108 protein-coding genes (1 of these 108 running past the window's edge) are annotated in these 115,343 nt (G+C 44.6%); 59 read left to right on the top strand and 49 right to left on the bottom strand.

Annotated features, from left to right (window positions below):
- Window positions 1–432 precede the first annotated feature (432 nt).
- Both OH461_RS11355 and OH461_RS11350 read left to right on the top strand, forming a co-directional pair.
- Entirely contained in the window at window positions 433–1,074 is a 642-nt protein-coding gene (locus tag OH461_RS11355; RefSeq protein ID WP_270020730.1) for a glutathione S-transferase family protein, read from the top strand.
- A gap of 7 nt (window positions 1,075–1,081) precedes the next feature.
- Entirely contained in the window at window positions 1,082–1,510 is a 429-nt protein-coding gene (locus OH461_RS11350; RefSeq protein WP_270020831.1) for a VOC family protein, read from the top strand.
- An 89-nt stretch (window positions 1,511–1,599) separates the two neighbouring features.
- Here OH461_RS11350 and OH461_RS11345 read toward each other — a convergent pair whose 3' ends face one another.
- Window positions 1,600–1,878 (bottom strand): hypothetical protein, encoded by a 279-nt coding sequence (locus tag OH461_RS11345; protein WP_270020729.1) that lies wholly within the window; start codon window positions 1,876–1,878, stop codon window positions 1,600–1,602.
- Between the two features lie 199 nt (window positions 1,879–2,077).
- On the opposite strand from OH461_RS11345, the gene OH461_RS11340 reads away from it, so the two are divergent.
- A complete protein-coding gene (locus OH461_RS11340; RefSeq protein ID WP_270020728.1) occupies window positions 2,078–2,395 on the top strand; it encodes a helix-turn-helix domain-containing protein in 318 nt (105 codons plus the stop codon).
- A 128-nt stretch (window positions 2,396–2,523) separates the two neighbouring features.
- On the top strand, window positions 2,524–2,937 hold the full coding sequence (locus OH461_RS11335) for a GFA family protein (RefSeq protein ID WP_270020727.1): 414 nt from the start codon (window positions 2,524–2,526) through the stop codon (window positions 2,935–2,937).
- 66 nt (window positions 2,938–3,003) lie between these two features.
- On the opposite strand, the gene OH461_RS11330 is transcribed toward OH461_RS11335, so the two are convergent.
- Complete coding sequence (locus OH461_RS11330) at window positions 3,004–3,711, bottom strand: DUF3592 domain-containing protein (protein WP_270020726.1); 708 nt, start codon at window positions 3,709–3,711, stop codon at window positions 3,004–3,006.
- A gap of 1 nt (window position 3,712) precedes the next feature.
- On the opposite strand from OH461_RS11330, the gene OH461_RS11325 reads away from it, so the two are divergent.
- On the top strand, window positions 3,713–3,889 hold the full coding sequence (locus OH461_RS11325; RefSeq protein WP_270020725.1) for a hypothetical protein: 177 nt from the start codon (window positions 3,713–3,715) through the stop codon (window positions 3,887–3,889).
- 34 nt (window positions 3,890–3,923) lie between these two features.
- Here the strand turns inward: OH461_RS11325 and OH461_RS11320 are convergent, their stop codons facing one another.
- Window positions 3,924–6,017, bottom strand: coding sequence for a methyl-accepting chemotaxis protein (locus OH461_RS11320; RefSeq protein WP_270020724.1), 2,094 nt, complete (start codon window positions 6,015–6,017; stop codon window positions 3,924–3,926).
- A gap of 486 nt (window positions 6,018–6,503) precedes the next feature.
- Here OH461_RS11320 and OH461_RS11315 point away from each other — a divergent pair, with 486 nt between their 5' ends.
- The 3 genes from OH461_RS11315 to nqrM all read left to right on the top strand — a co-directional run bounded on the left by OH461_RS11315 (window position 6,504) and on the right by nqrM (window position 7,916).
- Window positions 6,504–7,133 carry a 3'-5' exonuclease gene (locus OH461_RS11315; protein WP_270020830.1) on the top strand — a complete coding sequence of 210 codons (630 nt, stop codon included), beginning with the start codon at window positions 6,504–6,506 and terminating at the stop codon, window positions 7,131–7,133.
- Between the two features lie 106 nt (window positions 7,134–7,239).
- Window positions 7,240–7,686 carry a NifB/NifX family molybdenum-iron cluster-binding protein gene (locus OH461_RS11310; RefSeq protein WP_270020723.1) on the top strand — a complete coding sequence of 149 codons (447 nt, stop codon included), beginning with the start codon at window positions 7,240–7,242 and terminating at the stop codon, window positions 7,684–7,686.
- Window positions 7,683–7,916, top strand: a complete 234-nt coding sequence (nqrM, locus tag OH461_RS11305) for a (Na+)-NQR maturation NqrM (protein WP_270020722.1) — start codon at window positions 7,683–7,685, stop codon at window positions 7,914–7,916. Before OH461_RS11310 ends, nqrM begins: the two co-directional genes overlap by 4 nt.
- Here nqrM and OH461_RS11300 read toward each other — a convergent pair.
- The gene (locus OH461_RS11300; RefSeq protein WP_270020721.1) at window positions 7,870–8,148 is read right to left on the bottom strand and encodes a DUF134 domain-containing protein; all 279 of its coding nucleotides are present in this window, start codon (window positions 8,146–8,148) and stop codon (window positions 7,870–7,872) included. The genes nqrM and OH461_RS11300 overlap by 47 nt on opposite strands.
- 25 nt (window positions 8,149–8,173) lie before the next feature.
- Here OH461_RS11300 and OH461_RS11295 point away from each other — a divergent pair, with 25 nt between their 5' ends.
- The 3 genes from OH461_RS11295 (at window position 8,174) to OH461_RS11285 (ending at window position 9,904) form a co-directional block, all read left to right on the top strand.
- Window positions 8,174–8,572, top strand: a complete 399-nt coding sequence (locus OH461_RS11295; RefSeq protein WP_270020720.1) for a PaaI family thioesterase — start codon at window positions 8,174–8,176, stop codon at window positions 8,570–8,572.
- Between the two features lie 71 nt (window positions 8,573–8,643).
- Window positions 8,644–9,327 carry an MOSC domain-containing protein gene (locus OH461_RS11290; RefSeq protein WP_270020719.1) on the top strand — a complete coding sequence of 228 codons (684 nt, stop codon included), beginning with the start codon at window positions 8,644–8,646 and terminating at the stop codon, window positions 9,325–9,327.
- Between the two features lie 67 nt (window positions 9,328–9,394).
- The gene (locus OH461_RS11285; RefSeq protein ID WP_270020718.1) at window positions 9,395–9,904 is read left to right on the top strand and encodes a MerR family transcriptional regulator; all 510 of its coding nucleotides are present in this window, start codon (window positions 9,395–9,397) and stop codon (window positions 9,902–9,904) included.
- A 67-nt stretch (window positions 9,905–9,971) separates the two neighbouring features.
- Here the strand turns inward: OH461_RS11285 and OH461_RS11280 are convergent, their stop codons facing one another.
- The 4 genes from OH461_RS11280 to OH461_RS11265 all read right to left on the bottom strand — a co-directional run bounded on the left by OH461_RS11280 (window position 9,972) and on the right by OH461_RS11265 (window position 20,560).
- Window positions 9,972–11,204, bottom strand: a complete 1,233-nt coding sequence (locus tag OH461_RS11280) for an ABC transporter substrate-binding protein (protein WP_270020717.1) — start codon at window positions 11,202–11,204, stop codon at window positions 9,972–9,974.
- A 2-nt stretch (window positions 11,205–11,206) separates the two neighbouring features.
- Window positions 11,207–12,637 (bottom strand): ATP-binding protein, encoded by a 1,431-nt coding sequence (locus OH461_RS11275; RefSeq protein WP_270020716.1) that lies wholly within the window; start codon window positions 12,635–12,637, stop codon window positions 11,207–11,209.
- Window positions 12,627–13,334, bottom strand: a complete 708-nt coding sequence (locus OH461_RS11270) for a response regulator transcription factor (protein ID WP_270020715.1) — start codon at window positions 13,332–13,334, stop codon at window positions 12,627–12,629. The genes OH461_RS11275 and OH461_RS11270 overlap by 11 nt, the downstream gene beginning before the upstream one ends.
- 338 nt (window positions 13,335–13,672) lie before the next feature.
- The gene (locus tag OH461_RS11265; RefSeq protein WP_270020714.1) at window positions 13,673–20,560 is read right to left on the bottom strand and encodes an Ig-like domain-containing protein; all 6,888 of its coding nucleotides are present in this window, start codon (window positions 20,558–20,560) and stop codon (window positions 13,673–13,675) included.
- Between the two features lie 427 nt (window positions 20,561–20,987).
- Between OH461_RS11265 and soxR the strand changes: the two genes are divergently transcribed.
- Entirely contained in the window at window positions 20,988–21,440 is a 453-nt protein-coding gene (gene soxR / locus OH461_RS11260) for a redox-sensitive transcriptional activator SoxR (RefSeq protein ID WP_270020713.1), read from the top strand.
- On the opposite strand, the gene OH461_RS11255 is transcribed toward soxR, so the two are convergent.
- Window positions 21,429–22,304, bottom strand: coding sequence for an AEC family transporter (locus OH461_RS11255; protein ID WP_270020712.1), 876 nt, complete (start codon window positions 22,302–22,304; stop codon window positions 21,429–21,431). The genes soxR and OH461_RS11255 overlap by 12 nt on opposite strands.
- Window positions 22,305–22,693: 389 nt before the next feature.
- Here OH461_RS11255 and OH461_RS11250 point away from each other — a divergent pair, with 389 nt between their 5' ends.
- Window positions 22,694–23,353, top strand: a complete 660-nt coding sequence (locus OH461_RS11250) for a Bax inhibitor-1 family protein (RefSeq protein WP_270020711.1) — start codon at window positions 22,694–22,696, stop codon at window positions 23,351–23,353.
- Between the two features lie 59 nt (window positions 23,354–23,412).
- On the opposite strand, the gene OH461_RS11245 is transcribed toward OH461_RS11250, so the two are convergent.
- Together OH461_RS11245 and OH461_RS11240 are read right to left on the bottom strand one after the other, a co-directional pair.
- Window positions 23,413–24,327: a DUF368 domain-containing protein gene (locus tag OH461_RS11245; protein ID WP_270020710.1), complete on the bottom strand. Its 915-nt coding sequence runs from the start codon at window positions 24,325–24,327 to the stop codon at window positions 23,413–23,415.
- A 125-nt stretch (window positions 24,328–24,452) separates the two neighbouring features.
- A complete protein-coding gene (locus OH461_RS11240; RefSeq protein WP_270020709.1) occupies window positions 24,453–25,184 on the bottom strand; it encodes a flagellar brake protein in 732 nt (243 codons plus the stop codon).
- A gap of 166 nt (window positions 25,185–25,350) precedes the next feature.
- On the opposite strand from OH461_RS11240, the gene OH461_RS11235 reads away from it, so the two are divergent.
- Window positions 25,351–25,626, top strand: a complete 276-nt coding sequence (locus tag OH461_RS11235) for a GNAT family N-acetyltransferase (protein WP_270020708.1) — start codon at window positions 25,351–25,353, stop codon at window positions 25,624–25,626.
- A 31-nt stretch (window positions 25,627–25,657) separates the two neighbouring features.
- Here the strand turns inward: OH461_RS11235 and OH461_RS11230 are convergent, their stop codons facing one another.
- Window positions 25,658–26,149, bottom strand: coding sequence for a GNAT family N-acetyltransferase (locus tag OH461_RS11230; protein ID WP_270020707.1), 492 nt, complete (start codon window positions 26,147–26,149; stop codon window positions 25,658–25,660).
- Window positions 26,150–26,303: 154 nt separating this feature from the next.
- Between OH461_RS11230 and OH461_RS11225 the strand changes: the two genes are divergently transcribed.
- On the top strand, window positions 26,304–27,482 hold the full coding sequence (locus OH461_RS11225; protein ID WP_270020829.1) for an MFS transporter: 1,179 nt from the start codon (window positions 26,304–26,306) through the stop codon (window positions 27,480–27,482).
- Window positions 27,483–27,484: 2 nt separating this feature from the next.
- On the opposite strand, the gene OH461_RS11220 is transcribed toward OH461_RS11225, so the two are convergent.
- The 7 genes from OH461_RS11220 to deoD form a co-directional block, all read right to left on the bottom strand.
- Window positions 27,485–29,293 carry a tetratricopeptide repeat-containing diguanylate cyclase gene (locus OH461_RS11220; protein ID WP_270020706.1) on the bottom strand — a complete coding sequence of 603 codons (1,809 nt, stop codon included), beginning with the start codon at window positions 29,291–29,293 and terminating at the stop codon, window positions 27,485–27,487.
- Window positions 29,294–29,419: 126 nt separating this feature from the next.
- On the bottom strand, window positions 29,420–30,550 hold the full coding sequence (locus OH461_RS11215; RefSeq protein WP_270020705.1) for an HlyD family secretion protein: 1,131 nt from the start codon (window positions 30,548–30,550) through the stop codon (window positions 29,420–29,422).
- A gap of 2 nt (window positions 30,551–30,552) precedes the next feature.
- Window positions 30,553–30,972, bottom strand: a complete 420-nt coding sequence (locus tag OH461_RS11210; RefSeq protein WP_270020704.1) for a DUF3302 domain-containing protein — start codon at window positions 30,970–30,972, stop codon at window positions 30,553–30,555.
- Between the two features lie 170 nt (window positions 30,973–31,142).
- Window positions 31,143–32,723 carry a diguanylate cyclase gene (locus OH461_RS11205; RefSeq protein ID WP_270020828.1) on the bottom strand — a complete coding sequence of 527 codons (1,581 nt, stop codon included), beginning with the start codon at window positions 32,721–32,723 and terminating at the stop codon, window positions 31,143–31,145.
- Between the two features lie 4 nt (window positions 32,724–32,727).
- Window positions 32,728–34,191 (bottom strand): hypothetical protein, encoded by a 1,464-nt coding sequence (locus OH461_RS11200; RefSeq protein WP_270020703.1) that lies wholly within the window; start codon window positions 34,189–34,191, stop codon window positions 32,728–32,730.
- 124 nt (window positions 34,192–34,315) lie between these two features.
- Window positions 34,316–35,785, bottom strand: a complete 1,470-nt coding sequence (locus OH461_RS11195; protein ID WP_270020702.1) for a lactate dehydrogenase — start codon at window positions 35,783–35,785, stop codon at window positions 34,316–34,318.
- Between the two features lie 62 nt (window positions 35,786–35,847).
- Entirely contained in the window at window positions 35,848–36,558 is a 711-nt protein-coding gene (gene deoD / locus OH461_RS11190; RefSeq protein ID WP_053439710.1) for a purine-nucleoside phosphorylase, read from the bottom strand.
- A gap of 378 nt (window positions 36,559–36,936) precedes the next feature.
- Here deoD and OH461_RS11185 point away from each other — a divergent pair, with 378 nt between their 5' ends.
- Genes OH461_RS11185 through OH461_RS11170 form a run of 4 tightly spaced genes read left to right on the top strand, consistent with a single transcriptional unit; the run spans window position 36,937 to window position 41,034 of the window.
- Window positions 36,937–37,887, top strand: coding sequence for a YbgA family protein (locus OH461_RS11185; RefSeq protein WP_270020701.1), 951 nt, complete (start codon window positions 36,937–36,939; stop codon window positions 37,885–37,887).
- Window positions 37,877–38,680 carry a MerR family transcriptional regulator gene (locus tag OH461_RS11180; protein WP_270020700.1) on the top strand — a complete coding sequence of 268 codons (804 nt, stop codon included), beginning with the start codon at window positions 37,877–37,879 and terminating at the stop codon, window positions 38,678–38,680. The genes OH461_RS11185 and OH461_RS11180 overlap by 11 nt, the downstream gene beginning before the upstream one ends.
- 34 nt (window positions 38,681–38,714) lie before the next feature.
- Complete coding sequence (gene phrB / locus OH461_RS11175) at window positions 38,715–40,127, top strand: deoxyribodipyrimidine photo-lyase (RefSeq protein WP_270020699.1); 1,413 nt, start codon at window positions 38,715–38,717, stop codon at window positions 40,125–40,127.
- Window position 40,128: 1 nt separating this feature from the next.
- Window positions 40,129–41,034 (top strand): L,D-transpeptidase family protein, encoded by a 906-nt coding sequence (locus tag OH461_RS11170; protein WP_270020698.1) that lies wholly within the window; start codon window positions 40,129–40,131, stop codon window positions 41,032–41,034.
- A gap of 77 nt (window positions 41,035–41,111) precedes the next feature.
- On the opposite strand, the gene OH461_RS11165 is transcribed toward OH461_RS11170, so the two are convergent.
- The 3 genes from OH461_RS11165 to OH461_RS11155 form a co-directional block, all read right to left on the bottom strand.
- Window positions 41,112–42,497 carry a class II fumarate hydratase gene (locus tag OH461_RS11165; RefSeq protein WP_270020697.1) on the bottom strand — a complete coding sequence of 462 codons (1,386 nt, stop codon included), beginning with the start codon at window positions 42,495–42,497 and terminating at the stop codon, window positions 41,112–41,114.
- Window positions 42,498–42,521: 24 nt separating this feature from the next.
- Complete coding sequence (locus OH461_RS11160; RefSeq protein ID WP_270020696.1) at window positions 42,522–42,902, bottom strand: hypothetical protein; 381 nt, start codon at window positions 42,900–42,902, stop codon at window positions 42,522–42,524.
- A 127-nt stretch (window positions 42,903–43,029) separates the two neighbouring features.
- Entirely contained in the window at window positions 43,030–43,671 is a 642-nt protein-coding gene (locus OH461_RS11155; protein WP_270020695.1) for an HAD family hydrolase, read from the bottom strand.
- Between the two features lie 171 nt (window positions 43,672–43,842).
- Between OH461_RS11155 and OH461_RS11150 the strand changes: the two genes are divergently transcribed.
- Entirely contained in the window at window positions 43,843–44,715 is an 873-nt protein-coding gene (locus OH461_RS11150) for an NAD(P)-dependent oxidoreductase (RefSeq protein WP_270020694.1), read from the top strand.
- 91 nt (window positions 44,716–44,806) lie between these two features.
- Here OH461_RS11150 and OH461_RS11145 read toward each other — a convergent pair whose 3' ends face one another.
- Window positions 44,807–45,772 (bottom strand): porin, encoded by a 966-nt coding sequence (locus OH461_RS11145; RefSeq protein ID WP_270020693.1) that lies wholly within the window; start codon window positions 45,770–45,772, stop codon window positions 44,807–44,809.
- Between the two features lie 188 nt (window positions 45,773–45,960).
- On the opposite strand from OH461_RS11145, the gene OH461_RS11140 reads away from it, so the two are divergent.
- Window positions 45,961–47,361: an O-antigen ligase family protein gene (locus OH461_RS11140; protein ID WP_270020692.1), complete on the top strand. Its 1,401-nt coding sequence runs from the start codon at window positions 45,961–45,963 to the stop codon at window positions 47,359–47,361.
- On the top strand, window positions 47,321–47,791 hold the full coding sequence (locus tag OH461_RS11135) for a low molecular weight protein-tyrosine-phosphatase (RefSeq protein ID WP_333482223.1): 471 nt from the start codon (window positions 47,321–47,323) through the stop codon (window positions 47,789–47,791). The genes OH461_RS11140 and OH461_RS11135 overlap by 41 nt, the downstream gene beginning before the upstream one ends.
- Here OH461_RS11135 and OH461_RS11130 read toward each other — a convergent pair.
- The 5 genes from OH461_RS11130 to OH461_RS11110 form a co-directional block, all read right to left on the bottom strand.
- Entirely contained in the window at window positions 47,788–48,900 is a 1,113-nt protein-coding gene (locus OH461_RS11130) for a GGDEF domain-containing protein (protein WP_270020690.1), read from the bottom strand. The genes OH461_RS11135 and OH461_RS11130 overlap by 4 nt on opposite strands.
- Window positions 48,884–49,366: a molybdopterin-dependent oxidoreductase gene (locus OH461_RS11125; RefSeq protein ID WP_270020689.1), complete on the bottom strand. Its 483-nt coding sequence runs from the start codon at window positions 49,364–49,366 to the stop codon at window positions 48,884–48,886. The genes OH461_RS11130 and OH461_RS11125 overlap by 17 nt, the downstream gene beginning before the upstream one ends.
- 190 nt (window positions 49,367–49,556) lie before the next feature.
- Window positions 49,557–50,927 carry a YjiH family protein gene (locus OH461_RS11120; RefSeq protein ID WP_270020688.1) on the bottom strand — a complete coding sequence of 457 codons (1,371 nt, stop codon included), beginning with the start codon at window positions 50,925–50,927 and terminating at the stop codon, window positions 49,557–49,559.
- A 265-nt stretch (window positions 50,928–51,192) separates the two neighbouring features.
- Complete coding sequence (locus OH461_RS11115; protein WP_270020687.1) at window positions 51,193–51,858, bottom strand: YoaK family protein; 666 nt, start codon at window positions 51,856–51,858, stop codon at window positions 51,193–51,195.
- Window positions 51,859–51,939: 81 nt separating this feature from the next.
- Window positions 51,940–52,347 carry a GFA family protein gene (locus OH461_RS11110; protein ID WP_270020686.1) on the bottom strand — a complete coding sequence of 136 codons (408 nt, stop codon included), beginning with the start codon at window positions 52,345–52,347 and terminating at the stop codon, window positions 51,940–51,942.
- Between the two features lie 75 nt (window positions 52,348–52,422).
- Here OH461_RS11110 and OH461_RS11105 point away from each other — a divergent pair, with 75 nt between their 5' ends.
- From OH461_RS11105 to OH461_RS11095, 3 genes are all read left to right on the top strand, one after another.
- Window positions 52,423–53,040, top strand: a complete 618-nt coding sequence (locus tag OH461_RS11105; RefSeq protein WP_270020685.1) for a hypothetical protein — start codon at window positions 52,423–52,425, stop codon at window positions 53,038–53,040.
- 141 nt (window positions 53,041–53,181) lie between these two features.
- Window positions 53,182–53,481, top strand: a complete 300-nt coding sequence (locus tag OH461_RS11100) for an isoamylase early set domain-containing protein (RefSeq protein ID WP_270020684.1) — start codon at window positions 53,182–53,184, stop codon at window positions 53,479–53,481.
- 229 nt (window positions 53,482–53,710) lie between these two features.
- On the top strand, window positions 53,711–54,967 hold the full coding sequence (locus OH461_RS11095) for a peptidoglycan DD-metalloendopeptidase family protein (RefSeq protein ID WP_270020683.1): 1,257 nt from the start codon (window positions 53,711–53,713) through the stop codon (window positions 54,965–54,967).
- A gap of 70 nt (window positions 54,968–55,037) precedes the next feature.
- On the opposite strand, the gene lldD is transcribed toward OH461_RS11095, so the two are convergent.
- From lldD to OH461_RS11055, 8 genes are all read right to left on the bottom strand, one after another.
- Window positions 55,038–56,177 carry an FMN-dependent L-lactate dehydrogenase LldD gene (gene lldD, locus OH461_RS11090; protein WP_270020682.1) on the bottom strand — a complete coding sequence of 380 codons (1,140 nt, stop codon included), beginning with the start codon at window positions 56,175–56,177 and terminating at the stop codon, window positions 55,038–55,040.
- 459 nt (window positions 56,178–56,636) lie between these two features.
- Complete coding sequence (locus tag OH461_RS11085) at window positions 56,637–57,338, bottom strand: hypothetical protein (RefSeq protein WP_270020681.1); 702 nt, start codon at window positions 57,336–57,338, stop codon at window positions 56,637–56,639.
- A 220-nt stretch (window positions 57,339–57,558) separates the two neighbouring features.
- Entirely contained in the window at window positions 57,559–58,467 is a 909-nt protein-coding gene (locus tag OH461_RS11080; protein WP_270020680.1) for an ABC transporter permease, read from the bottom strand.
- Entirely contained in the window at window positions 58,467–59,432 is a 966-nt protein-coding gene (locus tag OH461_RS11075; protein ID WP_270020679.1) for an ABC transporter permease, read from the bottom strand. The genes OH461_RS11080 and OH461_RS11075 overlap by 1 nt, the downstream gene beginning before the upstream one ends.
- 44 nt (window positions 59,433–59,476) lie before the next feature.
- Window positions 59,477–60,304: an ATP-binding cassette domain-containing protein gene (locus tag OH461_RS11070; protein ID WP_270020678.1), complete on the bottom strand. Its 828-nt coding sequence runs from the start codon at window positions 60,302–60,304 to the stop codon at window positions 59,477–59,479.
- Entirely contained in the window at window positions 60,304–61,233 is a 930-nt protein-coding gene (locus OH461_RS11065) for an ABC transporter ATP-binding protein (protein ID WP_260260386.1), read from the bottom strand. Before OH461_RS11065 ends, OH461_RS11070 begins: the two co-directional genes overlap by 1 nt.
- A 15-nt stretch (window positions 61,234–61,248) precedes the next feature.
- Complete coding sequence (locus OH461_RS11060) at window positions 61,249–62,919, bottom strand: peptide ABC transporter substrate-binding protein (RefSeq protein WP_270020677.1); 1,671 nt, start codon at window positions 62,917–62,919, stop codon at window positions 61,249–61,251.
- A gap of 713 nt (window positions 62,920–63,632) precedes the next feature.
- Window positions 63,633–64,202, bottom strand: coding sequence for a sugar O-acetyltransferase (locus tag OH461_RS11055; RefSeq protein ID WP_270020676.1), 570 nt, complete (start codon window positions 64,200–64,202; stop codon window positions 63,633–63,635).
- A 251-nt stretch (window positions 64,203–64,453) separates the two neighbouring features.
- Here OH461_RS11055 and OH461_RS11050 point away from each other — a divergent pair, with 251 nt between their 5' ends.
- Complete coding sequence (locus OH461_RS11050) at window positions 64,454–64,912, top strand: exoribonuclease R (protein WP_270020675.1); 459 nt, start codon at window positions 64,454–64,456, stop codon at window positions 64,910–64,912.
- Window positions 64,913–65,260: 348 nt separating this feature from the next.
- Here the strand turns inward: OH461_RS11050 and OH461_RS11045 are convergent, their stop codons facing one another.
- From OH461_RS11045 to OH461_RS11030, 4 genes are all read right to left on the bottom strand, one after another.
- Window positions 65,261–67,126 (bottom strand): hypothetical protein, encoded by a 1,866-nt coding sequence (locus OH461_RS11045; protein ID WP_270020674.1) that lies wholly within the window; start codon window positions 67,124–67,126, stop codon window positions 65,261–65,263.
- A gap of 608 nt (window positions 67,127–67,734) precedes the next feature.
- Window positions 67,735–70,599, bottom strand: coding sequence for an aminomethyl-transferring glycine dehydrogenase (gcvP, locus tag OH461_RS11040; protein ID WP_270020673.1), 2,865 nt, complete (start codon window positions 70,597–70,599; stop codon window positions 67,735–67,737).
- 85 nt (window positions 70,600–70,684) lie between these two features.
- Window positions 70,685–71,065 (bottom strand): glycine cleavage system protein GcvH, encoded by a 381-nt coding sequence (gcvH, locus tag OH461_RS11035; protein ID WP_260260377.1) that lies wholly within the window; start codon window positions 71,063–71,065, stop codon window positions 70,685–70,687.
- 23 nt (window positions 71,066–71,088) lie between these two features.
- Window positions 71,089–72,384, bottom strand: coding sequence for a serine hydroxymethyltransferase (locus OH461_RS11030; protein WP_270020672.1), 1,296 nt, complete (start codon window positions 72,382–72,384; stop codon window positions 71,089–71,091).
- Between the two features lie 366 nt (window positions 72,385–72,750).
- Between OH461_RS11030 and OH461_RS11025 the strand changes: the two genes are divergently transcribed.
- The 5 genes from OH461_RS11025 to OH461_RS11005 all read left to right on the top strand — a co-directional run bounded on the left by OH461_RS11025 (window position 72,751) and on the right by OH461_RS11005 (window position 76,753).
- The gene (locus OH461_RS11025; RefSeq protein ID WP_270020671.1) at window positions 72,751–73,374 is read left to right on the top strand and encodes a helix-turn-helix domain-containing protein; all 624 of its coding nucleotides are present in this window, start codon (window positions 72,751–72,753) and stop codon (window positions 73,372–73,374) included.
- Between the two features lie 229 nt (window positions 73,375–73,603).
- Window positions 73,604–74,722, top strand: a complete 1,119-nt coding sequence (gene gcvT, locus OH461_RS11020; RefSeq protein ID WP_270020670.1) for a glycine cleavage system aminomethyltransferase GcvT — start codon at window positions 73,604–73,606, stop codon at window positions 74,720–74,722.
- Between the two features lie 178 nt (window positions 74,723–74,900).
- Complete coding sequence (locus OH461_RS11015) at window positions 74,901–75,659, top strand: S1 family peptidase (RefSeq protein ID WP_270020669.1); 759 nt, start codon at window positions 74,901–74,903, stop codon at window positions 75,657–75,659.
- The gene (locus OH461_RS11010; RefSeq protein WP_270020668.1) at window positions 75,647–75,922 is read left to right on the top strand and encodes a hypothetical protein; all 276 of its coding nucleotides are present in this window, start codon (window positions 75,647–75,649) and stop codon (window positions 75,920–75,922) included. The genes OH461_RS11015 and OH461_RS11010 overlap by 13 nt, the downstream gene beginning before the upstream one ends.
- 162 nt (window positions 75,923–76,084) lie before the next feature.
- Window positions 76,085–76,753: a LuxR C-terminal-related transcriptional regulator gene (locus OH461_RS11005; protein ID WP_270020667.1), complete on the top strand. Its 669-nt coding sequence runs from the start codon at window positions 76,085–76,087 to the stop codon at window positions 76,751–76,753.
- 86 nt (window positions 76,754–76,839) lie between these two features.
- Here OH461_RS11005 and OH461_RS11000 read toward each other — a convergent pair whose 3' ends face one another.
- The gene (locus OH461_RS11000; RefSeq protein ID WP_270020666.1) at window positions 76,840–78,483 is read right to left on the bottom strand and encodes a methyl-accepting chemotaxis protein; all 1,644 of its coding nucleotides are present in this window, start codon (window positions 78,481–78,483) and stop codon (window positions 76,840–76,842) included.
- A 378-nt stretch (window positions 78,484–78,861) separates the two neighbouring features.
- Between OH461_RS11000 and OH461_RS10995 the strand changes: the two genes are divergently transcribed.
- The 15 genes from OH461_RS10995 (at window position 78,862) to OH461_RS10925 (ending at window position 94,961) form a co-directional block, all read left to right on the top strand.
- Entirely contained in the window at window positions 78,862–79,683 is an 822-nt protein-coding gene (locus tag OH461_RS10995) for a phosphate ABC transporter substrate-binding protein (protein WP_270020665.1), read from the top strand.
- Window positions 79,684–79,785: 102 nt separating this feature from the next.
- Window positions 79,786–80,718, top strand: coding sequence for a phosphate ABC transporter permease subunit PstC (gene pstC / locus OH461_RS10990; RefSeq protein ID WP_270020664.1), 933 nt, complete (start codon window positions 79,786–79,788; stop codon window positions 80,716–80,718).
- A 20-nt stretch (window positions 80,719–80,738) separates the two neighbouring features.
- On the top strand, window positions 80,739–81,602 hold the full coding sequence (gene pstA, locus OH461_RS10985) for a phosphate ABC transporter permease PstA (RefSeq protein WP_270020663.1): 864 nt from the start codon (window positions 80,739–80,741) through the stop codon (window positions 81,600–81,602).
- A gap of 59 nt (window positions 81,603–81,661) precedes the next feature.
- On the top strand, window positions 81,662–82,411 hold the full coding sequence (pstB, locus tag OH461_RS10980; RefSeq protein WP_270020662.1) for a phosphate ABC transporter ATP-binding protein PstB: 750 nt from the start codon (window positions 81,662–81,664) through the stop codon (window positions 82,409–82,411).
- Window positions 82,412–82,969: 558 nt separating this feature from the next.
- Window positions 82,970–84,370 carry an undecaprenyl-phosphate glucose phosphotransferase gene (locus OH461_RS10975; RefSeq protein ID WP_270020661.1) on the top strand — a complete coding sequence of 467 codons (1,401 nt, stop codon included), beginning with the start codon at window positions 82,970–82,972 and terminating at the stop codon, window positions 84,368–84,370.
- 24 nt (window positions 84,371–84,394) lie between these two features.
- Window positions 84,395–84,979, top strand: coding sequence for a polysaccharide biosynthesis/export family protein (locus tag OH461_RS10970; RefSeq protein WP_270020660.1), 585 nt, complete (start codon window positions 84,395–84,397; stop codon window positions 84,977–84,979).
- Window positions 84,980–85,020: 41 nt separating this feature from the next.
- Window positions 85,021–87,237 (top strand): GumC family protein, encoded by a 2,217-nt coding sequence (locus OH461_RS10965; protein WP_270020659.1) that lies wholly within the window; start codon window positions 85,021–85,023, stop codon window positions 87,235–87,237.
- Window positions 87,238–87,250: 13 nt separating this feature from the next.
- On the top strand, window positions 87,251–88,183 hold the full coding sequence (locus OH461_RS10960) for a glycosyltransferase family 2 protein (protein WP_270020658.1): 933 nt from the start codon (window positions 87,251–87,253) through the stop codon (window positions 88,181–88,183).
- Between the two features lie 45 nt (window positions 88,184–88,228).
- Window positions 88,229–89,395 (top strand): nucleotide sugar dehydrogenase, encoded by a 1,167-nt coding sequence (locus OH461_RS10955; RefSeq protein ID WP_270020657.1) that lies wholly within the window; start codon window positions 88,229–88,231, stop codon window positions 89,393–89,395.
- Window positions 89,396–89,413: 18 nt separating this feature from the next.
- Window positions 89,414–90,451 (top strand): glycosyltransferase, encoded by a 1,038-nt coding sequence (locus OH461_RS10950; protein WP_270020656.1) that lies wholly within the window; start codon window positions 89,414–89,416, stop codon window positions 90,449–90,451.
- Window positions 90,448–91,401 carry a glycosyltransferase family 2 protein gene (locus OH461_RS10945; RefSeq protein WP_270020655.1) on the top strand — a complete coding sequence of 318 codons (954 nt, stop codon included), beginning with the start codon at window positions 90,448–90,450 and terminating at the stop codon, window positions 91,399–91,401. The genes OH461_RS10950 and OH461_RS10945 overlap by 4 nt, the downstream gene beginning before the upstream one ends.
- A gap of 2 nt (window positions 91,402–91,403) precedes the next feature.
- Window positions 91,404–92,486, top strand: a complete 1,083-nt coding sequence (locus OH461_RS10940) for a glycosyltransferase family 4 protein (protein ID WP_270020654.1) — start codon at window positions 91,404–91,406, stop codon at window positions 92,484–92,486.
- Between the two features lie 5 nt (window positions 92,487–92,491).
- Window positions 92,492–93,766 (top strand): hypothetical protein, encoded by a 1,275-nt coding sequence (locus OH461_RS10935; RefSeq protein WP_270020653.1) that lies wholly within the window; start codon window positions 92,492–92,494, stop codon window positions 93,764–93,766.
- Window positions 93,750–94,409: a hypothetical protein gene (locus OH461_RS10930; protein WP_270020652.1), complete on the top strand. Its 660-nt coding sequence runs from the start codon at window positions 93,750–93,752 to the stop codon at window positions 94,407–94,409. The genes OH461_RS10935 and OH461_RS10930 overlap by 17 nt, the downstream gene beginning before the upstream one ends.
- A 114-nt stretch (window positions 94,410–94,523) precedes the next feature.
- A complete protein-coding gene (locus OH461_RS10925; protein WP_270020651.1) occupies window positions 94,524–94,961 on the top strand; it encodes a hypothetical protein in 438 nt (145 codons plus the stop codon).
- A gap of 34 nt (window positions 94,962–94,995) precedes the next feature.
- Here the strand turns inward: OH461_RS10925 and yqfB are convergent, their stop codons facing one another.
- A complete protein-coding gene (gene yqfB, locus OH461_RS10920; RefSeq protein WP_270020650.1) occupies window positions 94,996–95,313 on the bottom strand; it encodes a N(4)-acetylcytidine aminohydrolase in 318 nt (105 codons plus the stop codon).
- Between the two features lie 162 nt (window positions 95,314–95,475).
- Between yqfB and OH461_RS10915 the strand changes: the two genes are divergently transcribed.
- On the top strand, window positions 95,476–96,045 hold the full coding sequence (locus OH461_RS10915) for a sugar O-acetyltransferase (RefSeq protein ID WP_270020649.1): 570 nt from the start codon (window positions 95,476–95,478) through the stop codon (window positions 96,043–96,045).
- Here the strand turns inward: OH461_RS10915 and OH461_RS10910 are convergent.
- The 5 genes from OH461_RS10910 to OH461_RS10890 form a co-directional block, all read right to left on the bottom strand.
- Window positions 96,042–98,174 carry a sensor domain-containing diguanylate cyclase gene (locus tag OH461_RS10910; RefSeq protein WP_270020648.1) on the bottom strand — a complete coding sequence of 711 codons (2,133 nt, stop codon included), beginning with the start codon at window positions 98,172–98,174 and terminating at the stop codon, window positions 96,042–96,044. The two genes, OH461_RS10915 and OH461_RS10910, sit on opposite strands and share 4 nt — an antisense overlap.
- Before the next feature lie 146 nt (window positions 98,175–98,320).
- Window positions 98,321–99,994 carry an RluA family pseudouridine synthase gene (locus tag OH461_RS10905; protein ID WP_270020827.1) on the bottom strand — a complete coding sequence of 558 codons (1,674 nt, stop codon included), beginning with the start codon at window positions 99,992–99,994 and terminating at the stop codon, window positions 98,321–98,323.
- Window positions 99,995–100,096: 102 nt separating this feature from the next.
- The gene (locus OH461_RS10900) at window positions 100,097–100,498 is read right to left on the bottom strand and encodes a hypothetical protein (RefSeq protein WP_270020647.1); all 402 of its coding nucleotides are present in this window, start codon (window positions 100,496–100,498) and stop codon (window positions 100,097–100,099) included.
- Window positions 100,499–100,572: 74 nt separating this feature from the next.
- Window positions 100,573–101,412: an S-formylglutathione hydrolase gene (gene fghA, locus OH461_RS10895; protein WP_270020646.1), complete on the bottom strand. Its 840-nt coding sequence runs from the start codon at window positions 101,410–101,412 to the stop codon at window positions 100,573–100,575.
- A 93-nt stretch (window positions 101,413–101,505) separates the two neighbouring features.
- On the bottom strand, window positions 101,506–102,654 hold the full coding sequence (locus OH461_RS10890) for an S-(hydroxymethyl)glutathione dehydrogenase/class III alcohol dehydrogenase (protein ID WP_270020645.1): 1,149 nt from the start codon (window positions 102,652–102,654) through the stop codon (window positions 101,506–101,508).
- A gap of 208 nt (window positions 102,655–102,862) precedes the next feature.
- Between OH461_RS10890 and OH461_RS10885 the strand changes: the two genes are divergently transcribed.
- Entirely contained in the window at window positions 102,863–103,738 is an 876-nt protein-coding gene (locus tag OH461_RS10885) for a LysR family transcriptional regulator (protein ID WP_270020644.1), read from the top strand.
- 34 nt (window positions 103,739–103,772) lie between these two features.
- Here the strand turns inward: OH461_RS10885 and OH461_RS10880 are convergent, their stop codons facing one another.
- A complete protein-coding gene (locus tag OH461_RS10880; protein WP_270020643.1) occupies window positions 103,773–104,537 on the bottom strand; it encodes a siderophore-interacting protein in 765 nt (254 codons plus the stop codon).
- Between the two features lie 98 nt (window positions 104,538–104,635).
- On the bottom strand, window positions 104,636–105,223 hold the full coding sequence (locus OH461_RS10875; RefSeq protein WP_270020642.1) for a LysE family translocator: 588 nt from the start codon (window positions 105,221–105,223) through the stop codon (window positions 104,636–104,638).
- Window positions 105,224–105,353: 130 nt separating this feature from the next.
- Here OH461_RS10875 and OH461_RS10870 point away from each other — a divergent pair, with 130 nt between their 5' ends.
- The 11 genes from OH461_RS10870 to icmH form a co-directional block, all read left to right on the top strand.
- Window positions 105,354–105,794 (top strand): Lrp/AsnC family transcriptional regulator, encoded by a 441-nt coding sequence (locus OH461_RS10870; protein ID WP_270020641.1) that lies wholly within the window; start codon window positions 105,354–105,356, stop codon window positions 105,792–105,794.
- A gap of 186 nt (window positions 105,795–105,980) precedes the next feature.
- Complete coding sequence (locus tag OH461_RS10865) at window positions 105,981–106,265, top strand: type VI secretion system PAAR protein (RefSeq protein WP_270020640.1); 285 nt, start codon at window positions 105,981–105,983, stop codon at window positions 106,263–106,265.
- A gap of 318 nt (window positions 106,266–106,583) precedes the next feature.
- Complete coding sequence (gene tssB / locus OH461_RS10860; RefSeq protein WP_270020639.1) at window positions 106,584–107,078, top strand: type VI secretion system contractile sheath small subunit; 495 nt, start codon at window positions 106,584–106,586, stop codon at window positions 107,076–107,078.
- A gap of 52 nt (window positions 107,079–107,130) precedes the next feature.
- Complete coding sequence (gene tssC / locus OH461_RS10855) at window positions 107,131–108,606, top strand: type VI secretion system contractile sheath large subunit (protein WP_260261940.1); 1,476 nt, start codon at window positions 107,131–107,133, stop codon at window positions 108,604–108,606.
- Complete coding sequence (gene tssE, locus OH461_RS10850; RefSeq protein WP_270020638.1) at window positions 108,606–109,046, top strand: type VI secretion system baseplate subunit TssE; 441 nt, start codon at window positions 108,606–108,608, stop codon at window positions 109,044–109,046. Before tssC ends, tssE begins: the two co-directional genes overlap by 1 nt.
- The gene (tssF, locus tag OH461_RS10845; protein ID WP_270020637.1) at window positions 109,047–110,816 is read left to right on the top strand and encodes a type VI secretion system baseplate subunit TssF; all 1,770 of its coding nucleotides are present in this window, start codon (window positions 109,047–109,049) and stop codon (window positions 110,814–110,816) included.
- A complete protein-coding gene (tssG, locus tag OH461_RS10840) occupies window positions 110,780–111,787 on the top strand; it encodes a type VI secretion system baseplate subunit TssG (protein WP_270020636.1) in 1,008 nt (335 codons plus the stop codon). Before tssF ends, tssG begins: the two co-directional genes overlap by 37 nt.
- Before the next feature lie 41 nt (window positions 111,788–111,828).
- Window positions 111,829–113,091, top strand: a complete 1,263-nt coding sequence (gene tagH / locus OH461_RS10835) for a type VI secretion system-associated FHA domain protein TagH (RefSeq protein ID WP_270020635.1) — start codon at window positions 111,829–111,831, stop codon at window positions 113,089–113,091.
- The gene (gene tssJ / locus OH461_RS10830) at window positions 113,088–113,564 is read left to right on the top strand and encodes a type VI secretion system lipoprotein TssJ (protein WP_270020634.1); all 477 of its coding nucleotides are present in this window, start codon (window positions 113,088–113,090) and stop codon (window positions 113,562–113,564) included. Before tagH ends, tssJ begins: the two co-directional genes overlap by 4 nt.
- Window positions 113,565–113,567: 3 nt before the next feature.
- Window positions 113,568–114,902 (top strand): type VI secretion system baseplate subunit TssK, encoded by a 1,335-nt coding sequence (tssK, locus tag OH461_RS10825; protein ID WP_270020633.1) that lies wholly within the window; start codon window positions 113,568–113,570, stop codon window positions 114,900–114,902.
- A gap of 2 nt (window positions 114,903–114,904) precedes the next feature.
- On the top strand, window positions 114,905–115,343 hold the 5' portion of the coding sequence (gene icmH, locus OH461_RS10820) for a type IVB secretion system protein IcmH/DotU (protein WP_270020632.1). It continues 335 nt past the right edge of the window; only the first 439 of its 774 coding nucleotides appear in the window; it begins with the start codon at window positions 114,905–114,907; the stop codon falls past the right edge of the window.

Here is a 115,343-nt window from a genome sequence, read left to right as displayed (position 1 = left end):
GCGTTGGTGCCAAGTGTCGCGTCCGTTACAACTGAATATGTCCATATTAATTCAGAATTGATTCTGAATCTTGGCGTGAATTGACTCCAATAGTCATCATCACTGATGAGTGATGGTTTATGGAACTGAGCATTAAAAGTGGCGAAAACAATGAATCATGCAGATAAAAGCAAGTAAGTTTCGCGAATTATATTGAGTATTTGCTCAAGGAAAGGGCGCTATCCTAGAGATTTTGGTTTGAGAATGCAAACCGATAAACAAAACAGGTCGCCAACTTGCCTATCAACTGCTGTTAATCAAACCTCACTCGTACTGTTATGCCTCTCCTCCCAACGTGATCATAAAGCGCGGTATAGTAATTTAGAGTTTTAGTTTCCCCTTATAAGAGCGTGTGGATGGGTTCGTTATCGCGCATTGGTATGGAGTGTCAGTATGTATCAGCTTTTCTATTACCCAAATAATGCGAGTTTAGCGCCGCATTTGATTTTACGCTTTGTTCAAGCTGAATATGAATTGGTGTTGATTGATAAGAAGTTGAATAGACACAAAACACCTGAGTATTTGAAGTTAAATCCAGCGGGGCGTATTCCCACGTTGATTGACAACGACCAAGCGATATTTGAAAGCCCGGCGATATGCATTCATCTGTGCGAACAGTTTCCAAATAGTAGCTTGATTCCCCCTATAGGCAGTAAGCAACGTCCGCTGTTCTTTCAGTGGCTCACGTATTTAAACAACACGCTACAAACCCAATTGATGGTACGCTATTACCCAGAGCGAAATATTACCGATCAACTAGCCATTCCCGCTCTTATTCAAGCGCAAGATGTGCGCATCGCCGAATCATTAGCAGTGATTGATGAGCAGCTCGTTGGTAACACTTATTTATTGGGCGAGCAGTTGACGGCGTGTGACTTCTTTTTGTTCATGTTAGCTGGGTGGTGCTTGCCTGTAGAAAAATCACCATTACACTTTAAGCACTTATCTCGTTACTTAGCCAATTTGGCTTCGCACCCGACGATCGTTGAGGTGGCAGAGATAGAAGCTATTGATTTAACGCCATTCAAACAGTGAGGCCATGATGGAACCAAGAATCAGCATAATTACTTTGGGCGTTAAAGACCTCAAAGCGTCTTATGAGTTTTATACCAAGTTGGGTTTTCCCACGTCGTACTCGCCAGAAGAAGGTATTGTCTTCTTTAAAACAGGAGGCGTGTGTTTAGCCTTGTACCCAATGAACGCATTAGCCCGTGATGTCTCGCCAAAATATGTCGGTCATCGAGAAGGTTTTAGCGGTATTACCCTCGCCCACAATACGCGTAGTAAACAAGAGGTTGACCAAGTATTGGCTGCGGCGGTAGAAGCGGGCGGTCTACTAGAGAAACCGGCTCAAGATGTCTTTTGGGGAGGCTATAGTGGTTATTTTTCTGACCTCGATGGGCACTTGTGGGAGATTGCCTACGGAGATTGTTGGGATTTTAGAGAAGATGGCAGCTTAGTGATCGAGTAGTCAGCCAATTCCGATTGAAACCAATCAAATAAAAGCCAAGTGTTTAGGGGGGAACCGCTGTGACACTTGGCTTTGTTCATTATTGTGCGCTAGTTGTTTGGTCTTAACTCAGTGACTTTGGCTTCTAGCGCATCAATGGTGAATGAAATAGCCTCTAAGCCTAATTTTGCCAACTGCTTTTCTGCTTTAGAAAGGTGGGTATAGGCGATCAATACCTCCGATTCATCGAGAAGTTCCCGGTGAATAAGCAGCTCTTTATAGGTGAGAAATCGGTGCTGAGATACCTTTAATCGAGCAATTAATTGCTCGAGGTTACCGTTCGAAGCCTGTTCAAATTGTGCAATCAATTGATTAAACAAATTTTGCATTTCGCAAAGTGAGCTTTCGCAAATTGCATCAGTATTTTTATTGTCTCTTTCCATGATTTATAAAGTTCTTGATAAATAATAAATTTATACGGGAGGTCATTCTCATACTGGTTGCATTTGCGGTAAATACAGGCTGGTTAACATGGTCTAGTTATTGCTGAATTAAGGACAATATTGTCCATCTACGGGGGAGGGGAGTATGGTTGATCCGATAGTTCAGGCCATTATTAATCGGAGAAAAAGTGCAGGGTTAAGCCGAGTTGATATCGCCAATATTGCGGGAATGAGCTTAAAAACCTACCAAAGAATAGAGCGCGGAGAGTCGGATATGAAAATCTCCCAATATCGCTCTATTATTCGGGCAATGAAAATGACAGATTTAGATATCGCGCTCGATATTCGCGACACGCAGCAAGTGACCGCTGAAGATGTGACTGCTGCAAGTCGATTACTAAACCAAGAGGCACAGGCGATGCTGGTTAAGTTTTTGTTTTTGGTCGCTAACAAAGATAAATAACCGTTTTCTAAATAGGTTGTGCTCTAAAGTCGTTGCGTTTTAAAAGTGAATGGCGAATAGTAGGCTGAATAAAAAACAACCACCTCAAGGTGGTGATAGTAGACAGCCTAATGTTCAGGAGGAACGCAATGCAATACCCGATTAATGTCTCATGCCAATGTGGTCAAGTAAGCTACACATTGAAAGCGCCACCGAAAATGGTCGCCGCTTGTCACTGTAAAGAATGCCAAAAACTCGCGACAGCACCTTTTAGTGTGACAGCAATGGTTGCCGAGCAAGATATTGAATTTACAGGGGAGCTTGCAGAGTGGGGTCGCATGTCAGACAGCGGAAATCGCAATCACGCTAAGTTTTGTACAGGTTGTGGTAATCGTATTTACCACTTTAATCCAGATGACCCCAGCATGCTCAAACTAAAGCTTAAGCCTGTAGACGCCGACCCTGAAGGAATCTTTGAACCAACAGTGCACGTTTGGGTGAAAGAAAAAGTCTCTTGGTATCAGATACCTGAGAATGTAAAAGTATTTGAAGCTCAGCCTTAGATAGTTGCAAATAAAAATGGCGGAATCGAATGATTCCGCCATTTTTATTTACAATCGTTGTTTTTACTACTCGCTTTTTGGTTTGGGTAAAAAGCTCACGTCGACATGGTATAAGGTAGTATCTTGCATATCTATCAGCACTTGAATTTGGTCAGATTTGAGATGCTCAACAGGATTAACCCAAATATTGTCACTCAGAAACTGTAGGTGTAATCCTGTCGTGGGATTTTTCCATTCTGCTTGAATTTGATATGGGTTCTTACCGTTAACAGACACACGATCATTGACCATTACATATTTTATGGTCGCGTTAATAGTAGTGCCATGAAGCTTAAGATGAGCTGCTCTTCGTTTACTCTTAGAAGAGAAATACAGCATCACAGCACCAATTGAAAAGAATACTAACCCAATGCCAAATAGGATTGAGCTTCCTCCCCAAAGAGAAAAGAAGCCTTTGATCTCAGCTTGGTTCGGGGATGCGTGTGGATAGATGACTGTGATTTGCTCGCCCACTTCGTGCATGGGGGGATTCGCGCCATATCCGCCAACAAAGCGAATGTCCTTACCTTGTTTGGTTTCAAAAGTAATGACAGGTAAGTAAACACCGTTACCTTGAGAGGTCGTGCCTGAATAGGTCAAATCGACCACTGTCCCCTCCGCTAGGCTAGATTGGCTAATATAGTCAGCAGTGTGTTTAAACCAAAATCCGGCCACAGTTAATGCAGTTAAACCAATTGTGAGAAAGAAAAACTTAACAGCGGGTGGTGTTTTCATAATGAATGTTTCTAGGGTTAAAGATGGCAAGTTATGGGCGTATTCTCGTTACTTTGTTATTTTCTGGCTAGAGGAAAGGCTTGTATATGGGCAGTGGAGTTGGCTTGATGTGATATGCAGCCCAACTCTTAGGCCATGGGGAATGGCGATAAGAAAGAAAAACGCCAATCAAGCGTAACCTGATTGGCGTTTGAGTAGGGTCATAATGTTAGTTAGATCTTAAAGCGATCTAGCTCTGTGTGAAGCTCTGAGGCGTTGTCTGATAGCTCATGGCTAATATCAACAGAGGCTGTCATGCTATCCATCACATCGACCGCTGTGTCATTGATGATCACTACGTTACGGTTGATCTCTTCAGCCACTAGGCTCTGCTCTTCCGCTGCGGATGCAATTTGGTTGTTCATATCGTTAATCACATCGATCGCTTGGTTGATCTCAGCCAATGCGATTTGCGCGGCTTGCGTTTCATCTTTGGTATCGCTCGCTTGCTGCTGACTTTGCTGCATTAATACGACGATCGATTGTGTGTCTTGCTCTAGACGCGCCAACATAGTGCGAATCTCTTCAGTCGATGTTTGCGTGCGGTTAGCAAGATTACGTACTTCATCAGCCACAACCGCAAAGCCTCGGCCCGCTTCACCGGCGCGTGCTGCTTCAATTGCTGCGTTCAATGCAAGTAAGTTAGTTTGCTCTGCAATACCACCAATTTCAGACAGGATACCTTGGATGCCTGCACTGGATTCGGCCAAGTTGAGAGTTTGCTCTTGGGCATGGTTAACCTGCTGAGCTAGGTCATCAACCGCGCTTGCAGCATTATCCATACGTGACATACCGTTCACGCTATTGGTTTGTACTTGGCTAGCGGCAGTCGCTGCTTGTACTGCCGAGTTAGCCACTTCTTGCGCCGCCGCAGTCATCTCGTTGATCGCGGTTGCAAGTGAGTTTACCTCGTTAAGCTGGCTGTTGAGTTTCTCTTTTGACTCATTTGCACTTGCTTGACCTTTAGTGGCACTCGAATCGACTTGTACCGCCGTTTGCTTTGCCGTTGCGATCATCTCCTGCATACGCGCTAAGAATGAGTTGAACCAATGAGCCAGTTGTGCGGTTTCATCTTTACCTTTCACGTCGATGCGATACGTTAAATCACCTTCGCCCTGCGCTACGTCTTTAAAGCGCTCAACCAAGTTAACCAATACCTTACCTAGAGAGTTGGCGATCAGCGTCATAACAATGATACCGACGATCATTGCGGCTAGGCCTGAGTACACACCTTGCTGAATTGCTTGGCTGTTCATCTCTTCTTCCCAAGTAATGAACTGAGAGATGCTCTCTTTTAGTACTGAGGTAGGTACAGACACAATCACGATCCAAGGTGCACCAGAGGTATCGACCGACGTCATGGCGTATTCACGGCCGTTGACGGTAACTAGACCAATATCACTTTGCGTCGCTAGAGATTGAACTTTAGACCACTGAGAAAATAGATCCGCAGGCACTTTTTTACCTACGCTATCGGCTTTATCGCTGTTGGCTAAGGTTGCACCTTGCCAAGATGAAATGATGATAGAACCTTCACCATCGAATAGATCGCGAGCCAATGTTTCAGCTTGGCCTTGCAGTTCGTTAAGGGCTAAATCTAAACCCAGTGAGCCAATGATTTTACCGTTGACTACGATAGGTTGGCTGATGGTTGTGATCAGCTCTTGCTTACCACGAACTGGGTACATGTAGGGCTCCATCACGAAGGTTTCGCCCGTTTCAAATGGCATTAAGTGCCAGTCGTCTTTGCGTTCGCCACTTGAGTTCAGTTCAGTATTAGAAAAGCTCTCCATTGCCACTGCATCAAAACCGCCTTGAGCATTTGGCGAGAAAAATGGCGACAGGTAGCCTTGGCTGTTGATCGCTTCAGAGGCATTGGCTTCGCTTTCAGGCAGCCATGTTTTCTCTTCCCACACCATGTAGCCAGCGAATACCGCTTCATCTTGTGCTTTTAATGACGCGATGAACTGCTTCACTAATAGATCTGCACCTAGGCCATCTGCTGCACTTTGCTCGATAATAGAGCGCAGTTGATCGAGGTTCGCGGTAACCGGAAACAGTTGGTTCGCGATACTTTTGCCTTGCTCTGATGCCATAGAGAGTAGGTTAGATTGGGTTGCATCAGTCAGCTGGTCAGAAACCTTAGCTGCGATTTGTTGGTTTACGTTAGTAAACGCGTTGGTTGTGATGACCATTGCGATCAGCAAAGTGAAAGCCATTGCTGCACCAGCGCTCACCGCAATACGTGTTCGAATAGTATTAAACATTGCTTAATGAACCTTTCTAAAACGTCTTAGTTTGGGGTTTTTATTAAAATCGACCCATTATATCGAGGATAAATGAATACAATATGCTGTTAAGTAATTGATTATGAATGGTCGATGTTAAGTTGTTAATGGCTGAGATGGTTCGCCTGAAAATTGGCAGCAGTGAACATGGTTTTTCTTGGTTATCCGTTTAATTAACTTGTTGTTTATATGTGGTTAATTTGGGGTTTGTGACGTCTTTTTTGTGCCAGAAACGGTAAAAGGCAAAAAGAGAATAGCCAAAACTTTGTCATCCTAAAGTGGTATTTTTATGCGTTAAATCAATTTTTATTTTGATTAAATAATGTTCTAGATGATGACTTTGTCAATGTGTTGAATGTCTTGTTGCCATTTCATTCATACCGCCTAAATCTGTTGATTCCTCTTTACGCATTTAACGAGTAAACTTCTGCGTTGATTTGTTTTTGTTTGGGTAATGTTGTGTATATAGAACCATCTGCTGATTCTGTCATCGTCCTCGATTTTGAAACTACGGGTCTTTCTCCTAATCAGGGAGACAGGGCGATTGAAATTGGTGCGGTCAAATTGGAAAAAGGCCAAGTTGTCGATCGTTTCCAAAGTTTGATGAACCCTGGGTTTCGCGTTAGCCGCTTCATTGAAGGTTACACCGGCATTACCAACGCAATGCTAAGCGATGCCCCAAGCTGCGCCGAAGTAATGGATCAATTTGCAGACTTTATTCAAGACAGCAATTTGGTTGCGCATAATGCTTCTTTTGATCAGCGATTTTTAGACGGCGAGTTAGCCTTGATTAAGCGTGATTATCCCGGTCAGTTCGCATGCTCTTTGTTGGTTTCACGTCGTTTAACGCAACAAGCCACTTCGCACAAATTGGGTGATTTGGTCGCTTTCCATCGGATTGATAATGATGGTGTCTTTCACCGTGCGTTAGCGGATGCTGAAGTCACAGCAAAGCTGTGGAAGGTTCAAATCGAGTGCTTACAAGCAGAGCATGGTATTGAGCAACCAAGTTTTGAGTTGATGACCAAAATCGGAAAAACGCCTAAAGCTTCGGTTGCCATAATGTTAAAGAAGCACGCATTAAAGGCGGGTTAGTCGCCCACTCACTCTCAAGTAAAACGTAAGTTTTCATTTTTCATTTCTGGCATATGCCAATAACTGGGCGTATATTGTCTGGGTATTTGTATTGAGGAATACCCAAATGATTTATGCCATCCCTTATCTCAATGGCAATGTGGCTCCGCATTTTGCGCGTGCGCCAGAGATTGCCATTCTTGACCAAAAGCTTGGCTTGATTAGCCGTATCTCGGTGCCAAGTAGTCCTTCGCAGTGTGGTAGCAAGAAATTCTGGCACCAGACACTAAAACAGCATCAAGTGACGGCGGTGGTAGTGAATACCATCGGCAGTAAAATGTTGAGTGGTCTTTTTAATCAAGGTGTTGAGGTGTTTTCTGCACCTAGAAAACAAAGTGTTGAAGATTTGACCGCGCAGTTACTCACTCCCGTGACTGAAATGAGTTACGCCAAAGCGCCGCGTAAAACTCAACGCAGCGGCTGTGGTAGCAAAGGCCATTCGCAGGCAAGTCATCAAAAGCTTACTCCTATTACCCCGGCGTCATTTCGTGCCTTTAAGGTGATTAAACCATGATTTGGTTGATCGCTTTTACGGCATTTATGATGGTTATCGGTTTAATGGCGGTAGGAGTCATGGCAAAGCGTAAGCCGATTCAAGGTAGCTGTGGTGGGTTATCAAGTATTGATATAGAGCGGGAGTGCAATTGTGTAGAGGTGTGCGCGCAGCATCAACCTAAGCTATATCAAATCAGCGAGCCTACGGCTTCTCCAGCATTAGCGCGTGACCATTCACCAAACAGTTAGCCACTTTTTTACGAGCGGACTTAACAATATTGCCGAATGTTTGTCGTGATACCTGCATGATTTCTGCGGCTTCCAATTGACTAAGTCCTTGATCATCAGCGAGGCGGAGCGCTTCTAGTTCTTCTGCTAATAAGTGCACTTGGTCTAGCTTTCCCATAGGGACGCCATTGGGCTTGAAGCAACTGTATGGTGCTTGAGTGCAAATTTCACGATGTATTTTTGGTCGTGCCATTGGATACCTAGTTTAGAGTAGTGATATGACTTTTTTGATTCCGCAGAGCCATTGCCAGTGTGTTGTGTGCAGTCAGCCTTTTTTTGGCGAACAAACCATACAGTTTGAACTGACACAAACTGGCTCAGTGCAAGCGCAGATTGTAGCAAGTGATAAAGTACAAGGCTATCAGGGCGTTATGCAGGGCGGTTTGATTTCAGCCTTGCATGATAGCGCGATGTTACATTGTTTGTTTTCGCTTGGTGTTGAAGCGATGACTGCGAGTATCGACGTGCGCTTTCATCACCCGGTTCCTTTACAGAAACCTATAGTGATTCAGGCGAGATTGGTGAATCAAAAGCGCAAGCTCTATCAACTAGAGAGCCATATCTACTGCGGTGAGCAGTTATGCTCATCAGCAAAAAGTCGTTTCATCCAAACTTAGCGCTGGGGAATGTAGCCTTGCGGTGTTAGCCTATAAGTGAATCTATTAATTCGCTTGAGCAAGGAGCCCAAATGAGTCAATCCCATCCAATTGAAGCCATCTTTGCAGGTAAAGTTGCAGAAAAATTTGGTATGCGCACCGCGATGGATAAGCAAGAAATCGCCGGTGATGTTTATCTCTCAGAGACAGGGCTAGAGGGCGACGAGTGCGCAGAAACTAAGTTCCATGGTGGCGTGGAGCGCGCGTTGCATCAATACCCATCGGAACACTATCAGCATTGGCAAAGTAAGTATCGAAGTGATAGTGATTGGCTAGCACCGGGTATGGGAGAAAACATCAGTACCAAGGGTATGCTTGAGCATCAAGTCTGTATTGGTGACCGCTATCAATGGGGTGAGGCGATCATTGAAGTCAGTCAGCCACGCTCACCTTGTGCGAAACTCAATCAGCGTTGGGGCGTAGAAGGGCTGTCGGTAGATATGCAAGACATCAGTCGCTGTGGTTGGTTATACCGCGTGATAAAGCCGGGAGTGGTGAACAGCACGTTACCTTTAGTGTTAGTGGAAAGGCCAGATAACGCAATGTCGATAAAACAGGTGTGTGACATTTACTTTGCTGACCCTCTGAATCCGAAAGGGCTACAGACACTACTTGCGCAAGATAAACTCAGTGCAAACTGGCGTGCGACGGTTGAAAAACGGCTTGCTACCGGTGAAGTGGAGAACTGGAATTTTCGCTTGTTAGGCCACGCATAAAAAGAGTGTTGACTCGTCTACTAGTAAAGGGTTGAAGATGACATCTCGAACAACAAAGGGTAATGCTATGTACACAGTCACTCAGCTAGCACGAGAGTGCGGCATATCGAGAACGACGATTCTTTATTACGAGAAAGAGCAGTTGTTGCTACCTGCTAGCCGTGGCGACAACGGTTATCGTTGGTATGGTCGTAAAGAGCTCGATAGACTCAAAAATATCACCTCTTATCGTTCTTATGGGTTACCGATCACTAGTATTCGTTCTTTGTTGGATCGAAGTGGGCAGTCTCAAACTCAATTGCTTAAAGAGCATTTTAATCAGTTAGAGCAAGAGATTCAGCATCTACGAGCGCAGCAAAAAGCCATCGTGGTATTGCTGCAAGAACCGAATTTACTCGAGGATAAGATAGTGACGAAACAACGCTGGGTAGAAATCATGCAAGCGGCTGGCTTTAGTGAGCGAGACATGATCAAGTGGCACCAAAAGTTTGAAGAAATGGAACCACAGGAGCATCAGAAGTTTTTGGAATCGCTCGGCATCGAAGCGCCAGAAATCGAAAGCATCCGTAAGCTTTAACTTCATCTAATTTGATAAGCCACTGCAATTGCAGTGGCTTTTTTATTTTAGCTATCTCGAGTTGAGTTTAAGTACTTTGCGCGATAGATATAATGCGTCGCAGCACCTCATCTTCGGTCACTTCGGCGTTGCGATAATAGCGGAAAATCTCTGAGTTAATCGCTTGCTGAGCCACGGGGTTGACTGCCATTGAATCTGTCATACTAGGAATGGCGAGCCGGTTTTTGACCGCTTCTTCGAAGTCGTTATGGGATTGCACTTGGCATGGGTTAAAGCCTGATAAGTCGATATCGGTTCTGACAGGGATTGAGCCTTTAACGCGATTGAACTCGGCTTGGAATGCTTTGTCTGCCAAGATATCGGCAACTTGATTTGCTTGCTGCTGAGTGAAGTCAGGCGCAGCCATGAAGATAAAACTGTCCATGTTATACAAAAACGCGTTGTGCGATTGTGGGGCAGGGTAACAACCGATCTGTTGTGGGACGTTAACATCTGAAGCCATCAGGTCGCCTAAGATCCAATCGCCACCTAGTTGAAATAATGCTTGGTTGCTCGCCAAAGCTTTGGTTGCAGTGTCCCAGTTTTGGTTCGGTTGCTGAGTGTCGATTAGATTCGAAATCTTACGCAGTTGCTTGAGAGCAAAGCGCATTTGATCTGAGTCGATATGGTCGCTTTTAAGCTCGACCAAAGACTTGTAATAAAAATCGACGCCACCAGCGGCGATGACCAAACTTTCAAATAAGGTCGCCACTTGCCATGCTTCTTCGCCAATAGCGAGCGGAATGATATTCGCTTGCTTGGCCTTTTCCATGGCGTTGAACATTTCTGGCCATGTTTTGGGTACGTTCAGCTCTAACTGAGCCAATAGTTGGTGGTTAACCCACATCCAATTGAGGCGGTGCAGGGTAATTGGCAATGCAACATAGCCAGTATCGGTTTTGTTGATTGCTACGCTTAACGGGTATAAATGGGTATCCCAGTCATGTTTGATTCCGGTTTCATTCACCGAGTGAACAATACCAACGGCATCCCATGCTTTGATGCTTGGGCCTTCTATTTGCGCCACATCGGGCGTGTTGCCAGCCAAGGCTCTGGCTTGCAGAACCGTCATCGCTGTATCGCCACCACCGCCAAGTATTGGCGAATGTTGCAGTGGGATATCATGTTTTAAGAGTTGCTTTTCGAGGACATCAAGAGACTTAATTTCGCCTTTTGATGTCCACCAGTGAAGAAACTCTACGTCAGCCAAGGATGAGGCTGAGAGGCTTGCTAGCATTAAGCCTAAAATGGTTTTTTTCATAGTTAATCTCTAGGGAAGGCCAACGTGGCGCACAGGCCACCACGGGTTGTCATACTTAGTGACAAACTGCCTCCATGGGCTTTTGCAATACTTTGTGAAATGGTTAATCCCAGACCATTGCCCGGTTTGTCGCTTTTTCCTCGGTAATAAGGTTGGCAAAGCTTTTCCAGTGTTGTTGGGTCGAGTTGTTGACCATGGTCTTCGATAATGACGCGGATAGAGTCCACATCTTCTTGTAGATAGATATCGCATTGATTGCCGTATTTGAGTGCGTTATCGACCAAGTTTTGAATGCAGCGTTTGATGGCTAATGGCTTACCGGCATAAGGCTGTACCGCGTCGTTATGGATGCTAATAGTTTGATTGTCTGGGTCGAGAGAGGCTGCAATATGAAGGACAAGTTGATGTAAATCGATCGCCTCAATATCTTCATGAATGTCGGTCTCTTTAATGCATTGCAATGCGCCTTTGACCATCAGATCTAAGTCGTTGGCAATACGGCTAAATCGCTCGCGTTCGGTATCATCATCTAACATTTCAGCACGCAGTTTAAGGCACGCGATTGGTGTTTTTAAATCATGAGAAATCGCGCCAAACAGCATTTCTCGGTCTTTGATGTGGCTGTCTATACGGCGGTTCATTTTATTGAATGCGTGTACTGCTGCTCTAAGTTCCGCGCTGCCTTCTTCTTTTACTTCTGGGACTTTTAATCGGCTCGACATTAGCGTCGCTGCTTTAGCCAGCTGTCGGATTGGGCGTATTTCTCGTTTGACAACAAACCATGTACAGATGAGTAGCAGTAACGATGAAAGCAGCATGGTGAACCACTCGCGGATTTCAAAGTAGCTGGTTTCTAAATTGATGTATGGTGCCGGTAGCACGGCCGCAAGGTAGAACCATGCGTTGTCATCCACTTTGACTTGAATGACCAAAATAGGCGGATTGAGATCGCCGTAAGAGAGGGAGTAATGTCCCCACAGCATGGGCAGCTCATCAATAGGAAGCTCTTTATTGAATACCTTGAGCTTATCGCGGCGGGTGAACTCCACATTGATGGTTGGTGCATCTTTTAGCTCACTCAACAGTACTTGTTGTACTTCGTCGATGACCATGGTCTTGCGTCGGCTTTCAGGAAGCGGCGATACGGGAATTTGGTGGTTATTTAGTGAAACGAAAAACCGAGTACCACCCATATTGCGCAGTTGGTTCAATACCAAGTGGCGATACTCGGGTGGTAACGTTTGGAAAAACGAAATGGTTGAAGCCGCACTCATTGCGAGGCTGTTGACGGTGGTTTTTAACCCTTCTTGATCTTTTTCACTGCTGTGTTGATACCAAATCAAACCTGCCAGTATTTGAGCGAGCAAAATCACCGCGAGAAGGAATAAACTTGCTCGCGTGGCTAAAGAGTTTAACCATGGCTTAGCTTTCATACACAACACCGGATGTCAGCATATAGCCTTTGTTGCGAACCGTTAGGATCAGAGAGCGATCTTTGTCATCTAAATGGTGGCGTAATCGACTAATTTGAACGTCGATACCGCGCTCAAAAGGGTCTGCGTCACGCCCCCAGATTTCACGCGCGATGTCATCACGTGAGAGGATGGATTCCGCGTTAGAGATAAACAGCCCTAGTAGAGACATGTCAGCACCGCTGAGCTGTTTGACGGTGTTGTTACTGATGTGGGTGAGCTGTCGGGTGACGGTATCAAGTTGCCATTCATCAAACTTTACGCGGCGGGCAAGTTTGGCACTCTGCGTGGTAATACTACGACGTAGGATGGTTTTGATGCGAGCAAGCAGCTCTCGCGGGCTAAATGATTTGGTAATGTAGTCATCAGCCCCCATTTCAAGCCCTGCGACTCGGTCAGCTTCTTCGGTGACGGCGGTAAGCATGATGATTGGCACATTAGAGGTTCTGCGCAGTTGTTGGCAAAGCGTGAAACCATCATCACCGGGCATCATTATATCGAGGATGATGAGGTCTGGTTGATGCTGTTCAAGCACTTTCCACATGGCCTCGCCATTTTCAGCGCCAAGGACATCGAACCCAGCTTTACCTAGGTAATCGGTTAATGCTTCGCGTAGGTCGAGGTTATCGTCGACTACAAGGATCTGTTTACCTGTCATGCTGCCCTTCTTTTCGCAACCTTTCGTTGTCTGATTAGCCGTTAACTACTGATATTAACGCCCTGATTATGATGCCATTACGCATAAATATCTCAAAGTAACAGTGTGTGATTTACTGGATGGGGATTGGTTTTTTTTGTAAGTGGGCTCTTACAAATGAGAGGATTTTTGTAACCTTTTTCGGTCATGATTGCCGTATTCTGAATGTGGACTCTATCAGAACATTCGTCCTCATCCTCGCAAAACGAATGATAGGGGCAATTGTCCATTCTTACCCGCTCCTGAACCCCCAGCTTAGAAGTGGTAAGAACTTTAGCCAACCTCAAATGAGGTTGGCTTTATTTTTGTTGGCGAAAACTTTGTCGCTGGCGTAAGAGTGCGATAGAAATAAGCAAAAGGCCTGTTATCCAATAAAGAGCACCACTTCGCCTAATTGGGGTTCTGACTACATCGATAGTCAGCGTGCCAGTGGCAGGCATTTGGCCATCAGTGATGGTATAGAGGATCTCTACCTGACCAACCACATTGACCGCACTATCAAATCGGATAGCGTTGTTTTCCACACTGACATAACCTAATCCTGAGCTGATAGATGCACTGATTAAGGTCAATGGGTCACCATCCGGGTCGTTGTCATTGTCGATAACCTCAATGATTTGATGCCACTCGTCTTGCTGCATGGTGTAAAAATCATTGATGGCGGTAGGCGCTCGATTGGCACTATTGGCTACCGCCGAACCGCTCGGGTCGTAAATGATACCATTCACTAAACCATCCGCATCATTTGCGCCTCCATCTCGAATGGACAGCTGCACACACCAATACCCTTCGATTAACCCCGTTAGCCATGGTGAGCCCACTTCATGTGGTGATTGTGGCGGAGGACAATATCCGGCTTCTCCGGGGGCGGAGGCGACCATACCATTAGGTAGCGATAAGTCTGGCATCACGCCGTTCATGTCATCAACAAAGTCTTTCCAACTGTGGTTGGCATGCTTACGGTAGATGGCATTCGCAGGGATAGGCAGTTTCTGTGGCAGCACAATATTGGTGATTTGCCCCGGTGCGGTTAGCCCCGTAATGGCAAAGTCGTACACGCCGCCGATGTAGCTGTTATTGTTGTCAGGCGCGATACCTTGATTGTCTAAATCCACCAACAGGCCACTGGTCATAGCATTGGCCGTAGTCGTGCCTTTCATTAAGCATAAGCCAGGCTCGACTTCTGCTAAAAAACGTTGAGGTTGATTGGCATAGGCGGGCATGGTTTGACAGGTGGTGTTGTCATCCAGATAGTCAGGCAGGCCATCTCGGTCGCCATCATTTAAGCCTTCTTGGCTATCGACTATCAAATCACCGTCACTGTCCATTAACTGGGATAACTGAGGAAGCGTTGTGACTTCGAGATACACTTCGTGCTCGGTGCTAGTGCTTGGCGTATCACTGCGAGAGACCTCTACGGTCAGGCGATGAATACCTTCGGCCATGGCGCTTGGGTCAATGATGAGTTGACCATCTTGTTCATTCAATATCTGAACGTCATGGCCATAGTGCCATTGATATTGGTAACTTGCATGCTCAGCAGGCTGCTCGACTCGCGCGTTTATCGTGACTTGGTGTTGATTGTCTATCCAATGGCGCTGTTCATTTTGTTGATACACACTAGAGCTGACTTGCGGCGCAATCGCCTCGCCCTGAGTCGAGATGTTTAGATGAGTTTTCGCGCCGAGATTGAGCAAATGGCCTTGCCCTGTTTGGCTACTATCAATCGTGACGGTGAATCGTTGGGTTAAGGCGATATCACCGGTATTAGGCACGGCTAGCTCAAGGTAGCCTATATGACCGTGTTCTATCGTTATCACGCCACTGTTAGAGGTATAACTGCCCCAATGGTCATGAGTTTCGACTAGATAAGGGATTGTTACTGGGTAGCTTGGTGCGTCGCCACTGAGTACGAATGGCACGGTATAATTGCCAATGTCGTTACTCACAACGGCATCTTGTCCCATTGAAACCATCGGATAGACATCAACAATCTGTTCACTGACTGAGCGGTGACCGTGATGGTCTTCGACTAACCAACGTATCGTATGACGGCCAGACAGTAACGGTGATAATGGGTCAATGAGCTCCGCAGGTAAAGGGTCTCCGTAGTAGCTTTCGCTGGTGGGAGGGGAGAGATTTACTCGAGTAAACAGTGCTCGCGCTTCAACGTTTACATCCGCTTGCGGCTGAATATCAGGTGCGTATTCGTCATCGTCTCGCTGAATGGTGAGATTGACCTTGGCATGTGCCGTTTGGCCATATTCGTCTTCAATGGTGTAACCCAAGGTGGCACTAGGTAATGGTTCAGTTAATGTAAGGACAATCTCTTGGCCGGAGATCACCGCTTTACCATCTTGACTTGTGACGGAGTGCAGCTTAAAGCTTGCTCCTGCTGAGTGTGAGTCATTGGTTAACACGGTTAGGCGATAGCTTTCTGATTCGTTAGCGATAAGTGAGAGCGTATCATCCACAGCATTCAATTGATGTTGACTGATACTGACGTTGATGATGGCGGAATCCGATTCACCTAGCGCATCGCGGACCGTATAGATAAAGCTGTCTTCACCATGCAACTCAGAATCGGTGACCGTATAGGTGGCCACACTGCCCACTACCACGACATTTGCTTGACCGCTATTTGGTGTAGAAACAGAGAACTGATGATGGTCATCTGGGTCCAAGTCATCGACTAAGCTGCTTAAATCGATACTGGCTGATGTGGTGTCATCAAGACTGATACTGCCATTGCGTGCGGTAGGCGCATCATTGATGTTATGGACATTGACCTGGATGCTGGCCGAATCGCTGAGGTTGTCGTTGTCAGTGACGGTAAAGGTAAACCTATCGTCGCCAGAGAACTCGATATCCGTAGGGATATAGCTCACCACACTACCTTGCAGGGTGACAATGGCGTTGCCACTCTCAGGTTGGGTGACTTGATAGTGGTGGCTATCGTTAGGGTCGGCATCGCTAAATAAGCGGATTAAATCCAGTGTTCCGCTTTGGCCTTCATCTAGCTTTATCTGTCCGTTACTGGCAATAGGTGCGTCATTTACGTTTTGAACTGATACATTAATATTCGCGATAACTGGTTCAGCCACGCTGTCACTAACAGAATATTTAAACTGGTCTGGGCCACTAAAGTCTGCATCTGTGGTTTGGTAAAGTGCGATGCCTTGGTCAGTAATCGATACGGTGGCTTTGCGGCTTTGGGGCTGTTCGATAATGCTAAAAGTTAGCGTGTCACTGCTATCATTGTCTTGAACGAGATTTTTTAAATCTAACGTTTGTTGACCGTCTTCGGTGAGCTGCATTTGACCATCAACGGCTGATGGCGGATGGTTTATGTTATATACGGTGATATCAAAAGGAGGAAGAGCGTTACTCTCTTTACCTTGCTTGATGATGACGCTGATATTGTGAGTTGTGCCTACGTCAGCCTCTTTCGGAGTCCCTGACATAATACCGGTGTCACTATTAATAGTGAGCCAGTTTGGTGAACTAGCGGACAGTTTAAAATGAATCGGTGTTTGTGTGTCCGTGGACGTTGCACTGATAGTTTGATTGAAGCTTGTTCCTTCATTGAGTTCAATGAGCCCAATAGGTGCTGCAGGTTGCGTGAAAATCGGCACTGAATTAAAGATAAGGTTCGGGTAGGCTTCAGGTAAAATTTGCCAAATACCTTGTGTCCATGCATCGGCAAATGTCCAACCAGCATCAATGAATGTCGTCGGCGTTTTGAGCTCTTGGCTGGTTTTTGCATGGGTTTCGTTACAGTCAAAACCGGAAATTGTACAGTCAAAAAAGCTTTCAACTACCGAGCCTTTTGCAGAACCATAGATCCCGCCAAAATGACTACTGCCGTTAATTGACGCGGTAGTGTAACTGTTGGATATAACGGCGTGAACACTTTCGTGATATCCGGTCAATCCACCGATAAATCTTAGCCCTGAAATATTGCCGTGAGATACGCTGTTGCTGATAATCTGCTTGGTACCATAACCAGAAATGCCACCAATATAGGACTCACCCGATATTTGTGCTTCGACGGAGTTCATGTTGGCCGTTGATGAGTTGCTATAACCGATTAAGCCTCCAACGTGGTTTTTAGAGTTAACATTAACTTGAAGCTGGTTCCTTTCAGCCGTTGAGGTCTTCGCGAGGCCGAGTAAGCCGCCGGTGTTTCGGGTTGCTGTAATCTGAGATTGTACGTTGTTCTGGGATGCGACAGTGTTTTCTGCCTCACCTATCATACCGCCGATATTGTTTAATCCTTCAACTCGGTAGCGAATACCATTGTCAATTAGAACTACATCTTTGCCACTACCGACAATCGCTCCTACGTTTTGTGTCCCATAGATATAACCTTCAAGATCGAGTTGACTAAATTCAGAGTTAGTTGCAGTACCGACGATTGTTCCTACATTATTTAGGCCATGTACTTGAGCATTCGTCAGTTTTAAGTTAGTGATGGTCGCCTTATCCATCTTGCCAAAAATACCAACCCCTTTATCGTAGATACGATAAATATGTAGGTTGGAAATGGTGAATCCTTGGCCATCAAAAATACCTTTAAATGATGAGCTTCCATAGCCAATTTGGCTAAAGCCTTTCGCAACTTTAGGTGTTGATTCTATACCGTCATGGTTTGACAGGTGCCACAATCGAGTATCGCTTGCGTCAATATCTGAGCCCAATTGCCAATGCTTATCCCAAACACTTTTGTTCAAAGAAAGCCATCTTAGCTCTGCAAGTGTGTTGATGGTGCCGTGGGTAGCATCATAGTTTGGTTCGACTGGGAATGTCGTTGTGCGAATATTTATCGTAAATTGTTCACGAAATTCCCCGTCATCAACTGACAAAATAACCCTATCTTCACCCGTGGTTGAATCTGGCGTGTACCAGAGATCTTTGCCATTGAGTTTAGATGTACCGCTATTGGCGTATTGTTCAATCCGAAATGTGAGCGAATTGCTATCGATATCATCGATGATATCGGTTAGACGAATGGAGAATTTTTGGTAGGTAGAGTAATAGTGATTACTTACTGTTGGTGGGTCATTTTGTGCAGTAATGGATACCGATATTACGTGGGATACCTTGGAATGATGTGGCGAAAATGCTGAGAAATAGATCGTATCCATACTGTCATGGTTTGCTGCTGGAGTATATTTATATTGTGACCCTGATAGGTGAATCAATTGCCCATGTTCGGCATAGACGTCCGTGTAAGTAAGAATGGCATTATCTGGGTTATCGATCCCTTGAGATAAATCTATGTTAATCGCAGTATCTTCAAGAGTTGATTCGCTAAACGATTTGATATTGAGGCTATCGGTAATTGAATGAACAATCAGGTTAACCTTTGCAACTGTGCCATTAACGAGCATGTCAAAGCTGTCGGTCCCGTGAAAATTGGCTTCGGGAGTATAAGTGATAGATTGGCCTGAAATGCTCGAAAGGGTTCCATGGTTTGGCTGATTGGCTACCGACAACGATACGGGACTATTGCTGGCAGCAAGTAGGCTCATATCCATTGTAATGGCATTGTCTTCATAGGTATGCCAATAGCCATCAACGACTTGTTCACTTGATACAATGCTTAATGCGACATTCAGATCGATAGAGTGCAGCCCATCAGCAACGCTTATTGTAAAAGAGTCATTACCGGTAAAATTCGCATCCAAGGCTATATTCGCGAGGCCATTGCTCATTACTGATACACTGCCATTAGCGAGTGATGTTTTTAGGGTAAAGCTGTATGGACCGTTTTCTTCATCGACTAGCCAATGATTGAGATCGATACTTTTTACGGTCCCTTTTAGTAGTGAATAGTGAGCTGCTAAGGCTGAGGGTTGATCATTGGTTTCAATGACGTCGATTTGAATAGGGGGAAGGCGATTTTGGGCTTCACCCTCGATGGCTTGAACAATAAGTTGATATTGTTTTCCGGTGTGATCGTTTCTCGGCGTGCCGGAAATCAAACCATCGGTATCAATGGTTAACCACTCAGGTCCTTTAATCAACTTATAACTTACGGGATTGTTTCCGTAAGGAAGTGCGGAGACTTGTAAACTAAATTCCTGATCTTCTTTACCCTGTTGAGGTAGTAACGGAGCGCTAGGCTCAGTGAAAAAGGGGATGTTTCTTTGTACTAGATAGGGGTATTGCCCTGCTTCCACTCGCCACAAGCCTGCTTGCCAAGCAGAGCCTTGGTCCCAGGTGCTGAAATTTGTAGGAGTTTGTAAAAATGCTGTGGAGTAGCCATGAGAGCTTGGATCAGCATCGTTGCAATCGTCATTGGAGCCTTGCTTACCGCCTACTTCACAATCGAAGAAGCTGTCTGTGACGGTAACGGTAGAGCTGCTTTTTTTATAAGCATAGATACCTTCAGTCGGTTTTGAGGTGTGCAGTCTTGCTGTGGTCAAACTGTTAGTTATGTAACCTTTGGCATTTCCGATCAGCCCGCCAGCATAATTTTTGGAAGTATAATCACCCGTGGTAAAACAGTTGGAGATGGTGTTGTATTCGAATGTTTCACCGACAACGCCGCCAATATCATTGTTACCAGAAAGTTCTACATCAGCGTAACAGCTATTGATATAGGCATCTTTGGAGTTGATAGACCCTGCAATCCCTCCTATGTTGTCATAACCTTTTATGCTCCCTGTAATACTAACATTGTCGATTTTCCCGTTCGCGTTATAGCCGACAATACCGCCAACGTGATTATTTCCTCTGATATCGGCATCTTTTATATGCAAGTTTTTGATATGTCCTTTGCCGCTAATTAAGCCAAACATGCCGACATAATCGTATTTGGGGTAGTAAATATAAAGGTTACTGATGGTATAACCTGAACCGTCGTAGGTGCCTTTAAAAAGTTCAGCGGTGAAATCACCACTACTGTGATCGCCAATAGGTCTAAAGCCTTGGCTATTGTTCCAAGTTTTCGTCTCAGAGGCATCGATGTTCTGTGTTTGTACCCAAATCTCATCCCAAGCAGAAGGCGTTTCGCTAAGCCAACGTAGTTCCGCAAGCGTAGAAATTTCGCCACCTTTCCCTTCGACATAGCCTCTAGGAGCAGTAGCAGTCGTTTCTGCCTGAGCAATATTGCTCTTCATTGAGAGCAAACCTACTACGATAATTGTGAGTTGGTTTACAGCGTTTTTGAGCTTGGTCATACGTTCTATGCGATTTAGGTATATAAACCTTAGGGCTAATTACTGGTGATATTCTAATCAACCAATTGCATTGAACCTAAACAGGATGAAATATGTGAGTGTCAGCTTCCAATAGTGATGTAACTCTTGCATTGTTTTCGATCTAATTAACTAATTTATATAAATATTTTCATAAGTTTCATTTATAAATGTAGAAAACGTGTGAAATTTCACAGTGTTAGTGAGGCGGTTATTGGGGAGGGGAGTAGAAGTTTATACCACTTAATTGACTAGTTTATGGCGATATATTTTGGGGTGCTCTGCGAAGTTTAGATGAGCTTGGTAACGGCCAACTTCACTAAAAAGTGCTACTGTAAAGTTTCAAGCGGACTTGAGATAATTCAGGGATAAAAAAGAAAACCGTGTATATGGGAAGTGGAGCAAAACAATGGAAATGTCAGTAGGGCAGGTAGCAGAGCGAGCGGGTGTTAAGGTATCGGCTTTGCATTTTTACGAGCAGAAAGGGTTGATCAGTAGCTGGCGCAATCAAGGTAATCAACGTCGTTATGATCGCAGTGTGATACGTAGGGTCGCGGTGATAAAAGCCGCACAGCAAGTGGGCATGTCACTGGAAGATATTGCCAGCGCGTTTGAATGCTTACCGAAACATAAAGCACCGACCAAAAGCCAATGGGAATCTATGGCGACTCAGTGGAAGCAAGATTTGGAGCATCGTATTCAGCAATTAAAGGCGCTGCAAAATGACTTGGACAGCTGTATTGGCTGTGGCTGCTTGTCCTTAGACAGCTGTAACCTACGCAACCCTCAAGATGAAAGAGCTGAGGAGCACTGCGGGGAATCTTTACTGACTAACCCTGAAGATACGGTATTAAAGGGATAGGGCAAACATTAACAAAATCGGCAGCGTCAGGATGCTGAAAAAGTTACCAAACAGCACCATCGACGCCACTTGGGCCGGTGCAATATTAAAGCGCTCGGCAAATAAATAGTTCATCACTGCGGGTGGCAACATACTAAATAGCACCATCATTTGTAGTTCCATCTTTGGCAGTGGCACGAAGTAATAAATTAACCCAAACGCAATCCCCCCTGTAACAAGAGACTGCAAGGTGCAGAACAGCCCGATAGACAGTCCACTAAGGCGAATGTTACACATCTGAGCGCCCAACGATATCAACATGACGGGCACTGCCGCTTGGCCAAGCAATGTGGTGGCGTCAAACAGCGGTTTCCAAACCACAATATCTGCAAGATTGAGCGCAAGGGCACTCGCTGCGGCAATAAATACCGGCATTTTGATGACTTGTTTAAGAGGGTTTCCTTTACTTAATACCGCCAAACCGAGACTGATGTGAGTACATGCTGAAACGACAAATAGCAGCACGGCGGCTGAAATGGCGGATTCGCCAAAGGTGTAGGTAAATAATGGGATGGCGAGGTTCCCACTGTTACGAAACATATGCGGCGGTGCCCATGTTTTGTAATCGATCTTAAATAGCCAACAGATAGGTATCATGACAAGCCCGGGAATTAAGACGGCTATCAAGGCGGCACTGAGTAAGGGAACTTGCTCTGTATCGAGCGGCATTGCGACTAAAGATGAAAACACCAAAGCGGGGGTGAAGGCATCCATATTGATACGATTGATTGGGGCGAAGTCTGGTTTAAGCCAGCGACCTACAGAAAAGCCAACCATCACTAAAGCGAAGACGGGGAAAAGTATCCCTATGATTTGTTCAAACATTCCATCGTTGACCATTATTGTTTTATAAATGAACAATATCAGGCTTGGAATAGAGAGTCACGTGGTGACTTTTAACCATAATGTTAAGGTGGTTTTCAGTGAGATGAGAGGTAGTTGAATGCTAGAAGGTCAGAGCTTTTTGTCGATGCTGTGGTAGCCCTTTGTATAGCGCGCATAATGATTTTCCTGATGTAAGAAGAGTACGAATTAGTTCGCTAGATACTGCTTTAGAAGGGGTTGAAGTGCGTCATATACATTTGGACTCAAAAGTAGAGTGGCTTGGGTAGTTGCAAGAGAAGATTTATGAAATCTCGATATATATGATAGCTTGTGCACATGGTGCGTAATGGACCATTAGATCATTGAGTAGTAATAAGGATAAGAAAATCATGATGGAGTCGAATGTTTTCGAACGAACCCAAACTGGTGAACCCGAAATCAGTTCTAGGCTGTATAACTTAATTATAGGAGCCGTTTTGTGTTGGGGCTTTTGGGTTAACTACCTGATGGTTTCTACTATTCCGGTAGAATCTATTATGGCGATAAACCCGTGGGTATTTTTTATTGGGTATTTTGCTAGTTGTTTCGCTGGCGTTTACTTATTCAGCTCTTCTTCCAACCCATTAATAAGTTTCTTGGGGTACAACTTAGTGGTACTGCCTTTTGGCCTTGTGATTAATATTGTCGTTGCTCAGTATGATCCTGCTTTGGTTGTTGAGGCGATTAAAGTGACAGGTTTAGTCACTGGTATCATGATGATTTTAGGTACGTTGTTTCCTGCTTTCTTTGCTCGAATTTCGGGGGCTCTAACTATCTCGCTCCTTATTGTCATCGTCATTGAGCTGGTTCAGATATTTGTATTTGGCATCCATCAGGCGTGGATTGATTGGGTTGTTGCGGTGATCTTCTGTGGTTATATTGGCTATGACTGGGGACGAGCGAATCAAATACCTAGGACAGTAGATAATGCGGTAGATAGTGCAGCTGCGCTTTATATGGATATCATTAACTTGTTTTTAAGAATCCTACGTATTTTGGGGCGTAAGTAACTGTCGTCCTATGTAGATAGAACAAAGGCCAGCAATCGCGGGCCTTTGTTTTAATTAATCTATTTCTTTTCTGCAAACTTCTCTAAACCAAGCACTAACGCGATAGCAGCGAACATCATTAGTATGGCTAAGCCAAGCTGAGAAGGCTGGCTGAATAGGGTTTCAAACTCAAATGGAGAAAGGTTTTGCTGAATCAGCGGTACTTCTTCACCTTTAGAGTTCACTCGCCATGTTAAGGTCTCTTTCCATGGCCATATCTTTGGTAACGTACCTATCATCAAACCCGTTAGGAAGACGAGAGTTGCGTCTCTAAAGCGTTTTAGCAGCCAAGATAAAACGTGTGAGAAGCTTAGTAGGCCAACTACACACCCTGATAGAAACAGCGCAATGATTCCCACATCAAATGATTTAACCGCGCCAAGTACCGGTGCGTACATACCGATGAGCAATAATATGAAGCTGCCTGAGATACCCGGCAGGATCATGGCGCAAATCGCAATTGCACCGGCGATCATCACATTGATACTGGTTGGTTCCATCTGTAGAGGTTTTAAGATGGTAATGCAGTAGGCAAAAGCGACACCCAAAACAAGAAACACTAAGCGATCAAGGGTACGCTTTTCGACTTGCTTTAAAATATGAAATACGGAAACAAGGATAAGGCCAAAGAAAAATGACCACAGTGGAATCGGGTGGGTGACTAACAGCCAAGAAATCAGTTTGGCAAGGGTTGCGATACTGATGAACACCCCACCAAACAAACTCATCAGGAACAAACCGTTAATATGGTTAAAAGCCGCTTTAAAGCCTTCGCGCTTCCAGATGCCAAGGATACTTGGGTTAATGCGGCGGATGCTTTCAAGCAATGTATCGTAAATACCAGTAATGAAGGCAATAGTACCGCCAGATACACCCGGTACTACGTCAGCAGCGCCCATAGCGATGCCTTTGAAGAAAGTGGTTAAGTAGTTCATTCAATATGATTAATGGTTAAAGATGGGCTGAGTATACTCACTCTAATGTCAAAAAAGTATGAAAAAACCGCTTAAAAGTGAGCCATAAATAAGATGACTCGATGAGAGAGTATAAATTGGCTTAATTAACGTAGGCTGAGTCGGCTTCCATCATATTTTAGATTGGCGAGTAAGGCTTTTGCGTTGGCTTTACCGCGTTGGTCAAACTTGACCCCATATTGACGCTTATGACCCGATTGTCGCGCGTTGCAGACAATGCCAAAGAGAGGCTCAAAGCTTTTGTGTTCTTTATTGGTTATAAGGTGCAATTCAATCAGTTCGCCAACCTTAAACGGGCGAGATAAGCTTGGCGTGATATACATACAGCCACTCTTAGAAAGGTCACGAATTTCGCAATCAATACGATGATTCATGGTATGCGCCTTGGCTTCAAGCGCCACTTCATAGCGGGGTTCGTTACGGAGCGGTGTCACCTGCATGGTTTGCGGAATAGACATCAGCATCATAGCGACAGGTGCTTTGACAATATGAAGAATTTGGCTGCGGTATTGTAAAATAGCGCCTTCACCACGTGGAGAGATGGCGTGGATGGTTGCCCAGAAGCCTTCTTGGAAAAAGTACTCTAATTGATCATCCGACACTTTAGGCAACTCAAGCAAAATCATGCGATTAGAGTGAGTACCAATAAATAAGCTTTTGCCGCGATAGGTCGTGCCGACAGGGGTGACTATCTCAATATTTAGCTCGCTACCATGATCAATCATCGTTAACGCATCATTGCTATTGATGGTTGATGTCGCTCGCTGTTCCGTTTGTTGAGCTTCAGCTTCAGTTGACGCCCCTAATTGGGAATTCATTTAGTCACCGTGTGCCAAGATATAAATTATTGTTGTAATAGGCTTTAATCAGAGGTTGAGGCCAGCCTATTGTTAATTAGCTTGATTCTATTTATTGATTGGCATTAGTTCAAACCTCAATGTATGTTAGAAGTATGAGCTGAGTAACACTTTCGGAGTCAATATTATGCATCGTGTGTTTTTTGAACCAGAGCGACACCAATTTCGTGTGCATTTGCAAGATGAACAATATGCAATCGTTACGTTTGAGCCTCGTGGCGAAGTACTTGCTATCACCTCAACTAAAGTACCAGAAGGGCTTCAAGGGAAAGGATACGGTAAAGTGATGATGGAAGCTGTACTGCCTGAAATCGAAAAAATGGGTAAAAAAGTAGACCCGGTATGCAGCTTTGTCGTGGTTTATTTTGAGCGTAACCCGCAATGGCAGCATCTAAAAGCATAATTAATAACGCGGCGTGTTGCCGCGTTACCGCTTATGATTTGATTCGAGCCATGTAATAGGTGTTTACGTACTCTCCTGCGCGAAACACTGAATGTTTGGCTTCCCCTTCAATCTCAAAGCCATATTTTTTATAGCACGCAATGGCGGGATGATTATCAACATTCACTTCAATCTGAATGCGTTTTATCTGCAGCCAGTTGTCTGCTAAATCGAGTACTGCTTCAATTAATTGGCTCGCAATGCCAAGGCCGTGAAAATCATCGTGTACCGCGAGCCCAAATTGACCACAGTGTAACAACCTAGGGCGCTGTAGGTGTTCAAAGCCCAAATTACCGACTACCCTGCCATCGACTTCAGCCACAAAGCTATAGATATGTTCGGGAATGTTCTCTAAACGCTTCTGCCAAGTAGCTGCCGTTGGGTAGGGAAGCTGTAATGTTTCTCTGTGTGCTTTAGGCTGGGCGAAAATATCTGCGATGGCTTGGGCATCGCTAGGTAACGTGCGGCGTATGGTAATGTTCATATAGCTTCCCTTCTTAAAAACAACGTCAAGACACATTAACCTTAGATAAGGGATAAGTCTATGAAAGTTAAAGTAATGTCTAAATTGTAAATAAAATTGTGTTATCTAGGTCGGCGAGGTAGTGTAGAAAGCTTGAACAAATAGGAAGCAAATGATGAACCAACCCTCGGCGTGGAAAACGCCTCAAAACTTTTTACTGATCATCTCCATTATTGTACCGATTGCCTTTTCAAGCTGGATGGCGTTGTTGAATAACTTCGTGATTGAGCGCGCTAATTTTGATGGTGCTGATATTGGTTTATTGCAAAGTGTTCGTGAGATCCCGGGCTTTTTGGCATTTACAGTGATCTTTGTTTTGCTGTTTATTCGTGAACAGCGATTTATGATTGTGTCACTGGCCATGCTTACCTTGGGCAGTGCAATTACAGGTTTTTTCCCCTCTCTGACTGGATTGCTTTTGACAACACTATTGATGTCGACAGGGTTTCACTACTTCGAAACCTTAAAGCAGTCGCTTGCTTTACAGTGGTTGAGTAAAGAAGAAGCACCAGAAATGCTGGGTAAATATATTTCAGTTGGGGCACTAGCTTCATTGCTTACCTATGGCTCGCTGTGGGTGTGCTTGGAGGTGTTCCAACTTGATTTTAAATGGGTCTATTTACTGTTTGGCGGTATTGGTTTTGTCTTGGTGATGTGGATTGCCATGACCTTCCCACAATTTGAAACCAAAGTGGCGCAAAATAAAAAGCTGGTGCTGAGAAAGCGCTACTGGCTTTACTATGCACTGACCTTTATGAGTGGTGCTCGTCGTCAGATCTTCACCGTATTCGCTGGCTTTTTGATGGTTGAGCGATTTGGGTATTCTGCCGCAGATATTACTTTGCTGTTTGTCGCTAACTATGTGTTCAACTTTTTGTTTGCTAAACGTATCGGTAAGTTTATCGGTCGTGTTGGTGAGCGTAAGGCGCTAATGTTTGAATACGTCGGTCTGATCTTCGTATTTGTTGGCTATGCTTTTGTGCAAACCGCGGAGTGGGCTGCTGCGCTGTACATCATTGACCATTTGTTCTTCGCACTGGCGTTAGCGATTAAAACGTACTTCCAAAAAATAGCCGATCCTGCGGACATGGCCTCCACGGCGGGTGTCTCGTTTACTATTAACCACATAGCAGCGGTAGTGATACCGGTAACCTTTGGTTTGATTTGGCTAGTGTCGCCTTCTGCTGTGTTCTTTATCGGTGCAGCAATGGCGGGTGTATCTTTAGTGCTGTCATTGAACATCCCGCGCAAACCCGAAGAAGGTAATGAAGTTCGCGTCATGAAGTGGAGCTAGGGTCAGCCTAGCACCCAGCAATTTCGCCCTTGTTGTTTGGCTTGATAGAGAGCTTGGTCTGCGCTAGTAAATTGCGTAGCCAAGCTTTTTGCTTTATAGGCCGCTAGGCCAAAACTCGCAGTGACTTGCAGCGGTTGACCTAAATGGGTCTTAAATGGATGACTTTCTATCATCACCCGCAAGCTCTCCGCATATTCTTGTAGTTCTTGTTGAGAGATATTGGGTAGTAAGATAAGAAATTCCTCACCACCAATTCTTCCTAGCATTTCACCGTGAGACAAAAACTGCTGCATGATGCTCGTTACGTCACTGAGTACAAGATCTCCGGTATCATGACCAAATTGGTCGTTGATTGATTTGAAATGATCAATATCCAGTACGATGCTAGATAGTTGTTGACGTTTATATAAGCGTTCACCTTCTTCCATGATGAAACGACGATTGGCAATACCGGTTAAAAAGTCAGTGTTCGACAGTTTGTAGAACAAGCGTTTCTTACGGTACTGCCAATAAAGCATCGCGGCGGTAATACAGACAATCAATAACGCAATGAAAGTGATGATGCCAGAGCGATGGCTTTGCAAGCTAAGTAGGCTATTTTCGTGCAGTAAGCGCTGGTTATCCAGTTCGGATTTAAGTGTAGCGACTTGTTGTTGCAAGTTTAGCTGTTGGGTACTTAAGACTTGGTTGTTGTAGCGCTCGAGCCACACATAAGCCAATTGATAGTCGCCCAGATTCGCGTACAGCTCCGCCAGTTCTTTTTGCTTGATGATTGCGTAGCTTGGAAGACGTTTATCGTGTTTTTCAAAGTATTCAATAACGACATCTAGGTGAGGCTGTACAGCTTCGGTTTGTTTAGTTCTAGCATAGTATTGCGCCAGAATGAGATTAAATGATAGTGCACTAAAACCTTGATTTTCGACATCTAGGTTTAACAGCTGTTTGACGTACTCGCCCGCAACAGAAAGATTATTTGAATAGGTGTGCAGAGCGACCAAGCCAAGTAGGTTATTTCTTATTAGATAGTTAGAGTTTAACTCTATCGCCAGTTCCAAGGCTTGTTTGTAGTGTTGATTAGCTTTGAGTAATTTGAGCCCTTTATTGCTTTCTTTTCCCCACTTTAAGTAAGCGTTGGCGATGTTGTAATGGGCGGCAGAGCGCTCTTGTACGCTGTGATCTTTTTCTGCTTGAACAAGAACTTTGTTTTGTAGCGCAATAGACTCAGCAAAATCCCCGTTAAGGTAGTAAAGAATCCCAAGTTGGCTATTGAGATCAGCAATAATGACTTCATCTTTACTGTGCATCAGTAATTGTTGAGCTTCTTTGGCAATGCTTAATGCTTGCCATGAATAACCTTGCTGCATGTACACTGCGCTGTATTGCAGCTTCACGTATCCTTGTTCTTCTTTATCTTGCAGTCGCAGTGCGATGTCTTCTGCTGTTTTGTACCAATTTAGCGCCGCGTCGAATTGGCCAGTCGCTTCGTAAGGCCACGCCATGCGAATGGCTAGATTGAGCATCTGACGAAATTCTTCGGCATTGTTTGGCGTCGGCAGCGTAGTCGTTTCAATAAAATGAATACTTGCTGGGTAATGACCTTGTAGGTTATTTGAAGAAACAAACAGGTGGGCGTATTGGAGTTGTTCTAATACGGATAAAGATTTCACATCAAGTGGTTGGATGATTTCTAGCGCACCTGCTGGGTTAGGTTTGAGTAGGTCAAACCCTTGCTGAATAGCGCTATTTGCCATCAGTCGGAATGGCATGATAAGCAAGAGACAAGCGAGCAGCTTAATAAGATGAGAAATCATGGAACCTGAACGATGTAAAAAGGAAAGGCGCGATTTTACTCGCGCCTCTAGGCTATTAACAATCAAATTAGGTAAAGTACATTAAAAGCTTGATGTATATCTTACTTGACGCTTCTATCAATGATGCTAGTGGTCTAAATATAAGTAATTTTGCCAGCTTTTCATTCGAATAAGCACTTTACGCATAATGGATACATGGGTGAAGCTATCTGAGTAAACCGCCGCCTCAAATGCAGTACCAAGTGGTAGTTGGTACTCACTGAGATCATCGGTAATGCGTAAAGTGACTAACACACGCCCGTTGGTTCTTAGTGCATCCGAGCCAAATAACGCGCCACGAGCTTGGAATTGGCTTTCGCCAATGGCTGGTAACACTTCCACTACTTCACCTTTAAATACTCTGCCCGGTAGTGAGCGGAATAAAAACTCAGCTTCAAAGCCCGGTTTTAGGCGTTGCAATGAGTTTTGACGATACGCTGCGGTATAAAGTAGATCTTCGCTGTGAACAAACGACATCACAGGTGCCAGTGGTAAAGGTACCGCCATAACCCCAGGGCGCAAGGCAACCTGGGTGGCAAAGCCATCTGTTGGTGCGCGCACGGTGGTTTGTTCAAGATCGAACTCAGCTTTACGTAAATCAGCCAACAGTTTCGCGACAGCGGTATTCTCACCACCGATTTCAGAATTAAGGGCGATCTGCGCTTGTTCTACTTTGGTTTGTGCAATCTCTAATGCAGCTTGAGCTGCTTTATACGTTTGGCGACGGGTATCCACTTGCTGTTCTGTGAACGCGCCTTTAGCAAAACCGCGCTGGTATCGAGAGTATTCGCGCTCCGCCTTATCTCGGTCAGCAATCGCTTTTAGCTGTGCCGCTTGTGCTTCTTGTAAGCCGGACTCTAAACCAAGTGCGCCTTGACTGGCTTCTTTGATTTGCGCTTTGATTTTATCGACGGTTGCTTGATATGGGATCGGGTCGATTTTGAATAGGACATCACCTTGCTTAAGAGGCTGGTTTGGAGTCACAGGCACTTCAATGACACGGCCACGAACACCCGATACGATTGGTGTAGAAGAGTAAACTTGGTTACCAATCTGAGTGAAAGGGTGGTTGTAGTTCATCAGCAAAATCAGCGTACCAATGAGCACAACACCGCCTAATACCGCAGTAGGGACGGTCCATTTATTTAGCGGGATGCGAAATACTTTGAAGATGGTAATACATAAAGCGGCATAGGTGAGGATGAGCAGTAGATCCATAATCAGTTCTCCTCACTTTGGTGGTTAGTATTTTCAGGCGACAGAGGCGCTTGATGGCTATCTGATTTTTCAGTGATTAAAGATTGATTAGCCTGTTTTAGTTCACTGACTTCTTGTTGCAGGGTTTGAACTTGGTCAATCAGTATATCGACGCGGTGATGAATATCGTGCTGTTCTTCTTCAAGACGTTGAAAGCCCCAGCCTCGTTCTTTGCGCCAAAGTGTTGCCCATATCCATAAGAATGGCCAAAGCGCATGGAGCGTAAACAAACTGACCCAACCAGCATAATGAATGGCATCTTGATGAGGATGGTCGCGCTCTTTCGATATCTCGTAAGGAATATCGTGAATGACAATAATGCCGTAGAAGATGACCAGAGCGACAAATATCAATAGCCCTAGTGCAAAATAGTCGAGAAACATAATTCATCCTTAAGTAAAAACTCAACAAATAGCATACTTTATAAACGTTAATAATGTGTATCGTTTTCTTTTAATTATTATAGAAAATAATGGAATAAATTATTGAAGAAATTATGTTTTTTTAAAGTAAAAGGCCATGCCGAAATGTCATGGCCTAATGGGAGAGGAGGCTATTCGCAGCAAACTTGGTTACGACCGTTTGCTTTGGCTCGGTACAGTGCTTTGTCGGCTCGGTAGAAGGTTCGTTGGGTGTTTTCGCCTTCACGATGTAAGGTAATTCCAACACTGACGGTGAGGCCGCGCTCGCCAAGAATCTCTTGCCAATTAAATTGGAAGATACGGTCTCGGTAGTTTTCTGCGTGCATTTCAGCTTGAGCGACATTATGGCGCTCCAATATGACTAAGAACTCTTCACCACCAAAGCGAACGCATGATGCTCCGCGGAACTTAAAGTAAGACGCCAATTCTGAAGAGACGTTAACAATAGCTTTATCACCAATTAGGTGGCTCAACTCATCGTTAATGGACTTGAAGTGGTCAATGTCGACAACCAATAGGGCAAAGGGTGTTTCGTGTAGCAGTAAATCTTTGAGTTTTACATCGAGCCAACGGCGGTTGTGCAGCCCAGTAAGTGGGTCGGTGAATACGTCTTGCTGCAATTGAGCTACCGCGTGTTTTTGGTGCTCGGTCGTTTCTTTAAGCTCACGATTTTCGATCTCAGAGAGGATCAGTTTGAGCTGCAGCTCAAAGCGAGACAATCGACGTAATTGGCTAGCGCCCAATTCGCAAATTGGGATCTTTTTCATTAAGTCATTTTCAATACGAAACGCGCGGCGATGGTATTCTAAGGCTTTTTTGTGATTGCCTTGCTTTTCATACACAGATGCGAGTGCGTTACAAAGCTTGAGATTCAGGATCGGTGAGCCCTCACGCTTAATGCGCTTGTGGGCGCTCTCTAAGACCCAATCGGCTAAATGGGTTTTTTCTGCTTCATTTAAGCAGCAACCTAACTCCATGCGGATCATGTTCGAAAGCCAATTGGAGTTAATGTTACCAGCAGCATACTGCACATGGCCTAGGCAACGCATGGCTTCTTCTAGCTTGCCTTGCTGACGCAGTAATTTAGCTTGGTAAAGTAGCGTTTGACCTGCCAGTACTTTATCACTGACTAAAATACCAAGTTCTTCACATTCTTTGATCAAGTCTTTTGCCGCAGAGAGGCGGTTTAACTCAATGTAGCAAGACAGCATGTAGAGCTTGTAACGCAAGCGGAGTGAGCGACTACTAATGGCGTGATCAATGGAGTCAACTTTTTGGTAATAGCGCAGCGCGCGGTTGTGATCGCCATAGGCATCACACAGATTACCCATACCGATAACCGAGGATACATAAGCATCAATGTAGCCGTTGTCTACGGCAATCGTTGAGGAGTTGGTGTATTCATTTAACGCCGCCGCGAAGTCTCCGTGGTCAACCAGACGGTTAGCAAGCAATCCACGTACTTCAAGAATCAGTTCAGCGTCGTTAGGCAAAGTAAGTAACTCTAATGCCGCGCGCAGCTCATCAATGCCTTCTTGGAACTGTTTGAGAGAGGTACGAAATTCAGCGCTAATGATGAGTGTTTGCGCTTTTTCCTGTGGCGTTGTTGCCACATGCTGACGAACGTGATTCCAAAAGATTAAAGCGTCTTCACCGGAGACGGAGGCAGGATCAAGGCCGGCATCTGAGATTTTATTTAAGAAGACTTCCATCATACTAATTGCCTACCTGACTCTCTTCGAGCTGATCCAAGGTGAATGGGAAGGTGAGAATATCTTGTAATTCCACTTTAGGTAATGAGTGCTTTATCCCTTTGCGATGCCAAGGATATATTTCAATCATTTGCGCGAGCACTCTAAAGAAGTCGCTGGCTTCTTTATCTTTTTCAGCCAGAAGAATGCCTAGTCTTTCTGAGCTAAGACGTGCGATAAGATCTTCTGGATTGCATAATGAGTGAGCCAATTCGGCACAAATTTCGAGGCAGCGAGAGTCAGAGTGATGAATCATAATCACTGCGTGATTGGATTTTTTCAGCTCGGTTTTGAATAGGATTAGCTGCTCCCACCAATAAGTTTCCGATACGATTTGAGTTAAATGGTTGTTCGGGTCGTACTCAAACTGTGCTCTAATTCGATTGATAAGCTTACGGGCGCGCTGTTCTAAAATACGTTTCGATGAGCGTGCTTTATCACTGCCTTCTCGGAAGGTTTGTTCGCGCAGCATGTCGTTGCTGTGAGAACGGTATTTTTTAAAAGCATCCAATGCTATGCGGTAGTCGCCAATCTCTTCGGCAACGACAGACTGCTGAAAATAAATCTGTGAAAGCAGCTCGCCATTATCAAACGCATCGGCCGATTGCTCGGCGATGGTCAGTAGTTCATTGGCTTTAGTTGCGTCTTTGCGCAGTAGTTCTAAGCGAGCACGGCTAATGTAAGAGTGCGCTTTCATCCAAGTGAGGTCATTTTCGACCACAAGTTCGTGTGCTTTTTTGGTTGCGAGTTCGGCATCTTCAAGGCGCTCTAACCCTAGTAATGCCAAACCACGAAAATCCCAAATCTCTGCTTGCCAAGTTTTGTTGTTATGATTGCTTAGGTTTTCTGCGGCACTATCTAAGATCGAAAGCATTTCAACATAGTTGTTGAGTAAGTAGTGATCCCACGCGAGTAGAATTTGCGCTTTGCCTTCCAGCCACTCAATACGCTTAATGTTGGCCACCTTGGCCGCAAGTTCATGGGTGGTGAGGGCTAGATTGTATTCGTCGGTAATGCGCCAAACGTTGCCAAGGCCAATCAAAGCTTCAATCTGGAACTCGACCTGATCGACAAATGAAGCTTGCTCGAGTGTTTGAATCCAGAATTGCTGGGCTGAGTAGTATTTAGCTTGGCCCCAGAAGTGAAGCGCATGAATATGTAGAATTTCGGGTAGGCAATCGTCGTTATCGATTTGGCTTATTTTGGTATGAGCGTCTCGGATGCACTTTAAGCCTTTGCGGTAATCCATCAGCGCCCAGTAACATCGAGACATTAAAATTAAACTTTCGATGACACCTTCGGGGTATAAGATTTGATTGGCCCGGAATGCGCATTGTTCAGCAATCGCCAACACGGCTTCCGGCTCAAATTCCACGCGCGGCTTAAGCTGTTCGATTTCTATTTCTAGCAATTGCTGGCTTTTATCCAATGAATCAATTCCTTAACAGCAAACGGCGATAATACAAAAGCATTATATGAATAGCAGCATGTCATTCGCTACAAAAAGTACCATCTGATCGATGGTTTAATGGGCTACTTCACATTAATGATAATTATGAAAGGAGTTGGCGCAGTGTCAAAGGCGATTGTGTTAAGCCAAGGTTTTGTGCTGCCGTTGCCCCTTGCTTATCTTGGTAGCAAAGATTATGCCATGCTCTAAAAATATCCAATACTGGAAGCAGGCCAGCTGGGCGTAATTTGCGACGAGGTTCGTTAATGAAACCTTCAAACAAAAGTTGGAATCGATTTTGGTAGAACTCAGTTTTTCCGATTGAGGCCTTGTTCAACCAAAGACGTGGGTTATTGTTAGTACCTGCAAGGTAACAGATGCCTTTAGCTTGTGCGCCTGAATGAGCGATTGCCCAGCGGTCTCGCCACCACCCCATGTGCACAATGTCAATTTTGTCTAAACTGCGATTCAGCTGCCAATTTGCATCTTCTTCAACGTACATTAAATCGACCGAATCAGATTTAATTTTCGGCAAACAAACACTTAAAGCGGCAGATCTTAGCACTGGGTCTTGCGGCAAATAGATCGAAACTTGCCGCTCTTGGTCGCACATATCCAACACATGTAAGAAATGAGCATACGAGGTGTAAGGTGGACGAATTAATGCCCCTTTTGAAGGGTAATTGAAGACAGTGAGGTTACCCATTGGGTCTTCGACGTTGCCACGAGCCAAGATGGTTTGATATTGCTGATCAATTCTTTCGCGCAGAACGGGAGAGGGCTCAGGTGCGGGTTGATTCGCTTCTGAATAGTGTTCTCTAGACACAAAACGAGCCGACGAATCGAAAGGGTTATGATCCACCTCTCCGATGGGTTCTTCTTCCGCCGAATAATTGACATGCTGACAAAGGATATAGCCAGAGTGAGCTTCACCGGTGGCTATCCACAGTACGCCGTTATTACTTTTTGGCTGTAATGGCATGTAGTGGGAGGCAAGTTCGTAGTGCTCAGCATGGTTGACCCAACGAGCGTCGAACATCGCGAGCTTGCGGCGGCATCGGCTGGCAATATGATCAACATGGTCGTAAAACGTCTTTGGATTAATCTCTAGCTTGCGGCAAATTTCACGCACCGAGTAGCCCATAAAGAGCAAACCAAGGAGGTTTTCTTGAAAAGCGAGTTTTTTGTTTATCCCAGACCACTTATCAACAAAGGTGGATTGGCAGCATTTACAGCGGTAACGTTGGCGATCGCCACTGTAGCCAAAGGCATGATAAAGGTGCTTATGGGTATGAACAGAGAGGCCGAAGTAGTCACACCTGTCGTTACGACACGCAGGCAGACCTTCACAATGAAGCTGTCTTAAACGTTGTAACTCGTTGAGGACTTCTTGGTTGTTAAGTAAGGGGGGGAAAGCGCCACACTCGCGGCAAACCATCGCAGGTCGCTTAGGGTTAGCATGTTGCACAATGTAATGCTGTGCATCACTCAATCCAAAGTTGTCACACGCCAATGTTTTACAAAAGTTGAGTTGTAACCCGTTTGCTTCCTTAGGCAGGTTGCCTGATGTCACAATCGCCCCCTCGGGATAATTTGGGCTGCCAAGAAGTATTCTTGGCAGCGAAGACAAAGCGTTTAGATATTGATTGCAGTTTCAAGTGCCACTTTCATCATATCGTTGAACGATTTTTGACGCTCTTCTGAGCTTAGTTTTTCACCACGGATGATGTGGTCAGAAACAGTTAGGATAGTCAGTGCTTTAGCACCTAGGTCAGCGGCTACGCCGTAGATACCCGCAGCTTCCATATCAACACCTAGAATGCCTAGTTTTTCCATCTTCTCGAAGATGTCAGCTTCTGGAGTGTAGAAAAGGTCTGCAGAGAATACGTTACCTACTTTAACTGGTACTTCTTGTGCACGTGCTTGGTTTACCGCTTCTTCTAGTAGACCGTAGTCAGCGATAGCCGCGAAATCGTGGTTGTTGAAGCGAATACGGTTTACTTTAGAGTCCGTAGACGCGCCCATACCGATCACAACGTCCATTAGTTTAACGTCGTCACGTACTGCACCACAGCTACCTACGCGGATTACGTTTTTCACGCCGTATTCAGCGATCAATTCGTGAACGTAGATACAGCATGATGGGATACCCATACCATGGCCCATTACAGATACTTTTTTACCTTTGTAAGTGCCTGTGTAACCGAACATATTACGTACATCACATACTTGTTTAACATCGTCTAGGAAAGTTTCTGCGATGTATTTAGCGCGTAGTGGGTCGCCTGGCATTAGAACAGTTTCTGCGAAATCACCAGGTTGAGCGTTAATGTGTGGGGTTGCCATAGTCGTTACTCCAATGAGTTAGTAAGTTCTGATTACTAATTATGTTGAACTTCAATAAATCTGTTGAAGCCATACTAGCTAGATATGGCGGGATTCCTTGAGAAGCTCGTCACAAAAAATGCGGATTATGCCATTCTAACGCCCCTTGATAACTAATTTTGTTGAAAGTGGTAATGCAATCGATTCGGGAAACGTTTGCGAAATATTCAATCAGTTGTATCGATGGTAAAAATCCTCTCATTAAGCTGAAAGTTAACCTTCGAAAGAGGTTTGTTGTACAGAGTTGTACGTAAAAATTTTTTGTATAATTCATGATCTTTATGCTAATACTTATACGTATATTAATTTTGTACAACTTTACTGAGCGGAGTAATTACCATGGATACAAAAATTAAAGTTGGCGTAAGTGCATGTGTGTTGGGCGAGAAAGTACGATTTGATGGCGGTCATAAGCGCAGCCGTTTTGTACACCAAGAGTTAGCGACTCATTTTGACTTTCTTTCTATCTGTCCGGAAGTGGAATCTGGCATGCCGGTGCCTCGTCCGACTATCCGCTTAATCTCAGACAAAGAGCGTGTCGCGTTAGTCGAGACAAAAGACGCGACAAAAGAACACACTCAAACCATGGTGAATTACGCCGAGCAGCGTGTTAGCGGCTTAGCGAAGCAAGATTTGTGCGGCTACATTGTTTGTGCGAAATCGCCAACTTGTGGCATGGAGCGCGTCAAAATTTACGGCAAACATAATGCCGATAATAATGGGGTTGGCTTATATACTCAGCAGTTGATGAAACAGATGCCTTGGTTGCCAATAGAAGAAGATGGTCGTTTGAATGACCCAGTTCTGAAAGAGAACTTTGTGGCTCGTGTATTTTGTTTAAATGATTTTTATCAATCCATGGCAGGTGAGCCGACACCGGGAAAAATCGTCGCTTTTCACTCTCGTTATAAATTGACCTTAATGGCACATCACCCTGCGTCGTATAAAGCGCTAGGAAAATTGGTGGCGAATGTGAAGGATTACCAGCCAGAAGAGTTTTACCACATTTATCGTAATGGGTTGATGACAGCGATGACTCATCGAGCAAGTCGTAAGAACAACACTAACGTATTGATGCACATCCAAGGTTACTTCAAACGTAATCTGCAAAAATCGGAACGTGCAGAGTTAACCCAAACAATTCATGATTATCGTGTTGGTGTGCTACCACTACTTGCACCATTGGTCCTTCTAAAACATCATATGAGTCGTTATCCATCTAACTATCTAAATCATCAAACGTTTTTTAACCCTCATCCACAGGAGTTACGTCTACGCTATGGATTGTGACAACAAGCTTTATGCGATTCGTGAAGTGGCGGAGCTGACTGGAGTAAAACCGGTTACGCTTCGTGCTTGGCAGCGCCGTTATAACATTATTCAGCCTCAGAGAACGGAAAAAGGCCATCGTTTATACACAGAGCAGCATCTGGAGCAAATAAAAGCAATTCAAGGCTGGCTGGCAAAAGGGGTCGCGATTGGCAAGGTGAAAGGCTTGCTAGAAAGTGGCGATTTGAACGCTTCGGTTAATGAACAATCCTCTCGGCTAGATGAAGTTGAGCCTCTATTGCAGGCTCTTTCTGAGCTTAATCGCCAACGTGCTGAATCGATTGTTACAACGGTTTTTAAAGAGTACCCATTGAATATTGTGCAGTCGCGGTTTGTTACACCTATTTTTGCTGCCATTGAACAAATGAAAAAGGGTCAGCGAAGCCTCCATTTCGGTTTGATTCAGTCAATATTGAGCGTGCAGCTTGGTGAGATAATTGAATCTGAAAATAAGGCGGCGCACAAAGGCAAATGTTTAGTCGTGAGTTTTGACCCTCTTGGCTCACTCAGTCTAAAAATGTGGTCGCTAAGTTTGCTTGAGAAAGGATTGCATATCAGCTTGCTAGAAGGAGTCTCGGACGTTTCTGGTTTGATTGACCATGCTTCTATCGGCAGCTTTACTCATTTGGCTCTGCACAGTTCACAAGCGCCTTCGGCAACGCAGGTCAAACTGCTCAGCCGCCTGTCGGAGCAGATGGGGGAGAAAATGATCCCTAATGATTTGCTCTCTTCATTAATGGCAGTCACCAGTTAGGGTTAGGTCGGTACATAGATTTTAAGGTATGGGTATGCAATTAGTTTGGTTTAGGCGCGATTTACGAGTAGAAGACAACACCGCCTTGATTGAGGCAACGCGAACAGGCGAGCCAGTTGTTGCGGTGTATATTGCCACACCCAAAACATGGCAAAGCCATGACTTAGCACCCATTCAAGCCGATTTAATATTTCGTCGCTTGAGTTGTTTGCAGCGCGACCTTGCGATTCTCAATATCGAGCTGTTGTACATGCAAGTGGACACGTTTTCAGACAGCGTCGACGCCTTGCAAAGCCTAGCGGTTTCTCTCGATGTCACTCATATCCATTTGAATCGAGAGTACGAGTGGAATGAAAGCCAGCGCGATGCTCGGTTACAAAGCAGCTTATCATCGACTTCTATCGAGCTGCTTTGCCATCATGATAAATGCCTGTTTGCGCCCGGTTCAGTCGTTAACAAGCAGCAGCAATATTACAAAGTTTTCACGCCCTTCAAGCGTGCTTATTTAGCGCGATTATCAGGCCAGCCTTTGATGGTATCTAAACCAACGGTTGTTAGGAAAACTGATGGCCTAAACCAACATGAACTTAGGTTTAGCCCCGAGTGTCGTTTTGATTATCCTCGTAAATCTAGCCAAAGTTACCAAGCGGAAACGAAAGCGATTCGTCAATTGTTACGCGATTTTTGTACCGACTCCGTCGATGATTACCATCAGCAGCGAGACTTTCCAGCTTTGTATGGTACAAGCAAAATTTCACCTTATTTGGCAATAGGCGCATTGTCGATTCGTCAATGTTTAGCGCGTTTGTTCTACGGTCAGCAACCGCCAATGAGTGCAGGTAGAGAAATATGGCAAAGTGAACTGGTGTGGCGTGACTTCTATCAGCATTTGATTCACTTTGAACCTAAACTGTCTAAAGGGCACAACTTTGTGAGCTGGGCAGATAATATTCATTGGCACCACGATCCTGACAAGTTAGCGGCTTGGCAGCAGGGCAATACGGGTTATCCGATAGTTGATGCCGCCATGCGACAGCTGAATAACACCGGTTGGATGCATAACCGTCTGCGAATGATTGTCGCGAGCTTTTTGACTAAGCACTTACATATTCATTGGCGTCACGGTGAGCGCTACTTTATGGCTAATCTTATTGATGGCGATTACCCTGCCAATAATGGCGGTTGGCAGTGGAGCGCTTCCACAGGCTGCGATGCTCAACCTTATTTCCGGATTTTCAATCCGATGGCGCAAAGTGAGAAATTTGATGCCAAAGGAGAGTTTATTCGCCATTGGTTGCCAGAGCTTGCAGATGTGCCAGATAAGTTTATTCATCAGCCTTGGTTATGGGCCAATGTTAGTAGCTTGTCATATCCGTCGCCAATAGTTGATCACAAAACCGAAAGGGCGCTAACCTTGCAAATGTTTAAACAAGCGAAGGATTCTTAATATGCTGCGAAAGCTGCTCGTGATTGTCTGTTGTATGAGTACTCCTTTATGGGCGAAGAGTTATGACTTACCTATCGAAGGCAGTAGCATTGTAGGGCGCACTCAATTTCACCAAGTGGAAAAAGGGCAAAGCCTTGCGGATATCGCAAAAGATTACGATGTGGGTTTTCTCTCTTTAATGGCCGCTAACCAAGGGATCGACCCTTTTTTGCCGCCAGAAGGTTATGTGTTAACAATTCCAACGCAGATTATTTTGCCCAATGTGCAACGTAAAGGCATTGTGATCAATCTTGCCGAGTTGCGTTTGTACTACTTTGAGCCTCAGTTAAACAAGGTACACATCTTTCCGGTCGGCATTGGTCGGATTGGGCGAGATACGCCTGAAATGGTAACAACGATCAGTCAAAAGCGGCCAAATCCAACGTGGACACCGCCAAGTTCCATTCGCAAAGAGTATTTAGCGAAAGGTGTTGAGCTACCTGCGGTTGTGCCTGCTGGGCCTGACAATCCGCTTGGTGAGTATGCACTGCGCTTGGCATATGGGGTAGGCGATTACCTTATCCATGGCACGAATAAAGATTTTGGTATTGGGCTGCGGGTAAGCTCGGGTTGTATTCGTATGAACCCTAAAGATATTTCGTGGTTGTTTGCGCAGGTGAATTTAGGTGAGCGAGTGACGGTGATCAATGAACCTATCAAAGTTGCTTTAGAGCCTGATAGAAGTGTGTTTATCGAAGCTCATGAGCCGCTAACACGCAGCGATGGTAGTAAAAAAATACTCGAGCTACCTCAAGAGCTGCAATGGTGGCTGCAAGCTTCTCAGCAATCAGACACCAAAGCCAAAGCGGTGATATTGGCGCAAAATGGTGTTCCTGTTGAGATTGTTCCACCCACGTTTACCTATTAAAGGCTTAGCTCTGCGTTAAGCCTTTATCAACGAGGGCGACATGCGTTTCGCCCTCTTTGCTTCCTTTCAATAACGACTTATTCTGCGACTCCGCCCTGGGTTAGTTTCGCAGGGTCAAGCAGGCGTTCTAGCGTTGCTCGATCAAGATCCGTTTCTTGCTCGGCAACATCAATGATCGCTCGCCCTTCTTTGTAAGCTTTTTTCGCAATTTCTGCGGCTTTAAGATAGCCAATAACAGGGTTTAGCGCAGTAACCAATATTGGGTTTTTCGCCAGCGCCAGTTGAAGGTTATCTTCACGAACAGTGAACGTTGCAATCGCTTTATCCGCAAGTGCCGCTGCGCTGCTGCTGAGCAGTTCAATACTTTCTAAAATGTTGTGAGCGATCACGGGGAGCATCACGTTGAGTTGGAAGTTACCCGCTTGGCCGCCAATCGTAATGGTGGTGTCGTTGCCAATCACTTGTGCGGCCGCCATCGCAGCTGCCTCAGGGATTACAGGGTTAACCTTGCCCGGCATGATTGATGAGCCAGGTTGTAACCCTTGAAGTTCAATTTCACCTAAGCCTGCCAGTGGACCCGAGTTCATCCAACGAAGATCATTCGCCATTTTCATAATCGCAACGGCTGCTGTTTTTAGTGAGCCGGACAAAGCGACGATCGCATCTTGGCTACTTAGGTTGAAGAAGAAGTTATCGCTAGCGGTAAACTCAATACGAGTTGCTTGAGTGAGGTTATCGGCAAACGCAGCCGCAAAGCGGGGATCGGCGTTGATACCGGTACCCACGGCTGTTCCCCCTTGCGCCAGCGCTTTCACCGCTTTTAAACTCTGCTCAATAGAGTGTTTAGCGTGCTCTATTTGATATTGCCACCCGCCAAGCTCTTGATCAAAGGTGATTGGCATGGCGTCCATAAGGTGGGTGCGGCCTGTTTTTACACTTTGACCAACTTCTTCACGCTTAGCTTCAAGTTGTTTAATCAGGTGATCAAAGGCTGGCAGTAATTGGTTTTCGATGGTCAGTACTGAGCTTACTTGTATTGCTGTAGGGATAACGTCGTTACTGCTTTGTCCCATGTTGACGTGATCGTTTGGATTAACATCACCGCCCAATTGCGTAGAGGCTAAAGTGGCGATCACTTCATTGGCATTCATATTGGAGCTAGTGCCTGAACCTGTCTGATAAACGTCAATCGGGAAATGTTCGATATGTTTACCTTCGATAATGTCTTGCGCTGCGTCGGCAATCGCGTTGGCGATATCGCCCTCGAGTAGACCTAGTTGTGCATTGGTTAATGCGGCAGTTTGTTTAATATAGGCGAGGGCTTGGATAAAAGAAACGGGCATTTTGTGCTGGCTGAAATGAAAATTATCAACCGCACGCTGGGTTTGAGCTTGGTAAAGCGCGTTACTTGGTACTTTAACTTCGCCCATACTGTCCGTTTCAATACGAAATTCCTGTGTCATAAAGAATCCTTTTGTTTCATTGGTTTAATCTAATGGTGCTTGAACGCACTGTAGTTGTTGTTGTAGGTGGAGAAACTTGATATCGCCATCGTCCCATTGGTAGTAGAAACGTTTTAGGCATAGCAGTGGGGTATGGATTGAGTCTAGACAAACACGGCGGAAGATACGACTGCGAGTAGGATCTTGAATCGCATCGAGCAGGTGAAAGTAGAGCTTTCTTAAGTACAGTTCACACAGCAGCACACTTTCAAACTCAGCATCGGGTTCATAATAGGATGAGAGTGTCAGTGCCCAGTGGATGTAATCTTGAATGACGTCTGGTTCAAAGCCATCAGCAGGCATGTCGGTAATAAAGCGATCGTGTGCTTTGAAGTAGGCATTGTAGACGGGCTGTAGTGGTTCCATAATCACCTCACTGATAATGTAATGATAATTATTATCAATTAATGGTACTATGGCAACCCCTGTAAAAATAAGGGATTAGATGACTTTTATTTTGATAGTGCGCTCATTAGAGCGCACTCACTTTGATTTAGCGAAGTTGGTTTAAAACCGCAAGCAGGGAAGGCTCAATATGATGGCCGAGCGCTTTGACCTCAGCACTTGGCTCGACCAAGTCTGGGATCTGATAGGTGGTCATTTGTGCGGCAACCGCTGAAATCACACCGTTGTTAGAGTCTTCAAAAGCGATACAGTCTTTTGGTTCTACCCCTAAACGTTGCGCGGCAAGATGATAGATTTCTGGGTCAGGCTTGCCATGGGTGACTTCGTCGCCACAAGTGATGCCATCAAAGTATTGATCAATACCCGCCAGTTTTAGCTTCGTTGTTGCGAGATCTTTGTGCGTTGACGTGGCGACAGCAGTGGCAATGCCGTTAGCACGTAACCAGGTTAATAGCTCAACGACCCCTTCTTTTAGCGGAATAGCTTGATGACGAACAATAGCATCGTAGTTCTTGCGCCATTCTGGGTGCAGTCTATCGAGATCGTCTCCGTAAGCATCGCGGAAGATCTTTTCAATCCCAGCCGCATTGCGGCCAATAATGGATAAGTAAACATCTTCATAGAAGGGTAGCTCGACGGTTTGGCAAGCTTGTTTGAAAACGCGCATGCAAACTCGTTCTGTATCGAGTAGCAGACCGTCCATATCAAAAATAGCAGCTTTGATTTTCATTTAAGTACAGCACAATCGTTAAACGTAAAGAGCCGTCATTGTGGCATGAATAGCGTTAACTCGCGATTGAAATATCAACAATTTTCAATTGTATGATGAGAGAAAGTATATCGACTTCAACTAGCAACTGGTTACAATGGCGTAACATTAATAAAATAAGGATGCAGTGGAATGGAGATGAAAAACGTCGCCTTTGTTGGCTTAGGTGTGATGGGTTACCCGATGGCAGGTTACTTGAGTCAATCAGGACACAACACCAAGGTGTACAATCGAACTCTAGCTAAAGCGCATCAGTGGCAGCAAGACTACCAAGGTGTAGCATGTGAGACGCCAAAACAAGCAGCGCAAGAGAGCGATATCGTGTTTGTGTGTGTGGGTAACGATGATGACGTGCGCAGCGTGGTTTATGGTGAACAAGGCATTCTTGCAGGTTTAAAGCCTGGTGCAGTACTTGTCGACCATACGACGACCTCTGCAGAGCTGGCAATTGAGTTGGCTAATGCGGCTCAAGCGCAAGGGATTCAATTTATTGATGCGCCCGTATCCGGTGGTCAAGCAGGGGCTGAAAATGGCGTACTAACCATTATGTGTGGCGGTGAGTCTCAGACGTTTGAACAAGTTAAGCCAGTTATGGACTGCTACGCCAAGCAAATCACCTTATTGGGTGAAAATGGTCAAGGTCAGCGCTGCAAGATGGTTAACCAAATATGCATTGGTGGTGTGTTACAAGGGTTAAGCGAAGCGCTGCTATTGGCTGAAAAAGCCGGTTTGGACATCGCTCAAGTAGTCGACACGCTGAAGCATGGCGCTGCGGGATCATGGCAGATGGAAAATCGTGCGGCGACCATGGCTCAAGATAAATTTGATTTTGGTTTTGCTATTGATTGGATGAGAAAAGATCTCGGCTTCTGTTTACAAGAAGCGGAGCGATTCAATTTAGAACTGCCGTTAACTAAGCAAGTGGATCAGCGTTACGCAGAGTTGCAAAAACAGGGCTTAGGTCGAATGGATACTTCAGTGCTTATCAAGGCGTTAAAACGCTAAATGGTTCGACATTGATGATTAAACAAAAGGCTTGGTTATTTACCAAGCCTTTTGTCTTTTTAAACATAGATCCCATGGGGAACGATAGAATTTACCAAACTAGAGCTGCACCAATTGCGAAGTTGGTTTCTGAACGGTTATTGATGGGTTTGGCATAATTCGCTTCAACAAACACTTTAAACCATTCAACCGGAACATAAGAAACACCGGCGTAGCTATTGTTGAGTGTGCCATCACTTCCATTTTGCTCTTCCTCGTAAACCACTTCATGGCCTGCGTAACCAGTGACACCTTCGACAAAGGCGATTTGCCCTGATACTGCAAAGGCGTCTTTATCAACAGAGCGGCTCGGCGATGATTGGTTGTCAAAATCCTGATGGTAATAGGTTGCACCAAAGTTTGTATCACCCATTTCAAAGCGTAGTGTGGTTTGAAAATAGGTGGCATCCGTTAAGTTATTCGCCAAATGGGTTTCGGTATGACCAACCCCAGCGATTAACGCCATATCGCCTAAATTGTACTGGCCAAACAACTCTTTAACAGTTCGTTGTTGGTCACCATCTTCAAAGCCGTATGTGGCGTTGATAGTAAAGAGTTCGTTCGCGTATTTGTACTTAAGTGTATCGCCTTTGACACCTACGGCGTTTAGGTTGGCTTCGCCACCGAAGGCTTCCGAATAGTCGATGCCATTCAAATCATCGGATGACGTTGCGTGCTTGCCATACGTGAGCTGGCCGAACGGCTCAGTATAGATACCCGCATAGTATTGAGAGATGAATAGGTCGTCTTCATCTTTGTCTTCATCGGCATCAAGGTTAATTTGCGCTTCGGTTCCGCCCGCAATAGATATCATATCAGTGATGGCGTAACGCCCTTCTACACCTATTTTGGAGTCACCAAAACTGTAGTCATTATCTTCGTGATCGAGAAATAAGGCTCTGGCTTTCACTAAGCCATAAAAATGCAAGTAAGCAATGTCGTTGTCTATCGCTTCATAGCTAAATGCAGGGGCGCTAATGCCAAACAAAGTGAGCAGAGACAAAATGTGGGCTTTCATGGTTCGTCCATTAATCCATATTGTGGTTGAGTATCGAGCAACCCGTGAGTCAGCTGGAAAATATAATATAAATACCCAGTCGAATTTGTCTCATATTTGATAAGTGGGGGAAGTTCCTCGCCTGATATTTTGACTTAAACACACGATAAATTGACACTCTTCAAGCTTTGTATACATGGATGTGTGTTGTGAAAAATAAGCTGGAACGTTATTGCTTCGCGAGCCTGTTGTTATTACTGGTTTGGCTGCCTATACCACTTGGCTCAAATCGAATTTGGGCATGGACGATTGCCGAATGTTGGATTGGTATTACTGCGTTGGTGATATTGTTTGATGCTATCCGACGTTCTTCACTTTCCCCTATTAGGCGCTTAAAGCGATACAATTGGCTGTTGATACCTCTTGCGCTTTTTCAATGCTGGGTGGCGCTGCAATTGCTGCCGATGCCTGTCACATGGCTTGAGTGGTTCTCTCCCTCTGCGGCGATAGCCTATCAGCGTGTTGGCGCTGAGGTGGGTTATCTGTCGCTCGACCCACGCTCTACCTATATATCACTACTAAAAGGGTTAAATTACCTTGTGTTCGCCAGTTGCTTGGCAATTTTAACGCACAGTAAAAAACGCCTTAAGGCCGTGATGCTAGCATTGTTGGTGAGTGGCACTATTCAAGCGGTGTATGCTTCTTTAAATGTGTTGCTTGGTACAGAGCAATCGTGGTTTTTTGGCCTCGCTGAAACGGATATCGCGACTGGCTCTTTTGTGTATAAAAACCATTTAGCCAATTACTTGTTGTTGTGCTTGAGCATGGGTATAGGTTTGATAGTGATCGATATGAGTCGCCGTCAATCGGACTCATGGCAAGAACGCATGTTCAGTTTGTTACAGTTGATGATGTCGCGGAAAATGATGATTCGTTTTGCGCTGATCATTATGGTGATTGCATTGGTGATGACCCGATCTCGAATGGGAAATGCTGCCTTCTTTGCCGCTACATTGGTTGCTGGTGTCATTGCGTTGGGTTGCTATAAAAATCGTCCGGCAAAATTAAGCTTTTTAATCTTCAGTTTGTTTGCCGTGGACATTCTCGTACTGGGTTCTTTTTTTGGCTTAGAACAGGTACAGCAGAGAATTATGGACTCACACCTAGAACAAGATACGCGTTATTTAGTGGTAGATTGGAGTTTACCGATTGTAAAAGATTACCTGCTTACCGGAACGGGGCTAGGCAGCTTTTATAGTGTGTTCCCAAGTTACAGCCATGGGGCGATCGGCTATTACGATCACGCCCACAATGACTACCTGCAATTTATCATTGAAACAGGGCTGCCCTCATTTGCTTTATTGGCGTTTGTGGTTATTTGGGCGTTTGGCATGGCGATATGGGTGATGAAAAACCGCCAAAGCAAAACCTGCAAAGGGGCGGCATTTGGTTGTTTAATTGCCTTCATCGCGATGATGATTCATATCACGGTAGACTTTAACCTCCAAGCCCCGGCTAATGCGGTGACCTTTATTGCCATTTTGGTCTTAGTGGGCGCAAGTTACTCAATTGGAACACAACGGAAAAAGCAGGAGACACGCCTTGTTTGAGCGAGTATTGATTGTATGCACGGGGAATATTTGTCGCTCCCCTTTTGCCCAAGCCATGTTACAAGAATTAATGCCAGCTGCGGAAGTGCGCTCTGCTGGGATCGCGACAGACAAAAGCGGCTTACAAGGTTTCCCCGCAGAAAAGAGCATGATTGACGTCGCGAAACAATATCATCTTGATTTGTCGGTTCATGCGGCAAAGCAATTAACTCGCCAAGATTGTCATTGGAGTGACGTGATATTCATCATGCACCCAGATCAACTCAACGGCGTTGCGAATATCAGTCGCTCAGCGCGAGGAAAAACTTTCTTATTAGGCCAATGGGATCAAGGCACAATCGAAGATCCGTTTGGTCAATCAATTGCCGAGTACCAAACCGCAGCAAAACAAATTGATGCTGCATGCCAAGCATGGCTTAAAAAATTCTAATTACTATGGGTATAACCCCGCGTGGTGAACTTCATTTGATACATGTTTTTATCGGCGATTTTAATAAGTTCACTAAAGTTGTTTGCTTGATGTGGGTAGGTCGCTAACCCTAAGCTAGTGGACAGCTGTACGCGAGTATTCGGTAAGATCTCAATTTTACCGCTAAAGCAGTCCATCAAGGTTTCTACCGATTGCTCAATAATGTCATGGGTACAGTCAGTCGCTAGAATCGCAAATTCATCACCACCAATCCGGTATGGCGTCAATTTAACGGAACTGCGCAGCTGTTCAAAGCGTTGGGCAAGTTCGACGAGTGCAGCATCGCCGGCTTGATGACCATACTTGTCATTGATTTGCTTAAAGCCATTCAAATCGAGTAAAAACAGTGTGAAAGCTTGTTGGTTGTCAATGTACTGATTGACTTTTTCTTCAATCGCTAAACGGTTCGCGATGCCGGTTAATGCGTCGCTCATTGCGAGCTGTTTGTTGTATTTCGCTTCAGTATTCAATAGAAAGGTCACCAGAGCGACGCAGCCAAACAGCAGAACCATTAAAATAATTTGAGTCTGATTGAGTTGACGCGCTTGCGCCATCTGCTGCTCATACATTGGGCTTTTGATTCGAAAATTTCGATTAATGTAAGCCAGCATGTCTTGGTAGATATCCTCCAGCTGATAGGAAAGCTGGTGGACTTGATCTGGACTTTGTAGCGAAAAAGTCGCCGTCTCAAGTTTCTGTAATCGCTCAAAAAGGTGTTGAAAGAAGGCTTTCGCGCCAACCGAGTTCATGAATGTATCAGCTTCATGACCATTTAACAGCAGATCAAATCGACTCCATGTGAGCTCGTAGCTGAGCTCTGTTTTCGTTTGATGTTCGCTGCTTTGCAAAGAGAAAGGGGTAATGGCTACCAGTGTAGAAAACTCTTTGGTCAGTTGGAACAGTGACCAAGTGGCTTGGTTTTGTTGCTCTGAGTAGGAGAGCGCTAATTGACGTGTAGACGAAAGAAAGTACAGATTTGCAATGATTAGCAGCGCCGTCATGACTATCAGCATCGCTTTGGCTCGAGCGATGAGAGTTATGAAGGATTCTGTTTTATTGTTTGTTACCATCTTGTGCACTATGAATCACGATTTCGTCTATTTGCCACACCATTTGCGAATGATAGTTGGCGTGGTTGATATTGGGGTGTTCGTCTAAATTATAAACCAACCAGTACGGTCCTTTGTGTCGAACTTTCATCGGTTTACCATCCATCTTCATCGCAATCATCGGGGCGTACTTGTTTATATCTTCTATTGAGGTGGTCGAGCTGTAGTCGTTCAGAGCGATAAATGAAACGGCAAATGCATCGGAGACGTCATATTTCTCGAGTAATTGTGAAACAAGAATGCCACTAAACTGATGATTGTCTTCAAACCAAGGTAATAAGGTCGTGAAAGAGGTTTGACTAAATTCTTGCTCGATTTCTGCTTTATTGAGCGTGATTGTGGTTTGGTCGGGTAGGTGGATACGAAGCTCATTGCCCTGTACGGCGCAACTGATCATTAAGGTGGCTACAGCAATCAAACTTCTCATCGCATTCACTTGCTCAAAATATAAACTTTCCGGCTAGATGGCTAGTATATGTATTGTTCATCACAATTGGAAAGGATTTTATTAATAACATTCATGTTTATGAAACAATCGCAGAGTATCTTTGGTCAATTTTGCTTGCGTATTCATGCAAAAAGGCTCCCGTAGGAGCCTTATCAAGTAGAGTACCTTACTAGAAGATTAAGTGCGCGAAGCCCGCAATCACAGGCAGCGTGATTAGTGTACGCAGAATGAAGATAGCAAACAGCTCGAAGATATTGACTGGAATACGGCTACCAAGCAGTAGTGCACCCACTTCAGACATGTAGATAAGCTGAGTAACAGACATCGCAGCAATGATAAAGCGGGTCATCTCGCTATCGATAGAAGCGGCCAAGATTGCTGGGATAAACATATCAGCAAAACCCACAACCATTGTCTCAGACGCTGCAGCGGCTTCTGGCACGCCTAATAGCTCTAGGTAAGGGATAAATGGTTGACCTAGGAAGCTAAATACAGAGGTGTACTCTGCAATAACCAATGCGATAGTACCTAAGCCCATTACAACCGGTAGTACGCCAAATACCATGTCGACTGCGTTCTTTATACCTTCGCTGAATACGCCTTTTACTGATTTAACGTTGCTTGCTTTTTCCATCGCCAAGCTAAGGCCCCAAGAAAACGTCGTGTGATTCATAGGGATCGCGTCCAAGTCTTTTTCTGGCGCTGAGCCATCAATGAAAACATCGCGTTTGTAACTCAGTGGCGGTAGGCGAGGAATGATCATTGCTGCCACAAAACCCGCTAGGCAAACTGCACCGTAGAAAAGTAGGAATAGATGCTCTAAACCAACTTGAGCGATCACGACCAAGCTGAAGGTAATAGATACAGCCGAGAATGTTGTACCCACAACGGCTGCTTCACGTTGAGTGTAGAACTTGTTCTCGTATTGCTTGCTGGTCAACAAAATACCCACGCTGCCGTCACCTAGCCAAGAAGCCATACAGTCGATTGCACTGCGTCCAGGTAGGTTAAATAGAGGACGCATGATCTTACTGAGTAGTGTGCCAAACAGTTCTAATAGACCAAAATTCAGCAGTAATGGCAGTAGTAAACCAGCGAAGATAAACACGGCAAACAGTGTTGGTAAAAGGCCTGTCAGAACAAGGCCGCCTGTATTTTCTTCCCAAATGGCTTCTGGGCCAACTTGGAAATAACTCATTACGACAGCGATACCACCAATAAGTCGAACTGCTAACCAAAGAGGAGTTGGGTTGAATAGCCCATTTAAGAAAGCGTTGTTAGCAATGAATGATGGCGTTGAAATACGGCATGCTAGAGATGTAGCAGCCATAAATGCGATGATTGCCGTTACCATTTCAACTAGGAAATCACCAAATAGTGCTTGCAGTGACTTTGCCAAGATAGCAACAGGAATGGTGAGGTCACCGTTGTAGCTCACCGGAGCCATAAATAGGAACAGACCAAGCAAAGAAGGGATAAAGAACACCCAAAAGTTGCCTTTTGACTTTGGTTGTTCTGTCTGTTGAGCAGAATTGTTCATTAGATTTCTCGTGTTACAACTAGTCAATATTAAGCCAGAATCCTTGGCATAGATATTCACTAAACATCCATATTTAATTATTTCCGGCAAGAATACTGTTTTTGATAGGGTGTTGCAATACTATTCATTAATTATCGCTAAATATTCATGATTAAGTTTTTAATCATAATGAATACATAGGCTTATCTGTTGCACAAGAGTAAGTTTTGATGACAAAAGACAGTTAGGTTGGAATAACTATCTGTTTTCCAACCAATAACTGTCATTATGCACGGCGAGATGAGAAGAAAAGATACAGCCAGTATGCGATGGCAAGAGTGAGAGCTAGGCTGATGGGTGCCATGAAGGCACTGATTTGATAGTGAGTATAAAGTTTAGCACCAACGATGCCACCGGATAAAAAACCACTGAAAATGAATATAAACAGTTTGGCCTTACGGTAATCGAAACGTTCACCACGGATACGCGCGCCAATCATAATGCCGAGATCGGTAATGATTCCGGTCATATGAGTGGTACGAACTACGGCACCGCTAAAGGTGGTGATCATCGCATTTTGTAAGCCACATGCGGCGGAAGCAAAGTATTGTCCGGTGACGTTATCTTGCTTGAGCAGTAGATAGGCAATAAACAGCAGTCCAGCTTCAATACAGAGCGCGACGCCATATCGGCGGCCGAGTTTGAGCGCTGTACTTTCAATAAATAGACCACTTAAGGTCGCACCTAATAGAAAGCTCAGTAAGATCATTAGTAGGTGCGTAGCCATACCATCGAGCGATTCGATGCTGGTGCCCAACAATGTGACGGTGCCGGAGATATGGGAGACAGCTTGGTGCTGGAAACCTAAAAGACCGATGGCATTGACAATGCCTGCCAGTAAGGCGAGTAACAGCGCGCCGTACTCTACCCAGCGCGGTAGTCGAGAAATCACAATAACACTCCTCAGTTAGGCGCGAATTATAACGCTGGTAAGAGGAGTAAGGTAGGGGAATTTCAGTAATTTAAGTTTGGCTCAAGAGTAGTGCTCAATTTGGCAATCAAATTTGACCCAACCATGCTGGCGTTGCTCGTAAACTGAGAAGCTTGGCTCGGGTAAATCTTGTTGATTAAACACCCCAATAGGCACAACAAGATAGTCAGGCAAAGCCGCAAGGTTGAGTAACATGGTAGTGCCGCATTTTGGGCAAAACGAATAGCGCACTTCGTTACCAGAGTCAGCGATGCGGCTGTATTCAATCATTTCACCGAAGTGAGAGATCTGGTCTTTGTGAAAGCGTGCTTGCACACCAAACACGCTGCCGGTGCGCTTTTGACATTCGAAGCAATGGCATACCGCAGTGCGAATGGGTTCGCCTCGACACACGATATTGACTTGCCCACAACTGCATTCGGCATTTCGAATCATTGAATCTTGAGACATGCTAGTTCCTTGAGCTTACGACCTTCTATTGTTAAGGTTTATCATTAAAATTCTCACTATACAAATGGTGTTTGTATGCCTAAGCGCAGATTGCCTATACCTCTCATTTTATTGGTGCCTTTGTTGCTGTTGGTCGCTGTGATATTGGCTGGCGTGTATCGATTCTCGATGAGTGATGAAGATATCCTTTCTAAGTTCCCAAGCCAATCACAAACGGTTGACCCAATCATGTTGCAGCTGTTTTCGATAAAAACACCAAACCCATGGGTGATCACAGTACCAGAGACAAATGCCAATGCGTTCTTGGAGAGCTATGACATTCAAGCTATGTGGGCGAGTGGTTTGTACGATGATGGCGCTGAACGTGGTCAGGTGCAAGTCAGTACCCGCTGGCTGAACGCGATAGATTTATATCAGTTTGCGACAATCGTAACCGTATCTAATCAAGGATCAGGTCTGTTTTATTATTTAGTGACCTTTGAATACGATCAGCAAAGAGCGCGAATGGTGATGAAAAACAGCGTATTTCTCGGTGATCGGATTACTGTCAAATCTCTGCAATATCAATTTGATAAGTTGGAGCTTATCTATCTTGAGCATAGTGATTCCCAATCTTATGCAGATTCACCAACGCACAAGGTAGAGCGCAGTTTTACGCTCAACAAATCGCTTGAGCTGAGCGAGGCAAACTAATCCGAATTTATTACGGTATTGTTTATATGAGTTAGATTGCTTATATTGGTTTTGGCTAACCCCTTTATCTATCTTGCCTCTTAACGAAACGAGACAGCATAAAGGGTAAAGACGGATTTTTTGTTGTTGACGGAGAGAAACATGATCATCAAACGTTTTTTTAAAACCAAAAACGAAGTAGAAGTAACTTTTGAACTGCCACAAGAGCAGGCCGAGCAATCAGTCGAGTTGGTTGCTGACTTTTTAGATTGGCAACCGACTCAAATGAAAAAAGTCGCGAAAACCAAATCATACAAATTCAAAACTCGTTTGCCGAAAGATCAGCAATTTGAGTTTCGTTATCTAGTCGATAACCAGAAATGGGTTAACGACCCTTCAGCGGACCAATTCACACCAAATGGCTATGGCGAAGACAACGGATTAGTATCAACTTATCAGTAGATTCGTCTAATCAATAAGTTATCTCAACGGATAATGCCATTTATCTTCATGGTATAAATAAGAGGCGTATTAATGCGCCTTTTTTCGATCGCATCCTTACACCAATTAGGTGACAACTTACACAGAAATCCGTACTCTTAGGCTTTTGTAATTCAGAATAATAGGTCTAATTGTGCTAGCTAGAACGTTGAAAGCTCGCGTTGCAGAACTTCCCAAGCGAAAAAAGTGGATGCTTTTAAGCTTACCAGTCATCACTGCTGTGATGTTGGCTTCACTTGGAGGAGGTGCAAATACTAAGCGCATTATTGATCTTTCCCTTCCTGATACTGAATTGGTTGATACGTTATTGACCGATACATTTGAATCACCAAACATGCCAGATTTTGAATACGAGATTCAGTCTGGAGATAACCTGAGTAGTATCTTCGATCAACTTGGATTTGGTTACTCAGATCTGATGAGGATCATGGAGACCGACCTTAACTACCTTGCATTAGATACGTTAAAGCCAGGTAATACATTACGATTTTGGCGTGATGAAGAAACCAATCAACTCGCTAAAATGGAATTGGAATTCAGCATGGTTGAACGTGCTGTGTATTCACGTTTGGATGATGGTAGCTACGAGTTCGAAGATGTTAAAATTCCGGGTGAATGGAAAGAGTTTCCATTGATTGGCGAGATCTCGGGCAGTTTTTCTCAGTCGGTTAATCGTGCAGGCTTGGGTAGTGCTGAAATCGACCAGATTGTCACACTGCTAAAAGATAAGATTAATTTTGCGCGCGATTTGCGTGCGGGTGATAAGTTTGAGGTCGTGCAGTCACGACAGTTTGTGGGTGATGAACTCACGGGCAACCGCGAAATTCAAGCGATTAAGATTTTCAACCGTGGCCGAGTATTGACTGCTTATCTGCATACCGATGGTCAATACTACGATCAAAACGGTGACAGCCTGCAACGCGCATTTCAGCGCAAACCGGTTGCGGGCAACTACCGTTTAAGCTCTCATTTCAACCCTAAGCGTAAACACCCAGTAACGGGACGTGTTGCGCCGCACAATGGTACTGACTGGGCGACGCCAACAGGTACGCCAATTGTATCGACCGGTGATGGCGTTGTTTTACTGACTCGTAACCACCCTTATGCGGGTAAATATGTAGTAATTCAACATGGTACGACCTACAAAACTCGTTACCTTCACTTGAGTAAGATTTTAGTGCGTAAAGGCCAGAAGGTATCCCGTGGTCAACGTATTGGTTTATCGGGCAAAACTGGTCGTGTGACTGGGCCACATATTCACTATGAGTTGATCATTCGCGGCCGTGCGGTGAACGCGATGAAGGCGAATATCCCAATGGCAAATTCGGTATCTAAGAAAGAGATGGCAGCCTTTAAACAGCGCCGAGATGAGTTGGACAATATGCTAGAGCAGCAAGAGTTACAACTTGCTAAACAAACCTCTAGCGCTGATACCAATACACGCTAATACGAAAAAGGCACTGTAAAGTGCCTTTTTGCTTTCTAGCGTATTGAGTTATGCATGGTTGTGTCATGCTTTAGCTGATTTTAACCAGTGACTCACGAGTGATGTCTGAAATGGTGTTCGCACCAGTCAACGTCATTGCTACGCGCATCTCTTTGTCATAGAGGTCTAATAAGTTTTCAACACCAGCTTGCCCTTGCGCAGCAAGTGCGTAGACAAATGAACGGCCTAGCAAAGTACAGTCTGCACCGAGAGCCAACATGCGCACCACATCAAGACCGGTTCGAATCCCTGAATCGACAAGAATTTTCAGGTCACCTTTTACTGCGTCAGCAATATCAGGGAGTGCGCGAGCAGTCGACATCACGCCGTCTAACTGGCGTCCGCCGTGGTTTGATACAACGATGCCATCAGCCCCGAAACGCACTGCGTCTTTCGCATCTTCTGTGTCTAAGATGCCTTTAATCACCATAGGGCCATCCCAGAAATCACGGATCCACTCAAGATCTTTCCAACAAATTGATGGGTCAAAGTTAGCGCCTAACCAACCAATGTAATCTTCTAGCTTAGTTGGCTCACCTCGGTAAGTGGAGATGTTGCCTAAATCGTGCGGCTTGCCCATTAGGCCGACGTCCATTGCCCAGCTTGGATGGAGCATGGATTGGAAAATTCGTCGCATTGCGGCATTAGGACCACTCATGCCCGAATGCATGTCGCGGTAACGAGCGCCGGGTACAGGCATATCTACTGTAAAGACAAGAGTAGTGACACCCGCCGCTTTAGCGCGTTCTAATACATTACGCATAAAGCCGCGGTCTTTTAGAACATAAAGCTGAAACCACATTGGGCGTTCGATGGCTGGAGTTACCTCTTCAATAGGGCAAACTGAAACCGTCGACATAGTAAAAGGAATGCCTTTGTTATCCGCCGCTTTTGCCGCTTGTACTTCACCACGACGTGCATACATCCCGGTTAGACCAACAGGGGCAAGTGCGATAGGCATTGCGAGTTTTTCACCGAACAACTCTGTTTCTAAACTGAGGTCTTCCATGTTGTTCAAGACACGTTGACGCAAAGCAATATCTGAGAGGTCATCGGTATTACGGCGTAAGGTGTGCTCGTTATATGACCCACCATCAATGTAGTGGAACAAGAATGGAGGCAGTTTTGCTTTCGCTGCTGCGCGGTAGTCGGTAGAAGCAGAGATAATCATAGTTTGGATCCTAATAGGGGCTGGACGATAAAATGAGTCTAGCTAGCCTAGTAACTCACAATGTTTACTTTATGGGCTTAACAACAAGATAGCTGAAAGCTCTGTTTTATGTGGTGAGGGATGTTACGCATTTGTTATTTTGGGATATATGGGTTAAATGAAAATAATTGATTCCAAAAACGAACAAATAGAAGGCGTGTCTTTGCTTTAATTGGATAAATAGCCGATGTACCAATCTAATAACAGGCGTTAAAATGAATTCAAATGCATTAAAATCAATGACTTATGATTTTATTGGATAGGTTGGCGATATTGAAAGGCGTTAGGAGAAGAGTCAGCGGGAGACAAAAAAGTGTGCGTTTACTCGGTGGCTTAAATGATAAGACTGTGATCTTCGTAGGGGTATAGAGGAGGGAGTAGACAAAACTAAGCCCTAATAATAGGGCTTAGTTTTGTGATTTACTGCTGCGGATCTTGTTCAGGAAGTGCCAAATATCCTTCGGTCGCAAAGTCGTCGTTGTAGAAGTCTGAAATGATTTCAAAAGGACTGATATTGCGTCTTACGTGGAGCTCTCCTTCTTCATCTTTATATGAGCGAACACCCGCAGCTGAGACCATTTCATAATGGAAAGGAAGTGGTATGTAGTAAGGGTTGTACATTGAAAATTCGAGTAAGCGGAACATATAACGATCTTTTTCATTAAAGGTGATGCTCACTACGGTCACGGGCTTGAGTTCGCCATCAATATCGCGGAAAGTTTCTATCTCTCGTACTGCGAAGTCGGTAATTTTAGGATGGTCCTTGAACAGCTCGTTTAAGGTCATCTCATCCGACATGCCGTTGTTTTTGATTACACTTGAAATGCGCTCGTAGAGATCGTCGATTTCACCCTCTTCAACCATGCGAAAGTAATCTCCAGGTCGGTCGTATCTTACTTCGTCGTGGACGAGATCCCACAACCCCATACGAAAGACGTAGTTAGTTGGAGAGTTGTACCAATTAATTGCGAAGAAGAAAGCGGCAAATACCGCTGCTCCAGTGAAAATACGTTTCCACTTGATTGGTTTTTTCTCTTTTTTGTTTGCTGCTTTCTGAGGTGCGCGGCTAGGGTTGCCGGTTTTTTTAGTCTTATTGGCGCGAGACTTGTTTTTCTTAGCCATCTTTTTACTGCTGTAGATTGTGGCTCTGGGCCATAGCGAATGTTAGTAAATATCTATGAAATAGAGCGATTTAGAATTTTAAGGATGGCGATTATGCGGAACTTATTGCGCATTCTCAAGGACGAGATCTACGCAGAGTGATGCCGAGCCCGTTTTATAAAAAAGCGGGCTGGTTAAATTAACCAGCCCGCTCATAGTCAAACAATGGAAGCAAACGTGCTTACGATTTAGGGTCGATTGCTTCTTGTAGACCATCACCAAGGAAGTTAATGGTCACTACAGTAAACAGTACCATGATCCCCGGATATACTGCGGCCATTGGGTAAACCCACAATGCTTCACGAGCGTTTTGCAGCATGTTACCCCAAGATGGGGTAGGCGGGTTGATACCAAAGCCAAGGAAGCTCAGTGCACTCTCAGTCAAGATTGCGCCACCAATACCCAGTGTGGTTGCGGTGATTACAGGCGCAATGACGTTTGGCACTATGTGTCTTAGCATGACAAACCAGTGGCTTGCTCCATAGCCAATCGCCGCTTGAACATACTCTCGGTGTTTGACCGATAGAGTATTTGAACGCACAAGACGTGCGGCAAATGGCCAACCTAACAAAGAAAGCACCACTACTAAGCGATAAATACTAAAGGTGTCACTGCGCACTAATTCTTCAGAGAAGCCTAGCTTGGTCATGTCGATACTCTGAATCAAAATGAGCAGCATGATACTTGGCAAACTGATGATGAAATCAGCGGCACGCATAATGAATGCGTCTACTCGGCCACCATGGTAGCCAGCAATCACGCCTAATGTCGTACCAATGACTGATGTCACAATCGCCGCCATAAAGGCAAACGTTAGTGACACTTGGCCACCTAGCAATAAGCGGGTAAAGATATCACGGCCTAATTCATCCGTGCCTAGCACATTATCTTCATCAGGCACTTCGTAGCGGCTGAAAAGATCGTCGCCATACGGGTCAACACCTAGCCAGTCAGAGATAGGCCCAGCGCTAAAACAGATAGCAGTTAGGAGAACAAGAAAGACCAGCGATACCATCGCCAGCTTATGGCGATACAAACGTTGCCACACCTGTACCCAAGGGTTTTGACTACGGTTTTCAATATAACTCATTAGTTTGTCCCTCTTGTAAGGTTGATACGAGGGTCAACTTTCGAATACAGAATATCAGCAACAAAGTTCATGATTAAGATGGCAGAAGTTGCCACCATAAAGCACAGCATAGCGACGTTGTAGTCGTTGCCGTTAATAGAATCGACCGTCAGTTTACCAATGCCCGGCCAACTAAAAATGGTCTCAGTAAGAACTGCACCACTCATCAGTGCCGCTACATCCATCGCCAACACAGTGATCATCGGTAGCATGCCGTTTTTAATACAGTGTTTGAAGAGAACACGAGTAGAGGAAGCGCCTTTGGCTTTTGCGGTACGGACAAAATCTTGTCTGAATACTTCAAGCATACTTGAGCGCATAAAGCGTGAAATAGAAGCAATACTTAGCAGCGTTAAACTTAGTATTGGTAGCACCATGTACTTGAGCTTATCAAACCCCTCTGCACCTTCGGCTTCACCGGTTCCGCCTGCTGGGAAAATAGGGTAGACCACTGAGAAGATCATGATCAGCATCAGTGCTAGCCAAGCGGCTGGCGTGGAGAGAAACAGATAGGTTACGCCACTAATAATGTAATCGGTGGCTTTATTCTGTTTCACAGCACAGATAACACCGATTGGTAAGGCAATAAAAATCGACAGCAGCGTGCCGCTACCGACCAGCAATAAGGTGTTTTTTATGGCATCCCAAAGCACATCAATGGCAGGGAGCGAGAACATGCGTGAATAGCCAAGGTCACCTTGTACGGCGTTACCTAGCCAATGGAAGTAGCGCACATACACAGGTTTGTCTAAACCGAGTTCGGCTTTTAGGCGCGCAATATCTTCTGATGAAATGTTTGGATCATGCTGGGCCATCAAATCGATTGGGTCACCCGGCATTAAACCCATGAGGTTGTATGCTGCAAATGAGGCTAAAAATAGCACCAATAGCATCTGCAAAATTCTTGAAATAAAAAAGCTCTTCATATTACATCCAAGTGGTTGAGTCTTCTTTGTTGTTATCTTTTGTACTAAGCAGATTTCCGCTCTGCTTGGTTACGTCGACGAGCATTGCCAATATCCGGAACCGCATTCAGTAGCTCTTGGCTGTATGGGTGTTTAGGATTAGCGAAGAAAGCTTCTTTGGTTGCGTGCTCGACGATTTCACCACTTTTCATCACTAAGATGTCATGGGCAAGGTGATACACCACCGCCATATCGTGGCTGATAAAGAAGAATGCGATGCCGTGTTCTTGTTGTAGGTCTTTAAACAAGTTAAGGATCTGAGACTGAACCGACACGTCTAAAGCTGAAAGTGGTTCATCAGCAATGATCAGGTCGGGTTTCAACATCAAAGCGCGAGCGATGGCGATACGTTGTCTTTGGCCGCCAGAAAACTCATGTGGGTAACGTGTCAGCACATCTTCGTGCATGCCTACCCACTCCAACACCTCTAAGGCGCGAGCGCGTTGAGATTGCTTGTCACCAATGCCATTGACCTTCATTGGCTCGATAAGAGAATCGAGAATAGGCATTCTTGGATTGAGCGCAGAATATGGGTCTTGGAAAACAAGGCCGATACGTTGTCTCAACGGACGTTGGGCTTTGCTGCTTAAACGAGATACCTCTTGACCAGAAATGAGGATGTCGCCTGAATCAGGGACATCAAGCATACTGACCATACGGCCAAGGGTAGATTTACCTGAACCAGATTCACCCACCACGGCTAATGTTTTACCTGCTTCTAACTTGAGTGACACATTTTTGGTTACATGCAAGTAATGGGGCTCACGACCAAACATAGATCCCGGGTCAAGCACATAGCGTTTTTGCAGGTTTTTAACTTCGAGTAGTGCCATTATGAAAGCCCTCCGTGAATCGCATTGCGCTGCTTCGCTACTTCTACATAGTGATCGTAAAGCTCTGGGCAACGATCGCGGAAGGTGTAATTCTCACCGCGTTTATCCAAAGGAGGCACACTGCCCGGAATCGCAGGTAGGCGATCGACATTGACGCCAACACGAGGGATCGTATCGAGCAATGCCTGAGTGTATGGATGCTGCGGGTTATCGAAGATTTCGTTTACATCTGCAAGCTCAACCACTTGGCCAGCATACATCACCATGACACGGTCAGAGATTTGCGATACCACACCGAGAGAGTGACTGATGAACTGAATGGCTGTCCCTGTGGTTTCACGCAGTTCTTCAAGTAGATCGAGCACTTGTGCTTGCACAGTTACATCCAACGCAGTGGTGGGCTCATCGGCAATCAACACTTTAGGTTTACATGCGAGTGCCATTGCAATCATCACACGTTGGCGCATACCGCCTGAAAGCTCGTGTGGGAAAGCTTTTGCTCGTCTTTCTGGGTAGGGAATATGAACCTGTCTAAGCATCTCAATAGCTCGGTTCATTGCTTCCGCTTTTGATTCGTTTTCGTGGATGATAAACATCTCAGCCACTTGTTCCCCGACAGTCACCACAGGGTTTAGAGCCGTCATCGGTTCTTGGAAGATCATTCCAATACCTTCACCACGAATTTTCTGATAACGCCTTTCTGACATGCCGACAAGGTTTTCACCTTGGAACAAAATTTCACCAGAGAGGTCGAGTTTTTTATCCAGTAAGCCCATGACTGAAAGCGAGGTGAGCGATTTACCGCAACCTGACTCGCCAACAATACCTAAGATTTCACCAGATTTGATTTGATAATTGACATCCTTAACTGCGAAGTGTGGCCCAACGGCCACACTCATATTGCGAACGTCTAGTATGATTTCACTCATAGACATTCCAATCGCTTAGTTAGTACGTGTCCAGTTTTCTGCCCAGAAGCTTGAGTAGTTCTGGTGGCCTGTTGGCTCAACGCCTTTTAGCCATTTAGGCAGGATGAAGCTGTCTGCACGGTAGTATAGAGGTAGTGCAGGGAGCTCGGTCGCATAGATGTTTTGGAACGTTTTCCAAAGCTCCATACGTTTTTCTACGTTAAGCTCAGCTTCGATTTGCTCGATCACTTTATCCATTTCTGGGTTTGAGTAACCTGCGTAGTTTTGACCAGACCAACCATTGTCTTTCGTCGGAATGTATTCAGAGTGCATGGTTGTACGTGGTAGTTGTTCAGGTGAGCTGCCCCATGCAAACATAGCTAAGCCTTTGTGCTTACGTTCTGTCAGCGTAGTACCAAAGTAAACACGTGCCGTTTGGTTGTTGATGATGATTTTAACACCGATCTTCTTCCATTGGCCTTGAGCAAATTGCTGTACCAGTTCACGAGTCTTATTACCTGAGGTTGTCATGAACTCAAGCTCAAGTGGCTTGCCGTTTTTCATCTGTACGCCGTTCACTAGCTCATAGCCTGCTTCTTTCAGAAGGGCTTTCGCTTTCTCTTGATCAAACGGGTAGTTAGGTGCAGACGCATCAAAAGAGGCATCCAGTGGACTTACGCTAGAGCTCGCCACTTTCTGTTGGCCAGCAAACAGTTTCTCAGTTAGTAGTTCGCGGTCTAGGCCGAACAGTAGTGCTTGGCGCACACGCACATCTTGTAGGTGCTCATTATCTAGTTGTAGGTCTAAGTGCTCGTATACCGCTGCTGGGCGAATATCAACGATGTATTTGTCAGCAAATTTCTTTTTAAACTGAAGCGCTTGGTCTAGTGACAAGCCCATCTCACCAGGGATGTAATCCACATCGCCAGAGAGCAAGTTTGCTTGTAGTGCTTGAGTATCTGAAACCGTCTTCAGAGTAATGTCTTTAAACTCTGGTTGCTTGCCTTTCCAGTGTGGGTTTAGTGCAAGCTTAACAAACTGGCCTTGTTTTAGGTTTTGAATCTTGTAAGGACCGTTATACAGACCCGGGTTAGTTGGCTCTGTCACGTATTTGGTTTTTAGGTGGTACTCTTTTGGATTGGCATCGAAGATGGCTTCTTCAAGATGGCTTGGTAGTACATCTGGCACGTAGTACGCATTGTATTTGTATGACACGCGATCAACGTAAACTTCAACGGTATGATCATCGATGACTTTTAAATCTTCAATGTGTTGGAACGTCGATAGGCCTGCATTGCCTTGCACGTCCGCAGAGGTTGCCATCTTATACCAAAACGCTACGTCTTTGGTTGTGATAGGTGTGCCGTCCCCCCAGAATAGGTCTTTCTTAAATTTAACCGTCATCTTCACGCCTTTGGCGCTTTCACCCTCTTTGGCATTAGGGCGGTCAACAACTTCTGCTTGACCATTTTCAAACGTCGGAACTTCTTCACATAGGAAACAAACCAGCTCCCACTTTTGATCATAGCCTAACGTATCACGTAATGAGAAACCGTGAGTATAGGCTTGTGCAACCATACTATCGATAACAGGGTGCAGTGTAGAAGGGTATTGAGAAATACCAATAGTGAGCTTGTCATCAGCGGCTAAAGAAGCGCCACTAAATAACGCAGCTGTTGTTGCAAGTGCGACTAGTTTGGTTTTCATTGTGTTTGATCTCCATATCATTTTTATTTTGAGGACAGCCGACTCGCCGAATTGAGATTTCTACAGATGTGACAACGCCATGCTTAAAAACTTAAGCAACCGTCGACAAGTAGAGATTTCAATATCGAAGTTAGATATTCGTGCTCCCAATCATTGGCTGAGCAGTGCGAATAGCTAGCGCCATAAAAGGGCGCGTGTTTATCGGGTTTGTGATCCACTGTCCTTAGTGCATTCAACCCATGCTAACAAAGGTTTTTTTTATAACCAAGAGTTAAAGTAATTGTTTATATTGATAAATTTATTATATAAGTGGCGTAAAGCAAGGCCTGAAAAGGCTTCATCGAGGAGAAGTTACGACCAAAATTGAATTTGTAAAAATAGGTTTGATTTCGTTATTTCTCGAGGCTTAGCACAAAAATAACCACTCATCTTGTGCAGAACTGTAGATTAGGTAACTGAATTTGCTTTATTTTTGAGCGATTTACTTCGCTTAATGTTATGCCTGATAGACAATGTCACCTGAACGCTGTTTTTCATTATTCATCAGAGTAATTATCTGAAATTAACGAATTTGGCGGTTTAACATGCGATAGGGTACAAAGTTTATGGCACTGAGGAGTGATGAAATAATCCTGAGGAATTGCTGTGAGGGCTCTGATTTTGTGATGACAGTGCCTTAGGTATTCAGAGTGAAATAACCGCTAACGAATAGGCTATTTCTCAATTATCGAGTTTTCGTCAATGTGGCGAATAAGCTTGGCGGGAGTGCCGCCATAAAGGCTATCTGGTGGAACATCAGAATTAACCACAGAGTTTGCGGCAATGACAGAGCGAGCACCAATAGTGACACCTTGGTTGATGATGACATTGCCACCAATCCAAACATCATCTTCGACAGTGATAGGCTTGCAAAGCGTCGCCCATTGACGGCGCTCTCGAAAGTTAAGGGAGTGGCTGGCAGTATAAAACTGGACATTAGGGCCAACTAATACATGATTGCCAATGCTAATTTTCGCGCCATCTAGCATGGTCACATTCATGTTAAGAAAAGTACTTTCACCAATAAAAATGGTTTTACCGAACTCGCAGTAAAACGGCGAACGAATAATGCTAGAAGATGGCATCGCCCCTATGAGTTGCTTGAGCAGTCCACTTCGCTGTAAGTCATCCGTCACTTTGTTAAGGGTGTGCAGAAGATCGGATGCTTCGTTACGAATCTCGTTGATGTACTGGTCACCGCCATCAAAGTTTTCGCCTGCCATCATTTTTTCAAATTCGGTCATCGTCTTTCCAAGTTAGGTTTTCGTGCCTGAGTGGCTTAACTTATTCTGTTTAATAAAACGGAATGTAACCTGATAGCGCTAGGATAAGAAGTGACTTTTGTTCACTTGTGATTGAACTATTGGGAATATCATAGGCACTAGAGGTTTGATGAATCATGACGGATGACCAAAGCTTAAAATAAAAGTGGTAATTGAAATCATAGCGCTTAGAATCCTCCGTCCTAGAGTTAAAACAGATGTAGAGTAAATTTATGCTTCGTGATTACACTTTCAATTGTCTTGTCACCATGCCTCGCCATGAATTAGAAGAGTTTAGCGCTCGAATGATCAGCAAAATGGTGCCAGAAGATGTGATGAATGAGCTGTTTACTTTCGATCAAGAAGAAGTCGATAGTGAAGACCGCATGTTATCTGCTCGTCTTGATGCAATGCTGCGTATGACCGCGATTGCGCTGAGTGAAATTCAGCAAACTTTCGATGAATCTGAAAACGCCAAACAAAATAGTGAGCGAATGACGCGCTTGGTACTTTGGCACTTCTACGCGATCTCATTCCGTTTAGAGCAAGCGATCACCCTTGAGACGCACTGTGAGCAAGTTGAAAAGCTACTAGCGAGTACGCCTGTTGATGTATTCGCATGGGTAAAAACGCTGACGGAACTGCTTCATACCTATGCGGAAATCAATGCGAACCAAAACCCGCAAGATTGAGTTTATTTTTTCAGAAGCTAGATAACGGTAATCTAGCTGTTTTACTCTTAATAAACCTAAAGAGTTTAGTTTAAGTCAGCAGCGCAAACTGCTGACTTTTTTATGTGCTTCGCCGGACGTTATTATAGGTAATTGACTCTCTGCAATGGTTTTGAAGTAATCCTTGCTAGACGGTTTCTCAGGTAACGAGCCTCACTAAGGAAAGAAACCCCTAGTCAGTACATGCCGTACATTGCTAGCAGTGGTTAAGCTGGCACGTTTATGGACAGAAATGATTTAGAGGCTCTGATATGAGTTATAGATCTAAACCGTTTCAACTAAACGAGAGAAAGTATCCTGGAGTGTGGATTATGACCGCTTTGCTAACTTGTCACGAGAGTTTTTAATTAGAACAACCTCTCTATCAACTCGGTTATTTAACGCAGCTAAACGCGTAAATGCTTCCGTTTCTCCATGAGTCAATTTCAAATATTTACTCGTAGCCAAAAGCCCCCAAACAAGTAAGCTTACTATTGGCTTATCTGTAGCTAACGCTGCAGCCCCTCCAATAAACCCACTAAAATCTAAAGCTGTGAGACGCTGTTGGTTGTTTTCTAACTTGCCAATATCTTCTCTCAACTTCAGTAACTTAAAATCAATTTCTTCTTGGCTTATGCTAGACCAATTCTGAAGAATATCAGAAGCAAATGGGATCTCCTTATGTGAAAAGATTCGATCTAATTCCAAAATATTCATGTCATTATCAACTGTATAAACACTACGTAACAGAGAATCTAAATTACTTTCTTTCACAACAGGAGAGTTCTTGTTTACACCATGATATACAGAACTAACGATCTCTGACGCTTTTAAGTACCTATGTTCACCTGCGCTTTCAAACGGGAAGTAGTGTGCTCCCAGTCCTTGTGCTATTTCATAGCCTGCACTATAGAAGGCCAATGAGTCATCTGAACCAAAATGAATACGGCTTAAAAGCCCTCCAATTCCAATATGACCTATTAGTGCTAACCCATTTTGATTGACTAAATGCTCCATTCCATACCATGAATCAGCAAGAGCATTTGCCATCTTTTCATGTTTCTTGCTTGAACAATGAAGAGCATTTAAAAAGCGATATTGTTCTTCTGTAGTATAAGAATACCCAAGCAAACCTGTTCTTTCCCTCATACTGACTAAACATGATGCTGCAATACTTCTTGGGAAAATAATGGCATTAGAGTCAACTTCTAAAATTGAGTTAACCAAATCTAGTGGGTACAAGTCTATATTATCGAGGATAGTAAATTTGATTCTTCCATTTTGAATCAAGATCTTCATCTCAAACTCTGTAACGTCAAACATTTCGAAGAAGGTTTGTCTCTTTGTAGATGAGATTTGAGGAAGAGAAATAATCACCGTTTGGTATAACGCAATGTATGTTCTAAGGTTCTTCCTATCATGAAAAGTAGCATCGACAAAGCAAAGTTTCCCTCTCTCAAGCCCTTTCAAATGACATATTTCACTCTTTTGAAAATCAATATTGCGAAAGATATTTATCTTCTGGTCGACCCAGAAATCTTGATCTTCTTCGTATTTTTCTCGTACTAGCTTGGGTACTTTACTGCTAAGCAGTCCGCTCGCTTTCAGAGTAAGTGCATTTGGATCATGCTTAATAACTTTTGCAAGCTTCTCTTGGTTCTTAGCATTTTCTTTGAGCTGTTCCCGAATTTGGGTGTTAATTTTCACTACTAGTTCGTAGTTATCTAATCCTAGATCGGCCAATAATAACTCAAGTTCAGCAATTTCATCAGGTGATGGAGTGAACTCCAATTCGAGTACAAAATTTCCAGTAGCCATCTTGAAGTCAAACAAAAATGGATGATACTTCTTAGGAAGTTTTATATATAACTCATTCTCTATGTCAGCATGAGTATATGGATGCCCATGCTGATTAATTTTTTGCCACGAATCACGGAGGCTGACTTTGTTGTGCTTCTCACTAACCTCTGGAACAATTAATGGAGCTGGGTTACTAATAGTTCGGTAGTACTCATCATAGTCCTTCGCAAGTTTCTCGGCATCATTTGAGGAAATACCATCAATAACACAAAATAGGAAGTCATCTTCGTGATACAACCCTAGATGAGGTAAATGACTTGTCTGCATAACAAATCGTTCATAGTCATAAACGATAGAATCAATTTCAGCGTCATAATCATGTAGACGGTTATACATATTCTATTTCCTTAAGCTATGTTCGCTTTCTATTTTTACTATTAAGAAAATCACTCAAATAAAGTTCAGCCATTCAATCAAGCTGAGCTTTCACTTCCGTCCAATTTGGTGGCACTGATTAGTAAATGCCTAATCGGCCGCAATGGTTGTGCTCGGCAATATGGTTAAGAGAATGCTGTATGGAGCTTATGGTTCAGGCCTTTACTTTAGATAGTCTTGTAAAATTAAATGAAAGACCTAACCCCAAAGGTACACTTGTTTATCTTGCGGCCAGGACTCACCACGTTCAATATAAGATACTGATCTAATATCATATCATTGCAATGCAACTTTAAGCCAACCAGAAAGCAGGTTACTTCTAAAAACATCAAGTATTGCCATTAGCAGATCAATTGAAAACCGATAAATAGAAATGTTGAAGACGTCTGTTCGTTAACACAGAATGAGGCAAATATGAGTCGAAATAGCAACGCATAGAAGTTTGCTTTGGTTCACTGCGTCCTATCGTTTTTCTACACGAGATAAAACAAAAAAGCGAACCATGTAGGTTCGCTTTTGAGTTCTTAGAAGTTAACTAATTTAGTGAGTCATCCTCAATTATCGCCAAATCACTCTTCGTAGTTATCAATGCTTGGGCATGAACAAATGAGGTTCCTGTCGCCATATACATTGTCTACACGGTTGACCGTTGGCCAGTATTTCCACTGTTTGGTTGCTTTTGATGGGAAGCAGCCAAGTTCGCGTGGGTAAGGGCGGTTCCATTCTTCTGCGGCAAGATCAAATTGAGTGTGCGGCGCATTAACCAGAGGGTTGTTGTCTAATGGCCATTCGCCTGCTTTTACTTTCGCCATTTCTTCGCGAATCGCGATCATCGCTTCACAGAAGCGGTCTAGCTCTTCTAAATCTTCCGATTCAGTAGGCTCTACCATTAGAGTACCTGCTACAGGGAATGACATGGTTGGCGCATGGAAACCGAAGTCCATTAGACGCTTGGCGATGTCTTCTTCGCTGATGCCCGTCTCTTCTTTCAATGGGCGAATGTCGATAATACATTCGTGCGCTACGCGACCGTTCGTTCCACGGTACAGAACAGGGTAGTGAGGGCGTAGACGCTCCATCACGTAGTTCGCATTGAGGATTGCAACTTTCGTCGCTTCGGTTAGGCCAACTTCACCCATCATCGCAATGTATGCCCATGAGATCGGTAAGATAGAGGCACTGCCAAGATCCGCTGCTGATACTGCACAGTCTTCGCCTTCCACACCATTTTCGATATGGCCTGGCAAGAATGGTGCTAAGTGAGATTTAACCCCAATTGGTCCCATACCTGGGCCACCGCCACCGTGTGGGATACAGAATGTTTTGTGTAGGTTTAAGTGTGAAACGTCAGAGCCAATAAAGCCCGGTGTGGTTAAACCTACTTGCGCGTTCATGTTCGCACCATCTAGGTACACTTGACCGCCTGCTTCGTGCACCATTTCACACACTTGTTTCACTTGCTCTTCATACACGCCGTGCGTTGAAGGGTAAGTGATCATAATGCTTGAAAGGTTCTCACGGTGCTTTTCAATCTTAGCTGCAAGATCGTCGATATCGATGTTGCCATCTTCATCACATTTCACCACGACGACTTTCATGGAAACCATTGACGCAGTCGCAGGGTTCGTACCGTGCGCAGAGCTCGGGATCAGACAAACGTTACGGTGTGTATCACCACGGCTTTCATGGTAGCGTTGAATCGCGATAAGGCCTGCGTATTCGCCAGATGCACCAGAGTTTGGTTGTAGTGAGAAGGCATCATAGCCAGTGATCTCGCAGAGTTTTTCTTTAAGATCTTTGGCTAGTGCTGAGTAGCCCGCAGCTTGTTCGATTGGTGCGAATGGATGTAGCGCACCAAATTCAGGCCAAGTAACGGGAATCATCTCTGCTGCGGCATTGAGCTTCATGGTACAGCTACCCAGAGGGATCATGCCGTGAGTCAGTGAGAAGTCTTTGTTCTCTAGTTGTTTTAGATAACGCATCATCTGAGTTTCGCTGTGATGCGTGTTAAATACTGGGTGCGTGAGGTACTTACTTTCACGACGTAGTGCTTCTGGAATCGCTGCAAATTCGTTTTGCGCAATGTCAGAAGAGAGAGTGTTAACCTCAGCGGTTACACCAAAGACAGCAAACAGCGCTTGGATGTCTTCCGTCGTTGTCGTTTCATCAAGGCTGATGCCGAGCTTGCCTGATAGTTTACGTAGGTTGATATCGGCATCTTGCGCTTTTTTATATAAGGCGTCAGTTTGTCCACCGGTGTTTAGGGTGATGGTATCGAAGAAGCTGTTATGTGCTAGTTCGAAGCCCGCTTGAGTTAAGCCCGATGCGAGAATGGCTGTCATGTGATGGGTACGACGAGCAATAGTACGTAGACCTTCAGCACCATGGAATACGGCGTAGAAAGAGGCCATGTTGGCAAGCAATGCTTGTGCGGTACAGATGTTTGATGTCGCTTTTTCGCGGCGAATGTGCTGCTCACGAGTTTGCATCGCCATACGTAGCGCTTGGTTACCATTGCTATCAATAGAAACACCAATCACACGCCCCGGCATTGTACGTTTGTGCTTATCGCGAGTGGCCATGAATGCAGCGTGCGGGCCGCCGTAGCCCATTGGTACGCCAAAACGTTGAGCAGAGCCGATGACCACGTCTGCGCCCATTTCGCCTGCTGGTTTTAGTAGGGTAGAAGCGAGTAGGTCAGTGGCAACTGCTACCAGTGTTTTGTTGGCTTGAGCGGCAGCGATGATGTCGGTTAAGTCAATCACTTCACCCGTGGTAGTTGGGTATTGCACCAATGCACCAAATACATCTTGGCTAGTTAGATTTGCGAGATCATCCACGATGACGTCAAAGCCGATGTATTTTGCTCGGGTTTTAATAACTTCAATGGTTTGTGGATGAACGTCGCTGGCAACAAAGAAGGCGTTACTTTTGCTTTTGCCTGCACGTTTACAGAGTGTCATCGCTTCCGCTGCTGCTGTTGCTTCATCAAGCAGTGAAGCGTTAGCGATATCCATACCAGTCAGATCCATGACCATCTGTTGGAAGTTAAGTAAGGCCTCCAAGCGGCCTTGTGAGATCTCTGGTTGATATGGCGTGTAAGCGGTGTACCAGCCTGGGTTTTCTAGCACATTGCGCAGAATAACGTTTGGCGTGAATGTGTTGTAATAGCCTTGGCCGATAAAGGTACGTTTGATTTGGTTTTGCTGTGCGAATTGCTTCATCGCCACAAGCATATCGGATTCGCTTTTCGCTTCGGCTAGTGAAAGTGGTTTCTCTAAGCGAATTTGAGCGGGTACGGTTTGTTCAATTAGCTGATCTAAGCTTGCTGCGTTGATCGCGTCTAGCATATGTTGTTGATCAGCTTTATTTGGCCCGTTGTGGCGAGCAACGAACTCGTGTTGAGTGCTTAGGCTTTGAAGTAATTCTGTCATTTTCCTTTACCTTCTTAACCGATTCGAGTTAATCGAACCTACAAAAAAGCTACCCATTTGCATGGGTAGCTTTGGTGTTTCCTTATTATTCGTCTTCGATAGACGCTAGGTACTCTTCAGCGCCTTTTAGCGAGTCTAGCTCAGCCGCATCAGACAACTTCACTTTGGCAATCCAGCCACCTTCATAAGGCTCTTCGTTGATAAGCTCTGGGCTGTCGTCTAGTTCTTCATTCACTTCAACGATTTCACCTGATACAGGTGCGTAGATATCAGAAGCTGCTTTTACTGACTCAACCAGTGAAAAGCTATCACCAGCGTCTACTTCTGATTCAACTTCTGGTAGGTCTACGAATACTACGTCACCTAACATTTCTTGCGCGTGCTCAGAAATACCGATGGTTACCGTGCCATCACCGTTGTCACGAACCCATTCATGGCTTTCAGTAAACTTCAGTGTGTTGTCCATTGCTAAATCTCCAAAATTAAAATTTATTGGTAAAGTGGAAATTGGTTACAAAGTGCTTTTACTTGTTTGCGCACCTGTTGTTCTACTTCAGTGTTACCTTCCGGATGTTCAACCAACCCGTCCAGTACGTCACCAATCCAATTACCGATGAGTTTGAATTCTTCTTCGCCAAAGCCGCGGCTAGTGCCTGCTGGGGTGCCTAATCGGATCCCCGATGTAATCATAGGCTTCTCTGTATCGAATGGGATTCCATTTTTGTTACATGTGATGCCAGCGCGTTCAAGAGCTTGCTCTGCTTGGTTACCTTTCAAGCCTTTAGGTCGTAGGTCTACCAGCATTAAATGGGTGTCTGTACCACCAGTCACTATGTCGCATCCGCGAGTTTGCAATACTTCGGCTAATACTTTTGCGTTACCGATCACCGAATCGATATAAGTTTTGAAATCTGGGCCTAACGCTTCACCGAATGCGACTGCTTTCGCGGCGATAACATGCATTAAAGGGCCGCCTTGAAGGCCGGGAAATACCGCTGAATTGATCTTTTTATTTATGGCTTCATCGTTGGTTAAGATCATTCCGCCGCGCGGGCCGCGTAAGGTTTTATGTGTGGTTGTCGTTACGACATGGGCATGAGGCAGTGGGCTAGGATGCGCACCAGTGGCAATTAGGCCAGCGATGTGCGCCATATCGACCATTAATATGGCATCGACCTCATCGGCAATTGCGCGAAACTTGGCAAAATCAATGGTGCGAGGGATTGCGCTTCCCCCTGCGATGATCATTTTTGGTTTATGCTCAATAGCCAGTTGGCGAACCGCTTCGTAATCAATTTCTAATGTTTCACGATCCACTCCATATTGCACGGCATTAAACCATTTGCCTGAGAGTGCAGGGCGAGCGCCGTGAGTCAGGTGGCCACCCGCATCAAGCGACATACCAAGAATGGTATCGCCTGGCTGTAGTAGGGCGAGCTTTACTGCGCCGTTAGCTTGCGCTCCAGAGTGGGGTTGAACGTTTGCGTACTGACAGCTAAAAAGTTGCTTGGCGCGCTCGATAGCGATGGCTTCGACGCTGTCGACATGTTCACAGCCACCGTAGTAACGGCGACCAGGGTAACCTTCAGCGTATTTATTAGTGAGACAAGTGCCTTGAGCTTGCATGACAGCTTTAGATACTATGTTTTCTGAAGCAATCAGTTCGATTTGCTCGTTTTGTCTAGCGAGCTCGGCTTGGATGCCGGCAAATACCGCATCGTCGGTGGCGGAAAGTTGAGTAGAGAAAAAGTTCTCTAGGCGATGATTTTGATAACGATTGTTCATGGTCGATGACCTTCCATAGTAACAGCCAAGAGGATCTCTCTTGTCTTTGGTAGAGCCATGCGCTTAAAAGGTCTGATTGTTGCTCTTAAACGCCTGATCAATTTCATCCCCGACTAATTGGGGCTATACCGCTCAAACTATCCATTATATTGACTATAACGAGCGGAAAAAGCATCTCGTAAACTAACAAGTTGGTAACATAGCGGTTGCTGTTAAAACAATCAACCAAAAATTTCCTATAGGAAACGCAGTTTCTTTTTTTGTTAGCTAGCGCTCATTCTTAATCCACTTTCGCCCTTTTTAATATCGATGGCTTATTGCACAATGAAACGATGGACAGGAAGTAAGTAAACATGTGAGGGATACATGGCAGAAGAAATCTATGATGAATACCCGTCTTTGACGTTAGCCAAAGAATCTCACGATCAAAATATCGAGCCACTTAAATTAGGTGAGCGGATTAAAGAGATTCGAGCTCGGCTCGGTATCACGCTTGAAGAAGCAAGCCAACGGACTGGTTTGGCTCGTTCAACATTGAGTAAAATTGAGAACGAGCAGATTTCTCCTACCTTCCAAGCGATGCAAAAACTCGCCAATGGTTTGCAGATAGATATGCCTCAACTATTTGAGCCGCCTAAGAAAAAGGTCGCTACAGGCCGCCGAGATGTCACGTTTAACGATCAAGGCAAACCTCATCCTACCCAAACTTATGAGCATGAATTACTGGCCACTCAACTGCTAAACAAAAAGATGATGCCGTTTAAGAGCCGCGTACGAGCAAGGGCGTTTGAAGAGTACAGTGACTGGGTACGACATGATGGTGAAGAGTTTTTATTGATCCTTTCTGGCGCGGTTAACTTCTACTCTGAATTCTACGAACCGATGGTTTTGAATGAAGGTGACAGCGTTTACTACGATGCAAATATGGGTCACATGCTTGTGTCAGTCAGCGAGGAAGACGCGCATATTTTATGGGTAACAGCCAAGTAATTAGCGTGGTGTTTCGCTGAAGTTTCTTAAAAGAAAATAATCGGAATACTGCGTAACTCACTCAGGCTGTTATTGGTAAATCTGACAATATTATTGTGCTAAAAATGTTAAATGTCACATTTTCTTATGCTGATGTTTATTTAACCGTGCATTACATATCTAGCCGTGTTTATTATCGGAAACATGTTTTCTTGAATAGAAACATCGAACGGATAATTTGGAGACAAAGATGACTCAAGAGCTACTTAAAACCCCATTACATGCATTACATGTTGAAGCTGGCGCTAAAATGGTGCCGTTTGCTGGTTATGACATGCCAGTTCAGTACAAGTTAGGTGTTAAAAAAGAGCACCTACACACTCGTGAAGACGCTGGGCTGTTTGATGTTTCTCATATGGGACAGTTGCGTTTGGTTGGTGAGGGTGCCGCAACCTTCTTAGAGTCTTTGGTTCCGGTTGATATCGTCGATTTACCCGAGGGCAATCAGCGTTACGCTTTTTTCACTAATGAACAAGGCGGCATTATGGATGACCTTATGGTGGCTAATTTAGGTGATCATTTGTTCGTTGTAGTGAATGCAGCCTGTAAACAGCAAGACATTGCCCACTTGAAAGCACACCTTCCTAGTGATGTTCAGTTAGAAGAGATAGAAGATCGCGCTCTACTTGCTTTGCAAGGCCCGAAAGCGGTAGAGGTTTTGGCGCGTTTTCACCCAGCGGTAAGCAACATGGTTTTCATGGATGTTGCTCGCTTGGATCTGCTTGGCGTTGAGTGCGTCATCTCCCGCAGCGGCTATACTGGAGAGGACGGTTTTGAAATTTCAGTACCGAATGATAAAGCAGAAGAACTAGCAAAAGCGCTAACGGCTGAGCAAGAGGTTGAGTGGATTGGTTTAGGTGCTCGTGACTCTTTGCGTTTGGAATGTGGCTTGTGTTTGTACGGACACGATCTCGATACAACCACCACGCCTGTAGAAGCCAGTTTGTTATGGGGTATTCAGAAAGTTCGTCGTACTGGCGGTGAGCGTGCTGGTGGATTCCCAGGTGCTGATATTATTTTACAGCAAATCGAGACTAAGCAAGTATCGCGAAAACGTGTTGGTTTAGTCGGTGAAACTAAAGCGCCTGTCCGTGAAGGTTGCGAACTATTTGATGCAGATGGCAACAAGATTGGTGTTGTGACCAGCGGCACGGCTGGCCCTACAGCAGGTAAACCTGTATCTATGGGTTATGTGGCGACTGAATTTGCGCCTGTCGGCAGTAAAGTGTTTGCAGAAGTGCGTGGCAAAATGCTGGCGATGACGGTTGAAAAAATGCCGTTTGTCCCTCAGCGTTATTATCGCGGTTAAGTATTGATTAAATACATGATAGAAAAGGCTTTTAATAAAGTGTAACGTATGGTTTGCATGTTTTATAAAGTTTCTTTCGCATAAATACTACTACTTTAGTTGTATGTAAATAATCAACTTTAGATATGTGATCAGTTGGCTATGTAGTGGCGGAAATTTGTTGTTAAGGACTATATAGATGAAACGGAGACTAATCGTTAGCCTTTTGGCTTCGGTGGGGGCATTTGGCGTAAGCGCAAATGACGTATCTACGCAAATTATCAATGGTACGCCCGCGACGGTTGCAGACTATACCAACTTTGCTAGCTTGTATGTCGAGACCGATACGCAGTATTCGACGCGTAGTTTTTGTGGTGCCACTGTCATCAATGATTACTATGTGTTGACTGCAGCGCACTGTATCGTTGGTAATGAATCGTTATTACCTAACGTGACTGTACCCGTGGGGCTGCAAGATGAGTCGACGTATATACCAGGAGCCTATCCGAGAGTCGTCGAATATCACTTCCCTTCAACTTATGTTGATTCTGAAGTGGCGTTGTGGCCTGATGATATTGCGATCCTCAAGTTGGATAACCCGATAGGTACAGGTGACCTCTATTCCATGTTGAATTTTTCGCGAGACCGAGACTACGATGGGAACGATGTCTTCACTGCTGTCGGCCATGGTAAGCAGGTACATAATGAAGCGCCTAACGCCAATGACCCTAATCTACTAGAAGCTCCGCTATTATATGTTTCTACTGCGGTTTGTACCGCTGACCAAGGTAGCAATATTACAGAAAAGCAGATTTGTTTTAATGGGGCGAATGGACCGACATACCGAAACGCAATTTGTTCAGGTGATTCCGGTGGCCCGATTTACGTGAGCCGCTCGGGCGGGCCGCAAAGTCAAGTCGGCATTGCGAGCTTTGGTTATACCGTGTGTGTGGTTTAAATTCTACTAACACGACAACGTCAGTCTTTACTGAAATTTATGACTACAAAGCTTGGATCGATAACGTCATTGCTGACAATGCAACGCCAGCTTACGAAGTTAAGCTTGTTAATGGTTCTCGAACGTTGATTAATAACAATGCAGCAGCTCAAGCGAGCTCAGGCGACTCAGGAGGCAGTTTCTCTGTCAATTCTTTGTTAAGTCTTTTGTTTGTATCTTTTTTGGTACGTTTACGTCGCAAAGGTTCGGTGGGTAAAAAGTAAACTGCTGAGTTCTCATAAATAAGATGTACTATATAACGCCATGAAATTATTAAGTTTTCATGGCGTTTTTTATTTTATGTGATCTGGGGTCATGTTGACTAATTGTGTCTAAACGATAGTTTTAAATGACAACAACAAAGTTGAGCTGGAGAACGTAAAGAAATGACCAATAACGACACCTACCATATAACCTTACTGTCAGATGTCAGTATGCAATCGAAATTATTTAAAGATTCTTTAGAGCGAGGTATTCAACTCGATGTCGAAATAGTTTCGCTCGATGATTTAAGAAACGGGCGGGGTGATGACTCGAGTTTAGGTGATTTTGTTCTAATCGATTTTAGCTATTTAGATGATAGTAATTTTGAACTATATAACCAAACGAAGTCAGCTAGTGGTTTGAATGCGAAAGAGATCGTCATAAATTGCCCGAAAGATGTGGCTTCTACCCACTTGTTTAAATGGCGTAATTTAGTCGGCGTATTTTATGTTGATGATGACATCAGTCTACTACTTAAAGGCATGGAAAAAATCATGCAAGACGAGATGTGGTTGTCACGTAAAGTGGCACAAGACTATATCGAACATTTCCGCTGTGCTAACTCGGTAACGACATCGCAGGTATACGCGAATCTGACCAAGCGAGAAAAAGAGATTATGCGCTTGCTAGGGCATGGCGCATCTAACTTACAAATCGCGGATGAATTGTTTGTGAGTGAAAACACCGTCAAAACCCATTTACATAATATATTCAAGAAAATTAATGCCAAAAATAGGCTTCAAGCGTTGCTTTGGGCCAACAATAATATCGCGCTAGAAGAGCGCGTATAGGCATCCTTTCCAATTGTTAGCTGTTGTTGTGAATAAAAAGGGAGCCAGACGGCTCCCTTGTTGTTTTCATATATTGCGGCTTGAGGCTACACGTTGAACTGAGCAAGCTTCTGTTTTTGCTCTTCCGCTAGGTTAGACAGCTCTTGGCTCGCTGTTGCTGCTTGCGTGATACCCGTAACGTTTTGGCTAACCAATTCATAAATGTTAGTTAGGTTGTTATTGATGTCAGCGGTGACTTGGCCTTGCTCCTCTGAGGCAACGGCAACCTGAGCGTTAATTGAGGTAAGCTCTGAAATAGATAAACTGATTGCACTGATAGCATCTCGCACCGTTTCAGCTTGCTCCTGAGTTTCAGATAGCATGGCTAAGCTCGAGTTCATGCCGTCATTTGCGCTGCTTGATTGACGCTGTAACTCTTCGATGATGGTCTGAATCTCTTTGGTCGATTCTTGAGTGCGAGCTGCTAGCATACGAACTTCATCGGCAACAACTGCGAATCCTCGGCCACTTTCACCCGCGCGGGCTGCTTCAATCGCAGCATTCAACGCGAGTAAATTGGTTTGTTCTGAGATACCTTCGATAACCTCAATCACTTTGCCAATCTGTTCTGATTGATCTTGTAGCGAGTTAACCATTTGCGCAGCATTAGTCATTTGCGTAGCCATTTTTTCACTCGACTGTTTGTTTTGTTCGAACATTTCGAGGCTTTGCTTCGCCAGCTTGTCAGCTTCAAGGGATGCGCCGTCAGCGCTAGTGGCGTTTTGAGTGACTTCTTTAGCCGTGCTTTCTAGTTCGTTGATTGCTGAGGCGACTTGTTCAACTTGATTGCGCTCTTGGTCTGAGTTTGCGCTCGATTGTGTCATGACCGCAGCAAGCTCTGTCGATGCAGAGGCCACATCTACACTGATTCTTACGAGTGCACCTACCGTGCTTTGCAACTGAGTCACGGTGTTGTTGAAGTCGCGCGAAAGTGCAGTGATTTCGTTGTTACCTTCTTCTTTTACTTTCACGAGTAAATCGCCATTCGCGACTTTGCGCATCGCTGACTGAATGTCTTTCACTGGTGCGACAATGATGCCTGCCAATAACCAGCTAAACAAGGCAGCAAGAGATAGCACTAATGCTAAGCCCAGCATACTGGTAGAGAGTACGGATGAATGCACTTCGCCGTTGTGCTTTACTTCATTGATACTTAATTGGTTGAGCTGATTCGATAGGTTTTCAATCGCGACAACCATTTTATTGCCCTCATCTCGGTACTCAATGGAGGCTCTCGCGTATTCTGCTTCAAACTGACTGTCAGCACTGTTCATAGAGTGTTTGCGATTGAGTAAAGGAATCATCACTTGTTGAGAATAGGTCACATAGCCTTGTATCGCGATGCGCATCGCTTGAACCTCATCTTCAATGCCAGAAACCTTGTTTAGAGAATCCAGTAAAACGTCGGTTTCAGTCTGTTTTTCGATGAGTAATTCAGATAACTGTTCCACGTCTTGCGGATTAAAGAGGCTGTAGATCGCTTTGATACGCATGCCGTAAGTGTTGTCGATGATGTTGGTCACCATCCCTTTGTGCTTAACCAAATTTTGGGTTGATTGATCAACTTGACCAAAGACGTCTTCTAAGGAATTTTTACTGTAAGAGATGCCCGCGATGAGCAATAAGATAGTGAAAAGCACAGGCACCATGACCTGTAACTTGATGGAAAGGCCATTGAGAAGTTGGCGCATTGTGAGTCCTCTTTATCTACAAGTGAGAATGGTAATTATTATTTTAATTTGATTTGCTCGGGTCATTTTAGAGAGCAAAGGAGATAATTTAACAAGAAAATTAACAAAGTTATCAATATTTAGAAAGAGCAAAACCTGTTGAATTTGCGAAACATTTCAAATGGTTACAAATAATTTTATAAATTTATCAGTCCGTAGCCTGTTTCCAATGGGGGAGGTAAAACAAGGGCTGTTTTTTATAGAAAGAAAGGAAAAGTTCATCAAATTGAAATGTCATATAGGCTTCAAGTAAGTGAAACACAACTGTCATATTCGCCCCCTAAAGTAACCAGCGTTCAAGACACACAACGGCAATAAAGCCATTCAAAGGAAATTGTGATGAAAAAGACAGTTATCGGTGCACTTGCACTACTTGGCGCTCTAACAGTGAATACAGCTTCAGCTAAAGAAACTATCTCTGTAGTTGGCTCTAACAGTGCATCTCCACTGGTTGAAGTTTTTGCAGAAACATACATGAACAAAGGCGAACCAGTATTTATCGAAATCCAAGCTCCGGGTTCTTCTGCTGGTATCAAGGCGGCAAAAAATGGAAGTGCTGACCTAGGTATCTCTTCTCGTAACCTTAAAGCCTCTGAAAAGTCTTCAGACCTGAAAGAGCTTGTAATTGCTCGCGACGGTATCGCTGTTGTGGTTAACCCAAGCAACAAAGTGACATCACTGACTGCGGACCAAATTACACGCATTTACAAAGGTGAAATCACTAACTGGAAAGACGTTGGTGGTGAGAGTAAGCCAATCGTAGCGATTACTCGTGATACCGCTTCAGGTACTCGTGGTGCATTTGAAGACATCATGAAGCTGAAAATGAAAATCTCAGGCAAAAAAGTATCAGCTATCTCTCAACGTGCTCAAGTTGCGAACGGTAACGGCGCACTGAAAGTATCAGTAGCAAACAACCCATATGCAATTGGCTTTATCTCTCTGGGTACAGTGGACAACACGGTTCAAGCTCTTGAGATTGATGGTGCAGCTGCAACAGTAGAAAACGTAAAGAACGGTTCTTACAAAGTCGCTCGTCCATTCCTTGTTCTTTACAAAGATGGTGCGCCATCAGCTGAAACTCAGAAGTTCCTAGACTGGATGGTTGCAGATGAAGCGCAAGCTATCTCAGCTAAGAAAGGTTACATCACAGTTAACTAATTTGTGAGTAAAACAATCAACACCCTTGCTCAGCCCGCTTTGGGCTGAGCCTTTTCTCACGTTCTACGCGGCAAGTCAGCAGCAAAGAATGGAAGAGTTTTTATGACCATCGCAACAAATAGTGAAAAGATTATGACAACGGAAACGACGCACATGTCAAAGCCGAGCCTACGAGCTAAGAAAGCCGTAGACTGGAAAGAGCGTTTCTTTCACGGTTTATTTTTAACCAGTGCTGTTATCGGCATTGTTTCCCTAGCAGTCATTGCTTACTTTATTTTCAAAGAGTCTATCCCTGCATTCCAAGAAGCCGGCGTTGTTGGCATTGTGACGGGGACACATTGGTTACCGCCAGCGTTATACGGTGTTGCAACTATGATTGTTGCTTCAATTGTATCGACGCTCGGGGCGGTTATCGTCGGTGTTCCGGTCGGTGTGTTAACGGCGGTTTTTATTGCTGAGATCGCGCCGAAGCGCGTAGCCGATATTATTCGTCCAGCGGTTGAGCTGCTAGCAGGTATTCCATCGGTCGTCTACGGCTTCTTTGGTCTGGTAATTATTGTTCCGCTAATCCAAAACGTGTTTGATGTGCCAGCGGGCAATACCATCCTTGCGGGTATCATTGTCCTTGGTGTCATGATCCTGCCAACAGTGATCACCGTGTCGGAAACCTCTATTCGAGCGGTACCGAGAACGTATAAAGAAGGTTCTCTAGCACTAGGTGCGTCAAAGATTTTCACCATATTTAAACTGTTAGTTCCGGCTGCACGCAGTGGCATTATGACTGGTGTCATTTTAGGTATCGGCCGCGCTTTAGGCGAGACAATGGCGATTATTATGGTGATGGGTAATGCGCCAGCGATGCCAAGCGGTATCTTAGATTCAGCTCGTACGTTAACCGCAAACATTGCGATTGAAATGTCTTACGCAAGTGGCGTTCACGCTAACGCACTGTACGCAACGGGTGTGGTTCTTCTTGTCTTTATTATGATTTTGAATGCGGCACTGCTGTATCTGAATCGAGTAAAAGCGAAATAATGTGAGTGGATGGGATTAACATGGATTACGCTAAACTTAAAAAATCTCGCCAAAACAAAGACAATATTCTCAATGCTTTTGTTTGGGCTGCTGCCGCTTTAACGGTTGGTTTCCTATTTTGGATCATTTGGTACATCTTATCGAATGGCTTACAGCACGTAGATTGGAACTTCATTACTGATAACTACACGCGTACTGGTGAAGAGCACGGTATCTTCCCTATGATTGTCGCAACTATCTACATGGTGATTGCCTCTATCGCGGTAGCTGCGCCTTTAGGCATCATGACTGCTATCTATTTAACCGAGTATGCCAAAGTTGGTAGCCGCTTGGTGAAGGTGATTCGTTTCTGTACGGAGTCACTGGCCGGTATTCCATCGATCATCTTTGGTCTATTTGGTATGACTTTCTTCGTGGCGATTCTGGGACTTGGTTTCTCGATTCTATCGGGTGCGCTTACCCTAAGTATCCTGATTCTTCCGGTCATCATTCGTACCACGGAAGAGGCGTTGATGGCAGTACCTCAAGCATATCGTGAGGGTTCATACGCTTTAGGCTCTTCGAAAATCTACACTATCTGGCGTTTAATCTTACCAAGTGCGATGCCAGGGATCTTAACTTCGGTCATTCTGAGTATTGGTCGTGTAATTGGTGAGTCAGCCCCGGTATTTCTTACCGCGGGGATGGTGGCGCGTGTACCAGAATCATTATTCGATTCAGGTCGTACACTGACCGTTCACCTATATAAGCTGACCACAGAACTGTTCACCATTGATGAGTGGAACCAAGCCTACGGAACAGCGACAGTGCTGATTGTTGTGGTGCTTCTTATCAACATGGTGACCAAACTGATTGCTAAGCGTTTCAATACAGCAACTTACTAACTGATTCTAGCTGACGTATTAGCAACGCGATTAAGAAAAGAATTTAAGAGATTAAGAACATGAACAAATTCGATATTAAAGAACTAGACCTATTTTACGGTGAAAACCAAGCACTAAAATCGATCAACCTACCGATCCCGACTAAGCAAGTTACTGCTCTTATTGGCCCTTCAGGTTGTGGTAAATCAACGCTACTGCGTTGTTTGAACCGCATGAATGACTTGATTGAAGGTGTGAAAATCACCGGTAAGTTAGATATGGATGGCACAGACATCTACGGTAATATTGATGTGGCTGATTTACGTATTAAAGTCGGCATGGTTTTCCAAAAGCCAAATCCATTCCCAATGAGTATTTACGAGAACGTGGCCTATGGGCTGCGCGCGCAAGGTATCAAAGATAAAAAGCACATTGATGAAGTGGTGGAGCGTTCATTACGTGGTGCTGCGCTTTGGGATGAGGTAAAAGATCGCCTTAAGTCTCATGCATTTGGTCTTTCTGGTGGTCAGCAGCAGCGTCTATGTATTGCGCGCACTATCGCAATGGAACCAGACGTTATTTTAATGGACGAGCCAACCTCTGCACTTGACCCAATCGCCACTCATAAAATCGAAGAGTTGATGGAAGAGCTTAAGAAAAACTACACCATTGTCATCGTTACGCACTCGATGCAGCAAGCACGCCGTATTTCGGATCGCACTGCGTTCTTCCTAATGGGAGAGCTGGTTGAACATGATGATACCCAAGTAATTTTCAATCAGCCAAAAGACGATCGTACCAAAGGTTATGTTAATGGCGATTTTGGTTAATTAATTTTACTGGCATAAGATTATAACTATAAGCGATGGTAACGTTTGCCCCTCATATTTGAGGGGCTTTTTTATACTTGCTACTAGGTATAAAATATATTTATCAAATTCATTCTGTTGAGATTGGTATTTTAAAGTTAGTTATTCTGTTTTCTGGATTTTTATTTTAATTAAACATCAGTACTGTAAATCAGTGTTACATTCTTGCCGAGTTTAGAATTCATATTAATACTTTAGTTTATAACCACAAAATAAAAGCGGAATAAAGTGCTAAGTTAATGGCAATGCTCGTTGTCTTTTCTTTTAAGTCTTTGTGTTGTATGGCTTATTCGATATTCAAACTACGATCCCTATCACGTCTTTCTCATATCTAAGAAATATTGCATTCTCATATTATAGATCGCAGTAAATAAGCCTCTAATACTAGTTTGTTTTTAGCGAAAAAAAATTCAGACTATGTGCTCGCAGAAAGTAGTCGCGGAATAATTATTAGAAGTCAGCTCAGGTATCCAATGGATAAAGACCATTGGAACAATTCATCGGCAAGGAAAGTCTGTCATGAGAGACATAGGATTAATCAAAAGTCACGGCGAAGAGTTTATTATTGCTTATCGCGTGCTCGACATTGTTATCATTGCGGCAACGGTTCTGATAGCCACGAGTTTGTATGTAGGTGATTGGGGAATATATTACTTGCTTGCAACCTGCGTAGCCGTTGTTTGCTTTAGTATCATGGCAGAGTTACTCGGTGTTTATAATGCGGCGTTTGTTGCTTCATTTAGACAAACATTTGCGCCGATTTTACTGTCGTGGTTTTGCGCCATTGGCTTGGTATTGATTTTGGCCTTTGGTCTAAAGATCACCGATCATTTTTCTCGCGTTGCCGTGACAATTTGGTTTGTGGCAACGCCTGTTTTCTTATCTGCATATCGACTTGTTTCTAATAAAGTTCGCCAGTCGAGTCGATCAAATTCCTACACGCAAAAGAGCATCATTATTGGTGCTACACCAGCAGGTTTGGCTTTGGCGAAAGAGATCCGGTCAAGCCAGCATCATGGTATGAGTTTGGTGGGTATTTTTGATGACCGAAGTAGTGACCGTTTACCTACGGATGAGCTTTCAACCCCGGTTCGAGGTTCAATTAATGACGCGTTAGCCATGGCTAAAGAGCGCGATTTTCGACATGTTTACGTAGCGCTGCCAATGCAAGCGTCAGAGCGAATCAAAGAAGTGATCAATTACTTCTCTGACAGTACCGCACGCGTCTATATAGTGCCTGATTTCTTTACCTACGATTTGATTCAATCACGCTGGCGTAATGTAGGCAGCGTACCGACACTAAGCATCCATGATACGCCGTTTTATGGCATGTCTACTTTTGTAAAACGTTTAGAAGATATTGTTGTTGCTTCGTTGATTTTACTCTTGATTAGCCCTGTGCTACTTGCTGTGGCCATTGGCGTAAAGCTCTCTTCTCCGGGCCCGATCATTTTCAAGCAGGATCGTTACGGCATGGATGGTAAGAAAATCAAAGTGTGGAAGTTTCGCTCAATGAAAGTGATGGATAACGGTGGCGTCGTTAAACAGGCCACTAAGGGCGATCCTCGAGTGACTAAGTTTGGACAGTTTATTCGTCGTACCTCATTGGATGAACTACCGCAATTTTTCAATGTGATTCAAGGCCGAATGTCAATTGTTGGTCCGCGTCCACATGCGGTGTCACACAACGAAGAGTATCGCCAGATTGTCAATAAATACATGTTACGCCATAAGGTTAAGCCGGGCATTACTGGTTGGGCTCAAATCAACGGTTACCGCGGAGAAACCGATACGCTAGATAAGATGGAAAAACGCGTCGAGTACGATTTGAACTACATCCGAGATTGGTCGCTTTGGTTGGACGTGAAGATTATTTTCTTAACCATCTTTAAAGGTTTTGTCGGTAAAACGGCATATTAGTTGGGCAAATTGGCAGGAAACGAAGTGAAAAAACAGATAGTTAAAGCGGTACTGTTAGTAATGGCATTTTGCGTAACGAGCTCTGTCCAAGCGGACTCTTTATACAAGCTATCCGCCGGTGATGTAATTAGCATTAAGGTTTATGGGGAAGAAAACCTATCTATCGCGGAGCAAAAAATCGATAACCGTGAAGTGATTGATTATCCCTACCTTGGTGAAATCAAATTGGGTGGCAAGACACTAGACCAAGTGCAATCAGAATTAGTCTCAGGTCTGAAAGGGGACTATTTGGTCAACCCTAAAGTCAATGTCGCCATTGTTCGCTATCGTAATGTTTACATCAATGGCTTGGTGAATAAGCCCGGAGGCTATGAGTATGAGCCAGGCCTGACGGTGCAGAAAGCCATTTCTCTTGCGGGTGGTGTAATGAGCAAATATCGCCGAAGTGCTAAAGCCTACCGAACCAAATCAAGTGAGTCGAAGAAATACCAAAACTTGACGGCCGATCAACTATCACGCGAGTTTGAAAAAAATACTGAGATCGAAGCCGAGTTATATCAAGTGATTCAGCCTGGTGACACTATCTACGTAGTGGCTTCTTTTTGGTAACTGCGGTGTCAACGCACTAAGTATCGACGTTTAGGGATAATATGAAGTTATTAAGTGAAGAGCAGAACGCCCCAGCTAGCGAGTCTGTAGATTTTGGTAAGTATATCGTCTTACTGAGAAAGAACTGGTTGAAGATAGCCTTATTTACTGGCTTAACAACCATATTGGCAGTGCTCTTTGCTCTGTCTATTAAGCCAACATATGAAGCAACAGCAACGCTGCTGATTGAATCTGAAGCCAGCAATGCGGTGTCAATTGATGAAGTGGTTGGCATCGATTCTACTCAAAAAGAGTATTATCAAACCCAGTTTGAAATTCTAAAGTCTCGTACCATCGCAGAGCGCGTGGTCGACAGGCTCAACCTTACTGATGTTCCTGAGTTCAATCCCTATTTAGAACCAAAGCAGTCGATTTTGGGCTCGATCAAGCAAAGTATTAAGTCTTTGCCGATCTTCAAATCTGAAGAAGTAGTGGTGACCCTGTCTGAAGAAGAGCAAGCCGTAAAAGTAAGACAGGCAGTCGTTAGGAAGTTTCAAGGGCGTTTAAAAATCTCTCCAATTCGTAAAACCCAATTAGTGCGAATTACGTTTGAATCGTTAGACGCTCAACTTGCGGCAGATATTGCTAATGCCGTGGGTGAGGCTTATATCGATGCAGGTTTAGAAGCGCGTTTGAGTGCTACCGAACATGCCTCTAGCTGGATTTCGGGCCGTATGCAGCAGCTTCAAGAGCAGCTAAAGCAATCGGAAAACGCTCTAATTGATTTCTTAGCCAAAGAGAAATTGGTAGATGATAGTGGTATTGACGTTCAAGCCAGCACAGTCATTAATGATTTGATCCTTCGTTTGAGTGAGGCAACTGACCGTCGAATTCAGCTTGAATCGGCTTACAGCACATTGAGCAGCGGTGGTTCGTTGGCTACCAGTGATGTTTCCTCTGTGCCTGAAATTTCTAAGCATCCGCAAGTGGTGAACTTGCGTAGCTTACTAGCAGATGCGAACCGCGAGTTTACGGAGCTTTCAAAAACCTACGGTCCAAAGCATGAAAAGATGCTAGCAGTTTCTGCTAAGAAGACCAACATCACGCAGCAACTTGACCAACTGATTTCGCAATTAGTCGGCGGCATCGGCAAAGAGTTACAAGCAGTACGCTCGCAAGAGCGCTTAATTTCGCGTGAGTTAGAGAAGCAGAAACAAGCGTTCCAAAGCTTAACGGTGAAGAAACGTCAGTATGAAGCGCTAGTTAGAGAAGAAGAGACAAACCGCAATATCCTCAATATTTTCTTGAATCGTCAAAAAGAAACGACCGCGACTAGTGATTTTGAATCACGCAATGCTCGTTTTACCGACACTGCCATTGCACCTCACAGCCCAAGTAAGCCGCGCAAAAAGCTGATCGTCGGCTTTGCCATGATTGCTTCTATGCTGGTGGCGGTGTCAGTGGTTCTGCTACTGGATGTATTTAACAACACCATTATCTCGGTGAAGCATTGTGAGGAGAAGCTAGGCTTAATCCCGCTTGGTGGAATTCCTAAGCTGAAAAAGTTTAAGAACAAATCGGTGAGTAGCGAAGTCTTTTTTGACGATAAATACATGACGTTCAATGAATCCATACGCTCCGCACGAACGACGATTGCTCTGAACAATCGCGATTCTAAGTTTGTTACGATTTCTTCTTCACTACCTAATGAAGGTAAAACTACCTGCGCGGTTAACCTTGCTATGGCGTTTGCCAAAGTTGGCAAAACCTTGTTGATTGATTGTGACTTGCGCAAATCTTCAGTAGCAGAGCGTTTTGGACATAAGCGGTATAAACCGGGGTTGACCAATCACCTACTGATGAACACAGAGCTAGACGACTGCTTATTTGAAGATGAAAAGTCAGGCTTGATGGTGCTTGCCGCTGGTATGCCGACACCGAACCCACAAGAGCTTCTCAGCTCAGAACGTTTTGAGAAGTTGCTTCACCAACTCGCAGGTCAGTTCGACAAAGTGATCATTGATACGCCACCAGCGCTGTCAGTTAGTGATTGCATGATCGTCAGCAAGATCACAGGCAAAGTGGTGGTTGTACTTAAAGCGTCGAGCACACGAGTGACATCATTGCGTAATACTATTTCACGCTTTATGACTCATGAAGTGCAGTTAGATGGGGTTCTGCTCAACCAGATTCTGGATAGCAAAGACCACCAAGAATACGTATATGGCGACTATATCTACCATATTGACGAACATTCTGAGTTAAAAAAGACCGCTTAGTGAGGCTATCAGTATGAACTTCAAGTATGGGATTGTGGTACCGCATTTTAACAGCTTAGAAGGGTTAACTCGGCTGTTGAATTCACTGCCAGAGCGAGCAGACATTCAAGTGGTTATTGTTGATGACAACAGCCAACAGCCGCCCTGTGAAGCGACATTACAGGCCGCGTTCCCACATTTAACATTACAGCTGTTGGTGAACGATTCGGGAGTGAAAGGGGCAGGGGCGGCACGTAATATCGCTTTGCAGCATATCAATGCTACTTACACCTTGTTTGCCGATGCTGATGATTTCTTTACTGCACAGGCTTTTCAATTGATGGATGAGAAGCTTGCTGATCATGACATTACGTTTTTCTCTCCAATCAGTCAGTGTGATTTAACCGGTGAACCTTCTGATAGGCATTACTTATACGCCAACCTTGTCAGTGATTATTCGAACGGTGGTGATGAAGAGATTCGTTACCATTTCTCGGTGCCATGGAGCAAAGTATACCGCAGTGAGTTTCTACGCTCTGAATCACTCTATTTTGACGAGGTCATCGCTTCTAATGATGTGATGTTCTCCTTAGTTGCGGGTTATAAAGCACAATCTATCACTGCTCATCAGAGCGATATCTATTGTGTGACTCGTGGTCAAGGCACGTTAACCGTTAACTTCAACCCTAAAGTGACTCGCTCAAGATTTGATGTCGCGATGCGCCGTATTGACTATATCTCGGAAAAGCAGATTAAAACGGAGACCATGTCACTCTACAAATTGGTGCGGGACTTTCGTGCGGTGATGAGCCTTGGAGAGTTTAATGCTCTGCTTAAATTGTTGGTACAGAGAAAAATCACCTTAATGCCGAAAAGAACGTGGTTTTACTTACGCAACCCGCAGCAAATTATCTCTAAATTGACCAAGCGTAAACAGTCGCTGAGTAGTGCCAAATATCAAGTGTAGTGGCGGATAAAGATCGGATTTTAAATAATTAATATGGATTCAGTTATGAAAATTACCGTTGTAGGAACAGGCTACGTAGGCCTTTCAAACGCGATTTTGTTGTCTCAAAAGCATGAAGTTGTCGCTCTCGACATTGATGCTGAAAAAGTGGCGAATATAAACCAACGTATATCCCCAATTTCTGATCATGAAATCGAGTTGTATCTGGCAGAGAAGTCGCTAGATTTAACGGCAACCATCGACAAGGGTCATGCTTATCAGAACGCGGATTTTGTGATTGTTGCTACGCCAACCAACTACGACCCTGTGACCAACTTTTTTGATACCAGTTCGGTTGAATCTGTCATTCGAGATGTTAAGCAGTTCACGCCAAATAGTACGGTGATTATCAAGTCGACTATTCCTGTTGGCTATACCGAGCGCGTTAAGCAGGATTTAGAGTTCGATAACATTGTTTTCTCTCCGGAGTTTCTGCGAGAAGGCAAAGCTTTGTATGACAATTTGCACCCATCACGCATTATCGTTGGAGAGCACTCTGAGCGAGCGGAAGTTTTCGCTCAGCTGTTGGTGGAAGGCGCAGAGAAAACCGACATTCCGGTATTATTTACCAATTCAACCGAAGCAGAAGCGGTTAAGCTGTTTTCCAATACTTACTTAGCGATGCGTGTCGCTTACTTTAATGAGTTAGACTCATATGCAGAAAGCCATGGTTTAGATTCACGCCAAATTATCCAAGGGGTCGGCTTAGACCCGCGCATTGGTGCACATTACAACAACCCATCATTTGGCTATGGCGGATACTGCTTGCCAAAAGATACTAAGCAGCTTTTGGCTAACTATCAGGATGTGCCAAACAACATCATTCGCGCCATTGTTGATTCCAATACTACACGTAAAGACTTTATCGCCGATTCCATTATCGCTAAACAGCCACGAGTCGTTGGCGTGTACCGACTGATCATGAAGTCGGGCTCGGACAATTTCCGCGCGTCTAGTATTCAAGGCATCATGAAACGTATCAAAGCCAAAGGTATTCAAGTGGTTATCTATGAACCACTGCTTGAAGAGGCGACTTTTTTCAATTCTGAAGTCGTGAATGATTTCTCCGCGTTTAAACAAATAAGTGATGTGATTGTGAGTAACCGCATGGTTGATGAGCTCCAAGACGTAGCGGACAAAGTATATACCCGCGATTTATTCGGTAGCGACTAAGTACCAAGGATAGCATTGATGAAACTAGTCACTATTAACCCTCAGAAATCGACCACAATGGGTGGGGTAGAAACCTTGATTCGTAGTTTGCATGGTTTGTTTCAATGCGAAAACTATGAACTCTATGAGCATGCGCCGAGCAATGAGCATTACCCGGAAAGTGCTCATATCAACTATATCCAATATGGGCAGCAAGGTAAGTTAGCTTCTAAGTTGAACCAGATTAGTTCAGTACGCAAGTTACAGCTGAGCGCGCAAGATGTCGTGATTTTATTTCACCCGAATGATCTGCTCTACTTACCTTCAGAAGTACAAAAGCGCGCTAAAATAGTGTTGGTGCAAACCAATAAGTTTTCGGTATTTTTCAAACCGTTCTCTAAGCTAATCATGACGCTGTTACACCGTAAGATCGATGTATTCACGGTGTACACCGAGCAAGATAAGCATGCACTGTCGAGCCTGTTTCCTAAGCTCTCACGTAAGATTAAGGTGATTCCTCGCGGTTGTAAGCTCGATACGGCCATGACACATAAGCAGGTGAGCAAGAAGTTAGTCACCATCGCCCGTATTGATGAAGGACAGAAAAACTTTTCTGCCATGATGGAGGTTATGACGCGGTTGCCTGCCGACTACCAATTAGACATATACGGTGATGGTAGCGAGCAAGAGTTGAGTGCATTAAAGCAGCGCGTGAACCAACTAAACAATGTGACTTTCCAAGGCGCAACCAGCGATGTGGCAGCCACACTCAAAGACTACTCGGTGTTTCTCATGACATCGCGTTATGAAGGGTTTGGTCAAACATTGATTGAGGCTCGCAGTCAGGGTTTGCCAATTGTGGCTTACCATACCTTTGATGCTCTTTCTTGGATTGTTGAAGAGGGCGTGAATGGGTATAAGGTCGCTGATGGCGATAGTGACCAGTTTGCCCAAAGGATTGTCCAGCTGTGTGAAAACGAGCAGTTGTATAGTTTGCTGTCGGCTAAAGCCCTTGATAAAGCGCAAGAAACGGAGTCTAGTGTGGTTGATCGTCTGTGGCAGGAGGCCGTAGCATGAAGTATTCAGTGATCGTACCGATTTACAATACGTTCGATTATGCGAAAAAAATCATTGAATGGTTTGAAGCTGAGCAGTACCGCCGTGACGCGGATGATATCGAGTTACTTTTAATTGATGATGGCTCGCAGACAGGGCCGGATTATCAAATCGCGTCTCCTTCTATTCACCTGTATCGAAAAGAGAATGGTGGCGTTTCAAGCGCCCGTAATCATGGTATTGAGAAAGCCAATGGCGATTACATTCTGTTTTTGGACTCCGATGATGCTTATGAGGCGGGGCTATTTAGTCATCTTGATGAGTGTCTAACGAATAATGATATCGATTCGGTATTGTTTTCGTTTAAGAAAATTTCCGATCATCAGATTGATGAAGCACATAATCGAGCAGAGACCGTCAGCGGTCAAATGGCACTTTCTAAGTTTTTGACGAAGGATATTCGTGTTCATATTTGCAGCATGATGTTGTCTAAAGCCGTGTTAGAAGCCCATCAACTGCGCTTTGATGAATCACTTCACTTTAGTGAAGACGTCCTATTCATCATCGACTATTTGTCGGTCGCTAAGTCGAGTTATATCACCGATCTGTTTTTGTATAACCATATTATGCGCAGCGGTTCTGCCATTAATAGTCCATTAACTGGCAAAGATACTACTCACATTGATGCATTTGACCGTATTTCTTTGCAAGCGAAGAAGGTGGCTGCGGATAAAGACGTGAACTTTTTTATCTCCACTTGCTACATCAATTTGATTAAGTTTTTGATTAAGAATAAGACCCAAGATGAGCAAGTATTTAGCAAGATCATTGCTCATCGCCATTTCTTATTTGGCTCGATTGAGCCCAAATTAAACAAATACTCTTTGATTGTTTTTATTCTGCGTATGGCATTTAAAGCGGACGGTCTGACCAATTATCGCTTGTTACGCAAACTGAGTGTGGTGGGTTAAGCATGAAAACCCTCAATATTGCAGAAACGACGCAAGGTGGCATCGAAACGTATTTCGAGTCTTTAGCTCGTTCAACATTGATGCAAAACGGCTTCTTAGCGGTCAATTATCATCGTTCAATCGTGCCGCTAGCCGCGAAAGGTTTTCGTCCGTTGAATGTGTTGATACTGCTTTACACCATCTATTTCAGAGTCGGAATTCGTCATTATGATGTGATCTTCTTACACAGCTCTTTTGCGGGTTTGTTGCGGCCATTTTTGTGGCCGCTCGCTAAATGGCACAAGATCAAATTGGTGTATTGCAGCCATGGTTGGGCATTTGATATTCACTACAACCAAGCGTGGAAAAATCGCGTCTATAAGGGGATATACGTTTGGGCGGAAAAGTTGCTCACTCTTTTCACCGATCAGGTGTATTGCATATCGAAGTATGAGTATCAGTCAGGTTTGGACATCGGTTTACCTCAGCGCAAACTCACCATGGTTTGGAATGGCGCCCAAGGTAGTGAGCGCCCAAGACTGGCAGTTAACCAAGATGACAGCGTTATTCGTTTGTTGTTCGTAGGCCGATTAGACAAGCAAAAAGGGCTGGATAAGTTTCTCAATGCACTCACTCAATTAGCGACAATCTCTACTCAGGTAGAGCTGACGGTGATTGGTGAACCCGTCAGAAATGATTGCCCTGAGTTACCTGAGTTACTAACCAAGCCAATTCATAATGTTTGTATTCACTCTTTAGGCTGGGTAGCTAACAACGAACTCGACCAATACTTTGCCCAAGCAGATGTGGTTATCGTGCCATCATTGTGGGAAGGTTTTGGCTTGATTGTCGCAGAGTCTCTGAGAAATGGCACGCCAGTGTTGGCCTCTAACGCAGGCTCGCTGTCTGATATGGTGACCGAGAAAACTGGCTGGATCTTTGACTACAAAAAAGCGAACTCGCTTGAACTCTTACTGGATCGTGTGATTAATCAAAGGCAATTTCAGAATATTGAACGAGTGGAATGCATCAACCATTTTCAGCAGAACTTCCATGAAGACGTGATGAATCGCCACTATTTTGATTCGCTAAGGCAGCTAGGGTAGGCAAGGTGAAGAAAGGACTGTTTCTCCTATTTTGTTTTATGGTGCCATTTGAAAATACTGCACTAGCATCGATTGCAGGGGTATTTACTGCGCCGCTCGGTATTACTTTGATTCCTCTGCTTGGTTTGATGATCGTGTTGTCATACGCCAATTTAAGCAAAGTCGAGATTGGTGCGTTTAAGTTGTTATTTGGCTTTTTCGTCTACTCCTTTGTTCTGCTGACTCTATTCTACGCGGATTATGACAAAGCCTTTTTGCTCGATCGGGGGCTGAGGTTTGTGTTGTTAATTATCCCTTTGATTGTGGTGTTCTTAACCGTTGCCCGTCAGGATGAAAAGCTGGTTTACCAAGGTGCGTTAGTGATCGCGGGTGTGGTCATTTTTGCCTTTATACTTAATTTGGTTGCGCGCGGGTTTATTAATAGCCCTTCGTTTATTCAGCAAAACTCTGCGCTGTCACCCCATCGAATGCGTGGCTTTACTTTGGAAGCGAGTACGTTTGGGTTTCAGTTTGTCTTGGCCGTGTTTATGCTGGCGGCGATCTTCCGAATCAATTTATTCTTCATCTCCCTCGCGGTGATCCCATGTTTGCTGATGATCACTTCAAAGGGCACATTGGTCTGTTATTTGATTACTTTGTTCCTAACGTTTGTGGTATTTAGCCGAATAAATTGGTTCCACAAAGGGATAGGTGCGGCGATGTTATTTGTAGTTGGGACGGTATTTTTATATAGCTCTTTAGGAGACTCGGTTATCAATGATGTTGAGCGATACAGCAGTATCGCCACGCGTGGCACAGCCATCATGACCTCTATATTTACCGTTATATATAACCCTCTAGGTGGTGGCTTTTTTGGTTATTTGCCTTCGATATATGAGTATGGTGCGGTAGCGTTGGAGTTTGTTGACAGCTTAGCACCCGGCTTGCTGAACTTTAGAGAATTTTCACTTTATTTGGTGGTTGGAGAAACCAAGAATGTCTCAACCAAATCTTTCTTCTTTGATTGGTTGATTTACGGCGGGGTATTTTTCTTGTTCATTTACGTGAAGTATATGTCGCGCCTATTCCGCAGTATGGTGCTGCATCGCATGCATTACGACTTCGCGTTGCTGGTGTTTTTGATATTGGGCACCACTTTCTTCATGTCTATCGAAGTACGTTACATCGCACCGTTCGTGTTGGGTTTTGTGTTCGTTCGATATCAAATTGTCTCTAAACGGGTAACGAAAGAGAGTTCTGTCAATCCAACTAAGAAGTCGTTCAATGAGATCTCAGTTTAAACTCTATGCTTGTGCTTTCGCTGTGTCGGTGCTTTTGTTGCTATCTATTGCAAAAGGGTTAGACGATATGGCTCAACTCTCTTTGAAGAATCAATTAACGGAAGTTAAGCGGAACACGGTAAAACATGGCTATACCGATGCAAAGCTGACCCACCATTACACACCTGTTTCGGCAACGCCGTTTGATGACAGCAGCACTTTGGCCCTTTATTTTTCATGGCTTGCTTACCAAGAGCGCTCGAACACAGCCGAGTCAAAAATGTTCTCTCAGCGAGCTCAACAGCTCTATACCCAGCAGTTAAGGTTGCGTCCTTTGGATGCCAGTCTTGCGGTGCAACGAGCGAATGAGAAATGGCGCTCGGGCGGCACGTTTTCAAGTGCGTTAGATGACTTTCATCTTGCTCAAAAGTTAGGCCACTATGAACAGTTTACGCTGTTGAATACGTTGACCTACTTTCTTTCTCACTGGCCGCAGCTCAGCTTAGATGATAAGAAAACGGCGATTGGTTACTTATTAGAGCATGACAAGTATGCGATGAAATTATGGCAGTACGATGCGTTGCTACAAAAGCCTGTGGTGGGTGAGCGAGCGTGTTCAATTTTTAAATTTAACGGTATCACGCCTTATTTTTGCCGTCGCTAAGTTGAGACTTTAAGACATTTAGTTGTGTTGAAGATTGCTTCAATCAAAAGGCTAAGCTAGCGTTGATTAAATGCTCAACAAAATTAGTTATTAGAATTAAACAAAGAGAAAAATATGCGTAAATTGAACCGCTTGATGCTCGCATGGGCGATAGTGATTTCGCCTGTTGCAACTGCTGAAAGTCTTACCTCAGAACAATGGGGAGAGTTGTTTGCTAATTCAGAGACATCTGCTCAGTTGGTTGAAAGCTTCGGCCAATACACATTTGCAGACAACGTCGCGGCATTTTTGAGTGAAGTGGCGTTAACTCGACCTGATCAATTGCTCGAGGTACTTACCTTGCTGTACATCCAATTCCCAGACCAAGTCACGGTGTTGACTGAGATCGCTCGAACTCTGGGCTTAGAAAGCCAAGCGATTACTATAGCGGCTATTGAGGCTGGCATTGACCCTACCGCAGTCGCTGAAGCAACCGCCGCCGGTGAGGCGACAGCCGCTGCAGACCCTATCCCTAACGCGCCGACTCGGAAAGATCCGGTTTCAGCCAATTAATTAGTCAGGCCTTCTCAATGAAGGCCTGATTTGATTAGATTAACTCGTAACTAATGACATAGAGCAGATCGGTGCTCGGGTAGATTTTGCGAATTAGGCTTTTAAGTTCACCCAACGGTAGAGCTTCTTGCTCGGCGTGGAACCCGTTGATGTCATCATAATGCAGCGGTTCAACCGATAGGATTTTTATGTCACATACCTTTTGATCGGTTTCTAGAGTAAAGACTTCCACTTCTGTACCGGGTACATAGTGATTTTCAGACTCATCTCTGATGGTGATGGTTTTCTTTCCGGCTGTAATGAGTGGTGTTAATACTTCAAAGAAGGTAATTTTTGTTGGTGCGGAAGTCATCAATGTTTAGCCTCAAATAGCGAGAATGTGCTCAGTATATTTATACTTTGTTGAGTAAGCGCATGCTTGGTCAAAGTTTTGCTAATTCTATACTCAGTTCACTATCCCTGACAGCAGAATATTGGTTATAAAGAGCGAATAATTTGCTAAACAGTGAACCGAATGAAAACGAGCGAAAAACAAAAGATGTTGGCGGGCGAACCATACGATGCCTGGGATGAAGAGCTATATGCTGAGCGAATTGCTTGCCGAGAAATCCTTCAACGACTGAATAATTCCATTCCTAACTCGTCAGATTGGAAAGCCGCGCAGACAGAACTCATCCCTGATGCTATCAATCCTCACTTAGAACCTCCTTTTCGTTGTGACTACGGCAGTAATATCAAACTAGGTAAGAACTTCTACGCCAACTTCAATTGCGTGATTTTGGATGTTGCCGAGGTGGTGATTGGTGACAACGTGCTATTTGGCCCAAATGTTCAGCTTTTTGCTGCTGGTCATCCGCTAGATGTTGAATCTCGGGTGGAGAAAGGCATAGAGTTTGGTGTGCCAATTGAGATTGGTGACAATGTATGGATTGGCGGAGGTGTTATTGTTTGCCCTGGGGTGAAGATAGGCAACAATAGTGTGATTGGCGCAGGAAGCGTTGTGACCAAAAATATCCCGGCCAATGTGGTTGCGGTCGGCAACCCATGTCGAGTCATAAAGTCTCTTGAACCAGAGACTGATTAATCTAGAGTGCAGCGAGTGGTAAAGATCTGGTTTCGGCCAGATTTTTTTGCTTTGTAAAGTTGCTCGTCAGCGACCGTAAACAGTGAAGCAAATGGGTGCTGAGAGTGACTGATATGAGTGAAATTTACTGCGCCGATAGAGAGTGTTACGTACTGGCAGCACTTAGAGAGTGGATTGCTCAATGCTAGCTCTCTAATACCATCGCTAAGTTGATAAAGTTTAGCTTCTAATTGCTCATGGCTTAGCCCTACACACAGAATCAAAAATTCATCACCGCCATAGCGAAATAGGTAGTTGTTGTCTTGAGAAAATACTGAGCTCATCTGTTTAGCGACAGCTTGCAATGCCAAGTCGCCTTTGTGGTGGCCGTGGAAATCGTTATACCCCTTGTAATAATCGATATCTAACACAATCACCGCCAGATTGTCGTTCGCGTGGGTCGAGCGTTCGATGAGTTGCGGAGTAATATGATCAAGTTGATAACGGTTAAATAAGCCAGTCAACGGATCGGTTTTAGACATGGTATCGAGCTTTAAATTTGCTTGCTGCAAGTGGTGGCGCTGGACGTGATTTTCGAGCGCGATGGCAATAAAGCTCGCTAACTGCTCGAACAAGTTGCAATGGTACTGATGGTATTGATCGGTTAGATGGTGTTGCAGAGATAGTATCCCTAATACCTTATCGCCTAAGCAAATCGGAGCGAGAATCAGTGACTGTACTTGTTTTTCAGGAATAAAGTGAACGCAGTCTTTTTCTTCTCGTTTATCTGCAGGCACAAATGCATTGATCGAAGACTCATCAATGCGATTCAGGTGCACAGTCCGTTTGTGTTTTACCACGTAGCTACCCATTGATTCTTCATGAGCACAATCGACTTTATAGTTTGGTACTGGGCCATCGTAGTCATAGAAATAGCAGTAGTCGAGCCACTGGGTTTCTTCATTGTACAGTGCGATGCCAAATTCATCGGTTGGGAAGATAGAGCAGACTTTTTCGTAAATGACCGCCAAGTTGTCAGTGAGATTTGCTGACGTCGCAATATACTGTCCGACCTCAGTAACCACGCCCATATGTTGCTGAATCTGCTTAGCGACGAGCTCGTTGTTGTCGGTCGTGGCTTGTTCGATCTGCTTTAAAAAGGTTAGATTTTGTTTCTGCTTGATGGTGTCTAAATGAGCTTGGCTTGCCTTGATGTACTGATGCTGGACGTCACTGAGACGTCGCCATGATTGCTGTTGTTGTAGCAAGCTCACTAAGGTTTGGCATAGTTTGGCATACAGGCCATAGTTCTCTTCTGGCGTGAGCTGAGTAAACCAATATTCAGCGCGTTCAAGCGCTAAAGTTTGATCACCGTATTGGCTGATAAACTCAATGTAATAAACTTGGTTTTCACTGCGATTATGGCTATCAAAGAGTGATTCATACAAGTGCTCGGCTTGTTCGAACAGGTCGATAACTTCTTTTGGGTCGCCCCCGTTGAAATGTCGGGCTTTAATTTGTGCCATGTAGCCGTATGCGATGGCTTGAACGCGCGCGTAACCAAACTCCAAACCGAGCTCAAGTGCTTGCTGGCAATTTGCAATGGCTTGCTTTGGCTGCTGTAAATGACTTAGCGCATAGCCCATATTTAATAGGCAAATGGCTTGATTGGCGCGATGAGAGACTTTGTCGGCGCAATCTGAACCTAACTGCCCAATCTCAAGAGTTTGTTGGTATTGCTCAAGGCAAAGGTGGAAATCACTGATGTTGGTGTAAGCCAGAGAGCGGTAGTTATCGTCAAGGCAGTGAATGTTGTCGAGCAGTTCTTTATACACTTCGTAAGCATGGTAGTACTCTTCACGATCAGTGTATAGCGAGCCAAGTAAGCAGAAGATGTGCAGTTTCTGCACCATGTCGTCGTTGCAATGATCGATAGCGGCTTGAAACAGCTCAATGGCTCGCTCTAATTGATCATTGCGGTCACATTTGGTGGCTTGAAGGAAAAGGTACTGAGCAGCGGGAAGCGCGTAATTATACTCTTTGCATACTAGAGCAATTTTATCTTCCGCGGCTTCGATGCCTTCAACCCCCTGAAATAGAGGCATCTGAGCAAGAATCGCTTTTATTTTTCTTTGGGCTTCTGAACTCATAACCTTCCCCTTTAAGCTGTACAATATTATACAGCACGCCTTACGGTTTTGAAAAGAGAACTAAGCCAAATATCGCACAAAATTAATAGAACGTTAGCTCTAATTTTGCGCGTATTTTTGCAAACTTATCTTATTTTTCAATAGGCTTAGAATTCGACGTCTGCGTGGAATTTTAGGTGCGCTTTACTGTATGGGTGATCAAACTCCAATTGCTCAGCATGTAAGTGGAGTCGGTTGCTCTTGTCGCCATATAACCCATCACCAACCATTGGCATATTTAGGCCAAGGTGGTGAGCGCAATGAACGCGCAATTGATGTGTGCGACCAGTTCTTGGGTACATGTAGAGTTTACTTTTGCCATCTTTGACTTCGATAAGCTCCCAGTCTGTCAGTGCTGGCTTACCATGTTCGTAACAGACTAATTGGCGAGGTCTATCATCGGGATCGCCACGCATCGGCAGGTCTATTTGGCCTTGTTTTTGACTCACTATGCCGTTGACCAATGCCACGTAACGCTTTTGGACTTGGCGGGTAATAAACTGTTTTTGTAGATATTTATTGGCGCGTCGGGTCAGCGCGAACACAAGTAATCCTGAGGTTGCCATATCGAGCCTGTGTAGAACAAATGGGCCTTCTACGTCTGGAAATATGGCTTGCACACGGGTGTACGCAGAGTCTTTGATGGTCTTTCCGGGAACGGAAAGCAGCCCGGATGGTTTATTGACGACGACAATGGCGTCATCTTGATAGATGACTTCTAACGGTTTGTTTTCGCCCCAGTTGTCTTCTAGTGGGTTTGGGTCAACCTCTAAGCCTTGCAGCATGTGGCCAAGGATTGGTTGGCATTTGCTATTGCAAGAGGGATAAAACTGCTTATGTTGGCGGATTTCTGATTTTGGTGACGCTCCCCACCAAAACTCGGCCAGAGCTAATGGTTGATAACCGTGTAGATATGCAAAATGGAGGAGTTTAGGTGCTGCGCACTCTCCCGCACCGGCTGGTGGAGTGGGTGCTGATGTCTGTGAAAAAATTGACTTAAGGGAGCGTTTCTTACCTTCGGCGTTGAGAAAGCAATATTGCTCAAAGAGCTTATTTTGCAAACGGTTAGAGAGTGTTTTGCGTTGCTGCTTGGCTTCGACAATCTCATGGTTAATGGCGTTTAGCTTCAGTTCTAAGTTGGCAACTTTTTCATCCCATTCAAGCTTAAAGTACTTTAATTGATTCTTATCAGCCACACTTTGCTTGGCTAATTGCTCCAATACGTGCTTGAGCTGATCGCCATTTAACGTGCTTTGCGCGGACTCTCGTTCCGATTTACGCTGTGCTCGATTTTCTATTAGCTGTTGGCGCAGGGTTTGCTCTAGGGCCTTATATTCGGCTTTACTTTGCTTAAGCTGCTCGGTCAATTGTGCTCGTTTTGGGTTGCTACTCAGCAGCGAAACCTGAGTATTCAGTTGGGTTATTTCGTCGAGCTCAGTGCGAAAGAAACATTCTTCGGCCAGCATGTCGAATACTGGAGGAACGAATCCCGCATGAAGGTTTTGATCGGCGATTTTGCCGGAAAATGCGCTGAAATAACCAATATCGCCTTGTGGTGAGCGAACCAGTAATACGCCAAACATTTTGCCTGTGCCAGAGTGTTCATCGTCTAAACCAAAATCATGTTGCCACTGCACGCTGTTGATCAGTTGTTGCTGAAGTTGCTTGGCAGCTTCAACACAAAAAGGGTGCGGCTCATAGTAAAATGGAAAGGTGAACGTTTTTGGTAGTTCTTTGTGGTTAACCGATAAAGGTTGAAACAGTTGTTCTGGGGTGTGCATGTAAATTCTAGCGAGCAGTGAGCGAAGTGGAGATTTTACCTGTTTGCTCAATGAATGCCACCTCGCAGTGAGGTAGCATTGATAGGATGAGTTTTTTTGAGGTTACTTTAAGTATCTCGCTTCGATACTGATTAACCAATGCTCAAAAGTACCATCAGGTTTTTCTATCCAAAGATCGTTTCGAAAACTTTCAATACGACCGTTAATGGTGAGAGCGAGCGTGTTGTCCTTGACGGTTTTAAGACGTAAGAATTGATCCGATGTGGTTAAGAACGGCTCTGCCTGCTTCACGTCGCTACCGTTGGCAATGAGGAAATATTGATTGAGTTTGTCGAGCTTTCGTTCTGTTGAGTAACTTTTATAACCGACCAGAGTAAGGTTGTCTCCAACAGGTAAAGACAATACTTGTTTACCTAGCGTTGTATGGGTAGGAATAAACACATAAGCCGCAATAGCAGCGCAAATAAGTATTAGGGCGACAAAAGCGATTTTTATTTTAGACATAATGACAAGCGAGTTGAAAAACAGTCTAAATAGTAGCACGTTCGCCCTAATAATCTCACGCGGAGATGGCGTGATTAAGCAAAAAGATATTTGGCGTGAAAGCGCAAATGATCTTCGATAAAGCTAGCAATGAAATAGTAGCTATGGTCGTAACCGGGCTGCATGCGCAGCGTTAAGTTTGCCTGCTGTGATTGTGCTGCTTGTTGTAGTGCATTGGGCATTAATTGCTCATCCATAAAGTTATCAGCATCGCCTTGGTCAACTAACATAGGTAGGTGACAAGCTCGTTTTTGAAGAAGCAAACAAGTATCGTAATCGACCCAGTCTTCGCGGTTGCTGCCAAGATAGGCGTTAAAGGCCTTTTGTCCCCATGGGCATTGAACCGGATTGCTGATAGGGCTAAATGCTGAAATGGAACGATAGCTATCGGCGTGTTTTAAGCCTATCGTGAGTGCGCCGTGCCCACCCATACTGTGCCCAGAAATCGCCTTAACATTAGAAACAGGAAAATTAGCTTCAATCAGTTTTGGTAGCTCTTGTTGTACGTAATCGTACATGTGGTAATGCTTAGACCAAGGTGCTTGGGTCGCATTTAAGTAAAATCCTGCGCCTTGACCAAGATCGTAGCTTTCATCATCAGCGACCCCTTCACCACGCGGGCTGGTATCTGGCGCTACGATGGCGATGCCAAGCTCCGCTGCAACTCGAAAAGCCCCAGCTTTTTGCATGAAGTTTTCATCTGTGCAAGTCAAACCAGAAAGCCAATACAACACGGGTACAGGGTTTGCTGGTGAGGCGTTTGGTGGCAGAAAAATCGCAAAGCGCATGGCGCAATTAACGCTTGTGGAAGAGTGGCTATACTGCTTGTGCCAACCACCGAAGGTTTTGGTCTGGCTAACGAGTTCTAGGCTCATTGGTTTTCCTTTCAATTCATTTTTCTTTGCTTGTGCAAATAGCCCACTTAAAGTGTCTTTAAGTGGGCATAATTATAGGCAGTGGATTTGATATTAGCGATCCATATGGATTACGGTACGGATGCTTTCACCTTTGTGCATTAAATCGAATGCTTCGTTAACTTGGTCCAGAGACATAGTGTGCGTGATGAATTCTTGCAGACCAAACTCACCCGCCATGTAGCGCTCTACGATTTCTGGCAACTCTGAGCGGCCTTTTACGCCACCGAATGCAGAGCCTCGCCATACGCGACCAGTCACGAGTTGGAACGGACGAGTAGAGATCTCTTGACCAGCACCAGCTACACCAATGATCACTGATTCACCCCAACCTTTGTGACAGCATTCTAGCGCTTGGCGCATTACATTAACGTTACCAATACACTCGAATGAGAAATCTACGCCGCCATCGGTCATATCAACAATCACTTCTTGGATTGGTTTGTCGAAGGTCTGTGGGTTGATGCAGTCGGTCGCGCCAAGTTGCTTCGCTAGCTCAAACTTGCTCTCATTGATATCAACACCGATGATGCGGCTAGCACCAGCCATACGTGCACCAATGATTGCTGATAGACCGATACCACCCAAGCCAAAGATAGCCACAGTATCGCCTTGTTGTACTTTCGCTGTGTTAAGTACAGCACCCATACCAGTAGTGACACCACAGCCAAGTAGGCACACTTCTTCAAGTGGTGCTTCTTTGCTTACTTTTGCTAGAGAAATTTCTGGTAGCACAGTGTATTCAGAGAAAGTTGAACAACCCATGTAGTGAAAGATTGGTTGACCGTCTTTGTAGAAGCGCGTGGTGCCGTCTGGCATAAGGCCTTTACCTTGTGTCTCTCGTACTGCTTGGCATAGGTTAGTTTTGCCTGATTTACAGAACTTACACTCACCACATTCTGCGGTGTAAAGTGGAATAACGTGGTCGCCAACTTCTACGCTTGTTACACCTTCACCAACCATTTCAACAATGCCGCCACCTTCGTGGCCAAGAATAGAAGGGAAGATACCTTCAGGATCGTCACCAGAAAGCGTGAATGCATCTGTGTGGCAAACGCCTGTTGCAACGATGCGTACTAACACTTCACCTTTCTTTGGAAGCTGAACATCCACTTCTTCCATTTTTAGAGGTTCGCCAGCTGCCCATGCAACAGCCGCTTTAGATTTGATAAATTCTTGACCTGGTTTGATTTCTAGTGCCATTGGATTGCCCTTTTTATTGCCTCGTATCGCTTCAGTGTACGAGTGTTATTAATACCAATAAGCGTAGTCGTTAATGCCTGTTGAGCGAGACAAACTGCGCTGTTGTTTCGATGAGATGTATTTTAGGTATTTCCAATGAAATGATAATCCTGCTAAATTGAAAATGATTTTTACGTATATGTAATAATAAGTTCAAAAGAGGTAGCAGGTGGCAAGTTGGGAAGGGGTAACAGAGTTCGTGTCGGTAGCAGAAACCATGAGTTTCACCGCAGCCGCAAAGCGGTTAGATACGTCGGTCGCTCAAGTAAGCCGAAGAGTGTCTGCGTTAGAAGAGCGGCTTGCGGTTAAGCTGCTTAACAGGACGACTCGGAAAGTGACATTAAGTGAAGCGGGACAACTCTATTTTCAGCAGTGTAAAGCGTTAGTTGAAGGGTTAGAGCAGGCAGAACTTGCCGTCACTCAGATGCAGGCAGAGCCGAAAGGTAAGCTTAAAATTACCGCGCCCGTGACCTACGGTGAGATGCATATTGCGCCGTTGCTTAACCAGTTCCTATTGAAATACCCGAAGTTGGATTTGGAACTGAGTTTAACCAACCAAACAGTTGACCTTATTGAGACAGGTTGCGATGTGGCGATTCGATTAGGCCGATTGCGTGACTCCACCCTGATTGCGAAAAAGCTTTCAAGTCGACAATTGTTTGTGTGCGCAAGTGAGCACTATTTGTCTCGCTTTGGTGTGCCCCATACGTTGTCTGAAATTAGTCATCATCAATGCCTAGTCGGTTCAGTTGATTATTGGCACTTTCGCGAGCAAGGAAAAGAGCGCTCTATTCGAGTTTCGGGCAGGATTCGATGTAACTCAGGTTACGCGTTGCTTGATGCTGCAAAGCAAGGGCTAGGGCTCATTCAATTGCCAGATTATTACGTTCAGCAAGCGATGCAGCAGGGAGAGTTAGTTGAGGTGCTAGCAGATTACCGAGACGAGCGTGAAGGGATATGGGCATTGTACCCGCAAAACCGCAATTTATCGCCAAAGGTAAGGCTATTGATCGATTTTCTAGCGGAGAAGTTGAGTGAAGTATAACAAAGGAGAGCCTCGGCTCTCCTTTATTAGTGAATTAGTTATTTTCTTCAGCGTCTTGACGCTTAATGACTTTGTGCCCGTCTTCCGAAACGCCTTTTTTCCAGTAACTGCTTAGATAAAGGTTGTCTTTCAAGACTTCTTTTTCATTGCGGAAGTATTGGCGAAGTTGTCGCATCGAGTCAAATTCACACGCGCACCATACTGCAGCATGACCTTCGTGCCATTCTAAGCTACGTGCCTTATCCGCTAGCCCTTCAGTTATCCAATGGATCTCAATGCCTTTAGGCGCCTGCAGTTCTTGTTTATCTTCAAGTGATTCAACGTGAATGACCGCGTAGCCTTTTGCGTTGTCGGGTAGCTGCTTAATCTTGGCCGATAGTGCAGGTAGGGAGGTCATATCTGCGGTTAGGAAAAACCAATCAGCAGCAGTATTCAAATTGGCAATAATGCCGGGGCCGCGAATACTGATAGTATCACCAACGTTTGCATTCATCGCCCAACGAGAGGCAAAGCCACATTGGTTGTCTAATGTAATATGGCGTACAAAGTCGACTTCAATTGCTTGCTGATCGGCTAAGAAGCGTCGAATCGTATAGGTGCGCATCACTGGACGGTTGTTTTCATCTAGACCGGTTAAATCAGTGCCACCTACAGCATTGAAAAGCAGTTTGATGTAACCGCCTTCACAATCGGGCGGGAATTCGCTTAGGGCTTGTCCACTTAGAACAAGGCGTTGCATGTGAGGTGTGATTTGTTCACTAGAGAGAACAGATACGGTTTGAAAAGCGGGTTTTGGCATGTGTCTACTCGATAAATATTATTCTTCTCATTTAGAAACAAGACTATCAGCATATTTCTTTGGCAGATAGTCAATTTAACTAAATTTACAATTGATACTTAGATCATGGGTATGGTTGATCCAATCAATAGTATGGCCATAGACCAATTAAATAGGCTGACACGTTTTGGATTGGTTAAAAAACGTTGTAATTGTTGGCCAGCGACGGTCCAGAATGACGCCGAAGGGACGTTAGATAGAGCATAGATGACGGCAATTGCGGCTAACCCCATTAAACTATTGGACGGGTTATAAACAGAGACCGCGGTGAGTGCCATTGACCACCCCTTAGGGTTTATCCACTGAAAAGCCGCGGCACCGATAAAGCTCATGGGTTGATATTGTTCTGAGCGCGTATCAGGTGATTTACTGGTTGCGATACGATAAGCAAGCCAGAATAAGTAAGCAAGACTGGCAAACTTAAGAACTTGATGAATGATCGGAAAAGTGTCAAACACGCCAACTAACCCAAAGCCAACTAACAACACCATGAGTGGGAAGCCCAAGGTAATTCCTAGCATATGCGGGATGGTCTTTATAAAGCCAACATTGGCGCCTGATGTCATGAGCATTAGGTTATTTGGACCGGGGGTAAAAGTAGAGACAAAGGCAAAGAGCGCCAATGCGGTAAGTTGCTCCCATTGCATGGTATATCCTCGTTGTTGACGTATGAAAAGTGATGTTGTTTGACCGGTCAACAATAGTTTACGTAGCAAACGACTAAATATTATGCTTTTATTGAGTGAAATAGACTTAATGTGGCAATAAAATTCAATCATGGATAAGTTTGACGAAAGAATATTGCAAGAGCTAAAGGCGGACGGAAGAATCTCCAACGTCGAGTTAGCCCAGCGGATAGGATTATCGCCTTCAGCGACACTGCGACGAGTACAAGATTTAGAACGCTCGAACGTCATTACTGGCTACAGTGCCAAGCTTAATGCTAATCAACTAGGTATTGGCTTTATTGCTTATGTCTCTATTGGTTTATCCAATCATAGAAAACAGTCACAGCTCGAATTTGAACAGCATGTTCAGTTCATTGACGAGGTGGTCGAATGTCACAATATTACTGGCTCAACGGAGTATCTTTTACGCGTTGAAACCAAAGATCTTATTAGCTACAAAAAGTTTCACGCTGATGTACTTGGTGAATGTGCGCATGTGGATTCAATCACCACTATGGTCGTGATGGGATCACCGAAAGATCAACGTTAGTGAATACTTACTGGCAACAATTCACTTGTGAATAAGCAGTATTTTGCCTAGATAGGTAATAATTCTCCGAATTTTGCGCGTAAAACGGTTTTTTAGGGTAGGAACGCTTCTTGCTGTTAAGTTTGAGTGTCAGTGTCTCAAAGTTGTGCACGACATTTAATCCGTTGACAAAGTTAAGGAGATTTCATGGGTAATCGAGTGGTTGTTGGTGATATTGGCACGGCGCATGACGGTTTTCCACCTACACCTGTGGTTGCCGGTTCTGGCACCGTGAAGATGGATGGCATTCCTACAGCTCGAGTCGGTGATCCTCTAGTTGCTCATGCTAAACCTAAACATCCACCTCATGGTCGCTCCATTGCCGCTGGCTCTGGCACGGTATTTGCCGATGGAAAACCAGTCGCCCGAACCGGTGATGCTGTCTCTTGTGGCGGTGTTGTGGTTGGTGGCGGTACGGTAAATGTAGGGTGACTCCTATGTAAACCTAACCCTAAGTTATTGATTTTTAGAAAACCTCCCCTTGTCTCATTTATGTTACACAGCCGCATTAGTAAAGGGTGCTTTTGATCGGCTCACTTCAAACTTTTTTTTCGCAGCGAATGATTTATTAGTTCATCGCTCTACACTGCATCTCATTAAATTATCCCCTAGTTACATCGCAACGCACGATAGGGGACTAACGTCAGAATGAATCTATTCGCGGTGAATTCCGCATGAAGTGAATCGTGGTTATGGCTAAGGCTGTAGCGGCATATTTTAACTATGGCATAGGTGATCGAGGACATTTGCATGTCAAAAGAAGGTAGTGTAGCGCCTAAAGAGCGTATTAATATCAAGTACATCCCAGCAACGGGCGACCAGCAGGAAGAAGTAGAACTTCCCCTGAAAACCCTAGTCGTTGGTGACTTTGTTGGTGGTGATAATGACCAACCGATTGAAGAACGTGAAGCGGTTTCAATCAACAAAGATAACTTCGAATCAGTAATGAGCGAAAGTAATCTTCAAATCACAACTAGCGTACCTAACAAACTGGGTGAACAAGAAGGCGTTGACTTACCTGTTGAGCTTAAATTCCAATCCCTAGCTGATTTTTCTCCTGATGCCATTGCAGAACAAGTTCCTGAACTGAAAAAGTTAGTTGAACTGCGTGAAGCACTTGTTGCGCTAAAAGGCCCTCTAGGCAACATCCCTGCATTTGGCGATCGCCTACAAAGCCTTTTAGCTGATGATGAGTCTCGTAAGAAGCTTCTTGAAGAGCTCGATCTCGTTGGCGACAAGAAATAATTTAGTAGAAAAGTTGACTAATAACATTTGTTATTTTTAAGGGAATGAAATCATGTCCACTACAGAAACCGTATTGGAGAAACAATCCGCCGAGCAGGGGAACTTGCTGGATGAAATTATGGCGCAAACACGCATGGCGCCAGCGGATGAAGGTTATGAAGTTGCAAAGCGTGGTGTGTCTGCGTTTATCGAAAATCTTGTGGGTTCAAGCCGTGAATCTCAACAAGTAAACAAAAGTCTGGTTGACCAAATGTTGGTTGAGCTGGACAAAAAAATCAGTGCGCAAATGGATGAAATCCTGCACAACGACCAGTTCCAGAAGCTTGAATCTTCTTGGCGTAGTTTGAAGCTATTGATTGATCGTACTGATTTTCGCGAGAACAACAAAATCGAGTTGCTTCATGCGACTCAAGAAGAGCTTCTAGAAGATTTCGAATACTCACCAGAGATCTCTCAATCTGGTTTGTACAAACACGTATATTCCTCTGGTTATGGTCAATTTGGTGGTGAGCCTGTTGGCGCAATCATTGGTAACTTTGCCTTTACACCTTCTACTCCTGATATGAAGCTTCTTCAGTATCTTGGTAACGTAGGTGCAATGGCACATGCACCATTCCTATCGTCAGTAGGCCCGGAGTTCTTTGGTATAGATTCATTTGAAGAGCTACCATACGTTAAAGATCTGAAATCGATTTTTGAAAGTCCTAAGTACACTAAATGGCGCAGTCTTCGTGAATCAGAAGATGCGCGTTACCTAGGCTTAACTGCGCCACGCTTCTTACTGCGTGTACCTTATGACCCAACAGAAAACCCAATTAAGTCGTTTAACTATGAAGAACGCGTCAGTGCTTCTCATGACCACTATTTGTGGGGTAATACAGCGTTTGCATTTGCAACTCGTTTGACTGACAGTTTTGCGAAATACCGCTGGTGTCCGAACGTGATTGGCCCGCAAAGCGGTGGTGCAGTGGAAGACCTTCCTGTACACGTGTTTGAGTCAATGGGTGCACTGCAAGCTAAGATCCCTACAGAGGTCTTAGTGACTGACCGTAAAGAGTTTGAATTGTCAGAAGAAGGTTTCATTGCACTTACTATGCGTAAAGGCAGTGATAACGCCGCATTCTTCTCGGCTAACTCGATTCAAAAGCCGAAAATCTTCCCTAACACTAAAGAAGGTAAGATGGCTGAGACCAACTACAAGCTTGGTACTCAAATCCCGTACATGATGATTGTTAACCGTCTTGCCCACTACATCAAGGTGCTACAGCGTGAGCAAATTGGTTCTTGGAAAGAGCGTCAAGACCTTGAGCGCGAGCTTAATGGTTGGATTCGTCAATACGTCGCTGACCAAGAGAACCCACCAGCGGACGTTCGCAGTCGACGCCCATTGCGCGCAGCGCGCATTGAAGTGAGTGATGTTGAAGGTAACCCTGGCTGGTACAAGGTTTCTATGGCAGTACGTCCTCACTTTAAATACATGGGTGCGAACTTTGAATTGTCACTAGTTGGCCGATTGGATCAAAGCTAATGACTTACATTGCTCCAGAAGAAAGCACTTTTGGAGTAAGTTTCTTTGAAAGATTGGGTTCGAGTGACAAAACCTTTTCAGTGACCCAAGGGCCTGATTTGGTGGATGTGCTCAACTCAATCAAAAGAAACGTATCCAATGTGCTTAATACGCGGATGGGTGAATCATTAAGCTCTCCAGAACTCGGATTAATCGATTTTAACGATGCGACGTTAGAGTCTCTCGACTTATCAGTAAAGATAAAAAGAGCGATTACTCATTGCCTAGAACGTTATGAACCTAGGTTGGCGAATGTCAGAGTAAACGTGTTGCGAGAGAGCATCAGTACGCTTTCATTGAAGTTTCAGATCGATGCCGAGCTCAATAGTGAAATGCTTCACCGTAAAGTCCAACTTCAGCTGATGCTGGATCAGAACAAGCAGTACAGGGTGTATTCTTAGATGGCTCAAGATAAGTATTTTCGGGAAGAGCTTTCGTTCTTAAAAGAACAAGGCAAGCAGTTTACCCAAATACATCCCCAGCTTTCACGCTATTTGCAGGGTCAGCATGCTGACCCTGATGTTGAGCGTCTACTTGAAGGTTTTGCGTTTTTAACTGCTCGCTTAAGGCAGAAAGTTGAAGACCAGTTCCCTGAGTTGACACACTCAATGATCAACATGTTGTGGCCTAATTACTTACGTCCTATCCCAAGCACAACGGTGATGCGTTTTACGCCAGACCGTAGCTTGAGTGAGCGTCAAGTGATCAAAAAAGGCACTCAGCTTGATAGCAATGCAGTGTTTGGAACTTCTTGTCATTTTCGTACTTGTCGTGATGTCGAAATCTATCCTCTGGTTTGTGAGGATGTGATTACCCATCGAAGCCGAAAAGCAACCATCATTAATATAGAGCTAAATCTTTTAGGTGGGGTGACGTTTGGTGAGGCGGGCATCGACAACCTTGGCTTTTATCTCGGTGGTGACGCATTCAGTGCGCAGATGATCTACTTTTGGATCAACCATTATCTCGAGTCGATAGAAGTGGATGTGCAAGGAACAAGCTTTAACGTTCCTGTGCAAGGTATGGGCGTGCTTGGCTTTGATTCGCAAGATAGTGTTCTCCCGTACACGAAAAACGCGCATGAAGGCTACCGAATCCTCCAAGAGTACTTGTCGTACCCTGACTTGTTTAACTTTGTGAAGATTAATGGTTTAAGCAAGGCTGTGGCTAAAGGAGTCACGGGCAACTTTACCCTTAAGCTTCATTTCAATAAGACGATTCCAAGCAATATTTATGTTTCAGACGAGCAGTTTCAACTGTATTGCGTACCAGCGATTAACTTGTTTGAACATGATGCCGATCCGATTGATTTGAGTGGTAAGAAAGCGGAATACAAGTTAATTCCTTCGAGCCGTACACCTTCTCACTATGAAGTGTTTAGCGTTGATCAAGTGTTCAGCTGGCAAGATTCTAAGGACTCGACCTCTCGTCACCGTGGTCAACGCCGAGACTACACGGCATTTGAGAGCTTTCAGCATGAGATTGAGCGCGTGCAAAATCGCCAGTCGCTCTACTATCGCTTGCGGGTAAAAGATTCGATTCGAGGTGATGGGTTTGATCATTACATCTCGTTTGTTCGAGCGGATGAAACTTATGCCGTGGATATGGATGAATCGGTATCATTGAAACTGACGTGTACGAACCGCCAGCTGCCGATGGAACTCGGTATTGGTGATATTTGTCAGCCTACAGATACCTCACCGCCATACGCGACATTTGAGAACATTACGCGCCCAACACAGACATTACGCCCAATGCTTGATGGCAGTTTGCAATGGATGTTGATCAGTAATCTCTCTCTCAACTATTTGTCACTACAAAGCAAAGAAGCGCTAAGTAGTATTTTGCAAGTGTATGACTTCAAAGCGCTGGTGGATAGACAAGCAGAGAAAGTCGCGAACTTACGTTTAGAGAGCATTTTAAAAGTGGAATCTGAACCGGTTGATCGAATCGTAAAAGGTTTGTCGGTGCGTGGTCTTAAAACCATTTTGGTTCTCGATCCTAAATGTTTTGTCTCTGAAGGTGAGTTGTATCTGTTTGGCACTGTGTTGAATCATTTCTTCGCTTTGTACTCCAGCATTAACTCTTTCCATCAATTAGAGATTGTGAACTCGCAAAATCAAGAGAGATACACATGGGATATCCGTCAGGGCCAGCAACCACTGCTGTAGACGGTGCGTTGGTCCCACAGGAGTGGCCAAGCAACGTTAAAGACTACAGTTTCTATCAATTGGTTGAATTGTTACATCGCTTAGAAGGGATCAATCCAGAGTGTCATGAATGGGAAAAACGATGCCAACTGGTGTTTAGCGCCAATCCAAGCTTAGGTTTTTCACCGTCAGATATTTCGAGTATTGGTCGCAACCAAGCCAACAACTTGTACTTAGAAACGAACTTTTTTGGTTTGTGTGGCGCTGAGTCACCGTTACCAGGGTTTATGTTGGAGCAAATTGCCACGGAGGGCACTCAAGGGTTTAAGCGTCCGTTTCTCGATTTCTTTAATAATCGATTGATCAGCTTGGCCTATCGAGTTTGGCGAAAATACCGTTACTACATTCGGTTTCAAGAAGATGCGCAAGATAGCTTTTCAGCTCAGCTATTTGCGTTAGTGGGTTTAGGTGATCCTTACTTACGCGGTGAGACACCAATTAACTGGTGCAAGATGTTGGCTTATTCCGGTTTGCTTGCCGGTAAAAGCCGTTCACCTCAAGTAGTTGCAGGGATCATTGCTCATTATTTTGATTTGCCACAGGTATCAATTACTCAATGGCAAGTACGCCGAACGCCAATAGTGGTTGAGCAGCAACAACAGCTTGGTCAGCGCAACGCTCAGTTGGGTGTTGACACCATGTTAGGCAGCAAGATTCGCGATGCGAGCAGCAAATTTGTCATCGTGATTTCTGGGTTATCTCGTCAGCGCTACCGTGATTTTTTGCCCACAGGTAAAGAGTTCAAGCCTTTGTGTAAGTTGGTCGAACACGCGCTTCGAGAACAATTTGCTTATGACATCGAACTCTCAATGACAGAAGAAGAACGTCCGCAACTGACCTTTTGCCCAGACAATTTGGTGGCTTTGGGGTGGGACTCGTTCTTAGGTGAAACGCCAATTAAAGATAGCGTCACTATTCAGGTGAGGCAGTAAGGTCAGATAAGGCCGTAGGGATTAGAGATAAGGCTGTAGGTATGAATACCATTCAATTTTCTGTATCGAACCCGTTTCAATTGAAACCTGGCGTTCATGTTCAACACCAGTTTACTCGCAGTGGGGGAACGATCGGTTCAACAGCGAATGCGGGTTGGCTACTTAATGATATGGCCAACAGTATTGAGCCAATTCATTGCGAAATTATTTGGGTCTCGCAGCAATTTTGCTTGCGCGATAGCAGCAATCAAACACGAATTAACGGCAATAAAGTGCCATTAGGTAGCAGTCGTCTGATTGCTTTGAATGACCTTGATGAAATTCAGCTAGGTGAAGTCAATATTCGTGTCCATTTTAGTTTCGCCACCATGGGACAGTTTAGAGATGAAAACCTTACATTAATTGATAGCTATGAAGGCCAACGTGTTCCGCAGCAACAAGAAGCGGTCTCATTTCAAATTGAACCTGTCGATCAATTAATAGATAACCGTGACCACAGTTTGCTCGAACAGCCTAGAGTAGCAACGACCAACAATGGCACAGTGCAGCAAGCACTCATTAAAGGTGACTGTTCAGACTCTCGGATCTCAGAAGCAGAATTCATGGAAGACACTCAGTACATGGAACTGCCAAACGTTCCTAAACAAGAGTCTCAGAGTCAACAGCCATCACAAGCAACAGGCCAATATGACCACATCCTGACTGGGCCAATGTTCCAAGGGTTAGGGGTGGAGCTTGACCAAGCGAAGAATGTTGACCAGTTACACGTGTTATCTCAAGAGGTAGGCCAGTGCATGCAAAATGCGATTCGCGGCCTGCAAGATGTGCATCAACAGCTTAACCAAGGGCGCTTTAAGGTTGCCAGTCGCAATCTACGTCCTATTGAAGATAACCCAATCAAACTTGGCCTCGATTACACCGAGACTGTGAAAACTCTATTTGATAGTCAAAAAAGTTTTGTTCACCTTTCTGCGCCAGCGGCGGTTGAGGAAAGTTTACAAAACGTAATTGAGCATAACGATGCAACTCAGCACGCGATATCAGAGGCGTTGTCGCAGTTGTTAGTGGCTCTATCGCCTCCAGTTCTACAGCGACGTTTTCAGCGTTATCAAGGCGGTAAATATCATAACGATAAGCCGTTAGATGACGGAGCATCGGATGCTTGGTCTTGGCAGATGTACCAACACTATCACCAAGAACTAACGGCCAATCACCAACAAGGCTTTGAAAAATTATTTTGGGAAATATTTGAACAAGCGTACGACAAGCAGATTCGTACCCAACAAGTGGAGAGTAAATTGTGAAAGGATATCTATTAATTTTGGCTAGCGCGCTCGCGCTTGTTGGCTGTTCTTCTTCTGAGCCTGTCGCTCCTCATGAAGGGCCATCTACAGTCAGTTTTAGCCTAGTTAGTGATGATGGTGTCAACCCTAACGTAATGGGAGAGGCCGCGCCAATCGAAGTGCGAGTCTTTGAACTAGAGGACGATTCCATGTTTATGTCCGCTGACTATGACCTCATCTCGCGCAGCCCTTCAAAAGCACTGAAAAGTAATTACGTCGAAAATTACGATTACATGCTAGTACCAGGCCAGTTTAAGTTCATTAACTCTTTTGAGATCAGTGAAGATACCAATTACATCGGGGTGATGGCGCACTTCTCAGAGCCAGAGCTTAGTGATTGGAAAAAGGTCGTCAAAGTGGTGAAAACGGGGCGTCAATATCACCTGTTGATGTTGTTTAAAGATTATGACGTTAAGTTAGAACGAGTGGAGTAACCGATGTTTGGTCGTAGTCGCGTAGTTTGGAATGAAGGACTGTTCATTAAACCACAGCATTTCCAGCAGCAGCAGCGCTTTCTTGAATACCATATCGAAGAGCGAATTGCCTCTGGAAACCCTTTTCAATACGGGTTAACCGAGCTGTCCATCAACCTTGAGTATCTGGCTTTTGGGCGTATCGCCATTGAGCGAGCAACAGGCATTATGCCAGATGGTTCGGTGTTCCGAATCCCTCAAGAAGATACCATGCCAGAGCCTCTTGATATTGAAGATGCTTCTTTAGTGAATCAGATTATTTATCTTGCTGTCCCACTTCGTAGCCATGCGCTTCGTGAAGTGGACTGGCCAAATGAACCGGGAACATCTCGTTTTGAATCTCACCGCTTAGAGGTTCGTGATGTGCATACGCTAGAGGGCGATAGCGCTCAAATTGAAGTGTCACCTCTTAAGATGCAACTGCTGCTAGAGCGTGAAGATCGCAGCTCATTTGCTTCTGTCGCCATCGCTAAAATTGTCGAGAAGCGCCCAGATGGCAGCATTGTGCTCGATGATGATTTCATACCTTGTATGTTAGATGTTGCTTGTCACGGATCACTACATCGCTTTGTTAACGAGATTTCTGGCTTGATGAGTGAACGAGCCAAAAATATCGCTCAGCGCATGGCTGCACCTGCGCAAGGTGGGGTCGCGGAAGTGTCTGACTTTATGTTGCTTCAAGCTCTCAACCGTTGGCAGCCCAAATTAAAGCACCTTTCCGAGCTGCGACGTCTACATCCTGAGCGCCTGTTTGAAAATTTGATCAGTTTAAGTGGTGAGCTCACTACGTTTACTGATGAAAGCCGCTTACCAGTGACAATGCCAAACTACGACCACGCTCACCCTAACTTGTCGTTTGGGCCTGTGATTCGAGTGCTGCGTCAGAGCTTGTCTATCGTACTGCAGCCAAAAGCGATTTCAATTCAGTTGGACGTTCAAAAATATGGCTTACGCGTTGCGCCTATTTTGGATTCTCAATTGATCAAAGAGGCGGAATTTATCGTGGCGGTTAAAGCCAAGATGCCGAGCGAAGAGCTACAACGCCTCTTTATTCAGCAAACCAAAGTGTCATCAGCGGAGAAAATCCGCGATTTGGTATCACTACAGTTGCCGGGTGTTCCGCTATTACCTATTCCAGTAGCACCAAGACAGCTGCCTTATCACGCGGGCTTTAGCTACTACAAGTTGGATAAAAATAGCCCTGCATGGGAGCAGCTATCGGGTGCGAGTGGCTTAGCGTTCCACATCGCTGGTGAGTTTGAAGGTTTAGATATGCAGTTCTGGGCAATTAGGAGCTAATCATGAGTTCATTTGATTCAACACAACATTATCAAGATTTGCTGTTCGATAGCGTAGAAAGCATAGAGAAAGACCAACAATATTGGTTTCAAATCAATGGCGACCACCCTAACAGTCTCATTGATGCCGCAATTCCGTTATTAGGACTTGCCAGTCGTGTTCGCACGCTATCGGACTGCTACAACGTCGACGATGTGTATCAGCAAGTCGTCGAAGAAATTCAAGCGATTGATGCTGAGCTTGAGGGGAAATATGAAGAGGCACAGTTAAACGCATACCGCTATGTGCTGTGCGCCACATTGGACGAAGCGATTCTAAGTACCCCTTGGGGTGGCCATAGTTGTTGGTCACAGCAGTCGCTACTTGCGAAGTTTTTCAACGAAACGTGGAGTGGTGAGAAGGTGTATCAGATTTTAGAGCGCCTCTCCAGCGAGCCGGAAA

This window comes from Vibrio sp. LaRot3 (assembly GCF_027587025.1).
In the GTDB taxonomy this organism is placed as follows: Bacteria; Pseudomonadota; Gammaproteobacteria; order Enterobacterales; family Vibrionaceae; genus Vibrio.
Note: the sequence above shows the minus strand (reverse complement) of the source record. Positions and strands in the feature narration are given on the sequence as shown.

Excerpts from the sequence above, each read along its gene's own strand:
- OH461_RS11355 (WP_270020730.1), top strand. The coding sequence starts at position 433 with ATGTATCAGCTTTTCTATTACCCAAATAATGCGAGTTTAGCGCCGCAT.
- OH461_RS11350 (WP_270020831.1), top strand. The coding sequence starts at position 1,082 with ATGGAACCAAGAATCAGCATAATTACTTTGGGCGTTAAAGACCTCAAA.
- OH461_RS11345 (WP_270020729.1), bottom strand. The coding sequence starts at position 1,878 with ATGCAAAATTTGTTTAATCAATTGATTGCACAATTTGAACAGGCTTCG.
- OH461_RS11340 (WP_270020728.1), top strand. The coding sequence starts at position 2,078 with ATGGTTGATCCGATAGTTCAGGCCATTATTAATCGGAGAAAAAGTGCA.
- OH461_RS11335 (WP_270020727.1), top strand. The coding sequence starts at position 2,524 with ATGCAATACCCGATTAATGTCTCATGCCAATGTGGTCAAGTAAGCTAC.
- OH461_RS11330 (WP_270020726.1), bottom strand. The coding sequence starts at position 3,711 with ATGAAAACACCACCCGCTGTTAAGTTTTTCTTTCTCACAATTGGTTTA.
- OH461_RS11325 (WP_270020725.1), top strand. The coding sequence starts at position 3,713 with ATGAATGTTTCTAGGGTTAAAGATGGCAAGTTATGGGCGTATTCTCGT.
- OH461_RS11320 (WP_270020724.1), bottom strand. The coding sequence starts at position 6,017 with ATGTTTAATACTATTCGAACACGTATTGCGGTGAGCGCTGGTGCAGCA.
- OH461_RS11310 (WP_270020723.1), top strand. The coding sequence starts at position 7,240 with ATGATTTATGCCATCCCTTATCTCAATGGCAATGTGGCTCCGCATTTT.
- nqrM (WP_270020722.1), top strand. The coding sequence starts at position 7,683 with ATGATTTGGTTGATCGCTTTTACGGCATTTATGATGGTTATCGGTTTA.
- OH461_RS11300 (WP_270020721.1), bottom strand. The coding sequence starts at position 8,148 with ATGGCACGACCAAAAATACATCGTGAAATTTGCACTCAAGCACCATAC.
- OH461_RS11295 (WP_270020720.1), top strand. The coding sequence starts at position 8,174 with ATGACTTTTTTGATTCCGCAGAGCCATTGCCAGTGTGTTGTGTGCAGT.
- OH461_RS11290 (WP_270020719.1), top strand. The coding sequence starts at position 8,644 with ATGAGTCAATCCCATCCAATTGAAGCCATCTTTGCAGGTAAAGTTGCA.
- OH461_RS11285 (WP_270020718.1), top strand. The coding sequence starts at position 9,395 with ATGTACACAGTCACTCAGCTAGCACGAGAGTGCGGCATATCGAGAACG.
- OH461_RS11280 (WP_270020717.1), bottom strand. The coding sequence starts at position 11,204 with ATGAAAAAAACCATTTTAGGCTTAATGCTAGCAAGCCTCTCAGCCTCA.
- OH461_RS11275 (WP_270020716.1), bottom strand. The coding sequence starts at position 12,637 with ATGAAAGCTAAGCCATGGTTAAACTCTTTAGCCACGCGAGCAAGTTTA.
- OH461_RS11270 (WP_270020715.1), bottom strand. The coding sequence starts at position 13,334 with ATGACAGGTAAACAGATCCTTGTAGTCGACGATAACCTCGACCTACGC.
- OH461_RS11265 (WP_270020714.1), bottom strand. The coding sequence starts at position 20,560 with ATGACCAAGCTCAAAAACGCTGTAAACCAACTCACAATTATCGTAGTA.
- soxR (WP_270020713.1), top strand. The coding sequence starts at position 20,988 with ATGGAAATGTCAGTAGGGCAGGTAGCAGAGCGAGCGGGTGTTAAGGTA.
- OH461_RS11255 (WP_270020712.1), bottom strand. The coding sequence starts at position 22,304 with ATGTTTGAACAAATCATAGGGATACTTTTCCCCGTCTTCGCTTTAGTG.
- OH461_RS11250 (WP_270020711.1), top strand. The coding sequence starts at position 22,694 with ATGATGGAGTCGAATGTTTTCGAACGAACCCAAACTGGTGAACCCGAA.
- OH461_RS11245 (WP_270020710.1), bottom strand. The coding sequence starts at position 24,327 with ATGAACTACTTAACCACTTTCTTCAAAGGCATCGCTATGGGCGCTGCT.
- OH461_RS11240 (WP_270020709.1), bottom strand. The coding sequence starts at position 25,184 with ATGAATTCCCAATTAGGGGCGTCAACTGAAGCTGAAGCTCAACAAACG.
- OH461_RS11235 (WP_270020708.1), top strand. The coding sequence starts at position 25,351 with ATGCATCGTGTGTTTTTTGAACCAGAGCGACACCAATTTCGTGTGCAT.
- OH461_RS11230 (WP_270020707.1), bottom strand. The coding sequence starts at position 26,149 with ATGAACATTACCATACGCCGCACGTTACCTAGCGATGCCCAAGCCATC.
- OH461_RS11225 (WP_270020829.1), top strand. The coding sequence starts at position 26,304 with ATGAACCAACCCTCGGCGTGGAAAACGCCTCAAAACTTTTTACTGATC.
- OH461_RS11220 (WP_270020706.1), bottom strand. The coding sequence starts at position 29,293 with ATGATTTCTCATCTTATTAAGCTGCTCGCTTGTCTCTTGCTTATCATG.
- OH461_RS11215 (WP_270020705.1), bottom strand. The coding sequence starts at position 30,550 with ATGGATCTACTGCTCATCCTCACCTATGCCGCTTTATGTATTACCATC.
- OH461_RS11210 (WP_270020704.1), bottom strand. The coding sequence starts at position 30,972 with ATGTTTCTCGACTATTTTGCACTAGGGCTATTGATATTTGTCGCTCTG.
- OH461_RS11205 (WP_270020828.1), bottom strand. The coding sequence starts at position 32,723 with ATGGAAGTCTTCTTAAATAAAATCTCAGATGCCGGCCTTGATCCTGCC.
- deoD (WP_053439710.1), bottom strand. The coding sequence starts at position 36,558 with ATGGCAACCCCACACATTAACGCTCAACCTGGTGATTTCGCAGAAACT.
- OH461_RS11185 (WP_270020701.1), top strand. The coding sequence starts at position 36,937 with ATGGATACAAAAATTAAAGTTGGCGTAAGTGCATGTGTGTTGGGCGAG.
- OH461_RS11180 (WP_270020700.1), top strand. The coding sequence starts at position 37,877 with ATGGATTGTGACAACAAGCTTTATGCGATTCGTGAAGTGGCGGAGCTG.
- phrB (WP_270020699.1), top strand. The coding sequence starts at position 38,715 with ATGCAATTAGTTTGGTTTAGGCGCGATTTACGAGTAGAAGACAACACC.
- OH461_RS11170 (WP_270020698.1), top strand. The coding sequence starts at position 40,129 with ATGCTGCGAAAGCTGCTCGTGATTGTCTGTTGTATGAGTACTCCTTTA.
- OH461_RS11165 (WP_270020697.1), bottom strand. The coding sequence starts at position 42,497 with ATGACACAGGAATTTCGTATTGAAACGGACAGTATGGGCGAAGTTAAA.
- OH461_RS11160 (WP_270020696.1), bottom strand. The coding sequence starts at position 42,902 with ATGGAACCACTACAGCCCGTCTACAATGCCTACTTCAAAGCACACGAT.
- OH461_RS11155 (WP_270020695.1), bottom strand. The coding sequence starts at position 43,671 with ATGAAAATCAAAGCTGCTATTTTTGATATGGACGGTCTGCTACTCGAT.
- OH461_RS11150 (WP_270020694.1), top strand. The coding sequence starts at position 43,843 with ATGGAGATGAAAAACGTCGCCTTTGTTGGCTTAGGTGTGATGGGTTAC.
- OH461_RS11145 (WP_270020693.1), bottom strand. The coding sequence starts at position 45,772 with ATGAAAGCCCACATTTTGTCTCTGCTCACTTTGTTTGGCATTAGCGCC.
- OH461_RS11130 (WP_270020690.1), bottom strand. The coding sequence starts at position 48,900 with ATGGTAACAAACAATAAAACAGAATCCTTCATAACTCTCATCGCTCGA.
- OH461_RS11125 (WP_270020689.1), bottom strand. The coding sequence starts at position 49,366 with ATGAGAAGTTTGATTGCTGTAGCCACCTTAATGATCAGTTGCGCCGTA.
- OH461_RS11120 (WP_270020688.1), bottom strand. The coding sequence starts at position 50,927 with ATGAACAATTCTGCTCAACAGACAGAACAACCAAAGTCAAAAGGCAAC.
- OH461_RS11110 (WP_270020686.1), bottom strand. The coding sequence starts at position 52,347 with ATGTCTCAAGATTCAATGATTCGAAATGCCGAATGCAGTTGTGGGCAA.
- OH461_RS11105 (WP_270020685.1), top strand. The coding sequence starts at position 52,423 with ATGCCTAAGCGCAGATTGCCTATACCTCTCATTTTATTGGTGCCTTTG.
- OH461_RS11100 (WP_270020684.1), top strand. The coding sequence starts at position 53,182 with ATGATCATCAAACGTTTTTTTAAAACCAAAAACGAAGTAGAAGTAACT.
- OH461_RS11095 (WP_270020683.1), top strand. The coding sequence starts at position 53,711 with ATGCTTTTAAGCTTACCAGTCATCACTGCTGTGATGTTGGCTTCACTT.
- lldD (WP_270020682.1), bottom strand. The coding sequence starts at position 56,177 with ATGATTATCTCTGCTTCTACCGACTACCGCGCAGCAGCGAAAGCAAAA.
- OH461_RS11085 (WP_270020681.1), bottom strand. The coding sequence starts at position 57,338 with ATGGCTAAGAAAAACAAGTCTCGCGCCAATAAGACTAAAAAAACCGGC.
- OH461_RS11080 (WP_270020680.1), bottom strand. The coding sequence starts at position 58,467 with ATGAGTTATATTGAAAACCGTAGTCAAAACCCTTGGGTACAGGTGTGG.
- OH461_RS11075 (WP_270020679.1), bottom strand. The coding sequence starts at position 59,432 with ATGAAGAGCTTTTTTATTTCAAGAATTTTGCAGATGCTATTGGTGCTA.
- OH461_RS11070 (WP_270020678.1), bottom strand. The coding sequence starts at position 60,304 with ATGGCACTACTCGAAGTTAAAAACCTGCAAAAACGCTATGTGCTTGAC.
- OH461_RS11065 (WP_260260386.1), bottom strand. The coding sequence starts at position 61,233 with ATGAGTGAAATCATACTAGACGTTCGCAATATGAGTGTGGCCGTTGGG.
- OH461_RS11060 (WP_270020677.1), bottom strand. The coding sequence starts at position 62,919 with ATGAAAACCAAACTAGTCGCACTTGCAACAACAGCTGCGTTATTTAGT.
- OH461_RS11055 (WP_270020676.1), bottom strand. The coding sequence starts at position 64,202 with ATGACCGAATTTGAAAAAATGATGGCAGGCGAAAACTTTGATGGCGGT.
- OH461_RS11050 (WP_270020675.1), top strand. The coding sequence starts at position 64,454 with ATGCTTCGTGATTACACTTTCAATTGTCTTGTCACCATGCCTCGCCAT.
- OH461_RS11045 (WP_270020674.1), bottom strand. The coding sequence starts at position 67,126 with ATGTATAACCGTCTACATGATTATGACGCTGAAATTGATTCTATCGTT.
- gcvP (WP_270020673.1), bottom strand. The coding sequence starts at position 70,599 with ATGACAGAATTACTTCAAAGCCTAAGCACTCAACACGAGTTCGTTGCT.
- gcvH (WP_260260377.1), bottom strand. The coding sequence starts at position 71,065 with ATGGACAACACACTGAAGTTTACTGAAAGCCATGAATGGGTTCGTGAC.
- OH461_RS11030 (WP_270020672.1), bottom strand. The coding sequence starts at position 72,384 with ATGAACAATCGTTATCAAAATCATCGCCTAGAGAACTTTTTCTCTACT.
- OH461_RS11025 (WP_270020671.1), top strand. The coding sequence starts at position 72,751 with ATGGCAGAAGAAATCTATGATGAATACCCGTCTTTGACGTTAGCCAAA.
- gcvT (WP_270020670.1), top strand. The coding sequence starts at position 73,604 with ATGACTCAAGAGCTACTTAAAACCCCATTACATGCATTACATGTTGAA.
- OH461_RS11015 (WP_270020669.1), top strand. The coding sequence starts at position 74,901 with ATGAAACGGAGACTAATCGTTAGCCTTTTGGCTTCGGTGGGGGCATTT.
- OH461_RS11005 (WP_270020667.1), top strand. The coding sequence starts at position 76,085 with ATGACCAATAACGACACCTACCATATAACCTTACTGTCAGATGTCAGT.
- OH461_RS11000 (WP_270020666.1), bottom strand. The coding sequence starts at position 78,483 with ATGCGCCAACTTCTCAATGGCCTTTCCATCAAGTTACAGGTCATGGTG.
- OH461_RS10995 (WP_270020665.1), top strand. The coding sequence starts at position 78,862 with ATGAAAAAGACAGTTATCGGTGCACTTGCACTACTTGGCGCTCTAACA.
- pstC (WP_270020664.1), top strand. The coding sequence starts at position 79,786 with ATGACCATCGCAACAAATAGTGAAAAGATTATGACAACGGAAACGACG.
- pstA (WP_270020663.1), top strand. The coding sequence starts at position 80,739 with ATGGATTACGCTAAACTTAAAAAATCTCGCCAAAACAAAGACAATATT.
- pstB (WP_270020662.1), top strand. The coding sequence starts at position 81,662 with ATGAACAAATTCGATATTAAAGAACTAGACCTATTTTACGGTGAAAAC.
- OH461_RS10975 (WP_270020661.1), top strand. The coding sequence starts at position 82,970 with ATGAGAGACATAGGATTAATCAAAAGTCACGGCGAAGAGTTTATTATT.
- OH461_RS10965 (WP_270020659.1), top strand. The coding sequence starts at position 85,021 with ATGAAGTTATTAAGTGAAGAGCAGAACGCCCCAGCTAGCGAGTCTGTA.
- OH461_RS10960 (WP_270020658.1), top strand. The coding sequence starts at position 87,251 with ATGAACTTCAAGTATGGGATTGTGGTACCGCATTTTAACAGCTTAGAA.
- OH461_RS10955 (WP_270020657.1), top strand. The coding sequence starts at position 88,229 with ATGAAAATTACCGTTGTAGGAACAGGCTACGTAGGCCTTTCAAACGCG.
- OH461_RS10950 (WP_270020656.1), top strand. The coding sequence starts at position 89,414 with ATGAAACTAGTCACTATTAACCCTCAGAAATCGACCACAATGGGTGGG.
- OH461_RS10945 (WP_270020655.1), top strand. The coding sequence starts at position 90,448 with ATGAAGTATTCAGTGATCGTACCGATTTACAATACGTTCGATTATGCG.
- OH461_RS10940 (WP_270020654.1), top strand. The coding sequence starts at position 91,404 with ATGAAAACCCTCAATATTGCAGAAACGACGCAAGGTGGCATCGAAACG.
- OH461_RS10930 (WP_270020652.1), top strand. The coding sequence starts at position 93,750 with ATGAGATCTCAGTTTAAACTCTATGCTTGTGCTTTCGCTGTGTCGGTG.
- OH461_RS10925 (WP_270020651.1), top strand. The coding sequence starts at position 94,524 with ATGCGTAAATTGAACCGCTTGATGCTCGCATGGGCGATAGTGATTTCG.
- yqfB (WP_270020650.1), bottom strand. The coding sequence starts at position 95,313 with ATGACTTCCGCACCAACAAAAATTACCTTCTTTGAAGTATTAACACCA.
- OH461_RS10915 (WP_270020649.1), top strand. The coding sequence starts at position 95,476 with ATGAAAACGAGCGAAAAACAAAAGATGTTGGCGGGCGAACCATACGAT.
- OH461_RS10910 (WP_270020648.1), bottom strand. The coding sequence starts at position 98,174 with ATGAGTTCAGAAGCCCAAAGAAAAATAAAAGCGATTCTTGCTCAGATG.
- OH461_RS10905 (WP_270020827.1), bottom strand. The coding sequence starts at position 99,994 with ATGCACACCCCAGAACAACTGTTTCAACCTTTATCGGTTAACCACAAA.
- OH461_RS10900 (WP_270020647.1), bottom strand. The coding sequence starts at position 100,498 with ATGTCTAAAATAAAAATCGCTTTTGTCGCCCTAATACTTATTTGCGCT.
- fghA (WP_270020646.1), bottom strand. The coding sequence starts at position 101,412 with ATGAGCCTAGAACTCGTTAGCCAGACCAAAACCTTCGGTGGTTGGCAC.
- OH461_RS10890 (WP_270020645.1), bottom strand. The coding sequence starts at position 102,654 with ATGGCACTAGAAATCAAACCAGGTCAAGAATTTATCAAATCTAAAGCG.
- OH461_RS10880 (WP_270020643.1), bottom strand. The coding sequence starts at position 104,537 with ATGCCAAAACCCGCTTTTCAAACCGTATCTGTTCTCTCTAGTGAACAA.
- OH461_RS10875 (WP_270020642.1), bottom strand. The coding sequence starts at position 105,223 with ATGCAATGGGAGCAACTTACCGCATTGGCGCTCTTTGCCTTTGTCTCT.
- OH461_RS10870 (WP_270020641.1), top strand. The coding sequence starts at position 105,354 with ATGGATAAGTTTGACGAAAGAATATTGCAAGAGCTAAAGGCGGACGGA.
- OH461_RS10865 (WP_270020640.1), top strand. The coding sequence starts at position 105,981 with ATGGGTAATCGAGTGGTTGTTGGTGATATTGGCACGGCGCATGACGGT.
- tssB (WP_270020639.1), top strand. The coding sequence starts at position 106,584 with ATGTCAAAAGAAGGTAGTGTAGCGCCTAAAGAGCGTATTAATATCAAG.
- tssC (WP_260261940.1), top strand. The coding sequence starts at position 107,131 with ATGTCCACTACAGAAACCGTATTGGAGAAACAATCCGCCGAGCAGGGG.
- tssE (WP_270020638.1), top strand. The coding sequence starts at position 108,606 with ATGACTTACATTGCTCCAGAAGAAAGCACTTTTGGAGTAAGTTTCTTT.
- tssF (WP_270020637.1), top strand. The coding sequence starts at position 109,047 with ATGGCTCAAGATAAGTATTTTCGGGAAGAGCTTTCGTTCTTAAAAGAA.
- tssG (WP_270020636.1), top strand. The coding sequence starts at position 110,780 with ATGGGATATCCGTCAGGGCCAGCAACCACTGCTGTAGACGGTGCGTTG.
- tagH (WP_270020635.1), top strand. The coding sequence starts at position 111,829 with ATGAATACCATTCAATTTTCTGTATCGAACCCGTTTCAATTGAAACCT.
- tssK (WP_270020633.1), top strand. The coding sequence starts at position 113,568 with ATGTTTGGTCGTAGTCGCGTAGTTTGGAATGAAGGACTGTTCATTAAA.